At 71.4% G+C, this 113,567-nt stretch carries 98 protein-coding genes and 1 pseudogene (1 of these 99 running past the window's edge); 40 read left to right on the forward strand and 59 right to left on the reverse strand.

The genetic code is table 11. The features are described 5' to 3' along the window. Positions 1 to 285, forward strand: a 285-nt coding sequence (locus tag ACZ7M3_RS27620; protein WP_472066490.1) for an ArsR/SmtB family transcription factor, incomplete at its 5' end; no start/stop codon positions are given. Positions 286 to 317: 32 nt separating this feature from the next. Here the strand turns inward: ACZ7M3_RS27620 and ACZ7M3_RS27625 are convergent. Next, a complete protein-coding gene (locus tag ACZ7M3_RS27625) occupies positions 318 to 1,250 on the reverse strand; it encodes an SMP-30/gluconolactonase/LRE family protein (RefSeq protein WP_472066492.1) in 933 nt (310 codons plus the stop codon). A 133-nt stretch (positions 1,251 to 1,383) separates the two neighbouring features. Between ACZ7M3_RS27625 and ACZ7M3_RS27630 the strand changes: the two genes are divergently transcribed. Beyond that, complete coding sequence (locus ACZ7M3_RS27630) at positions 1,384 to 1,893, forward strand: glutathione peroxidase (protein ID WP_121415823.1); 510 nt, start codon at positions 1,384 to 1,386, stop codon at positions 1,891 to 1,893. An 81-nt stretch (positions 1,894 to 1,974) separates the two neighbouring features. Then, positions 1,975 to 2,823 carry a MerR family transcriptional regulator gene (locus ACZ7M3_RS27635; protein ID WP_472066494.1) on the forward strand — a complete coding sequence of 283 codons (849 nt, stop codon included), beginning with the start codon at positions 1,975 to 1,977 and terminating at the stop codon, positions 2,821 to 2,823. Between the two features lie 313 nt (positions 2,824 to 3,136). On the opposite strand, the gene ACZ7M3_RS27640 is transcribed toward ACZ7M3_RS27635, so the two are convergent. The 3 genes from ACZ7M3_RS27640 to ACZ7M3_RS27650 form a co-directional block, all read right to left on the reverse strand. Then, positions 3,137 to 5,128 (reverse strand): MFS transporter, encoded by a 1,992-nt coding sequence (locus ACZ7M3_RS27640; RefSeq protein WP_472066496.1) that lies wholly within the window; start codon positions 5,126 to 5,128, stop codon positions 3,137 to 3,139. Positions 5,129 to 5,285: 157 nt separating this feature from the next. Further along, positions 5,286 to 5,417 (reverse strand): hypothetical protein, encoded by a 132-nt coding sequence (locus tag ACZ7M3_RS27645; RefSeq protein ID WP_472066498.1) that lies wholly within the window; start codon positions 5,415 to 5,417, stop codon positions 5,286 to 5,288. Positions 5,418 to 5,434: 17 nt separating this feature from the next. Then, on the reverse strand, positions 5,435 to 8,092 hold the full coding sequence (locus ACZ7M3_RS27650) for a D-alanyl-D-alanine carboxypeptidase (protein ID WP_472066499.1): 2,658 nt from the start codon (positions 8,090 to 8,092) through the stop codon (positions 5,435 to 5,437). A gap of 230 nt (positions 8,093 to 8,322) precedes the next feature. Between ACZ7M3_RS27650 and ACZ7M3_RS27655 the strand changes: the two genes are divergently transcribed. The 3 genes from ACZ7M3_RS27655 (at position 8,323) to ACZ7M3_RS27665 (ending at position 10,792) form a co-directional block, all read left to right on the forward strand. Next, positions 8,323 to 9,078: a GOLPH3/VPS74 family protein gene (locus tag ACZ7M3_RS27655; RefSeq protein ID WP_054234374.1), complete on the forward strand. Its 756-nt coding sequence runs from the start codon at positions 8,323 to 8,325 to the stop codon at positions 9,076 to 9,078. A 398-nt stretch (positions 9,079 to 9,476) separates the two neighbouring features. Beyond that, the gene (locus ACZ7M3_RS27660; protein ID WP_067372209.1) at positions 9,477 to 10,334 is read left to right on the forward strand and encodes a helix-turn-helix domain-containing protein; all 858 of its coding nucleotides are present in this window, start codon (positions 9,477 to 9,479) and stop codon (positions 10,332 to 10,334) included. 248 nt (positions 10,335 to 10,582) lie between these two features. After that, positions 10,583 to 10,792, forward strand: a complete 210-nt coding sequence (locus ACZ7M3_RS27665; RefSeq protein ID WP_351300487.1) for a DUF397 domain-containing protein — start codon at positions 10,583 to 10,585, stop codon at positions 10,790 to 10,792. Positions 10,793 to 11,088: 296 nt separating this feature from the next. Here ACZ7M3_RS27665 and ACZ7M3_RS27670 read toward each other — a convergent pair whose 3' ends face one another. Next, positions 11,089 to 11,928, reverse strand: coding sequence for a hypothetical protein (locus ACZ7M3_RS27670; protein WP_472066502.1), 840 nt, complete (start codon positions 11,926 to 11,928; stop codon positions 11,089 to 11,091). A gap of 91 nt (positions 11,929 to 12,019) precedes the next feature. On the opposite strand from ACZ7M3_RS27670, the gene ACZ7M3_RS27675 reads away from it, so the two are divergent. Next, positions 12,020 to 12,805, forward strand: coding sequence for an SDR family oxidoreductase (locus tag ACZ7M3_RS27675; RefSeq protein ID WP_095854084.1), 786 nt, complete (start codon positions 12,020 to 12,022; stop codon positions 12,803 to 12,805). Between the two features lie 355 nt (positions 12,806 to 13,160). Next, on the forward strand, positions 13,161 to 14,735 hold the full coding sequence (locus ACZ7M3_RS27680; RefSeq protein ID WP_472066504.1) for a sodium:solute symporter family protein: 1,575 nt from the start codon (positions 13,161 to 13,163) through the stop codon (positions 14,733 to 14,735). 109 nt (positions 14,736 to 14,844) lie between these two features. On the opposite strand, the gene ACZ7M3_RS27685 is transcribed toward ACZ7M3_RS27680, so the two are convergent. The 7 genes from ACZ7M3_RS27685 to ACZ7M3_RS27715 form a co-directional block, all read right to left on the reverse strand. Continuing rightward, positions 14,845 to 15,960 (reverse strand): ADP-ribosylglycohydrolase family protein, encoded by a 1,116-nt coding sequence (locus tag ACZ7M3_RS27685; RefSeq protein WP_472066506.1) that lies wholly within the window; start codon positions 15,958 to 15,960, stop codon positions 14,845 to 14,847. A gap of 393 nt (positions 15,961 to 16,353) precedes the next feature. Continuing rightward, positions 16,354 to 16,659, reverse strand: a complete 306-nt coding sequence (locus tag ACZ7M3_RS27690) for a DUF6247 family protein (RefSeq protein WP_472066507.1) — start codon at positions 16,657 to 16,659, stop codon at positions 16,354 to 16,356. Between the two features lie 142 nt (positions 16,660 to 16,801). Beyond that, positions 16,802 to 17,599: a helix-turn-helix domain-containing protein gene (locus tag ACZ7M3_RS27695; protein ID WP_472066509.1), complete on the reverse strand. Its 798-nt coding sequence runs from the start codon at positions 17,597 to 17,599 to the stop codon at positions 16,802 to 16,804. Between the two features lie 225 nt (positions 17,600 to 17,824). Continuing rightward, complete coding sequence (locus ACZ7M3_RS27700) at positions 17,825 to 18,040, reverse strand: ATP-binding protein (protein ID WP_472066511.1); 216 nt, start codon at positions 18,038 to 18,040, stop codon at positions 17,825 to 17,827. A gap of 91 nt (positions 18,041 to 18,131) precedes the next feature. Further along, positions 18,132 to 20,519, reverse strand: a complete 2,388-nt coding sequence (locus ACZ7M3_RS27705; protein ID WP_472066513.1) for a tetratricopeptide repeat protein — start codon at positions 20,517 to 20,519, stop codon at positions 18,132 to 18,134. A 28-nt stretch (positions 20,520 to 20,547) separates the two neighbouring features. Beyond that, entirely contained in the window at positions 20,548 to 21,123 is a 576-nt protein-coding gene (locus ACZ7M3_RS27710) for a hypothetical protein (protein ID WP_452968333.1), read from the reverse strand. A gap of 93 nt (positions 21,124 to 21,216) precedes the next feature. Beyond that, positions 21,217 to 23,802, reverse strand: coding sequence for a bifunctional FO biosynthesis protein CofGH (locus tag ACZ7M3_RS27715; RefSeq protein WP_472066515.1), 2,586 nt, complete (start codon positions 23,800 to 23,802; stop codon positions 21,217 to 21,219). Between the two features lie 239 nt (positions 23,803 to 24,041). Here ACZ7M3_RS27715 and ACZ7M3_RS27720 point away from each other — a divergent pair, with 239 nt between their 5' ends. Further along, the gene (locus ACZ7M3_RS27720; protein WP_472066517.1) at positions 24,042 to 25,577 is read left to right on the forward strand and encodes a CehA/McbA family metallohydrolase; all 1,536 of its coding nucleotides are present in this window, start codon (positions 24,042 to 24,044) and stop codon (positions 25,575 to 25,577) included. Between the two features lie 161 nt (positions 25,578 to 25,738). Here the strand turns inward: ACZ7M3_RS27720 and ACZ7M3_RS27725 are convergent, their stop codons facing one another. Then, positions 25,739 to 26,344, reverse strand: coding sequence for a TetR/AcrR family transcriptional regulator (locus tag ACZ7M3_RS27725; RefSeq protein WP_472066519.1), 606 nt, complete (start codon positions 26,342 to 26,344; stop codon positions 25,739 to 25,741). Between the two features lie 124 nt (positions 26,345 to 26,468). Here ACZ7M3_RS27725 and ACZ7M3_RS27730 point away from each other — a divergent pair, with 124 nt between their 5' ends. Then, positions 26,469 to 27,599 carry an ABC transporter permease gene (locus tag ACZ7M3_RS27730; protein ID WP_472066521.1) on the forward strand — a complete coding sequence of 377 codons (1,131 nt, stop codon included), beginning with the start codon at positions 26,469 to 26,471 and terminating at the stop codon, positions 27,597 to 27,599. Between the two features lie 211 nt (positions 27,600 to 27,810). Further along, positions 27,811 to 28,125: pseudogene (locus tag ACZ7M3_RS27735) on the forward strand (winged helix-turn-helix transcriptional regulator); the annotation flags it as partial. Between the two features lie 21 nt (positions 28,126 to 28,146). On the opposite strand, the gene ACZ7M3_RS27740 reads toward ACZ7M3_RS27735, so the two are convergent. The 5 genes from ACZ7M3_RS27740 to ACZ7M3_RS27760 form a co-directional block, all read right to left on the reverse strand. Further along, entirely contained in the window at positions 28,147 to 28,473 is a 327-nt protein-coding gene (locus ACZ7M3_RS27740) for a hypothetical protein (protein WP_472066924.1), read from the reverse strand. Positions 28,474 to 28,555: 82 nt separating this feature from the next. Next, the gene (locus ACZ7M3_RS27745) at positions 28,556 to 29,362 is read right to left on the reverse strand and encodes a TetR/AcrR family transcriptional regulator (protein ID WP_472066523.1); all 807 of its coding nucleotides are present in this window, start codon (positions 29,360 to 29,362) and stop codon (positions 28,556 to 28,558) included. Then, positions 29,359 to 30,309 (reverse strand): SDR family NAD(P)-dependent oxidoreductase, encoded by a 951-nt coding sequence (locus ACZ7M3_RS27750; RefSeq protein ID WP_472066525.1) that lies wholly within the window; start codon positions 30,307 to 30,309, stop codon positions 29,359 to 29,361. Before ACZ7M3_RS27750 ends, ACZ7M3_RS27745 begins: the two co-directional genes overlap by 4 nt. A 43-nt stretch (positions 30,310 to 30,352) precedes the next feature. Then, complete coding sequence (locus ACZ7M3_RS27755; protein WP_472066526.1) at positions 30,353 to 31,111, reverse strand: SDR family oxidoreductase; 759 nt, start codon at positions 31,109 to 31,111, stop codon at positions 30,353 to 30,355. 96 nt (positions 31,112 to 31,207) lie between these two features. Next, positions 31,208 to 32,053 carry an alpha/beta fold hydrolase gene (locus ACZ7M3_RS27760; RefSeq protein WP_472066907.1) on the reverse strand — a complete coding sequence of 282 codons (846 nt, stop codon included), beginning with the start codon at positions 32,051 to 32,053 and terminating at the stop codon, positions 31,208 to 31,210. A gap of 97 nt (positions 32,054 to 32,150) precedes the next feature. Here ACZ7M3_RS27760 and ACZ7M3_RS27765 point away from each other — a divergent pair, with 97 nt between their 5' ends. From ACZ7M3_RS27765 to ACZ7M3_RS27775, 3 genes are all read left to right on the forward strand, one after another. Then, a complete protein-coding gene (locus tag ACZ7M3_RS27765) occupies positions 32,151 to 32,762 on the forward strand; it encodes a helix-turn-helix domain-containing protein (protein ID WP_472066528.1) in 612 nt (203 codons plus the stop codon). Positions 32,763 to 32,829: 67 nt separating this feature from the next. After that, entirely contained in the window at positions 32,830 to 33,060 is a 231-nt protein-coding gene (locus ACZ7M3_RS27770; RefSeq protein WP_099922080.1) for a hypothetical protein, read from the forward strand. Beyond that, complete coding sequence (locus ACZ7M3_RS27775; RefSeq protein ID WP_472066530.1) at positions 33,057 to 33,356, forward strand: type II toxin-antitoxin system PemK/MazF family toxin; 300 nt, start codon at positions 33,057 to 33,059, stop codon at positions 33,354 to 33,356. Before ACZ7M3_RS27770 ends, ACZ7M3_RS27775 begins: the two co-directional genes overlap by 4 nt. A 100-nt stretch (positions 33,357 to 33,456) precedes the next feature. Here the strand turns inward: ACZ7M3_RS27775 and ACZ7M3_RS27780 are convergent, their stop codons facing one another. The 7 genes from ACZ7M3_RS27780 to ACZ7M3_RS27810 form a co-directional block, all read right to left on the reverse strand. Then, entirely contained in the window at positions 33,457 to 34,056 is a 600-nt protein-coding gene (locus ACZ7M3_RS27780; protein ID WP_472066532.1) for a hypothetical protein, read from the reverse strand. 163 nt (positions 34,057 to 34,219) lie between these two features. Next, the gene (locus ACZ7M3_RS27785) at positions 34,220 to 35,695 is read right to left on the reverse strand and encodes an aldehyde dehydrogenase family protein (protein ID WP_472066534.1); all 1,476 of its coding nucleotides are present in this window, start codon (positions 35,693 to 35,695) and stop codon (positions 34,220 to 34,222) included. Continuing rightward, positions 35,692 to 37,422, reverse strand: coding sequence for an N-acyl-D-amino-acid deacylase family protein (locus tag ACZ7M3_RS27790; RefSeq protein WP_472066536.1), 1,731 nt, complete (start codon positions 37,420 to 37,422; stop codon positions 35,692 to 35,694). The genes ACZ7M3_RS27785 and ACZ7M3_RS27790 overlap by 4 nt, the downstream gene beginning before the upstream one ends. 13 nt (positions 37,423 to 37,435) lie before the next feature. Beyond that, entirely contained in the window at positions 37,436 to 38,554 is a 1,119-nt protein-coding gene (locus ACZ7M3_RS27795; protein WP_079065185.1) for an LLM class flavin-dependent oxidoreductase, read from the reverse strand. Between the two features lie 99 nt (positions 38,555 to 38,653). Beyond that, a complete protein-coding gene (locus ACZ7M3_RS27800; RefSeq protein ID WP_472066538.1) occupies positions 38,654 to 39,430 on the reverse strand; it encodes an SDR family NAD(P)-dependent oxidoreductase in 777 nt (258 codons plus the stop codon). 95 nt (positions 39,431 to 39,525) lie between these two features. Continuing rightward, the gene (locus ACZ7M3_RS27805) at positions 39,526 to 40,431 is read right to left on the reverse strand and encodes a TIGR03619 family F420-dependent LLM class oxidoreductase (RefSeq protein ID WP_095857985.1); all 906 of its coding nucleotides are present in this window, start codon (positions 40,429 to 40,431) and stop codon (positions 39,526 to 39,528) included. Positions 40,432 to 40,529: 98 nt separating this feature from the next. Beyond that, positions 40,530 to 41,801 carry an amidohydrolase family protein gene (locus ACZ7M3_RS27810; protein ID WP_143608407.1) on the reverse strand — a complete coding sequence of 424 codons (1,272 nt, stop codon included), beginning with the start codon at positions 41,799 to 41,801 and terminating at the stop codon, positions 40,530 to 40,532. 330 nt (positions 41,802 to 42,131) lie between these two features. On the opposite strand from ACZ7M3_RS27810, the gene afsR reads away from it, so the two are divergent. The 3 genes from afsR (at position 42,132) to ACZ7M3_RS27825 (ending at position 46,946) form a co-directional block, all read left to right on the forward strand. Continuing rightward, positions 42,132 to 45,092: an SARP-family global regulator AfsR gene (afsR, locus tag ACZ7M3_RS27815; RefSeq protein WP_472066541.1), complete on the forward strand. Its 2,961-nt coding sequence runs from the start codon at positions 42,132 to 42,134 to the stop codon at positions 45,090 to 45,092. A gap of 209 nt (positions 45,093 to 45,301) precedes the next feature. After that, positions 45,302 to 45,502: a hypothetical protein gene (locus ACZ7M3_RS27820; RefSeq protein WP_472066543.1), complete on the forward strand. Its 201-nt coding sequence runs from the start codon at positions 45,302 to 45,304 to the stop codon at positions 45,500 to 45,502. Between the two features lie 598 nt (positions 45,503 to 46,100). Continuing rightward, the gene (locus ACZ7M3_RS27825; RefSeq protein WP_472066545.1) at positions 46,101 to 46,946 is read left to right on the forward strand and encodes a hypothetical protein; all 846 of its coding nucleotides are present in this window, start codon (positions 46,101 to 46,103) and stop codon (positions 46,944 to 46,946) included. Positions 46,947 to 46,987: 41 nt separating this feature from the next. Here the strand turns inward: ACZ7M3_RS27825 and ACZ7M3_RS27830 are convergent, their stop codons facing one another. Next, positions 46,988 to 48,592 carry a FadD3 family acyl-CoA ligase gene (locus ACZ7M3_RS27830; RefSeq protein ID WP_472066547.1) on the reverse strand — a complete coding sequence of 535 codons (1,605 nt, stop codon included), beginning with the start codon at positions 48,590 to 48,592 and terminating at the stop codon, positions 46,988 to 46,990. Positions 48,593 to 48,694: 102 nt separating this feature from the next. Here ACZ7M3_RS27830 and ACZ7M3_RS27835 point away from each other — a divergent pair, with 102 nt between their 5' ends. Genes ACZ7M3_RS27835 through ACZ7M3_RS27845 form a run of 3 tightly spaced genes read left to right on the forward strand, consistent with a single transcriptional unit; the run spans position 48,695 to position 51,063 of the window. Then, a complete protein-coding gene (locus tag ACZ7M3_RS27835; RefSeq protein ID WP_472066549.1) occupies positions 48,695 to 49,843 on the forward strand; it encodes a lipid-transfer protein in 1,149 nt (382 codons plus the stop codon). A 9-nt stretch (positions 49,844 to 49,852) separates the two neighbouring features. After that, positions 49,853 to 50,284 carry a Zn-ribbon domain-containing OB-fold protein gene (locus ACZ7M3_RS27840; RefSeq protein WP_472066551.1) on the forward strand — a complete coding sequence of 144 codons (432 nt, stop codon included), beginning with the start codon at positions 49,853 to 49,855 and terminating at the stop codon, positions 50,282 to 50,284. After that, positions 50,260 to 51,063, forward strand: a complete 804-nt coding sequence (locus tag ACZ7M3_RS27845; protein ID WP_472066553.1) for an enoyl-CoA hydratase/isomerase family protein — start codon at positions 50,260 to 50,262, stop codon at positions 51,061 to 51,063. The genes ACZ7M3_RS27840 and ACZ7M3_RS27845 overlap by 25 nt, the downstream gene beginning before the upstream one ends. Positions 51,064 to 51,195: 132 nt before the next feature. Here ACZ7M3_RS27845 and ACZ7M3_RS27850 read toward each other — a convergent pair whose 3' ends face one another. Then, on the reverse strand, positions 51,196 to 53,520 hold the full coding sequence (locus tag ACZ7M3_RS27850) for an outer membrane protein assembly factor BamB family protein (RefSeq protein WP_472066555.1): 2,325 nt from the start codon (positions 53,518 to 53,520) through the stop codon (positions 51,196 to 51,198). A gap of 160 nt (positions 53,521 to 53,680) precedes the next feature. Further along, entirely contained in the window at positions 53,681 to 54,433 is a 753-nt protein-coding gene (gene kbpA, locus ACZ7M3_RS27855) for an AfsK-binding protein KbpA (protein WP_472066556.1), read from the reverse strand. Positions 54,434 to 54,587: 154 nt separating this feature from the next. On the opposite strand from kbpA, the gene ACZ7M3_RS27860 reads away from it, so the two are divergent. Beyond that, positions 54,588 to 55,235: a TetR family transcriptional regulator gene (locus ACZ7M3_RS27860; protein ID WP_472066558.1), complete on the forward strand. Its 648-nt coding sequence runs from the start codon at positions 54,588 to 54,590 to the stop codon at positions 55,233 to 55,235. 83 nt (positions 55,236 to 55,318) lie between these two features. Here ACZ7M3_RS27860 and ACZ7M3_RS27865 read toward each other — a convergent pair whose 3' ends face one another. Together ACZ7M3_RS27865 and ACZ7M3_RS27870 are read right to left on the reverse strand one after the other, a co-directional pair. Next, on the reverse strand, positions 55,319 to 55,813 hold the full coding sequence (locus tag ACZ7M3_RS27865; RefSeq protein ID WP_472066560.1) for a nitroreductase family deazaflavin-dependent oxidoreductase: 495 nt from the start codon (positions 55,811 to 55,813) through the stop codon (positions 55,319 to 55,321). Next, the gene (locus ACZ7M3_RS27870) at positions 55,813 to 57,003 is read right to left on the reverse strand and encodes an acyl-CoA dehydrogenase family protein (protein WP_472066562.1); all 1,191 of its coding nucleotides are present in this window, start codon (positions 57,001 to 57,003) and stop codon (positions 55,813 to 55,815) included. Before ACZ7M3_RS27870 ends, ACZ7M3_RS27865 begins: the two co-directional genes overlap by 1 nt. Before the next feature lie 114 nt (positions 57,004 to 57,117). Here ACZ7M3_RS27870 and ACZ7M3_RS27875 point away from each other — a divergent pair, with 114 nt between their 5' ends. Further along, complete coding sequence (locus tag ACZ7M3_RS27875) at positions 57,118 to 58,287, forward strand: thiolase C-terminal domain-containing protein (RefSeq protein WP_472066564.1); 1,170 nt, start codon at positions 57,118 to 57,120, stop codon at positions 58,285 to 58,287. Positions 58,288 to 58,414: 127 nt separating this feature from the next. Continuing rightward, a complete protein-coding gene (locus ACZ7M3_RS27880) occupies positions 58,415 to 59,086 on the forward strand; it encodes a pyridoxine/pyridoxamine 5'-phosphate oxidase (protein ID WP_472066566.1) in 672 nt (223 codons plus the stop codon). Positions 59,087 to 59,202: 116 nt separating this feature from the next. Here the strand turns inward: ACZ7M3_RS27880 and ACZ7M3_RS27885 are convergent, their stop codons facing one another. Further along, entirely contained in the window at positions 59,203 to 60,120 is a 918-nt protein-coding gene (locus ACZ7M3_RS27885; protein WP_472066568.1) for a GNAT family N-acetyltransferase, read from the reverse strand. A 228-nt stretch (positions 60,121 to 60,348) separates the two neighbouring features. Here ACZ7M3_RS27885 and ACZ7M3_RS27890 point away from each other — a divergent pair, with 228 nt between their 5' ends. After that, positions 60,349 to 61,860, forward strand: coding sequence for a metallophosphoesterase family protein (locus tag ACZ7M3_RS27890; protein WP_472066570.1), 1,512 nt, complete (start codon positions 60,349 to 60,351; stop codon positions 61,858 to 61,860). A gap of 72 nt (positions 61,861 to 61,932) precedes the next feature. Here ACZ7M3_RS27890 and ACZ7M3_RS27895 read toward each other — a convergent pair whose 3' ends face one another. The 3 genes from ACZ7M3_RS27895 to ACZ7M3_RS27905 are packed head-to-tail and all read right to left on the reverse strand — an operon-like array spanning position 61,933 to position 63,547. Then, complete coding sequence (locus ACZ7M3_RS27895) at positions 61,933 to 62,556, reverse strand: GNAT family N-acetyltransferase (protein ID WP_472066572.1); 624 nt, start codon at positions 62,554 to 62,556, stop codon at positions 61,933 to 61,935. Positions 62,557 to 62,586: 30 nt separating this feature from the next. Beyond that, positions 62,587 to 63,063: a Zn-ribbon domain-containing OB-fold protein gene (locus ACZ7M3_RS27900; protein ID WP_472066574.1), complete on the reverse strand. Its 477-nt coding sequence runs from the start codon at positions 63,061 to 63,063 to the stop codon at positions 62,587 to 62,589. 31 nt (positions 63,064 to 63,094) lie between these two features. Then, entirely contained in the window at positions 63,095 to 63,547 is a 453-nt protein-coding gene (locus ACZ7M3_RS27905) for a DoxX family protein (RefSeq protein ID WP_095854049.1), read from the reverse strand. A gap of 255 nt (positions 63,548 to 63,802) precedes the next feature. Here ACZ7M3_RS27905 and ACZ7M3_RS27910 point away from each other — a divergent pair, with 255 nt between their 5' ends. Beyond that, positions 63,803 to 65,083 carry a flavin-containing monooxygenase gene (locus ACZ7M3_RS27910; RefSeq protein WP_472066576.1) on the forward strand — a complete coding sequence of 427 codons (1,281 nt, stop codon included), beginning with the start codon at positions 63,803 to 63,805 and terminating at the stop codon, positions 65,081 to 65,083. 7 nt (positions 65,084 to 65,090) lie between these two features. Here ACZ7M3_RS27910 and ACZ7M3_RS27915 read toward each other — a convergent pair whose 3' ends face one another. Next, positions 65,091 to 66,434, reverse strand: coding sequence for a COG1361 family protein (locus ACZ7M3_RS27915; RefSeq protein ID WP_472066578.1), 1,344 nt, complete (start codon positions 66,432 to 66,434; stop codon positions 65,091 to 65,093). A gap of 369 nt (positions 66,435 to 66,803) precedes the next feature. On the opposite strand from ACZ7M3_RS27915, the gene ACZ7M3_RS27920 reads away from it, so the two are divergent. From ACZ7M3_RS27920 to ACZ7M3_RS27930, 3 genes are all read left to right on the forward strand, one after another. Next, complete coding sequence (locus ACZ7M3_RS27920) at positions 66,804 to 69,029, forward strand: acetate--CoA ligase family protein (protein WP_452968431.1); 2,226 nt, start codon at positions 66,804 to 66,806, stop codon at positions 69,027 to 69,029. Positions 69,030 to 69,120: 91 nt separating this feature from the next. Then, positions 69,121 to 69,969 carry an enoyl-CoA hydratase/isomerase family protein gene (locus tag ACZ7M3_RS27925; protein ID WP_472066580.1) on the forward strand — a complete coding sequence of 283 codons (849 nt, stop codon included), beginning with the start codon at positions 69,121 to 69,123 and terminating at the stop codon, positions 69,967 to 69,969. A 53-nt stretch (positions 69,970 to 70,022) separates the two neighbouring features. After that, the gene (locus ACZ7M3_RS27930) at positions 70,023 to 70,640 is read left to right on the forward strand and encodes a flavin reductase family protein (RefSeq protein WP_472066582.1); all 618 of its coding nucleotides are present in this window, start codon (positions 70,023 to 70,025) and stop codon (positions 70,638 to 70,640) included. Between the two features lie 37 nt (positions 70,641 to 70,677). On the opposite strand, the gene ACZ7M3_RS27935 is transcribed toward ACZ7M3_RS27930, so the two are convergent. Continuing rightward, the gene (locus ACZ7M3_RS27935) at positions 70,678 to 72,093 is read right to left on the reverse strand and encodes an MFS transporter (protein ID WP_472066584.1); all 1,416 of its coding nucleotides are present in this window, start codon (positions 72,091 to 72,093) and stop codon (positions 70,678 to 70,680) included. A 71-nt stretch (positions 72,094 to 72,164) separates the two neighbouring features. Here ACZ7M3_RS27935 and ACZ7M3_RS27940 point away from each other — a divergent pair, with 71 nt between their 5' ends. Further along, positions 72,165 to 73,247: a GlxA family transcriptional regulator gene (locus ACZ7M3_RS27940; protein WP_472066586.1), complete on the forward strand. Its 1,083-nt coding sequence runs from the start codon at positions 72,165 to 72,167 to the stop codon at positions 73,245 to 73,247. A 32-nt stretch (positions 73,248 to 73,279) separates the two neighbouring features. Here the strand turns inward: ACZ7M3_RS27940 and ACZ7M3_RS27945 are convergent, their stop codons facing one another. The 3 genes from ACZ7M3_RS27945 to ACZ7M3_RS27955 are packed head-to-tail and all read right to left on the reverse strand — an operon-like array spanning position 73,280 to position 76,459. After that, positions 73,280 to 74,329, reverse strand: a complete 1,050-nt coding sequence (locus tag ACZ7M3_RS27945) for a Zn-dependent alcohol dehydrogenase (RefSeq protein ID WP_472066588.1) — start codon at positions 74,327 to 74,329, stop codon at positions 73,280 to 73,282. 10 nt (positions 74,330 to 74,339) lie between these two features. Then, positions 74,340 to 75,485: an acyl-CoA dehydrogenase family protein gene (locus ACZ7M3_RS27950; protein WP_472066590.1), complete on the reverse strand. Its 1,146-nt coding sequence runs from the start codon at positions 75,483 to 75,485 to the stop codon at positions 74,340 to 74,342. Between the two features lie 59 nt (positions 75,486 to 75,544). After that, positions 75,545 to 76,459, reverse strand: a complete 915-nt coding sequence (locus ACZ7M3_RS27955) for an SDR family oxidoreductase (protein WP_472066592.1) — start codon at positions 76,457 to 76,459, stop codon at positions 75,545 to 75,547. A gap of 99 nt (positions 76,460 to 76,558) precedes the next feature. Here ACZ7M3_RS27955 and ACZ7M3_RS27960 point away from each other — a divergent pair, with 99 nt between their 5' ends. Beyond that, on the forward strand, positions 76,559 to 77,485 hold the full coding sequence (locus tag ACZ7M3_RS27960) for a cyclase family protein (RefSeq protein ID WP_472066594.1): 927 nt from the start codon (positions 76,559 to 76,561) through the stop codon (positions 77,483 to 77,485). A 479-nt stretch (positions 77,486 to 77,964) separates the two neighbouring features. On the opposite strand, the gene ACZ7M3_RS27965 is transcribed toward ACZ7M3_RS27960, so the two are convergent. The 4 genes from ACZ7M3_RS27965 to ACZ7M3_RS27980 form a co-directional block, all read right to left on the reverse strand. Then, the gene (locus ACZ7M3_RS27965) at positions 77,965 to 78,447 is read right to left on the reverse strand and encodes an ATP-binding protein (protein ID WP_095854039.1); all 483 of its coding nucleotides are present in this window, start codon (positions 78,445 to 78,447) and stop codon (positions 77,965 to 77,967) included. 476 nt (positions 78,448 to 78,923) lie between these two features. Further along, positions 78,924 to 79,853, reverse strand: coding sequence for an acyl-CoA dehydrogenase family protein (locus tag ACZ7M3_RS27970; protein ID WP_472066596.1), 930 nt, complete (start codon positions 79,851 to 79,853; stop codon positions 78,924 to 78,926). A gap of 10 nt (positions 79,854 to 79,863) precedes the next feature. Further along, complete coding sequence (locus ACZ7M3_RS27975) at positions 79,864 to 81,018, reverse strand: acyl-CoA dehydrogenase (RefSeq protein WP_351534431.1); 1,155 nt, start codon at positions 81,016 to 81,018, stop codon at positions 79,864 to 79,866. Between the two features lie 7 nt (positions 81,019 to 81,025). Beyond that, on the reverse strand, positions 81,026 to 82,219 hold the full coding sequence (locus ACZ7M3_RS27980) for an amidohydrolase family protein (protein ID WP_472066598.1): 1,194 nt from the start codon (positions 82,217 to 82,219) through the stop codon (positions 81,026 to 81,028). Between the two features lie 160 nt (positions 82,220 to 82,379). Here ACZ7M3_RS27980 and ACZ7M3_RS27985 point away from each other — a divergent pair, with 160 nt between their 5' ends. Next, positions 82,380 to 83,921 carry a class I adenylate-forming enzyme family protein gene (locus ACZ7M3_RS27985; RefSeq protein ID WP_472066600.1) on the forward strand — a complete coding sequence of 514 codons (1,542 nt, stop codon included), beginning with the start codon at positions 82,380 to 82,382 and terminating at the stop codon, positions 83,919 to 83,921. Positions 83,922 to 84,165: 244 nt separating this feature from the next. Here the strand turns inward: ACZ7M3_RS27985 and ACZ7M3_RS27990 are convergent, their stop codons facing one another. Together ACZ7M3_RS27990 and ACZ7M3_RS27995 are read right to left on the reverse strand one after the other, a co-directional pair. Beyond that, positions 84,166 to 84,678 (reverse strand): EF-hand domain-containing protein, encoded by a 513-nt coding sequence (locus ACZ7M3_RS27990; protein WP_351312598.1) that lies wholly within the window; start codon positions 84,676 to 84,678, stop codon positions 84,166 to 84,168. 155 nt (positions 84,679 to 84,833) lie between these two features. Beyond that, positions 84,834 to 85,217: an STAS domain-containing protein gene (locus ACZ7M3_RS27995; protein ID WP_472066602.1), complete on the reverse strand. Its 384-nt coding sequence runs from the start codon at positions 85,215 to 85,217 to the stop codon at positions 84,834 to 84,836. Positions 85,218 to 85,613: 396 nt separating this feature from the next. Here ACZ7M3_RS27995 and ACZ7M3_RS28000 point away from each other — a divergent pair, with 396 nt between their 5' ends. Continuing rightward, a complete protein-coding gene (locus ACZ7M3_RS28000) occupies positions 85,614 to 86,195 on the forward strand; it encodes a sigma-70 family RNA polymerase sigma factor (protein WP_097225549.1) in 582 nt (193 codons plus the stop codon). Continuing rightward, the gene (locus ACZ7M3_RS28005) at positions 86,192 to 87,694 is read left to right on the forward strand and encodes a maleylpyruvate isomerase N-terminal domain-containing protein (RefSeq protein WP_472066604.1); all 1,503 of its coding nucleotides are present in this window, start codon (positions 86,192 to 86,194) and stop codon (positions 87,692 to 87,694) included. The genes ACZ7M3_RS28000 and ACZ7M3_RS28005 overlap by 4 nt, the downstream gene beginning before the upstream one ends. Before the next feature lie 64 nt (positions 87,695 to 87,758). Here the strand turns inward: ACZ7M3_RS28005 and purU are convergent, their stop codons facing one another. Next, positions 87,759 to 88,640 carry a formyltetrahydrofolate deformylase gene (gene purU / locus ACZ7M3_RS28010; RefSeq protein ID WP_472066606.1) on the reverse strand — a complete coding sequence of 294 codons (882 nt, stop codon included), beginning with the start codon at positions 88,638 to 88,640 and terminating at the stop codon, positions 87,759 to 87,761. A gap of 86 nt (positions 88,641 to 88,726) precedes the next feature. Continuing rightward, positions 88,727 to 89,173, reverse strand: coding sequence for an SCO4402 family protein (locus ACZ7M3_RS28015; RefSeq protein ID WP_099942004.1), 447 nt, complete (start codon positions 89,171 to 89,173; stop codon positions 88,727 to 88,729). A gap of 171 nt (positions 89,174 to 89,344) precedes the next feature. Between ACZ7M3_RS28015 and ACZ7M3_RS28020 the strand changes: the two genes are divergently transcribed. Further along, positions 89,345 to 90,673 (forward strand): ABC transporter substrate-binding protein, encoded by a 1,329-nt coding sequence (locus ACZ7M3_RS28020; protein WP_472066608.1) that lies wholly within the window; start codon positions 89,345 to 89,347, stop codon positions 90,671 to 90,673. A 40-nt stretch (positions 90,674 to 90,713) separates the two neighbouring features. On the opposite strand, the gene ACZ7M3_RS28025 is transcribed toward ACZ7M3_RS28020, so the two are convergent. Further along, a complete protein-coding gene (locus ACZ7M3_RS28025) occupies positions 90,714 to 92,495 on the reverse strand; it encodes a hypothetical protein (protein ID WP_472066610.1) in 1,782 nt (593 codons plus the stop codon). Positions 92,496 to 92,720: 225 nt separating this feature from the next. After that, on the reverse strand, positions 92,721 to 94,106 hold the full coding sequence (locus ACZ7M3_RS28030) for a transcriptional regulator (protein WP_351312609.1): 1,386 nt from the start codon (positions 94,104 to 94,106) through the stop codon (positions 92,721 to 92,723). A gap of 298 nt (positions 94,107 to 94,404) precedes the next feature. On the opposite strand from ACZ7M3_RS28030, the gene ACZ7M3_RS28035 reads away from it, so the two are divergent. The 3 genes from ACZ7M3_RS28035 to ACZ7M3_RS28045 all read left to right on the forward strand — a co-directional run bounded on the left by ACZ7M3_RS28035 (position 94,405) and on the right by ACZ7M3_RS28045 (position 97,585). After that, entirely contained in the window at positions 94,405 to 95,067 is a 663-nt protein-coding gene (locus ACZ7M3_RS28035; RefSeq protein WP_472066612.1) for a bifunctional DNA primase/polymerase, read from the forward strand. Positions 95,068 to 95,171: 104 nt separating this feature from the next. Continuing rightward, positions 95,172 to 95,966: an ABC transporter ATP-binding protein gene (locus tag ACZ7M3_RS28040; RefSeq protein ID WP_472066614.1), complete on the forward strand. Its 795-nt coding sequence runs from the start codon at positions 95,172 to 95,174 to the stop codon at positions 95,964 to 95,966. Then, positions 95,963 to 97,585, forward strand: a complete 1,623-nt coding sequence (locus ACZ7M3_RS28045; RefSeq protein WP_472066616.1) for a transporter — start codon at positions 95,963 to 95,965, stop codon at positions 97,583 to 97,585. The genes ACZ7M3_RS28040 and ACZ7M3_RS28045 overlap by 4 nt, the downstream gene beginning before the upstream one ends. A gap of 78 nt (positions 97,586 to 97,663) precedes the next feature. Here the strand turns inward: ACZ7M3_RS28045 and ACZ7M3_RS28050 are convergent, their stop codons facing one another. Both ACZ7M3_RS28050 and ACZ7M3_RS28055 read right to left on the reverse strand, forming a co-directional pair. Further along, positions 97,664 to 98,539: an alpha/beta fold hydrolase gene (locus ACZ7M3_RS28050; protein ID WP_355305931.1), complete on the reverse strand. Its 876-nt coding sequence runs from the start codon at positions 98,537 to 98,539 to the stop codon at positions 97,664 to 97,666. 952 nt (positions 98,540 to 99,491) lie between these two features. Next, positions 99,492 to 100,184, reverse strand: coding sequence for a metal-dependent transcriptional regulator (locus ACZ7M3_RS28055; protein ID WP_054235646.1), 693 nt, complete (start codon positions 100,182 to 100,184; stop codon positions 99,492 to 99,494). 275 nt (positions 100,185 to 100,459) lie between these two features. On the opposite strand from ACZ7M3_RS28055, the gene ACZ7M3_RS28060 reads away from it, so the two are divergent. Beyond that, entirely contained in the window at positions 100,460 to 101,215 is a 756-nt protein-coding gene (locus tag ACZ7M3_RS28060) for an SIS domain-containing protein (protein ID WP_472066618.1), read from the forward strand. Positions 101,216 to 101,667: 452 nt separating this feature from the next. On the opposite strand, the gene ACZ7M3_RS28065 is transcribed toward ACZ7M3_RS28060, so the two are convergent. Then, positions 101,668 to 103,053, reverse strand: coding sequence for a PAS domain-containing protein (locus tag ACZ7M3_RS28065; RefSeq protein ID WP_472066620.1), 1,386 nt, complete (start codon positions 103,051 to 103,053; stop codon positions 101,668 to 101,670). Positions 103,054 to 103,911: 858 nt separating this feature from the next. Between ACZ7M3_RS28065 and ACZ7M3_RS28070 the strand changes: the two genes are divergently transcribed. Next, the gene (locus ACZ7M3_RS28070) at positions 103,912 to 104,976 is read left to right on the forward strand and encodes an isopenicillin N synthase family dioxygenase (protein ID WP_472066622.1); all 1,065 of its coding nucleotides are present in this window, start codon (positions 103,912 to 103,914) and stop codon (positions 104,974 to 104,976) included. A gap of 49 nt (positions 104,977 to 105,025) precedes the next feature. On the opposite strand, the gene ACZ7M3_RS28075 is transcribed toward ACZ7M3_RS28070, so the two are convergent. Beyond that, positions 105,026 to 106,126, reverse strand: a complete 1,101-nt coding sequence (locus ACZ7M3_RS28075; protein WP_097225546.1) for a citrate synthase 2 — start codon at positions 106,124 to 106,126, stop codon at positions 105,026 to 105,028. Positions 106,127 to 106,558: 432 nt separating this feature from the next. Between ACZ7M3_RS28075 and pdxH the strand changes: the two genes are divergently transcribed. Further along, a complete protein-coding gene (pdxH, locus tag ACZ7M3_RS28080) occupies positions 106,559 to 107,197 on the forward strand; it encodes a pyridoxamine 5'-phosphate oxidase (protein ID WP_472066909.1) in 639 nt (212 codons plus the stop codon). Positions 107,198 to 107,209: 12 nt separating this feature from the next. Here pdxH and ACZ7M3_RS28085 read toward each other — a convergent pair whose 3' ends face one another. The 6 genes from ACZ7M3_RS28085 to ACZ7M3_RS28110 all read right to left on the reverse strand — a co-directional run. Beyond that, a complete protein-coding gene (locus tag ACZ7M3_RS28085; RefSeq protein WP_472066624.1) occupies positions 107,210 to 107,911 on the reverse strand; it encodes a TetR/AcrR family transcriptional regulator in 702 nt (233 codons plus the stop codon). Beyond that, positions 107,899 to 108,642 carry an enoyl-CoA hydratase family protein gene (locus ACZ7M3_RS28090; RefSeq protein WP_472066626.1) on the reverse strand — a complete coding sequence of 248 codons (744 nt, stop codon included), beginning with the start codon at positions 108,640 to 108,642 and terminating at the stop codon, positions 107,899 to 107,901. Before ACZ7M3_RS28090 ends, ACZ7M3_RS28085 begins: the two co-directional genes overlap by 13 nt. Next, complete coding sequence (locus ACZ7M3_RS28095) at positions 108,639 to 110,264, reverse strand: 4-coumarate--CoA ligase family protein (RefSeq protein WP_472066628.1); 1,626 nt, start codon at positions 110,262 to 110,264, stop codon at positions 108,639 to 108,641. The genes ACZ7M3_RS28090 and ACZ7M3_RS28095 overlap by 4 nt, the downstream gene beginning before the upstream one ends. Positions 110,265 to 110,297: 33 nt before the next feature. After that, complete coding sequence (locus ACZ7M3_RS28100) at positions 110,298 to 111,431, reverse strand: acyl-CoA dehydrogenase family protein (protein ID WP_472066630.1); 1,134 nt, start codon at positions 111,429 to 111,431, stop codon at positions 110,298 to 110,300. Positions 111,432 to 111,538: 107 nt separating this feature from the next. Beyond that, positions 111,539 to 113,386: an acetyl/propionyl/methylcrotonyl-CoA carboxylase subunit alpha gene (locus ACZ7M3_RS28105; RefSeq protein ID WP_472066632.1), complete on the reverse strand. Its 1,848-nt coding sequence runs from the start codon at positions 113,384 to 113,386 to the stop codon at positions 111,539 to 111,541. A 7-nt stretch (positions 113,387 to 113,393) separates the two neighbouring features. Beyond that, positions 113,394 to 113,567, reverse strand: partial view of an acyl-CoA carboxylase subunit beta gene (locus tag ACZ7M3_RS28110; protein ID WP_472066634.1) — the 3' end only. Its footprint extends 1,425 nt past the window's final position; only the last 174 of its 1,599 coding nucleotides appear in the window; its start codon lies beyond the right edge, outside the window; its stop codon occupies positions 113,394 to 113,396.

Below are 113,567 nucleotides of genomic sequence, written 5' to 3' on the forward strand. Positions count from 1 at the left end.
GCAGGAACCTCACGAGCCATCCGATCCGGCGTCCTACGGAGACGCTACGAGCGGCCAACCCGACCGCGCTCCGCTACCGCCATACAAGTCGGAACTTCACTTCTCGACTCCCCCATGAGCACGACCCAGTTGGTGGCCCTGACCGGGCAGGGTCTCGGCTCGGTCGGACGCCATCTGAAGGTGCTGCTGGACGCCCGGCTGGTACAGAGGGGGCGGGCCGGGCGCTCGGTGCTGTACTCCCGTACGCCCGCCGGGGAGGTGCTCGTGAAGGCCCAGCGGGAGTAGGCCGGGAGAGGCGGGTGCCCCGGGTTACCGGATCACCGGTGCCGCTGGATGCGCGGGGCGCCGGTCACCGACATCATCAGCGCGTACAAGGACGTGGACGCCGTGATGAAGAGGCGGTTGTTCTTGGGGCCGCCGAAGGTGAGGTTGGAGACCCTCTCGGGGACCAGGAGCCGGCCGATGAGGGTGCCGTCGGGGTCGTAGCAGTGCACCCCGTCGTCCAGGGCGGCCGCCCACAGCCTGCCCTCGTCGTCGAAGCGGATGTTGTCGAAGTGAACATCTTTCTTTGCTTCCGCGAATGTTCTCCCGTCCGTGAGGGTGCCGTCGTCGCGGACGTCGAAGACGCGGATGCGGGCGGCGCGGGAGTCGGAGACGTACAGCTGCCGTTCGTCGGGCGAGAAGACGACGCCGTTCGGCCCGTCGAAGCCGTCGGCGGCGAGCCGCACCTCGCCGGTCCCCGGGTCGAGGCGGTAGACGTGGCACGCGCCGATCTCCGACTCGGCCCGATGACCCTCGTAGTCGCTCAGGATCCCGAAGTCCGGGTCCGAGAACCAGACCGAACCGTCCGACCGTACGACCGCGTCGTTCGGGCTGTTGAGCCGCTTGCCGTCGTAGCGGTCGGCGAGGACGGTGACCGATCCGTCGTGCTCCGTCCGGGTCACCCGACGGTTGCCCTGCTCGCAGCTGATCAGGCGGCCCTCACGGTCCAGGGTGTTGCCGTTGCTGTTGCCCGCGGGGGTGCGCAGGACGCCGACCGTGCCGGTGGGCTCGTCCCAACGCAGGATGCGGTCGTTGGGGATGTCGCTCCAGATCAGCTGGCGCCAGGCGGGCACGTACAGCGGGCCCTCGGCCCAGCGGGAGCCGTCGTGGAGGACCTCCAGCCTGCCGTCGCCGTTCGTGCAGCGGCCGGTGACGAAGCGGTCGTCGAGTACCTCGTAGATGCCCTTGATCGTGTTCGCTGTGGTCACGTTCGCGACCTTACCGAGCGAACGGGGACGTGGCCGGGCGGACGCCGGGCGCATGCCGGGCGGACGCCCAGCGGATGCGGGGCGGAAGACGGGCGGCGGCCGGGGCGACATCAAGCGGAGTTAGCATCCGTTTATGACTACTGACAGTTCAAGCAGTTCCGTGCTCGACGTCCAGATCGACTCCCTCCAGGGCGGCACCGCGGACCTCGGGCAGTACCGCGGCAAGACCGTGCTCATCGTGAACGTGGCCTCCAAGTGCGGGCTGACCCCGCAGTACGCGGGCCTGGAGCGGCTGCACGAGCGGTACGCGGGACAGGGCTTCACCGTGCTCGGTGTGCCCTGCAACCAGTTCATGGGGCAGGAGCCCGGCACCTCCGAGGAGATCGCCGAGTTCTGCTCCGCGACCTACGGCGTCACCTTCCCGATGACCGAGAAGGTCGAGGTCAACGGGGACGCGCGGCACGAGCTGTACGAGCGTCTTGTGGACACCGCCGACGGCGAGGGCCACACCGGGGACATCCGCTGGAACTTCGAGAAGTTCCTGATCGGGCCGGGTGGAGACGTGGTGGCGCGGTTCTCGCCGCAGACCGAGCCGGAGTCGGCGGAGGTCGTGGCGGCGGTGGAGAAGCACCTGGGCGCCTGAACCGTTTGACCTTGCCCCTGGGGCAGGGAGCAGCGTCCCTCGTCACCGGGCGGAAGGCGCCCGGTGACGGAGGATGGGCTCGTGCGACAGGAACTGCTCACGATCGGCGCCTTCGCCGCCCGCGCGCGGCTCTCGCCGAAGGCGCTTCGGCTGTACGACCGGCTCGGACTGCTCGCTCCGGCCCATGTCGACGAGGTCAGCGGATACCGCTACTACCGCGCCGACCAGGTCGAGCGCGCCCGGCTGGTCGCACTGCTGCGGCAGCTCGACATGCCGCTCGCGCGGATCGCCGAGGTGGTGGAGGTCGGGGCGACGCAGGGCGCCGTGCTCCTCGCCACGTACTGGGCGGATGCCGAGGCGCGGTTCGCTTCGCAGCGGACGCTCGCCGAGTACCTCCGTGGACGGCTGTCCGGGAGGAGTACCGAGATGTACGGGAAGTTCGTGGTCGAGACGGTGGATGTGCCGGAGCGGGTGGTGCTGACGGAGAAGCGGCACACGCTGGCGGATGAGCTGCCGGTCTGGATTCCGGCCTCGCTGGCGCGGCTGGAGGACGGGGCGCGGGAGTGCGGCGGGACGACCGGCTCGCCCTTCGTCGTCTATTACGCCGAGGTGAGCATGGAGAGCGACGGGCCCGCCGAGTCGTGCGTGCCGGTCGCCGACGAGGAGGCTGCGCGGGCGTGGGCCGAGAAGCGGGGGCGGGCGTCGGGGATCGGGGTGCGGGTGGAGCCGGCGCGACGGCTCGCGTACGCGCGGATCACCAAGGCGCAGGTGGCTCATCCGCAGATCATCGCCGCGTTCGAGGCGGTCGAGGCGTGGATCGGGGAGCGGGGGCTGTCGTACGACGGTCCCTGCCGGGAGGTGTACTTCGCGGACTGGGATGCGGCGGGGCCGGAGGACGCGGTGTGTGACGTGGCGTTTCCGGTGAGGTGAGGCGCGGGCGGGGGCTGGCGCCGGAGGGTTCTCGCCCCCGCCGCCCCTACCCGTCCCCTCCCCAACCTGGGAGCTCCGCCCCCAGACCCCCATTGGCCTGAAGGGCCTCGTCCTCAAACGCCGGACGGGCTGAAGGTGCGGGCCGGGGTTTGAGGGGCGCGGGGAACTGCGCGAGCAACCCCGACCGGCCCACAGCCGAAGAACTTCCGGCAGCCGGACATGTGGGGCGCAGCCCCACCCCTAGGGGCGCGGGGAACTGCGCGACCAGCCCCCACCGGCCGTCAGCCGAAGAGCCTCCGGCGCGTCCGTCAGGTCAGCGCAGTTCCTCGGGGCACGGGGTTCCCCGGGGGAGTTGGTAGGGGGCCGCCAGGCGGTAGGTGCCGGGGGCGGGGGCCAGGAGTTCCGTCCACTTGTCGCCGGAGGCGTTCTCCGCGGTTTCCATGAGGCAGCCGTTGAGGTTGTCGTACGTCTTCGGCGTACCCTCCGCACGGTGCTTGGACTTCTGCGTCTCCTGCGGAGCCTTCACGCTCTTGCCCTCGGCGTCGACGAGCCCGAGCCACGGCGAGTACGGAATGCGGATGAGAACGCGGCCCGCCTTCTTCACCTCGATGGTCAGCTCGCCCTGCTCCGCCCGGTCGACGACGGCCGGCGGATCGGCCAGCGGCGTGGGATCCGTGACCGAGAAGAGCTGCCAGTTCGCGTCGCCCCAGATCTGGCGGAGGTAGGGCATGCCGCGCTGGACCAGCTGACGCTCGCGTTCGCCGCCGTCCCCGTCCGGTTCGCCCTTGGGCAGCACCACGTAGTGGACGGCCCAGCGCTGCAGCCACTCGTGGTAGTTCGCGGAGTTGAGGGTGTCGTCGTAGAAGAGCGGGTTGCGCTCCATGTCGGCCTGGCGGTTCCAGCCGCGGGCGAGGTTCACGTACGGCGCGAGCGCGGACGCCTCGCGGTGGGAGCGGGCGGGGACCACCTCCACGCGGCCCTTCTCGGCACCGACGACCTGGAGCTGGTTCACCAGCGGAGCGAGCTCGCGGGCCCAGGACGCCGCCGGTGTCGTATGGATGATGTCGTCGACCGACTTGAAGCCGATCCATCCGACGAATCCGGTGAAGGCGAGGACGGTCACGTACCACTTGCGTGACTTCGGCACGGTGAAGGGGAGCGCGGCGAGCAGCACGACGCCCTCGAGCAGCATCGCGAGGCGGGTGATGTTCGAGCCGATCTGCGAGCTGATCAGCCACACGAGGAGCACGGCGAGGCCGTACACCGCCGCCGTGATCCGGACCGTCTTCCACTCCTTGGGAACGAGCGCGAAGACCAGCCCGGCGGAGATCAGCGGCAGCGAGGCCGAGCCGAAGGACATCGGCTGGGTGCCGGAGAAGGGGAACAGCCAGGCCGAGACCGCGACGACGACGGTCGGCGCGATGCCGAGCGCGTACGCGCCGGGACGGCGCTTCTGGAGGAAGAGGGCGACCGCGACCAGGCCCACGAACAGTCCGGCCACCGGCGACGCGGCGGTCGCCAGCGCGGCGAGCGGCGCCGCGCACAGGGCCTTCGCCCAGCGCTTGTAGCGCCAGCGGTACGGCCAGCAGAAGACCACGGCGGCCGCGGCGAGCCCGAAGACCATGCCGAGGCCGTACGTCACCCGCCCCGAGATCGCGTTGCAGATGAGCGCGAAGACACCCGCGAAGGCGGGCGTCAGCGGCTGCCGTATCGCACGGCTGCGGACGAGGATCATCGTCAGCAGGCCCGCCGAGATCGTCCCGGCGATCATCATCGTCGTACGGACGCCGAGGACCGACATCAGATACGGCGACACCACGCTGTACGACACCGGGTGCATACCGCCGTACCAGGCGAGGTTGTACGCCGAGTCCGGGTGCCGTCCGACGAACTCCGCCCACGCGTCCTGCGCCGCGAGGTCTCCGCCACTGTTCGCGAAGGTGAAGAACCAGACGACGTGCAGGAGGCCCGCCACGACGGTGACGAAGGCGACGGGGTGGCGGGCGGCGAAGGCCTTGAGGCGGGTACGTCGGCCTTGCGTCTCGGACTCCGACGTCTCGGACCCCGACGTCTTGGAGTCCGACGTCTTGGAGTCCGAGGTCTTGAGCTCCGACGTCTCCGGTGTCACGGGCTCCCGCGGCTCGTCGTCCGTCAGGCCGTCGCCGGCGGGGTCGTCGGTGGCGTGTGCGGGCAGCCGTATTCGCGAGCCCTGTCCGCGATCCGGCTCAGGACCCGGTCCAGGGCCAGGGCCAGGGCCAGGGCCAGGATCGGCGTCGTCGGCGTGTGTCGGCTCCGCTGTCGCCACTGCAAGGCTCCCGTGTCCCGTTTTCTCGTGTTCGGCCCGGGACCCGCGGCCCGCGACCTGCCCCGATCTCGCGACGCTAGCACGCACCCCGCCGGGGAGCTCCCGGGTGGGGCGCCCCGACGGGGTGCGGTGCGTTCGTACCGCGCTCACGGCGGGCTCACGGCGCGTTCACATGGCGTTCGGGGCGCTTCCGGCGTACGGGGCATACGCCCCCTGCCGGAAGCGCGCCCCACTCGTACGCCCGTACCCGTACCCGTACGCCCGGACCCTCCTGCGTACGTCCGCTCATCCCACCGTGTACGGCCGCTAGCTCACGCGGGTCAGCTTGGCACCGAAGCCCGGCTCGGCGAGGTCCTTCTGGAGCTCGACGGGAACCTGCACGGCACTGCTGCTGCCGCCGTCACCCACGGTGAGCGAGCCCACCTTGGTGCCGGCCTTCGCGGAGTGCGGCAGCTCCGAGGAGACGAAGGACAGCTTGACCTTGAGTCCGGCCCAGCCGACCGCCGTGACGTCCTTGGTGATCACGATCGGCGTACGGCCGCCGAGCCCGTCGTCGACGTAACCGACGACATCGCCCTTCTTCAGGATCGTCGCGGACTTCAACGAGGCCTGCGCGGCGCGGATCAGCTTGTCGCCCGCGGCCAGGGCGCCGCCGAGGATGGTGTTGTCACTGCCGCCGGGGCCCTGGCTGATCACCGCGCCGACGATGGTCCGCACCTCGCCGCCGATCTCCTTGGTCGCCGCGAAGACGAGGTTGCCGCCCGCCGCGGTGGTGGTGCCGGTCTTGATGCCGATGACGTTGTTCGAGCCGACGAGGTGGTTCCAGTTGCTGTGCTTGGTGCCCTTGTAGTCGGTGTACTCCATCATCCGGGCGACCTCGCGGAAGGAGGCGTCCTTCATCGCGGCCTTCGCCAGCTTCACCTGGTCGGCAGCCGTGCTGACGGTCGTCTTCTGGAGGCCGGACGGGTCGGTGTACGTCGTGTTCGTCATCCCGAGGTCCTTGGCGGCGGCGTTCATCTTGGCGACGAAGGCCGTCTCGGAACCGGCGTCCCAGCGGGCCAGCAGCCGGGCCACGTTGTTCGCGGACGCGATCAGGACGCCCTCCAGGGCCTCCTTCTGCGTGATGGTGTCGCCCGCGTGCACGTTGACCGTCGACTCGTCGCCGGCGTCCGACTGGTCCTGGGCCTTCTGGTCCACCTGGATCTTCGCGCCGTCGCCGGACTTGATCGGGTGGTCGCGCAGGATCAGGTACGCCGTCATCACCTTGGCGACGCTCGCGATCGGCGCCGCCTTCTGCGCGCCGGACGTGCCGAACGAACCGATGCCCTGGACGTCGAGCGCGCCCTGGCCGGAGGACGGCCACGGGATGGAGGCGTCGCCGCCGCCGAAGGTGTAGCTGGACTCGGCGGTGAGGTCGAGCGTGGGGGTCGGCAGCGGCCGGAGCGACTGTGCGACCGCAAAGACGACCGCGAGCAGCAGCACCAGCGGCGTCCAGATCTTCACCCGCCGCGCGAGCGTCCGCACCGGGGTCTGCGGGGGCGGCGGCGTGTTCGTCAGCTCGGCCAGCAGGTCCAGCGGCGGCTTCGGCGGCAGCGGCTGCTGCGTGGTGCGCTCGGGGCCGACCTGCGGGAGGGCGGCGGTGGCGTCGGCGGGGGCCACCCTGGTGGGCGAGGAGGAGGCGGAGGGAACGGACGGGGTCGAGGTGGTCTTCGGCTTCACCCTCGACACGGGTTCGTCGAGGGGCTTGAGGGCCACGAACTTGCTGGTGCGCTCGGACGGGGTCTCGGACTTCGGCCGGTCCGTCTTGGGCTGGTCCGTCTTGGGCTGGTCGGCCTTCGACTCATCCGCGGGCTTGTCGGTGGCCGGCTTGGCACCGCCCAGCTTGAGCATGGTGGTGGGCTGGTCCACCGCCGGGCGCTTCGGCGCCTTGAAGATGGCGGTGGGCTGGTCGACGGGGGTCTCGGGCGCGTCGTCGGTGTCCGGGGCGTCCTTCGCGGACGGCGCGTCGTCGGCGGGCGTCGAACCGTCGGCGGGCGGCGTGTCCTTGGGGTCCTTCTGCGCCGCCGCGTCCTCGGAGGTCTCGGAATCCTCGGAGGACTCAGAGGTCTTCTCCGAAGTCTCAGACGTCTCGGACACGTTCTCCGGAGAGTCCTTCGCCTCCGCCGGCTTCGCGTCCTCGGTCCCGGACTCGGGCCCGGGCGCCGTCTCGGACTCGGCGTCCGACGTGGACTTCGCATCCGCCTTCGGCTCGGCGTCGGCGTCGGCGTCGGCATCGGCGTCATCCGCCGCCGTACCCTCGGCCACAACTTCATCCTCGGACTCGGACTCGGACTTGGCGTCAGAGTCCGCGTCGGAGTCGGAGTCGGCATCAGCGGCGGCATCGATGTCAGCACCGGCGTCGGCGTCGGACCTCGAAGCCGACTCCCCGTCAGCCTCACCCTCAACCCCAGCCGCAGCCTCAACCTCGGCCCCAGCATCGGTCTCACCCTCGGCCTCAACCTCGGCCTCAACCTCGGCCTCAACCTCGGCCTCAACCTCGGTCTCAGCCCCGGTCCCGGCCTCCTCCGCCGCCGTACCGGCCTTCTCCGCGCCCTTGGAGGCCTTGTCGGGGTCCTCCGGGCCCTTGGAGGCTTCCGGAACCTCGGACTCCCCCTCAGGGGCCTCCTCGTCCGCCCCAGCGACCCAGGCGGCCACGGCTTCGCGCAGTCGCGCGTCCTCCGCGGGGCCCTTCCCTCCGGACCCGGAGGAACCTTCCGTCAACGCCCGCGTCGAGAACACCGCCGTCGCCTGATCCACCCTCACCGTGGCGGCCCGTTCGCGGGCCACCGCCAGACGGGGGTCGGCCGCCGCCGCGGCGGCTGCCCGGTTCGGGCCCGGAACCGCGGCCGGGGTCTCCGGCGTCGCTTGTGCCGACGACGCCGACGACTCGTGCTGCTTCGACCTGTCGGGGGACTCGCCCGCCACCGATGCCTCCTCCGTGCGCCACCCACCGGGCGCCCAACGAACCGTGAACCCTTGTCCCGCCGCCCGGACATCGCTGTCCGAACCATGTACCAGTGTCCTGTGTGCGGGCTTAACCCCTGCGGTAGACGAGAACGACATACCTACTGGTTCCATTACGAACCGGTCAGGCACTCTCGACAGACCAATGTGAGAGGGGTCACCCTGTCATTCATCCACGCGGGGAGGCATGGATGGGCAGGAGCCGCAGAACTCTTCCGGAAGAGCTTCTGCTGCTGGCGTTGGACCCGACCACGGGTACCACTGCACAGCCGCAGTCGCTCGACCTCGGTCTGGCCGGAGCACAGCTAGTAGAGCTGGCGCTGGCCGGACGGATAGCCCCAGACGGGGATCGTATCGCCGTGGTGCAGCCACGGCCGACTGGAGATCCAACACTGGACTGTGCGTTGGAACTGCTTCGCCGACGCGGAGCACCCGTACGCGCGGTCAACTGGATTGGCGGACCCCGACTGGGGCTGCGCCAGACCTACCTCTCGCATCTGGAGAGGTGCGGCATGGTCCATGCCGTGGCCGGCCAGATGTGCGGGGTGCTTCCGACGACTCGCTACCAAGCGACGGACACGGAGATCAGCCGGGAGATCAAGTCCCGGCTGGACAGCGCGATCCGCACCGGCGTACCGCCGGACCCGCGGACCGCGGCGCTCGCCGCGCTGGCCCATGCGGTCGGACTCGGCAAGCACCTGTATCCGGGCAACGAGGGACGCTCGTCCCGCTCCCGGCTACGGGACCTGATCAGGCATGACCCCATGGGCGGCCTCGTGGCCCACGCGGTCATGGACGTTCAGAACGGCGTGGGTGCACAGCCACGCCGCAACCCGGCACCGGCAGGCCGTCCGGCCACCGCCGGCGTCAGGTCCGCACCGGAACCCGCCCGCGGTGTTCCGATGCAACCGCGCCACGGTTCCATGGCGCGCGCCGTGGTCCACTGAGCCGCGGTCCCACGGCGCCACCAGGCGCCGTACGCACCACCACGCACCACAAAGAGCACCGCCACGCACCGCCTGCACGACCTCAGCGCCGCACCGCAGTCCCCAAGACCCGGTTCGGGAGCCGCTGGCTCGCGCGGGGCGGTGGGGCCGTACGTCCGGACGACGACACGGCCCCACCGCCCCGCGCGGCCGCATTTCGCGGGTGCCGCGCATATGCGGACGGTACGAGTGAAGGCGACGTACGCTTACGCGATCCGCGCGATATCCACGCCAGATCTCCGAACTGGCGTGTACCCAGCGCATATCCGGTGTTTTCCAGCGGTAGAACGCACCTTGGTGGCAGTCTGCTCAACAGCAGATACGCAAAGTAGAGGCCCGCAGCCGGAGGTGCACGTCCCGTGGCGTCAAGTGTCAACCCCACCGTCCGGCGGCGCCGGCTCGGCCAGGAGCTGCGTCGGCTCCGCGAGCTCAAGGGCATGACGGCCGAAGAGGTCGCCGAGCGTCTGCTGGTCTCGCAGTCGAAGATCAGCCGGCTGGAGAACGGACGGCGCAGTATCAGCCAGCGTGACGTCCGCGATCTGTGCGGAGTCTACGAGGTCGAGGACCACCGGATCGTCGACTCCCTGATGCAGATGGCCAAGGACTCGCGCCAGCAGGGCTGGTGGCACTCCTTCGGCGACATCCCGTACAGCGTCTACATCGGGCTGGAGACCGACGCCGCGTCACTTCGCGTCTACGATCCCCAGGTCGTCCCCGGTCTCCTGCAGACCCGGCCGTACGCCGAGGCCCTGATCGCGGGCGCGCTGCCGGAGACCGCTTCCGGCGACATCGACAAGCGCGTCCAGGTTCGGCTGCGCCGACAGGAACGTATCTCCGCCCCGGAGAACCCGCTCCGGCTGTGGACCGTCCTCGACGAGGCCGCCCTGCGCCGCGTCGTCGGCAACCGCTCCCTCATGCGCGACCAGCTGGAACACCTCGTCGAACAGTCCCAGCTCCCGCACGTCACCGTGCAGGTGATCCCCTTCGACATGGGCGCGCACCCGGGACTCAACGGGCAGTACGCGATCCTGGAGTTCCCCGACGCGGCCGACTCCAGCGTGGTCTACATCGAGGGCGTCACCAGCGACCTGTATCTGGAGAAGGCGAACGACGTCCAGAAATACAGTGTGATGTACGAGCATCTGCGGGCACAGGCCCTGAACGTGGAGCAGTCGCGGCAGTTCATCGCGGACATCGCCAAGGAGTACGCGCGCTGACGCACACCCCTGAGAACGGGCCTCCCGCGGGAAAGTGCCGCAGAGTACACCCTCACCATGCCTGGACGGAAGACTCCACTGGTATATGCCACCCGGTCGAGTGAACGGCCACTTCGCCCGCCGATGTTGGCGAGTAGCGTCGATCACGCCATCGAGCAACAACGTTGGCGCAAACCGCACGGCGAGTTCCGCAGCGAACCCGCCGTGCGGTGACAGCAACTCTCAACAACTGGCTATCCGGAGCGAACATGGCAATCCAGCAAGGCGCCACGGACACGTGGACCAAGTCCTCCTACTCCACCGGCAACGGCGCATGTGTCGAGGTCAAGTCCCCGGTTCTCGCGGCGATGGCCGTACGGGACTCCAAGGTCCCCGCGGGCCCCACGCTGGCGTTCCCCGCGGACTCGTGGAACGCCTTCGTGACCGAGGTCAGCCGAGGGGCTTTCGACCTCGCCTGATGCGTCGACACTTGCATCCACCACCACAACTGCACCGACCAACCGCATACGCACCACCGAAATAGCCCTCTCGACTGGCCCGCCGTCCTGGCCGAGGGGGCTATCCCCCTTTTTTTGGGGCTCGGTTCGCCTCCGGGGCGCAAAAGCCTGTGTCGAGACGGCGATCGTGCTCGACCCTCCTTCGTCGGGCCTCCGCGCTCCCCCAAGCTCTCAACTTCGTTCGAGCAGGGGGGACCCCCATGCCGTCTCGACACAGGCGTGCCCCTTCGGCTCACTCGCCGTAGGGCGCCGCCCGTTCAGCGCAACGTGTCCACGTACCTGTCCGTCCCCGGCACCGTCGGAATGAAGGGCGCCACCAGCTCCACCTTCCCCAACCCCCCTTCCGCCACCGCTTCCTCCAGTCCGCCGAAGTGGTCCTCCCAGCACTCCCTCGGGTCCGTCTCCAGGAACCACAGGAGGGTCAGCCGGGTGTCGACGCCCTCGACCTGCTTCACGTACGTCATACGGTCGCCGGGGAGTGGGGTGGGGCGGAAGACGGTCACCATCGCGGCCGGGGAGCCCGCCAGGCGCCGGGGGAGGTGGCGGGCGCGCAGCCACTCCAGCAGTTCGGCGCGCCGGTCGGCGGAGTCGGCGTCGACGACTTGGAGGACGAGGCCCGCGTAGGGGTGGTCCAGGGCGTGGAAGTCGCGGGGGCCGGCGGCGCCGTCGCGGTACACCGTGGCCGCGTGGTCCTGGAAGGCCGTGAAGACATGTGTCCGGTCCTGGTACACGCGGCCGTCGCGATTCAGCCGCTTGTTGATGCCGACGGTCCACCTCATGTGGTCGTCGTAGCGGCCCTCGGTGACCCAGTACGTCGAGAGGTAGCAGCCCGCGGTGACCGGCTGGGCGACCGCCGACTTCTCGGGGTACCGCAGGAGTTGGAGATCGCGGGTAGCGACCCAGCGACGGCCCGCGTAGATCCAGGGCATGGCCATCGCGCCGGCGTAGTAGTGGTCGTCCTCGTACCATCGGTTGTACGCGTACTCGTGGCCCGGGTGCGGCTCGACCATGGTGATCAGGGCGTGCCCCGGGTGGACGCCGTACGGGCCGAGGGCGGCCAGTTCCGCGTACACCTCGCTACGGGTCTCCTCCGACATGACGATCCCCTTCCTCGCTCTTCCTTCCTCCGCCGGACGCCCATACTCTGACGCTCCGTCAGACAATGCGCCAGAGCCGGGGAGGCCTCGGATGTCACTGCTCGCGGGGAAGACGGTCGTCGTCTCGGGGGTCGGGGCCGGGCTCGGCCATCAGGTCGCGGCGGCCGTCGTACGGGACGGGGGCAACGCGGTGCTGGGGGCGCGCACGGAGGCCAATCTCGCCTCGTCCGCGGCCGAGCTCGACCCGGACGGCGCGCACACGGCGTACCGGGCCACGGACATCACGGACGAGAAGCAGTGCGAGGCGCTCGCGGAGCTCGCGACGGAGCGGTTCGGGCGGATCGACGCGGTGGTGCACGTGGCGGCCTGGGACAGCTACTTCGGCGGCCTGGAGGACGCGGATTTCACCACCTGGCAGTCGGTCATCGACGTGAATCTGCTGGGCACCCTGCGGATGACCCGGGCCTGTCTGCCCGCGCTGAAGGTGTGCGGCGGCTCGGTCGTCATCATCGGGACGCAGTCGTCGGTGGCCGCGCCGAGCCAGGTGCGGCAGGCGGCGTACGCGGCGTCCAAGGGGGCGCTGACGAGCGCGATGTACTCGCTGGCGAGGGAGTTGGGCCCCCATCGCGTCCGCGTGAACACCGTGCTGCCGGGGTGGATGTGGGGGCCGCCCGTCGAGGCGTACGTCCAGTTCACGGCGCACACCGAGGGCGTACCGGAGGCGGACGTCCTGCAGCGGCTCACCGAGCGGATGGCGCTGCCCGAGCTGGCCACGGACGGGGACGTGGCGGACGCCGCGGTGTTCCTGGCGTCCGACCGGGCGCGGGCGATCACGGGGCAGTCGCTGCTCGTGAACGCCGGCGAACTCATGCGCTAGCGGGACCGATGGTGGATTCCGGTCGGCCGTCCCCTCCCAGCCGCGCGGGACCCGCATCCCGTACGCCTGATCGACTTGTCGGTGTGAACCTGCCCGTGTGGTCTGACGAAGTGCCCGCTCATGGTGTGGTCCACGTCACGAGCACGACAACAGCCGTACGGGTAAAGTGGAGGCAAAATCGTTCTGCTTTCTGATCTGTGTTCATATCTGTGACCGCGAAAGGTCTTGACCGCCCCCTCCGAACGGCGGTTCAATCCCCAAAGTCCCCGCTCCCGCACGGGGCCGCCCATGTGCGTACTGGCGAAGTGCCGTCCGGTATCTGCAGGTTCACAAGGCGGACCCCTGGAGGGGGCACATGAACGGCTTCGACTGGGCCGTCCTGGTCGCGTACTTCGGCGTCATGACCGCGATCGGTGTCTGGTCCCACAAGCGTGTGGACGACGTCAGCGACTTCTTCACCGCGGGCGGCAAGATGCCCTGGTGGCTGTCCGGCATCTCGCACCACATGTCGGGCTACAGCGCGGTGATGTTCACCGGGTACGCCGGTATCGCGTACACGTACGGCATCACCTCGTACGTCACCTGGGCGCTGCCCATCGCCATCGGCGTGCTGCTCGGCGCGAAACTGTTCGCGCCCCGGCTCAACCGGCTCCGCTCCCGGCTGCACGTGGCCTCACCGCTCGAATACCTCAAGGATCGCTACAACGTGCCCACTCAGCAGGCGCTCGCCTGGTCGGGCATCCTGCTGAAGATCGTGGACGTCGGTGCGAAGTGGGCGGCGATCGCGACCCTGCTGAGCGTCTTCACCGGGGTCACGCTCACCCAGGGCATCCTCATCACCGGTGGCATCACGGCCGTGTACTGCACGATCGGCGGTCTGTGGGCGGACGCGCTGACGGAACTGGGTCAGTTCGTGATCCAGTTGCTGGCGGGGCTCTCGATGCTGATCATCGTGCTGAACAAGATCTCCGACCAGGGTGGCCTGTCCAAGGCTCTCGACTCGCCGAAGCTGCACGGTCACGCGAACGGATTCGCGGGCCCGTATCTGACGGTGTTCTTCATCGCATACCTGTTCATCAAGCTGTTCGAGTACAACGGCGGGATGTGGAACCAGGCCCAGCGTTACATGGCGACGGGCAGCGCCAAGCAGGCCACGAAGTCGGCCTTCCTGTCCGCCGGGCTCTGGTTCGTGTGGCCGGTGATCCTGTTCATCCCGATGTGGCTGTCGCCGCTCCTCGTCACGGCGAAGAAGCCGGACGGCTCGGACGCGTACGGTCTGATGACCGAACAGCTCCTCCCCCACGGGCTGCTGGGTCTGGTCGTGGTCGGCTTCTTCTCGCACACGATGGCCATGTGCTCGTCGGACGCGAACGCGATCGCCGCGGTGTTCACCCGGGACGTGGCGCCGGTTCTCTCCAAGGCCGCGCGTGCCTGGGACACCCGGGCCGGCCTCATCGCGGGGCGGATCACGACCGTCGCCTTCCTCGGCTTCTCGATGGCGGTGGCGACGCAGGTCAACTCCGCCACCTTCAAGGACATCATCACGGTCGTCATCAAGTGGGTGGCGGGGCTCATGGGGCCGATCGCGATCCCGTTCATCCTGGGTCTGCTGCGACCGTTCCGTAAGTCCGGCCCGACGGCGGCGCTCACCAGCTGGGCCTGTGGTCTGCTCGCGTTCTTCTTCGTCAACTACAACCTGGACTTCTCCCAGCGCACCGATGTGAAGCTGGAGTACCAGGTCTCCGTCCCGATGGCCATCTCCCTCGTCCTGTACATCCTCATCGGCTTCCTGAAGCCCGAGGACACGCCGGAGCGGGACGCGATCATCGAGAAGATCAACACGGATGACGACGGGGCCGCTGCCGCGGTGATCCCGGCGCCGGCGGAGGCCGCGGACGGGGCGGGCACCGCCAGCCCGTCCGGCGTCTGAGAAAGGGCACGCGTCCCTCGCCCGCCCGCGGGCCCGGGACGCGTGCCCCGAGGCGGGGCTTCGCCCCCGCATCGCCGCCCAGCCCAGGGGCACGGGGGCGAGGAACGCCTTACGCCCGCGGGTAACGGGCCAGCCAGCCCGGGGCGGAACCGCCCGGCCCGTGCAGGGCCGGGCCCTGGGTCATCTCCATGGCGAAGTCGTCCGCGAGGGCCAGCATCGTGGGACGGCCCTCCAGCTCGGCCAGCCAGGCGGGCGGGAGGGCCGTCTCGCCGTACAGGGCGCCGAGCAGCCCCCCGGTGAGCGCACCGGCGGCACCGGAGGGCCCACCCTGGTTCACCGCGAGGCACAGACCGTGCCGGATGTCGTCGCCCACCAGCGCGCAGTACACGGCGACCGCGAGCAACCCCTCCGCCGTACCGTCCCCGGCGAGTTCCTCCACCCGCCCCGGCGTCGGCATCCCCTGCCGCACGGCCCCCAGCGCATACTGGAGCGCGTCCGCGACGGGCTGCTGTCCCGGCCGCGCCGCGAGGATCGCGAGCGCCCGCTGCACGGCCCCGTCGAGGCTCTCGCCGCGGGCCAGCGCGTGCACGATGACGGCATACGCGCCCGCCGCGAGGTACGCCGTGGGGTGCCCGTGCGTCTGTGCGGCGCACTCGACGGCGAGCTGCATCACGAGCTGCGGCTCCCAGCCGACGAGCAGCCCGAAGGGCGCCGAGCGGGCGGCGGCCTCGGGCCCGAGCTCGCCGGGGTTCTTGGGCGCGTCCAGCGTGCCCATGATGTCGTCGCCGAAGCCGATCAGGCAGGCGCGGGCCGGGTCCCGGCGGGCGTACAGCCACTCCTCGCGGGCCAGCCAGCCGTCGTCCTTGCGGCGCTCGTCGGGGCCCCAGTCGCTCTGGGTGGCCGCCCAGCGGCGGTACGCCCGGTGGAGGTCGGTGGGCGGATGCCAGGCGCCGGTGTCACGGCGCACCTGGGCGCGTATCAGACCATCGAGGGAGAAGAGGGTCAGCTGGGTGAGGTGGGTGACGGAGCCGCGCCGGCCATACCCGAAGGCGAGGTCGACCAGCCCCTCCGCACCGTGGGCCTCCCGAATCCCCTCCAGGGTGAGCCCGTCGACCGGCGCCCCGAGAGCGTCCCCGACGGCCGCGCCCAGCAGAGTCCCCCGTACCCGGCTACGGAAGTCCTGCTGCTCCGCACGGCCCCAGACGGCACCGGCTGTCGCACCCACCGAGACCTCCCCAGGCACTGTCCGTACGTCCGACAGCTCAGCACTGTAATCGACCGGGAACGGTCCGTTCAGGGCACGATCGGTATACGGAGTGCGGGTCGAGTGAACCCGCCCGGTCAGTCCCGGTCGGTGACGAGGGCAAGGCTCCCTCGGCGTCCGTTCCTGGACCTGATGCTGACGAAGGTACGGACAGGAAGCTGATGAAGCCGCGTCCACCGAGGATGTCGAATTCTCGCAATCCGCCCTCTCGATCAATGGGCCTGCCGACCTTCATCGAGTCACGGCCGAGCGCAGCCAGTTCGGTGGCGATCCGCTCCACCTCCGCAACCACGCCTGACGACAGCCCGCCGGTGACGTACTCGGCACTCGGGTTGTAGTCCCAGGCCCAATCCGTCACAGTCCGGCCTCCGCCTCGGCCGTCTCCCGGATCGAGCGAATTTCGACGACGGCCTCTGCCGGGTCCTGCTCGCCCGTATCCACGAGGCGCTCCAGTTCACGCAGACGGGCGGCGCGTTCCGGGTGTCGTTCGATCGCCACGAACACCGCCCAGGAGTGGACGAAGGCCCGCAGCGGCGCGAGGCTCTGCGTCTGCTGGGCATTCGTCGTGGCTTCGAAGAGGTGTTGTGTGAGGGCGGGGACGCGGCTCGGCGCGATCCGCGCGACCGCTGCCCGCAACGCGTCCGGATTGAGTTCCGGCATGGGGATGAGCGGTCCCTACGGGCCGTCGGTCTGGGCGCTCACGGTGACCTCCGGTGCGGGTGGCTCGGTCCTCGTACGGTACCGGCGGAGGGAGTGGTGCGCTGCTGCGGCTGCGCCTGTCATGCGGATTCCCCGAGGCCCGTTACGCCGCGCCGGCCGATGTGCGGCAGTCACGGCACCGGCCGGGTCGGGGCGCCCGGAAGGCCCGCTCGCAGCCGTCGCAGGTCTGGAGGGGGGCCGGGCGGTGGGGGCTCACTGGTGGTGGAGCAGCGGCGAGAGGCGGAGGCAGGAGCGTGGTGAGGCGGTGGGCGAGGAAGGCCGCCGGATGCTTGATCGGGTCCTCGGGCAGACCGCTCGTCAGCGTCCGCCGTACGGCGGCGAGCGGTACGCCTCGCTCCAGCCAGGCGTCGACGGAGGGCGCCAGGCGGTTCACATCCCGTTCGGTGAGCAGCAGCCGGGAGTCCTGGACCCGCAGGCCGGAGAGCAGGTCGGCAGCTGTGCGGTGTGGTGGCGCGACGGTCGTGGGAGCGGGGGCCTGCGGGGCTCGGCGGTTGGGCTCGGGGGCCGTGGCTGCCGCGACCGCCGCCCGCCGCGGCTTGTTGTACGAGATCGTCCGGGTCGTCACTCGGCCCGATTGAAGACGCTCCCTGGCACGCGTGAGGTAACCGTGTTCCTCCAGCTCCCGCAGGGCGGCGGCGATCCTGATCTCGCCCTCGGGGAACTTGGCCGCCAGCGCCTTGATCCCGATGGAGGTCCCGGCGGGCAGCGACTGGATGTGGGTCGCGAGGCCGATCGCCGTCAGCGACAACTCGGGGTGCTGGGCGAGGTGGTTGCCGACCACGGTGAAGTTGTCGTGATGGGGTTCGTTCACGTGGGTGACGCCGGAGTGGGAATGCCGGGTCTTCGGGTGCGCGGGCGCGCTAGGCTGCTTGTCAGTCATCGGGAAGCGTCTTCTTCCTTGGTGATCAGGCCCTCGCACTGGGATTGCCGTCCCGGCGGGGGCCGATGCATGTCTGCGGCTGTTGAGGCTGACGCTGCACCACAAGTGCCGCTCCGCGCCAGTCGAGTTGGGCATATTCACTCCCGCGGGTGATCGACGGGGGCGGTGGGGGTGGGTTCGGTTCTTTCCCCGGTTCTTTGGTCTTTGACGTCGGGAGCCACCGGGTCACGTTTTCCCGCGTCCCGGTGCCAGTTCAGCCCAGACCGTCTTCGCGTGGGCCGGTGCCTCGTCGACGCCCCAACGGTGCGCGTACGCCGCGACGATCAGTAGTCCGCGACCGGTTTCCGCCTCGCCGTCCTCCGGGTCCTTGATGCAGGGGACCCGGTCACCCCGCGCGTCCGTCACCTCGATGCGGAGGGTGCCGTCGCCGCGCAGCTTCAACCCGAGCCGGAAGCCCCTTCCCCTGACGTGCCCGTGGAGTACGGCGTTGGAAGCCGGCTCCGCTTCACCGGCGCCTCCTGGACGGAGTTCGTCAGTTCGGTCCGCCGCTGAGGCGGGCGCGCAGGGCGGCGGCCCACTCGTAGGAGGGGCGCAGCTCCAGCGCGTGGTCCAGGGCGGCGAATGCCTCCTCGCGGCGGCCCAGGTCGGCCAGCGCCGCGCCCCGGCTGGCGTGGGCCGAGGCGTACGCGGGGTCGATGGTGAGCGCCTCGTCGTAGTCGGCGAGGGCCTCCTCGTGGCGGCCGGCCACTCGGAGGGCGTCGCCGCGTTCGCAGTGGCCCCAGCCCCAGTCGGGCCAGAGGGCGAGGGCTCGGTCGAGGTCGGCCAACTGGCGGTCGTGTTCGGCCAGTCCACGCCAGGCCCGAGCCCGGCGGCCCAGTGCCCAGGCATAGTCCGGCTTGAGGTCGAGCGCGCGGCCGAAGTCGGCGAGGGCCGCGTCGAGGTCTCCGGCGCGCTCGTGGGTGGCGCCCCGGGAAGCCCAGGCGAAGGCGCTGGCCGGGTCGCGTCGAATGCCTTCGCTCAGGTCCCGGACCGCCTCGTCGTCATGGCGCAGGAGGCGGTGGTACTCGCCGCGCAGGACTACGTTGTAGGGGTTGTCCGGCTCCAGCTCGACCACGCGCTCGACGTCGGCGAGTGCCCCCTCTTGGTCGCCCAGGCCGCTGCGGGTCAGGGCCCGCCCCCGGTGAGCCCGCACCAGGTCCGGGTCAAGGGCGAGGGCGCGGCCGTACTCCTCCAGGGCGCGCTCGTACGCACCGTCCCTCGCGAGGGAGTCGGCCAGCTCCGCCCGCGCCCGCGCCCGCCAGGGCTCGTCGCCCCGCGCCCGGCCGAGCAGCAGCCGGAGCACCTCGGGCTTGCCTCCCTCGTCGAGCGCCCGCGTCAGGTCGCTTCCGCAGGCCCGTACGGCCTGGGCGTCCGCGTCCTCGCCCGCGTCTGCCAGCAGGCGCATCCAGCGCCTCACCAGGTCGTCCGCCTGACCGCAGGCATCCACGACGTCGGTGAGGACGGCGGGAAGCGCGGAGCGGGGTGCGGCGCACAGCAGGTGATAGGACTCCGCGAGCCGTAGCTCCCGCCAGTCCTCGTCGGCCCACCCGTAGCCGTCCTCCAGTCCGGCCTCGGTCTCCTCCCGCCACCCGGCGAAGACCGCCGCGAGCCGCTCGTGCCGCTCGGCCCATCGCCTGGGCGAGCCCTTGCGCTGGAGGCGCAGCATCGGGGCCCGTACGACGTCGTGGTACTGCATCCGGTCGCCGCGTTCGTCGACGAACGGTCGTTCCCGGAGCCAGCCGTAGAGGGCGTCGAGTTCGGTGTCCGTACCGTCCACCACCGCCCGGAACACGTCCGCGTCCAGGCGCCGTGGCAGCGCGCACGCCAGGGCGACCGCGCGCCGCACCGGATCCGGCTCCCACTTCAGGAACCGCTCCACTGCCGTCGTGCTCGGGTCTCCCACGTCGTCCGGATCGGCGGGCCGGGTCTGCGCGAGGGTCGACACCAGCACCGGCAGCCCGCCCGTGAGCCGCAGCACCTCGTCGACCACCGGCTCGGCCACCACCCCCTTGGCGGCGAGCAGCCCCCGCGCCTCCGCCTCCGTGAACGGCCCGAGCGGCACGTCCGTCATGAAGTCCGCGAAGCCGCCCCATCGGGCGGTGTCGAAGGGGCGTTGGCCGGAGGTGACGACGACGACGTCGGCGGGCAGAGTGCCGTAGCGGTCGGTGGTCATCACCTCGTGCAGCCAGCCGTCGAGGAACGGTCCGGTGCGTTCGTAGGTGTCGAAGAACAGGACGACCCATGGCGCCGCCGACGCCACCTGCGACAACTCGCCCAGCAGTACCGGCGTCAGCACCCGTTCGGGTGTCAGGACCAGTTGCACGTCCTCTTGGCTGCGGAAGCGGGCGCTGAGGCTCGCCCGCACCCTGTCGGCGCCCTGGGCGAGTTGGCCGGCGTCCAGGGCGCCCGCGAGGGCGCTCACGCCCGGCACCATGCCAAGTCCGACCAGTCCGGCGCGTGCCACCACGAGACCGGCCGCCGAGGGCTCACCGGGCTCGGCGTCGACCACGGCGACCGCCTCGGCTTCGTGCCGCCGCTCCCGATGGACGGCGAGCAGCCGATCCAGTTCCTTGAGACTACGGCCCTGTACGCCGAGTTGGCGACTGATCGTGCCCATGGCCTCGGGCACGCTGCCGACGCCCTCGTCGACGTACGCCGTCAAGGCCCCGCGGTCCCGGGCCACCTGCTCGAACTCCCTCACCAGGAAGGTCTTTCCGACCCCCGCGTTGCCGTGCACATGGAAGAGGAAGCGGTGGCGTTCGTCCTCGGGCCGCAGCTCCAGGTTCCGCCGGAAGGCAGCCCGTTCGTGGCTCCGCCCCACGAATCCCGCCCGTCTGCGCCGAGCGATCAGCTCCTGCATCGACGGCCGCGCACGCCCCATCCGTCCGCCTCCTCCATCGCCCCGGCCGCTACTTCACCACGGAGACCTTCGTACCCTTGGTGCCGAACGCCCAGACCGCGTCCCCGTCCGCGCTGTGCATACGGATCCCGCCGGTCTTCACGCCCGCCGCGGGCTGTGGCGAGGAGCCGTCCTGGGCGTTGGAGAAGGCGATGTTCACGCCGGACGCGACGGTGAAGTAGACGATGTTCTCGACCTTCGTGCCATCCGTCCCCGTGGTGGAGGGGACGGTGGTCGACACCGCGTACCGGCCCGGCGCCGGGCTCACCGTGCCCGGCCACACCGCGAAGGTGCGGCGGACGGCCTCGCCCGTGTCGACGAGCCACACGCGCCGCTGGGCGAGCGAGTAGACGATCCGCCGTCCCGTGCCCGAGGCGTCGGGCACGGCGACCGGCTCGGCCTTCTTGGGCGAGGCGGAGGGCCGCGGGCTCGCCGACGCGGACGGCTTCGCCCCGGCGGCGTGGGCGGCGGTCGGGTGCGCCCCCTGGTCGGCCTGCGCGGCGAGGGCGGTGACGCCCACGATCGCCGCCGTGGTCAGTCCGGTGACCCAGATCCAGGAGGGAAGCCGTCGGGCAGGCACGGGCACGCAACTCCTCGGATTCACCGGGCTTCTGGGCCCTCCACCGAGGGTCGGATCATCGTACTCCGACACGCCCGGGGCCGCCGCACGCTTCGGCCGTCACTCCAGGACCGGCAGCAGCTCCGGCAGGTGCCCGTCCGACACCTCCGCCGCCCGCTGCCGCTCCTCGGAGACCTCCCCGTACAGGGTCGTCCGCGGCCTCGCCGGACGCCCGGCCGCCTCCGCGACGGCGATGAGGTCCTTGACGGACTTGTACGAGCCGTACGAGGAGCCCGCCATCCGGGAGATGGTCTCCTCCATCAGCGTGCCGCCGAGGTCGTTGGCGCCGGAGCGGAGCATCTCCGCCGCGCCCTCGGCGCCCAGCTTCACCCAGCTGGTCTGGATGTTCGGGATGTGCGGGTGGAGCAGGAGGCGGGCCATGGCCACCACCGCGCGGTTGTCGCGGGTGGTCGGGCCCGGGCGGGAGATGCCCGCCAGGTACACCGGCGCGTTGGTGTGGATGAACGGGAGCGTCACGAACTCGGTGAAGCCGCCGGTCTGCTGCTGGATGCGAGAGAGCGTGCGGAAGTGGCCGAGCCAGTGGCGGGGCTGGTCCACATGCCCGTACATCATCGTGGACGAGGAGCGGATGCCGAGTTCGTGCGCGGTCGTGACGACGTCGATCCAGGTCGCCGCGGGCAGCTTGCCCTTCGTCAGGACCCAGCGGACCTCGTCGTCGAGGATCTCCGCCGCCGTGCCGGGGATGGTGTCGAGGCCCGCCTCCTTCGCGGCGGTCAGCCACTCGCGGATGGACATCCCCGTACGCGTCGCGCCGTTGACGACCTCCATCGGGGAGAAGGCATGCACGTGCATGCCGGGGACGCGCTCCTTCACCGCCTTCGCGATGTCGAAGTAGGCGCTGCCCGGGAGGTCCGGGTGGATGCCGCCCTGCATGCAGACCTCGACGGCCCCGAGCTCCCAGGCCTGCTGGGCGCGGTCGGCCACCTGGTCCAGCGACAGCGTGTACGCGTCGGCGTCCGTGCGGCGCTGGGCGAAGGCGCAGAAACGGCAGCCGGTGTAGCAGACGTTGGTGAAGTTGATGTTCCGGGTGACGATGTACGTGACGTCGTCACCGACGGCGGACCTGCGCACGTCGTCCGCGATCCGGCAGAGGGCGTCGAGCGCCGGACCGTCCGCGTGCAGCAGCGCGAGCGCCTCGTCGTCGGTGAGCTTGGTCGGGTCGTCGGCGGCGGTCGCGAGGGCCGCCCTGACGTCGGTGTCGATGCGGGAAGGCAGCATCCCGGGCGCCGCCGCCTCCCGCAGCGCCTCCCAGTCGCCGTACACGAGGTCGAAGTCGTCCCGGCGGTCGCCGGTGCGTCCCTCCGTGTCGATGGTGCGGTGCAGATCGGTGCGCCCCGACGCCGTGAAGGCCTCCTCCGGCTCCTGCCAGGGGTGCCCCTCGACGACGGCGTCCTCGCGGGCGAGCCCCGTCTCCGGGTCGGCCAGCGCCCGTACGTGCGGCAGCAGCCGAGGGTCGAGCCAGGGCTCCCCGCGCTGCACGAACTCGGGGTACACACACAGCCGCTCGCGCAGTTCGAAGCCGACGGCACGCGACTGCTCGGCCAGCTGCTCGATCTGCGGCCAGGGCCGCTCGGGGTTGACGTGGTCGATGGTGAGCGGCGAGACCCCGCCCCAGTCGTCGATCCCCGCGCCGATCAGCCGCCCGTACTCGGAGTCGACGAGGTTCGGCGGGGCCTGGAGGCAGGCGGCCGGTCCCATGATGTGCCGGGCGACGGCCACCGTGGCGACCAGTTCGTCCAGTTCGGCGTCCGGCATCCCGCGCATCGCCGTGTCCGGCTTGGCGCGGAAGTTCTGGATGATCAGTTCCTGGATGCCGTGGTACGACCGGGACACGCGCCGCAGCGCGAACAGCGACTCGGCGCGCTCCTCGTACGTCTCCCCGATCCCGATCAGCAGCCCGCTGGTGAAGGGAACGGACGACCGCCCCGCGTCCTCCAGGACCCGCAGCCGTACGGCCGGCTCCTTGTCAGGAGAGCCGTGGTGCGGACCGCCGGGCTCGCTCCACAGCCGCGTCGCCGTCGTCTCCAGCATCATGCCCATGCTCGGCGCGACGGGCTTGAGCCGCTGGAAGTCGGTCCAGGACATCACCCCCGGGTTGAGGTGAGGCAGCAGTCCCGTCTCCTCCAGGATCCGGATGGAGATGGCACGGACGTACGCGATCGTGTCGTCGTAGCCGTGCGCGTCCAGCCACTCCCGGGCCTCGGGCCAGCGGTCCTCGGGCTTGTCGCCGAGCGTGATGAGGGCTTCCTTGCAGCCGAGTTCCGCGCCGCGCCGGGCGACGTCGAGGACCTCGTCCGGCGACATGAACATCCCGTGCCCGGCGCGGCGCAGCTTGCCCGGCACGGTGACGAAGGTGCAGTAGTGGCACTTGTCGCGGCAGAGGCGGGTGAGGGGGATGAAGACGCTCTTGGAGTACGTGATCACGCCGGGGCGGCCGGCCGCCTCCAGCCCCGCGTCCCGCACCCGGGCGGCGGACGAGGCGAGGTCCTCGAGGGCCTCGCCGCGCGCCTGGAGCAGCACCGCGGCCTCGGTCACGTCGAGGGCGACGCCGTCACGGGCGCGTTTGAGGGCGCGACGCATGGAGTTCTCGGTCGGGCCGGTTCCGGAGGTCGCGGTGGTCGTCATCCTTCGAGCATACGATCGCGGTGATCAGGCGTTACAGGGCGTGGCCGTATTCCTCCGGGGCCACGGATCGTTACAGGGTGCCACTGGCGCCCCGCGCGGGCCGGCCCCGGCAGGCGCGCCGCCTCCCCGAAAGCTGTCGATTTCCTTCTCTTGCCCCGCAGTTCACAGCCGACTACCAGGGTTGTACGTGCCAACGTGCACCACCCATGTCACTCTCACGACACCCTGGGAGCAGCAGCATGTGCGAGGACGAGCACGGCATCGAAAGCTTCGACGGCATCGGCAGACGCGCGCTGTTCGTGACGGGGGCGGCAGCCGCCCTTACGTTGGGAAGCGTGACCTTCGCGAGCGGCTCCGACGCGACCGACCGTACCGAGACCCGTACGGTGTCCGGCACCCTGCCCACCGGTTCACCGGACTTCGTGTACCTCCCGGTGGAGATCCCGCGCGGGGTGCGGGAGATCCACGTCGCGTACACCTACGAGAAGCCGTCCGTCCCGGCCGGCACCGCGGGCAACGCGCTCGACATCGGCCTCTTCGACGAGCGCGGCACGGCACTGGGCGGCGAGGGCTTCCGCGGCTGGTCGGGCGGCGCGCGCACCGAGTTCTTCGTCCGCGCGGACGACGCGACGCCGGGGTACATCCCCGGTCGGATCCGCCCCGGCAGCTGGCACATCGCGCTCGGCCCCTACACGGTGGCGCCGCAGGGCCTGCCGTACGAGGTCACGATCACGCTGACGTACGGGGAGCAGGACGCCGCCCCGGTCCCGGCGTACCCGCCGTCCCGTGCGAAGGGCCGGGGCCGCGCCTGGTACCGGGGTGACTGTCATCTCCACTCCTGGTACTCGGACGGCCGCCGCACCCCCGCGGAGATCGCCGCGCTGGCGCGCGCCGCGGGTCTGGACTTCATCAACACCTCGGACCACAACACGCACAGCTCGCACGCCCACTGGGCGGACCAGGCAGGGGACGACCTGCTGATCATGCTGGGCGAGGAGGTCACGACCCGTAACGGTCACGTGGTGGCCCTCGGCACGGACCCCGGTACGTTCGTCGACTGGCGCTACCGGGCCCGCGACAACCGTTTCGGCCGTTTCGCCCGCCAGATCCGCCGCGCGGGCGGCCTCGTCGTCCCCGCCCACCCGCACGCCACCTGCGTCGGCTGCGGCTGGAAGTTCGGCTTCGGGGAGGCGGACGCGGTGGAGGTGTGGAACGGCCCGTACACCCCCGACGACGAGGTGACCCTCGCGGACTGGGACAACACGCTGGTGGCGGCCGTCCGTTCGGGCGACGCCGACCGCTCCTGGCTCCCGGCGATGGGCAACAGCGACGCCCACCGCGACCCCGACCCGGTCGGCACCCCGCAGACGGTCGTCCTCGCCGACGACCTGACCCGCGAGGCCATCCAGGAGGGTCTGCGCATGGGCCGCTCGTACGTGGCGGAGTCGAAGCTGGTGTCCCTGACGTTCTCGGCAGCCGGTGCGAAGGGCGAGCACGCGGGCATCGGCGAACGCCTGCGGGTCGCCCACGACACCCCGGTCACCGTCCGCCTGGAGGCCACCGGCGTCCCCCGCTGCACGGTCCGCTTCGTCACCGACCAGGGCGTCCTCTTCACGAGCGCCCCCTTGCCGGTCTCGGGTTCCGGGACGGTGGAGTGGAACACGACGGCGCAGTACGCGGCCTACGTGCGCGCGGAGTTGCGCCACGAGACGGCGGCGGGTCCGGTACCGGGGGCGCTGGCGGCGTTCACGAACCCGATTTTCCTCGGGACATGAGTCGGCTGGTCTGACGTGCTCCTCGGGCCGAGGCCCGAGGCTTCCGGCCTTCCCGTCCGTTGTTGTGCCGCTGCGCGGCACAGGTTTCGGGCGGGAACCCATGACGTCCTGGTGGGGCCGTCGGCCGACTGGTGCTGCTGAGCGGGAAGCGGCGGGACCGCTCAGCGCTCACCGGCCGGTTCCGGCCACAACGCCCGCACCGCGTCAGGCACCTCGGCCACAACAGCCGGGTCGAGCACGGCCAGTTGGAGGATGTAGCCCGGGAGGACGGAGAGCATCGCCGAAGCGATCGCCTCGGCCGTCACGGTCGTGGGCAAGTCGCCGTGGTCCTGGTGGTCACGGACCATGATGACCAGGTCGGCGCGCATGCGGCCCATGAGCTGGTCGAGCTTGTGAGCCACCGAGCGGTTGCGCATGGCCTCTCCCCAGACCAGAACCGCGAGCCCGGCCAGGTTCCCCTCGGCGGACTTGACCCGGATCACGTCGAGAAGTTCCGCCATGACCGCCCCCATGGACTGGCCCTGCCGGTTCGTGGCGACGGTGAGCGTGATGTCGAGGACCTCACGCATGTTCTCCTCGGCGATCGCGAGGATCATCTCGTCCTTGCTGGTGAAGTGCCGGTACACCGCTCCCGCGGACAGCCCCGCCTCCGTGAACAGGTCCTGCATGGACGCGGAGTGGAAACCGTCGCGGAGGAAACAGCGTCGCGCCGCGTCCAGGATCTGCTCACGGCGGGCGTCCATGTACTGCTGGGTGACCTTGGGCATGGGGCCAGCCTATCAAGAAAAACGAACATTCGTGTTGACGTTTGCTCGTGCAGCGGGTCAGACTGGGGAATTAATAGAACGATCATTTCTTTTTTTATGAGAGGGGCTGACCGTGAGGAGCCCGTTGTCAGGACACCCGGCAGGGCGGGAAGCGGCCGTTGCCGTCCTGGTGTTGCCCCTGGTGATCACCCTGGTGGTGCTGTCGTTCGCCTGGCCGGCGGGACGGACCGCGCCGCGCGATGTCCCGGTCGGAATCGTGGGCACCGGAGCGGCCAGCCAGCACGCGGTGGAGGGCCTGGTCCATGAGAAGCCCGACGCGTTCGACTTCCACCTCTATCCCGACCAGCAGGCCGCGCGGTCGGCGATCGAGAACCGGGACGTCTACGGCGCCCTCGCCATCTCGGCCCACGACATCACCGTGCTGACGGCCCCTGCTGCCAGCACCTCCGTGGCCCAGCTTCTGGGTGAGGTCGGACAGCAGCTGGCCGATCGGGCCGCCCAGCAGGGGGCCGCCGGTACCCGGCCCTCGGCCAAGATCCACGTGACGGCGGTCGACGTGGTGCCCGTCGCCGCGGAGGACCCCAGGGGAGTGGTGTTCAGCTCGGCGGTCTTCCCGCTCACGATCTGCGGCATCCTGATCGGGGCGTTCGTCTCGACGGCTCGCGGCCTGCGACGCCCATGGCACCGGCTGCTGACACTTCTCGTCGCATGTGCCGTCGCGGGACTCGGTGCCTACCTCGTGGCCCAGGGTTTCCTCGGGGCGCTGCCCCACGATCACGTGGCCACGTGGGCGGTCCTGTCGCTCGTCCTGATCTCCATCAGCACCACCGCCGCCGGGCTGGTCCGACTCCTCGGGCAGGCGGGCCTCGGGCTCAGCGCCGCGCTCATGGTCTTCGTCGGGAACCCCTTCTCCGGCGCCGGCTCCGCGCCGGAGATGCTCCCCAAGGGAGTGGACTACGTCGGCCAGTGGCTGCCCCCCGGCGCCGGGGCCGGCCTGCTTCGCGACACCGCGTACTTCGACGGCAACGGCGGCTCCGGCCACCTCGCCGTCCTCGCCCTGTGGAGCGTCTGCGGGTTCACAGCGGTCATGTTCGGCCGACGGATCACCGGGCGAGCACCCGGCGCGAAGACCGGTGCGACGGCTTCCGGAGCGTCGCTCTCGTCCTTGCCGACGTCCGGCGCCGCTTCGCCGGACCGACGTCACGCGCACGCGCATGCTCACGCTCACGCACGTCGCAACGACGATGACGGCTGATGCCGAACGCTTCATGCAGGACGGCGATCACGGCCGTCCATACGAGCTGACCTCGCAAGGGGGGCGGCCCCTTCCCAGCGGGCCGCACCGCCACCTGGGAGGCGCGGCCCGGACGACACACGGGCCGGCTCCCGCCGTCGCCACGCGTACGACCTACGGCGCGAGGCGTAGATCCGCGATGCCTCGCGCCGTACCGGAACGGACACCCACCATGACCACCTCACAGCGCCCGCGGCCGGCCGGGCCCCTTCCGGCCGCCTCTCGGGCCTTCGCCCTGCTGGGCAGACGCTGGAACGGCCTGATCCTCGTGGCCCTGGCCAAAGGCCCGGCCCACTTCGCGCAGGTCCGCGAGCGCGTCCCCGGCATCAGCGACCGCATGCTCGCCCAGCGTCTCCAGGAACTGACCGCGGTCGGCCTCGTCACTCGAGACGTCCGGCCCGGCCCGTCCTCGCGAACCCATTACGCACTCTCTTCGCACGGCAACGCCTTCCTCATCCCCCTGGCCGCCTTGCTCGTGTGGGCGGAGGACCACCTTCCGGCGAGCGGCTCACCGGCCGAGGACCAGCAGCGTCACCATGAGGACCGTCAGGACGCCCAGGCCGATTCCGCCCGCCTTCGCGCCACCCCGGGGGAGGAAGATCCCGGCGACCGTCAGCAGCGTGGTGAGCGGTACGCCGAGCCGGGCGACCAGGATGAGCGCGTTCTCGAAGTGGGGCGTGCGGACGCCGTCCTGGCAGGTGTCGCAGGCGATGGCGAGGAGCGGGCCGAAGGTGGCGACCAGGCCTCCGGTGACGAGCACCAGCATCGCGAGGGCGGTCAGGCCGGCCCAGTCGAGGGGAGCGCGCCGGGAGCGGGTGGTGTGGATGTTCGCCATGCGGCCGACGTTACGAAGGGTGTCGACCGGTCGGCATCCGATGTCGTACTCAGGTCACCGTGAGGCCGTGGCCTGAGTACGGCTACTCCGGTGTCGTGTTGGAGAGGCGGTCCAGCCACTCGCCCAGGAGGGCGGACTCGCCCGGGGTGAAGTCCGGCCTCGGGGTCCGGCGGAGGAGGGCGGCGAGGTGGGTGGCGGTGGCGGGGAGTACTTCTTCCGCCCCCGCTTCTTCCGCCCCCGCTTCTTCCGCCCCCGCTTCTTCCGCTCCCGCTCCCGCTTCTCCCGCTCCCGCTTCCTCGTCGCCGGCGGACGTGGTCTCCGGCCCCCTCGCCTCCGGGGTGAAGACCACCGCGTGCACCGCGTCCCGGATGCGGCGCGACAGGGTCTCGTCCGTGAAGGTCGTCGGGCGGGAGACCAGCATCAGGGAGACGCCGACGTTGGCGGACATGATCATCTGGGCGGCGAGTTCGGGTGCCAGGCGCAGCTTGCCCTGTTCGGCCGCGCGCCGGAGGTCCGCGGTGAGGATGCGGTGGGACTCCAGGGCGGCGGCCGGTGGCGTACGCATCGCCGGGGAGTTCATGAGGCGGTAGAGGTTGGGGTTGCGCAGGGCGAAGTCGGTGTGGGTGTCCCAGCCGTCGCGCAGGTCCTGGACGGGGTCCGTGCCGGGCCTGCGGCTGCGCTTGGTCGTCAGATACTGCTCGTATCCGTGGTCGACCACCGCCGACAGCAGGCCCTCCTTGTCGCCGAAGTGGCGGTAGAGGGCCGGGGCGCCGACCCCCGCCGCCTCGCAGACCGCCCGGGTGGAGACGTCCCCGTCGGGGGAGTTCGCCACCAGCTCGGCCGCCACTTCGAGGATGCGCGCTTTCGTACTGCTCACGGACGTGCTCACGGTAGCGACGTTATCCGAGTCGTCCGAGGCCACGCCGTCCCCTTCCGCGCCACGGGGGACAACAGGTCCGCCAGGCCGATCCGGGTCAGGAACTCGGCGCGGACACGGTCCGCGACCAGGCTGACCTCCTGCGAACCGTCGTCCGCCGGGTCGACGTGCACCCGGAAAGGGCGCTTCCCGTACGGGGTGTCCACCACGTCGACGATCGCGTCGGCGACGAGCGACACGTCGGCGACGGGCGGGGTGAGGGCCGCCAGGCGTCCCGCGACCTGGTCCATCAGACCCGCGTAGTGCTCCTCGTAGGCGGGGAGCACGGTCCGTTCGGAGGGGTGGCCGCCGCTCGCGAAGTGGTTCGTGCCCGAGGTGAACGCGCCCGGCACCACGATCGTCGTCTCGATGCCGAAGCGGGCCAGTTCGGCGGCGTACGACACGGCGAGCGCGTCCATCGCGGCCTTGGCGGCGAAGTACGGCGCCAGGTACGGCGGGGTGCCGCCGCGCGTGGAGGTGGAGCCGACCCACAGCAGCAGACCGTGGCCCTGGGCCCGCAGGTGCGGCAGCGCGGCCCGGTTGACCCGCTGGGTGCCCAGCACGTTCGTGTCGTACACCGCGGCCAGTTCGGCGGGCGTGAAGGCCTCCGTCGGGCCGGTCACCATGTGCCCGGCGTTGTGGACGAGCACGTCCAACCCGCCGGCCCGCGCCAGCACCGTGGCGATCGCCGCGTCCGCCGACTCCTGGGACAGGACGTCGAGTTCGACCGTGCGGAGGTCCACCGCGTGCTCGGCGGCGTACGCCTCGGCCTCCGCGACCCGGGCCGCGTTGCGCCCGCCGGTGTCCCGCATCGCGGCGTACACCGTGTGCCCGGCGCGGGCGAGGGCACGGGCGGACAGCGCGCCGAAGCCGGATCCGGCCCCCGTGATGACGATCGTCCTGCGCGCGGCAGCATCCATGACTGAACTCCTTTTGGATCGGGGCGAGTTGAATCAGGGCGAGTTACGCGATGCCGCCGTTGGCCCGGAGCACCTGGCCGTTGACCCAGCGGCCCGCGGGACCGGCGAGGAAGGACACCACCTCGGCGATGTCCCGGGGGGTGCCGAGGCGCTCCAGCGGCGGCTGGGCCGCCATCCGCGCGATGGTCTCCTCGTCCTTGCCGTCCAGGAAGAGGGCGGTGGCGGTCGGGCCGGGGGCCACGGCGTTGACGGTGACGTCCCGGCCGCGCAGCTCACGCGCGACGATCAGGGTCATGGCCTCGACGGCACCCTTGGTGGCGGCGTACGCGCTGTACCCGGGGATCGCGAGCGCGAGCACGGAGCTGGAGAAGTTGATGAGCGCGCCGCCCGCGCGCAGCCGTCGTGCCGCCTGCTGGTCGACGACGAACGTGCCGCGGATGTTGGTGCGGTGCATGCGGTCCAGCGCGTCGAGGTCGAGGTCGACCAGGGGCGCGAGCGCCATGACACCGGCCGCGTGGACGACGACGTCCACCCCGCCGAAGGCGGATTCGGTGGCGTCGAAGAGGGCGGCCACCTCGGTCTCGTCGGCCACATCGGCGCGGACGGCGATCGCCTCCCCGCCCGCCTCGGTGATCGCGGCGACGGTCTTGTCGGCCTCGGCCTCGTTGCCGGCGTAGTTCACGACGATGGCGTGACCGTCTGCCGCGAGGCGCTCGGCGCTCTCCCGGCCGATTCCGCGGGATCCGCCGGTGACGACGGCCACTCGGCGGGGCGTTCGAGACGTGCTGGGGTGCTCGGTCATGACGATGCTCCTCGATGGGGCGGGGGTAGCGGTGTTCACCACCCGACGAGAGCAACGCTAACACCTTCGCGGTAGCAGCGCTACGGACAACCGTGCTCAGCCCAGGAACGCCGCTACGGCCGCCACGAACCGCCCGGCGTCGTCGAGCCAGGGGTAGTGACCGGCGCCCGGCTGCACGACGAGCCGCGCGTCAGGGAACAGCCCCGCGAACTCGGCCGTCGCCCCGGGCGGGCTGTTCAGGTCGAACTCCCCGGTGAGCAGCAGGACGGGGGCTCGGCAGGCGGCGAGCGCCGCGCGGGTGGCGGGCGGGTCGAAGGCGCCCTCGGCCCCGAAGAAGGCCACGGCCTCCTCGTTGCCCGGCCGGGCGGCCGCATGATGCCGCCGCGCCACGACGTCCCAGCGGCCCCAGAAGAAGGGGGCGACGGCCTCCCAGTCGCTGCCCGTCCCCGCACCGATCGCCTCCAGCGCGGCGAACGCCGCCGGGAACCATGGCTCACCCTCCCTGAGCCGCGCGCGTGCGCGCCGCGCCTCCTGCGTGACCTCGACGCCGACGGCCCGGGTGCCGGGGCCGATCAGGGCGAGCCTGCCGACGCGCTCCGGATACCGGGCCGCGTACTGCGTCGCGACGTTCGCTCCGGCGGAGTGGCCGAGCAGGTCGAGCCGGGTCTGCCCGAGGTGCGTGCGCAGCGCCTCGACGTCGTCGACCAGGCGGTCGCAGCGGTAGCCGACGGTGTCGCGCGGGAGCGCGGACCGGCCGGTACCGGGCAGGTCCAGGACGGCCAGCCGACGGTGCCGGGAGAGGCCTCCGAGGTCGCCGAGGTAGCGGGAGTCCGTGGGGCCGCCGGGGACACAGAGGACCGGATCGCCGCCGCCGTCTCCGCTCCCGCCTCCCATGAGGCGGTAGGCGAGGCGGGTTCCGTCAGGTGCGGTGAAGGTGGGCATGACGTGGATCCTGACAGTCATAACCGAGTTATACAACCGGGTTATACAACCGGCCATGACGACGTGAGGACACTCGACCTGGGTATATAACCGAGCTATGGCAGTCGAAGAGGACACGCGTCGAACCCCCGAGCCCCCGACCGAGCCCCTGACCGAGGCGCAGGCCGAGCGGATGTTCGCCGACATGAACGACGTCATCCGCGCGGGCGAGGAGATGCGCAGGCTGCGCGCCGAGATGATCCGGCTCTTCGCCGACCTCGGCTGGACCCAGGACAGGATCGCCCGCCTCACCGGCATGAGTCAGCCCGCCGTGTCCAAGCAGGTCACCAAGCACAAGGGGGACGCCCCGCCGCCTCTCCCACTCGACCGGCACGACACCCCCTGGCTCGAGGGACGCCTCTGGGGCCTCGCCGAGGAGATCTCCGAGACCCTCCACGACGCCGCCCACTGCACGCGATACGTCAACGCCGTCGCCCGGGGCCGGAAACACTTCACACCCCAGAACGTCGACGAACTCCGGCGCCTGGTCGAGGAGGACCTGCGACTGCACCGGACCGCTCTGCCCGACGGCCACCGGCACGCCTACGACGAGATCAGCCGCGCCCTCGACACCGCCGCCCCCTCGGCACCCACCCCCACCGAATCCCCCTCCGCCCGCCGCACCCTGGCCCGCCAGATCCAGCGCGCCCGCCTCAGGGACGAGGCCTGAGCGCCCCACCGGGCCGGTGTTTCCGCATTCGCCATACTCGCCATCACATTCACCGTATGATGTCCACATGACGGTCAACATGACGATGAGCCTCCCCGACGAAGTGGCTGCCTTCGTGAAGGCCAAGGGGAATGCCTCTGCGTACACCGCGCGGATACTGCGACGACAAATGCTCGCCGAGGAGCTGGAGAAGTCCGCGCGGATGCGGGCCGAGGCAGGCATAGTGATCACCGCTGCGGAGCCCGCCGAGAGCGAGGACGCCACCCTGGAGCGCTGGGCGCGGGTGGCGGGCAGGTGAAGCGCTGCCACGTCTACGAGCTGTCGTTCGCCGGAGGCCCCGCGCACGCCCTGGTGATCTCCTCCGACGCCCTCAACACGCAAAACAAGACAGCCACTTGCGTACTCGTCTACCCGCAGCAGGTGCGCGAAGCGACCCTTGTCGACATCCCGGTCGACACCCCTTCCTCGGGCACCGTCGTGCTCGGCGAGTTCCGCACCCTGTCGGCCCCTCGCTTCGCCAAAGAGCTGGGCCCTGTCGACGAACGGGTCATGGAGGCCGTCGAGATCGGCCTCCGAGCCGTGTTCGACCTGTAGACCCCGGCCGGCCGACGGGTCGCCCCGGCGGTTTACGGGCCGAGGTGGACGCCTGGTGAGAGCCACGTCGGACGGGGCAGGCCGAAGTGTTCCTCGAGCATCAGCTCGGCCCGGGTGAGGGCGACCCCTTCGTCGCCCGAGCCCGGTCGCGGGCCCACGCGCCCGCGCCCACCAGCACGGCGGCCCCAGCTCCGTACACGGGCAGCCACAGGGTCGTCGTGGCTGCCAGACAGTCGGCAACGGCCTTGCCGCTCTGGGCCACTTGTGCGTACGCCAGGGCGGCGCCGTCGCTGTCGGCCAGGTTCGCCAGCGCGGCCCTCGACCGGAGGGCCTCGTACCTGCCCGTCCCCTCGCACCCGCTCCGCGTGCCCGACATCGGAAAGAGCCAGGCCCAGCGCTGCATCATGGGGGCCAGCGCGATCGCCACGCACAGGCCGACGACCAGCGCATACGCGACCAGGCCGCGCATGTACGCCGATCGGATGCCGGGCGTCCATGCCGGCCGTCGTTGGAAGGCGAAGATCACGGCAAGAAGCGTCACCCCGATGTACGTGGAGAACCACTGCCAGGACCCCTGCGCGAGTGCGAACGTCAGCACAGCGGCGAGTCCGATGCCGATGACCCCGGCCTGGCCGGCCGAGTCGTATCCGGATCCGGTGGAGGCCGGCCTTCGGGTTCCTTGCGGGCTGGGGTCGTTCACGGGCCTCTCCTGCGGGGTGGAAGCCATCAGCATCCGCCGCGTCGCGCCGCGGGCCCCGGCGCCATGCCGGACGGTCACGACACCCCCGCTCGGATGCCCCACCCTGCCGGTCCGGAGAGGCCCAGGGCCCGTCCGGCCGATCACGCCGCCCCAGGACCTGTCCCTAGTTCCCCGACGGCCAGACGATCGCCTGCACCTCGCTGTACGCGTGCAGTGCGTACGACCCCACGTCCCGCCCCACCCCGCTCTTCTTGAAGCCGCCGAACGGTGCCTCCATGTTGCGGCCGACGGTGTTGACGCCCACCCCGCCCGCACGCAGCGCGCGGGCGACGCGGAAGGCGCGGGCGACGTCGCCCGACCAGACGTAGTCGATCAACCCGTAGTCGCTGTCGTTGGCGAGGGCGATGCCTTCCTCCTCGTCGTCGAAGGGGACGACCACGACGACGGGCCCGAAGATCTCCTCGCGGACCACCCGCATGTCGGGGGTGCAGTCCGCGAGGAGGGTCGGGGCGACGTAGAAGCCGCGGTCGTACGGGGGGCGCGTGCCGCCCGTGACGATCCGCGCGCCCTCCTTGCGGCCGAGTTCGACGTAGGCCTCGACCCGGTCCCGGTGGGCCGCCGAGATGACCGGCCCGACGACCGTCCCCGGCTCCCGCGGGTCCCCGACCGTCAACCGTCCCGCATACGCGGCCAGTTGCTCGACCAGGCGGCCGTAGATCCCCTTCTGCGCGATCACCCTCGTCGGCGCCGTACAGATCTGCCCGCTGTAGAAGGAGAACGTCGTGCCGATGCCGAGCGCCGCCGACTCCACGTCCGCGTCGTCGAAGACGACCGCCGCGCCCTTCCCGCCCAGCTCCATCAACTGGCGTTTCATCCCGCGCCCGCACACCTCGGCGATGCGCTGCCCCACCGCCGTCGAGCCGGTGAAGCTGACCATGTCCACGTCCTCGCAGTCCACGGCCGCCTCGCCGACCTCCGCGCGCGAACCGCTCACCACGTTCACGACACCCGGCGGTACGCCCGCCGCCTCCAGGGCCTGAGCCATCCGGTACACGGAGAGCGGGTCCTGCGGGGCGGGCTTCACGACCACCGTGTTGCCCATGGCCAGGGCGGGGGCGATCTTGCCTGCCGGATTGGCCCAGGGGTTGTTGTAGGAAGTGACGCAGGTGACGACGCCGACCGGCTGGCGGACGGCGAGGGCGCCCATGACCGCCGCCTTCCCGAACGGCCCGGCCTCGTTGATCTGCGGCGGCAGCGGCTGCTCGACGGGCTCCACGCGCGCGTAGCGCCGGAATCGGGCCGCGCCCACCCCCACCTGCATCCCGCGCGCGGTCCCGGTCGTGGCACCGCTCTCGGCCTGGGCGAGATCGGCGTAGGGGAGGAAGTTGCGCCGGATGACGTCCGCCGCCCGGCCGAGGAGCGCCGCGCGCTCCTCGGGGGGCGTCCGCGACCACGGTCCGAAGGCCTCGCGGGCCGCGGCGGCCGCCGCGTGCACCTGCTTCCGTGAGGCCTCCGGCGCCATCCCGACGACACCTTCCGTCGCCGGGTCGATCACCTCGTAGTGCCCGTCGTCGGGCTCCACCCACGAGCCGCCGATGAACAGCCGCTGCTCGTCGCCCGACCCCCGCACGTCGGTCACCTCGTACTCACCGTCTCGGTGTCCCGGCCGGAGCGCAGCACCTTCCCCGGTACGGCGCCCGTCACCACGTCCCCCCGGATCGACTCGACCCCGTTGACCCAGACCGCCGTGATGCCGATCGCCCTGGAGTCGAGCCGGGGGCTCTCTCCCGGCAGGTCGTGCACCAGGGTGGCCTTGCCGGCGTCGATGCGCTCCGGGTCGAACAGCACGAGGTCCGCATGGAAGCCCTCCGCGATCCGCCCGCGTTCCCTCAGTCCGAAGAGGCGCGCCGGGTCGACCGTGAGCATCTTCACGGCCGCCTCCAGCGTGGTCAGCTTCCGCCCGCGCAGACAGTCCCCGAGGAACCGGGTCGTGTACGGGGCCCCGCACATGCGGTCGAGATGGGCACCCGCGTCCGAGCCGCCGAGCATGACGTCCGGGTGCTGCCAGGTCTCGGCGCGCAGCGTCCAGGAGTCGGTGTCGTTGTCGGTGGGCATGGGCCACAGCACCGTCCGCAGGTCGTCGTGCGCGCAGATCTCGACCAGGCACTCGAAGGGCTCCTGGTGGCGCCGGGCCGCGATGTCCTTCACGACCTGCCCGGTGAGGCCGTCGTTCGCCGGGCTGTAGGTGTCCCCGATGACGTACCGGCCGAAGTCGGCGAGGCGGCGGAAGACGCCCGCCTCCTTGCTGTTCGCCCGGGCCAGCATCTCGGCGCGCACGGAGGGGTCCCTGAGCCGTGCGATGCGCTCCGGGACGGGCAGGGCGAGGATCGGGCCCCACCCGGGGATCAGGTTCAGCGCGCAGAACGTGCCCAGGGACATGTTCATGGGGGTGAGGATCGGCATGGTGAGGGCCACCACCCGGCCGCCCGCCTTCCGCGCCCGTTCGCTCGCGACCAGTTGCCTCGGTACGCGCTCGGGGACGGCGGCGTCGATGGTCAGCACGTTCCAGTTGAGCGGGCGGCCCGCCGCCGCGCTCATCTCGACGAAGAGGTCGATCTCGTCGTCGCTGAACTGGTCGAGGCAGCCGGCGACGATCGCCTCGATCTGGGTGCCCTCGTGCTCGCCGACGGCCCTGCTCAAAGCCAGCAGCTCCGCAGGCTTCGCGTGCCGGGAGGCGACCGGTTTCCCGTCGCCGTCGGAGTGGGTGGAGGACTGGGTGGTGGACAGGCCCCAGGCGCCGGCGTCCATCGCCTCGTGGAAGAGGGCGAGCATCCGCTCCAGCTGCTCCCCGGTCGGCTGCCCGCCCACCGCGTCCGCGCCCATCACGTACCGCCGCAGCGCGCAGTGCCCCACCATGAAGCCCGCGTTGACGGCGATCCGCCCCTCCAGGGCGTCGAGGTAGTCGCCGAAGCTGTGCCAGTTCCAGGGTGCCCCCTCCTCCAGGGCGACCAGCGACATCCCCTCGACCTTGGACATCATGCGGCGGGTGTAGTCGGCGTCCTCGGGCCGTGCCGGGTTCAGCGGGGCGAGGGTGAAGCCGCAGTTGCCGCCCGCGACCGTCGTCACCCCGTGATTCAGGGACGGGGTGGCGTAGGGGTCCCAGAAGAGCTGGGCGTCGTAGTGCGTGTGCGGGTCGACGAATCCGGGGGCGAGGACGAGACCGGAGGCGTCCTCGCCGGTGCGGGACGCCTCCGTGACCGTGCCGATCGCGGCGATACGGCCGTCGCGGATGCCGACGTCCGCGGTGTAGCCGGGCGCGCCCGTGCCGTCCACGACGGTCGCGCCCTTGATGACGTGGTCGAGCATGGCCGCACCCTCCTCAGACCGCTTGGCGGAAACGGGTCGTCCGGTGCACCGGATCCGTGTCGATCTTCGGGATCACGTGCTCCCCGATCAGCCGGATCGTCTGCAGGGTCTCCTCCTTCGGGACCCCGACCGGCAGCCCGAAGGAGAGCTGGTCGGCGCCCGCCTGCTCCCAGCGCTTGCACTGGGTGAGCACCTCGTCCGGGTCGCCGCAGATCAACAGCTCCTCCTCGATGAGGAGTTCGACGAACTCGGCGTTGTACTCGGGGAGCGTCTCCGGCCAGACGGGGAAGCCCTCGGGGCGCGGGAAGGTGTCGTGGTAGCGGAAGACGAGGGAGGGCAGGTAGTGCAGCTCGCCGGCGACCGCGATCCGTATCGCCTCCTCGTGCGTCGGCGCGCAGATGGCGGTGGTCGTCACCATCACGTTGTCGTTGACGAAGGCCCCGACGGGCTCGGCGTCCACGATGGCGGTCTTGTACTGCTGGAGCACCCACTCCATGTCGGAGACCTTCTGCACGCTGAAGCCGAGCACGCCCAGGCCCTTGCGGGCGGCCATGGCGTACGAGGGCGGCGACCCGGCGGCGTACCACATGGCGGGGTGCGCCTTCCCGTACGGCTTGGGGAGCACCTTGCGGGGCGGGAGCTGCCAGTGCTTGCCCTGGAACCCGACGTACTCCTCCTGGAGCCACATCTTCGGGAACTCGGCGATGGTCTCTTCCCAGATCTCCTTGGTGTAGTTCATGTCGGTGATGCCGGGGAGGAAGCCGAGGATCTCGTGGCTGCCCGCGCCGCGACCGCTGCCGAACTCGAAGCGGTTCTCGCTGAGGTGGTCGAGCATGGCGACCTTCTCGGCGACCTTCACCGGGTGGTTGACCTGGGCGAGCGGGTTGAAGATGCCCGAGCCGAGGTGGATGCGGTCCGTGGCGTGGGCGAGATAGCCGAGGTAGACGTCGTTCGCCGAGAGGTGCGAGTACTCCTCCAGGAAGTGGTGCTCGGACGCCCAGGCGTACTTGAAGCCGGACTTGTCCGCCTGGATGACGTACTCGGTCTCCTCCATCAGCGCCTTGTGCTCCGCGAGCGGGTCGGTCTCGGCGCGCTTGCCCACGTATCCCTGTACAAAGAGCCCGAATTCCAAGGAGGTTCACCGTCCCCAGTATGTTTCTGACTATCCGTCAGATTGGCTTGCCGCCGACTGTTGCACCATGGGCCTGCACCGTCAATACCTGACTGCCCGTCAGATCACGCTGACCCCCGCCAGCCACCCCCCGTCGATCACGAACGGCTGCCCGGTGATGTACGAGGAGTCCTCGGAGGTCAGGAACAGGGCGAGCCGGGCGACCTCCTCGGGCCTGCCCACCCGCCCGAGCGGCACGAGCTTGCTGTACAGCTCGTCCAGGGCCCTGGTCATCTCCTCGGGATCGGCCGTCGGGTCGAGCTGGGCCGGGTTCGACATGGCGGTGTCGACGGCGCCCGGGCAGATGGCGTTGACCCGTATCCGCTGGTGCGCCAGCTCCAGGGCGGCGACCCGGGTGAGGCCGAGGATGGCGTGCTTGGTCGCCGTGTACGTGCCCACGGCCGCCATCCCGGTCATCGCGGTGTACGAGGCGGTGTTGACGATCGTGCCCCCGCCGGCCGCGGCGATCTCCCCCGCGACGGTCTTGATGCCGAGGAAGCAGCCGACCTGGTTGACCTGGACGACCTGGAGGAACTCGTCCAACGGGGTGTCGACGAGGGCGTTGAAGCGCAGGATGCCCGCGTTGTTGACCAGCCCGTCGATCCGCCCGTACGCGCCCTTCACGGCGGCGACGGCGGCCGCCCAGTCGTCCTCCCGGCCCACGTCGAGGTGGACGTAGAGCGCGTCCAGTTCCTTGGCCACGTCCTCGCCCCGGTCGTCGAGCACGTCCGCGACGACGACCCTGGCACCCTCCGCGGCGAACAGCCGCGCCTCCTGCTCGCCCTGCCCGCGCGCCGCCCCGGTGACGATGACGACGCGTCCGTCCAGCTTGCCCATGCCGTGACTCCCTGGTTGAGGTGAGGTGCGATCCGGTTGAGTTGGGGTGCGGTCTGGTTGAGTTGGGGTGCGGTCTAGTCGAGGTGGGGTGCGGTCTAGTCGAGGTGGGGCGCGACGTCGGCGCCGAACGCCGTGATCTGGTCGACGAGTTCACTCAGCCCCCGCGCCCGGAACCGCACCTGGATCTGGTGCACCCCCATCGCCCGGTACGCCCGCAACGACTCGGCGACCGCCTCCGGGGCCCCGCTCACGGTGCGCCGCCCGACGTGCCAGTCCGGCGTGCCGACGTACAGGGGCTCGGTGATGGCCCCGACGACGAGAGGCGCGGAGATCCCCGCCTCCTCCCTGATCCGGTACAGGCGGGCGATCTGCTCCGGCAGCCGCTCGCGCGGATCCCCCTGCGGCAGCCAGCCGTCACCCCGCAGCGCGGCCCGGCGCACGGCGGCGGGCGAGGAGCCGCCCACCCACACGGGCACGCGCTCCTGCGCGGGCCGGGGTCGCTGCCCGAGCCCTTCGAAGTCGTACAGCTTCCCGTGGTGCACGGGGAACTCGTCCGCCCCCAGGGCAGCGCGCAGCGCGTCGATGGACTCGTCGAGTACCGCCCCCCGCCGAGCGAAGTCGGCGCCCACCGCCTCGAACTCCTCCGCCACGTGCCCGGCGCCGACCCCGAGGATCAGCCGCCCGCCGGAGAGGTGGTCGAGGGTCGCGTACTGCTTGGCCGTGACCAGCGGATGCCGCAGCCCGACAACGGCGACATGACTGAGCAGCCGTACGCGCTCGGTCACGCCCGCGAGATAGGCGAGGGTGGCGACGGGGTCGTACCAGATCGTGCTCATGGCGTCCGCGAGACGGCGCGGGACGGCCACGTGGTCGCAGCTCGCCACGTAGGCGAAGCCGGCACGGTCGGCGGCGCGGGCGACCGCGACGAGCTCGCCGGGACCGGCGTCCGCCTCCCAGGGTTCCGCGTAGAGGGTGCTCTGGGACTGGATCGGGAGCTGCATCCCGTAGAGCAGGGGCGAGGGGTCCGACGGTGCCCTGTTCGACGGGGAATGGTGCGATGAAGACTCGTTCAACGGGGGCTGGTTCGGCGGGGACTGGTTCATCGGGGGCCTCCCGGCCCGGGCCACAGCCCGTCCTCCGTCAGCCCCAGCAGCTCGATGGCGTTGCCCCGGACGATCCGCTCCACCACGTCCGCGTCCAGATGCCCCATCTGGGCCTCGCCGACCTCGCGGGACTTGGGCCAGGTGGAGTCGGAGTGGGGGTAGTCGGTCTCGTAGAGGACGTTCGGGACCCCGATGGCGTCGAGGTTCCGCAGGCCGAACGCGTCGTCGAAGAAGCAGCCGTAGACGTGGTCGGCGAAGAGTTCGGACGGCGGGCGGTGGACCTTGTCGGCGACGCCGCCCCAGCCGCGGTTCTCCTCCCAGACCACGTCGGCGCGCTCCAGGATGTAGGGGATCCAGCCGATCTGGCCCTCCGCGTACATGACCTTGAGGTTCGGGAAGCGTTCGAACTTGCCGCTCATCAGCCAGTCGACCATCGAGAAGCAGCAGTTGGCGAAGGTGATGGTGGAGCCGACGGCGGGCGGCGCGTCGGCCGAGGTCGAGGGCATCCTGCTGCTGGAGCCGATGTGCATGGCGACGACCGTGCCGGTCTCGTCGCAGGCGGCGAGGAAGGGGTCCCAGTCGTCGGTGTGGACGGAGGGGAGTCCGAGGTGGGGCGGGATCTCGGAGAAGGCGACCGCGCGGACGCCACGGGCGGCGTTGCGGCGCACTTCCGCGGCGGCGAGTTCCGGGTCCCAGAGGGGGACGAGGGTGAGCGGGACGAGCCGGCCGTGGGCCGCCGGGCCGCACCACTCCTCCACCATCCAGTCGTTGTAGGCCTTCACTCCGAGCAGGCCCAGTTCACGGTCCTTGGCCTCGGTGAAGGTCTGGCCGCAAAAGCGCGGGAAGGTGGGGAAACAGAGCGCGGACTGGACGTGGTTGACGTCCATGTCGGCAAGACGCTGGGGGACGTCGTACGAGCCGGGTCGCATCTGCTCGTACGTGATGATCTCCAGCCGTATCTCGTCCCTGTCGTAGCCGACGGCGGTGTCGAGGCGGGTGAGGGGCCGGTGCAGGTCCTCGTAGACCCACCAGTCGCCGATGGGTCCGTCGTCGCCGGGGCCGCCCATCACCGGGGCGAACCTGCCGCCGAGGAAGGTCATCTCCTTCAGCGGCGCGCGGACGATGCGGGGTCCGGTGTCCTGGTATTTCGCGGGGAGGCGGTCGCGCCAGACGCCGGGTGGCTCCACGGTGTGGTCGTCCACGGAGATGATCTTCGGGAACGGGGTCGTGGACGCCTGGGCGGCCTCAGTGGTCCTCGTGGTCTCCATACGGCTCACGGTAGCGCCGATCTGACGACCCGTCAGCTATCCGTAAGCCACCCATCGGCTGTCCGCCGCCAACCCATCGGCTGCCCGCCGCCACCTCATCGCCTCCCCGTCGCCGACTCGTCGGCCGCCCGCGCCGCCGCCGTACGCCCCCGCACGCCTCTGGAATGGGCGGCTCTGTGCGGAGATGTGCGCAGAGGTTGTGAGAGCCCTGTGATTCCCCGTGCCTGTACGGTGTGCGCGCCTGTGATCGCCGTCTCGCACGGCTGACGCATCCGCCATGAACAAGGCAAACTGGCCTCGTAGAACTGACGGTTCGGCAGGGGGACGGCGATGGACGGTGTACCGCGAGTGCCGGAGCAGCGACGTGCCGGGGAATCGGCGGCGTTGCGCTTCAGCGTGCTCGGCCCGGTGCGCGCCTGGCGCGGCGAGGATTCCTTGCCCACGGGGTCCCCGCAGCAACGCGCCCTGCTGGCGGCGCTGCTGCTGCGGGAGGGCCGGACGGCCACGTCCGGCGAGCTGATCGACGCCCTGTGGGGCGAGGAGTCCCCGCCCCAGGCGCTGGCCGCCGTGCGGACGTACGCCTCCCGGCTCCGCAAGGCCCTGGACCCCGGCGTCCTGATCAGCGAGTCCGGCGGCTATGCGATCCGGCTGGCCGCGAGCGACAGCTCCCTCGACCTCGCCGAGGCCCAGGAACTCGCCGCCGACGCCGAGAAGGCCAAGCACTCCGGCGACCTGTGCTCCGCCCGCGACCTGCTGAACCGGGTGCTGGGCCTGTGGGACGGGGAGCCGCTGGCGAGCGTGCCCGGGCCGTACGCGGAGACGCAGCGCGCTCGTCTGGAGGAGTGGCGTCTCCAACTCCTCGAATCCCGCCTCGACATGGACCTGGAGCAGGGCTGCCACGCGGAGGCGGTCTCCGAACTCACCGCCCTGACCGCGGCGCACCCCCTGCGCGAGCGGCTGCGCGAACTGCTGATGCTCGCCCTGTACCGCAGCGGGCGGCAGGCCGAGGCGCTCGCCGTGTACGCCGACACGCGCCGCCTCCTCGCCGACGAGCTCGGCGTGGACCCGCGCCCGGGCCTGAAGGAGCTCCAGCAGCGGATCCTCCAGGCCGACCCGGGTCTCGCGGAACCCTCGGCTCCGGCGGCCGAGCCCGCCGCGGCGCCGGTCCGCCCGGCCCAACTCCCCGCGACGGTCACGGACTTCACGGGGCGCGCGTCCTTCGTCGAGGAACTGAGTGACGTCCTGGCCTCCGCGTCCTCCGCCGAGGGCGAGGGCCAGGTCATGGCCGTCTCGGCGCTCGCGGGCATCGGCGGCGTCGGCAAGACGACCCTCGCCGTGCACGTGGCCCATCAGGCGCGCGCGGCGTTCCCCGACGGGCAGCTGTACGTCGACCTGCAGGGCGCGGGCCAGCGGGCGGCGGAGCCGGAGACGGTCCTCGGCGCGTTCCTGCGTGCCCTGGGCACGGCGGACTCCTCCATCCCCGACTCCCTGGAGGAGCGCTCGGCGCTCTACCGCTCGGTCCTGGACGGCCGCCGGGTCCTGGTCCTCCTGGACAACGCCCGCGACGCGGCCCAGGTCCGCCCGCTCCTGCCCGGCACGGAGGGCTGCGCGGCCCTCGTCACGTCCCGGGTGCGGATGGTGGACCTGGCGGGCGCCCACCTGGTCGACCTCGACGTGATGTCCCCGGAGGAGGCCCTCCAGCTCTTCACGAAGATCGTCGGCGAGGAGCGGGTGGCGTCGGAGCGCGAGGCGGCCCTCGATGTCGTCGCGGCCTGCGGCTTCCTCCCCCTCGCCATCCGCATCGCGGCCTCCCGGCTGGCCGCCCGCCGCACCTGGACGGTCTCGGTCCTGGCGGCGAAGCTCGGCGACGAGCGCCGCCGCCTCGACGAGCTCCAGGCCGGCGACCTCGCGGTCAAGGCCACCTTCGAACTCGGCTACGGCCAGCTCGAGCCGGCCCAGGCCCGCGCCTTCCGCCTGCTGGGCCTGGCCGACGGCCCCGACATCTCCCTGGCCGCCGCGGCCGCCGTCCTCGACCTCCCCATCGACGACACCGAGGACCTCCTCGAATCCCTCGTCGACACCTCCCTCCTGGAATCCGCCGCCCCCGGCCGCTACCGCTACCACGACCTCGTACGCCTCTACGCCCGCGCCTGCGCCGAACGCGACGAACAGCCCCCGAGCGAACGCGACGCGGCGATGTCACGCCTCCTGGACTTCTACTTGGCCACAGCCGCCGGGGTGTACGCGATCGAACGCCCCGGGGACCGGTTGGTGGACCATCTGGAGCCGACCTCGACCACCGGCCTGACCTTCTCGAACCGACAGGCCTCCTGGGACTGGCTCTACTCCGAGGCCGTGCCGCTCCTCGCCTGCGTACGGCAGTCGGCCCACGGAGGCACGCTGCGACGCGCGATCGACCTGCTGTGGGCCGCGGTCGACCTGGCGGAGTCGGGGGCCAACTCGAAGGAGTACGAGGCGACAGCCACGGTCCTGCGCGATGCCGCCCGCGCGGCTTCGGACGTGCACGCGGAAGGGCGGGCCTGCGTCGTACTGAGCAACGCACGTCTGTTCTCGGGCGTGTTCGACCAGGCGTACCGAGAGGCCCAGCAGGCACTCCAGCTCGCCGAAGCGTCCGAGGATCCGCTCCCCTGCTGCTGGGCGGCGAACATCCTCGGAAGCATCGCCTTCTATCAGAAGCGCTACGAGGACGCCGAGGGGTACTTCAGCCGGGCCATCGAGGAGTTCCGCCGTTGCGGCGACCTGGCGGGGTCGGCGAGCCCACTGTGCAACCTGTCCCGCCTGCACCTGGCGACGGGACGCGCCGACAGCGCCGTCGTCCTCGCGGGCCAGGGCACGGAGATCTACGAGACCTTGGGGCACTCCCTACGCGTGGCCAACGGCCGTTACGCCCTCGGCATGGCGCTGGGCAAGAGCGGTCAGTTCGCCGAGGCCACCGAACAGCTCGAAGAGGCGCTGCGGGTCTTCCGTGACAGCCGTCAGCGGCTGTGGGAGGGCATGGCGCTCTGCCGTCTCGCGGAGGTCGACCTGGACGCCCGCAAGCCCGCCCGGGCCGCCGGCAACGCCGAGATGGCGCTCACGGTGTTGCGGGGCATCGGCGGCGAGTGGCGGCGGGGCAACGTGCTGACCGTGCTCGGCAAGGCGCTGAGCGGGATCGGGCAGTCCGGGCGGGCCCAGGTCTGCTGGCACGAGGCCCTGGACATCTACGTGAAGTTGGACTCGCCGGAGGCCGCCGAGGTGCGCACGCTCCTCACCCCGGTCGCCGCCGCGTAGATCAGCCACGGCGTTCATCGTTCGTTTATCGCTGCCCGGCAGTCTCTTCGTTGTCGATCCGTCGCGTCGGGGGGCAGACGGACCGCCGGAAGGGTCGCCGCACCCGCGGTCTAGGGTGGGCGACCCGAGTGGCCCGCCCGGCCGTCCTCGGGGGAATGGCCGGGCGGGCCCCCACAGTCCGAAATGAACCACCAAGGGGAGGCAGCACCATGAGCGAGCTCGAGAACGACGACCCGATCGTCAAGCCCGACAACACCCACGTCACCGGCGGTGAGGACGGCGCAGACATCACGCCGATGAACACCCACGTGACCAGCAGCCCGATCAAGCCGCTGAACACCGTGGTCGCCGCCGAGGACGACGGCACGGTCACTCCGGACAACACCCACGTGACGTCCGAGCCGTCCTAGCACTTACACCACACGGGGATCGGCCGCGGCGGCGCGGAGGGGGAGCCGCCGCGGCCGACGTGTGTCCGGTGCATGGTTCAGGTCAACCCGTGGCGGGAACCGTTCGACCCTCTCGAACAATCGCCCCTCCAGCCACTGGCGTCACTTGGAGTTCGGAACTCCCCTCTCTCCAGGAGCTGGAACGACCCGCACCACGAAGGTCCTCGTGACTCTGGCTGTCGCAGCCGCTGCTGCTGGGGGGCTACTGCTCCAGCCTTCGCCGACCAGCACGCCCCGGTAGTCACGCCGCAGGACCAGCAGGCCACCATCGTGACCCCGCTGGAGTCGTACGATCTGCACGGGGCGATTGGCAGATTTGGGCCACCTACGCCGCCCGATCACCGCCAGATCACCCCACCGCAGCAGCCCCGCGTTGGCCCAATTCCGCCAATCCCCCACCTCGTCGACCGCGCCCACCCCGGTTATCCACAGGGGGGAATCGGCGGGGCGCCGCTCCGGGATCCTCGGAGGTGTGAAGCTGAGGGGGCTGGTCGAAGGGGGTGTCTTGCTCACCTCGCGTGCTCGGGAGGCCGGGTGGGCGCGGAGGTCGCTTCTTCGGGTGCTCGGGAGAGAGGGGTGGACCCGGGTTCAGGCCGGGGCCTGGATCGAGCCGGGCCGGGATGCGGACTTCGCCACTCGGCTGCGGGCCGTGCAGCTCCTCAAGCCGCGGCTCGTCGTGAGTCACCGTTCGGCGACCGCGCTCTGGCGGGTCGAGACGCTCACCCCTAGCGGCGAAGGGACCCTGGAGTTCATCGATCCCGACCTCACTCTCCGCAGCGGCGGGAAGGGCGTGCTCGTACACCGCATGCCGCTCGCCGAGGAAGACGTGGTCCGGCGGGAGGGCCTGCGCGTCACGAACGCCGGCCGTACGCTCGCCGACCTCCTCCGAGCCGGTCCCCGGGACGAGGCTCTCGTCGCCGTCGAGTCGGCCCTGACCTGGCGGAGGGTCGGAGGCGTCCGCCGCGCGCCCGTCACGACCGCCGCCCTGGTCTCCCTCGCGCTCGAAGCGCCCATGCGCGGAGCGGAAAGCGGCCGCCGCCGACTGAAGCTCGCCGATCCGGGCTCCGGCTCCCCCGCGGAGACCGTCGCGCGCCTGCGCCTGCACGACGCGGGCCTTCACCCCGAGAGCCAGGCCGAACTCCGTACGCCCGACGGCCGCCGCCGCTACCTGGACTTCCTGTTCCGAGCTGAGGGGCTGGCCGTCGAGATCGAGGGGTACGCGTACCACGGCTCACGCGAGTCGCACCGCCAGGATGTCGCCCGCTTCAACCAGGTCCTCCAGTGCCCGGAGGTGCGTCTCCTCCTCCGCTACACCGCCGCGGATGTCTTCCACCGTCCCGCGATCGTGATCGAGGAGGTCCGCGCCGCGCTCTCCCGGCTCCGCGAGCGCGAGCGCAAACCGTGATCGCAAGCTCGAGCAAGACTCAGGAACCCCGCGCCGTAGCTTCAGAAGCTCCCGGACCGCAACTCCCCCTTCACCACCTTCCCGCTGGCGTTCCGTGGGAGCTTCGTGACGAACTCCACCACCCGCGGGACCTTGTAGTTCGCCATCTCGCGCCGCGACCAGGCGATGAGGTCGTCGGAGGTGAGGGCGGATTCCGGGCGGCGGACCACGTAGGCCTTGCCGACCTCGCCCAGGCGGTCGTCGGGTACGCCGATGACCGCCACGTCCGCGATGTCCGGGTGGAGGCCGAGGAGTTGTTCTATCTCGGCGGGGTAGCCGTTGAAGCCGCCGACGATGAACATGTCCTTGATGCGGTCGGTGATGCGGAGGTTGCCCGCCGGGTCCAGGACGCCCACGTCGCCGGTGTGCAGCCAGCCGTCGGGGGTCAGGACGCGGGCGGTCTCCTCGGCGTCCTCGAAGTAGCCCCGCATCACGTTGAAGCCGCGGACCAGCACCTCACCCGGGGTGCCCGTGGGCGCATCCACTCGCACCTCCACGCCCGGGATGGCCCGGCCCGAGGTCGACGCGATCACCGACGACGGGTCGCCCCGGCGGCACATCGTCACGAATCCGCTGGCCTCCGAGAGGCCGTACGCGGTCAGGACCGTCTCCACGCCCAGTTCGGTGCGCAGGCGTTCCACCAGGCGCAGCGGGACCACGGCCGCTCCCGTGACCACCAGCCGCAGCGTCGACAGGTCGTACGACGCCCGCGCCGGGTGGTCCAGGAGGGACTGGTGGAGGGTCGGTGGGCCCGGCAGGACCGTGACCCGCTCGGACGCGATGTTCGCCAGCACCGTGTCCACGTCGAACACCGGCTGCGGGATCATCGTCGCGCCCCGCATCAGACAGGCGAGCACCCCGGCCTTGTAGCCGAAGGTGTGGAAGAAGGGGTTCACGATCAGATAGCGGTCCTCCCGGCGCAGACCGGCCAGCTCGCACCACACCTCGTACGCCCGCAGGCTCTGCGCGTGTGTGATCACGGCGCCCTTGGGCCGGCCCGTCGTGCCCGAGGTGAAGACGATGTCCGACGGGGCGGATCCGAGTAAGGCCGCTGCCCGTTCCCGTACCTCCGCCGCCCCGACGCCTTCCCCGTCCGCCAGGAAGTCCTTCCAGGTGCGGAAGTCGGCGGGGGCGTCGTCCGCCAGTACCACCACCTGTTCGAGGTGCGGGAGTCCGGGGAGGGGGCCGTCTCCGGCGCCCTCCCCCGCCTCCGCCCTCTCCCCCGCCGCCCGTCGCAGCGACGCCACGTACGACGTCCCCAGGAACGTCCCCGTCACGAACAGCAGCCGCGCGCGGCTCCGGGACAGTACGTACGCCGCCTCGGTGCCCTTGAAGCGGGTGTTGAGCGGGACGAGCACCGCGCCCGCCGACACCGCGCCGAGGGCGGAGACGATCCAGTCCAGGGTGTTCGGCGCCCAGATGGCGACGCGGTCGCCGAGCCGGACCCCGTTCGCGAGGCAGGCGGCCGCCGCGCGTTCGACGCGGGCGCCCAGCTCGGCGTAGGAGATCCGCGTACGGCCCTCGACGACGGCCTCGCGGTCCGCGAAACGCGTCGCCGCCGACCGCATCAGCCCCGGGATGCCGCCCCGTTCCAGGTCTCCGCGCATCTCACGCCTCCCGTAGCCACGAACCCACTAGCTGACTACCCGTCAGATTAGCTGTAGCCTGACGGCCTGTCAGCAGTCGGGCCCTTCCGTGGAGGTGCACCCATGCCGGGGATCAAGGACGCCACCGCCGTCGTCGGCATCGGTCAGACCCCCTTCGCCAAGCAACTCCCCGAGTCCGAGAAGACCTTGGCCTGCCGCGCGATCCTCGCCGCCCTCGACGACGCCGGAATCGCGCCCTCCGAAGTCGACGGGCTCGCCTCGTACACCATGGAGGAGACCGACGAGGTGGAGGTCGCGAAGGCGGTCGGCCTCGGCGATCTCACCTTCTTCAGCAAGGTGGGCTACGGCGGCGGCGGCTCCTGCGCCACCGTCGCGCACCTCGCCGCCGCCGTCGCCACCGGCCAGGCGACGGTGGGCGTGGCCTGGCGGTCGCGGAAGCGGGGCAGCGGGCCCCGGCCGTGGAAGAACACCGCCGTCCAACTCCCCACCCCCGCCCAGTGGACGCGCCCCTTCGGGCTGCTCAGACCGGCCGACGAGATAGGCATGCTGGCCCGCCGCTACATGCACGAGTACGGCGCCACCCGCGACCACCTCTTCAACGTCGCCCTCGCCTGCCGCAACCGCGCCAACCAGAACCCCGGCGCGATGATGTACGAGCGCCCGCTGACCCGCGAGATGTACATGACCTCCCGCTGGATCAGCGAACCCCTGTGCCTCTTCGACAACTGCCTGGAGACGGACGGCGCGTTGGCCTGCGTGATCGTGTCCGCCGAGCGGGCCCGGGACTGCCGGCAGCGCCCCGTGTACGTCCACTCCGCCGCCCAGGGTCTGCCCGCCCAGCACCACGGCATGGTCAACTACTGGAACGACGACCCGCTCACAGGCCCCGCCTGGACCGCCGCCCGGCACCTGTGGAAACACGCCGATTTCACCCCGGACGACGTCGACGTGGCCCAGATCTACGACGCCTTCACCCCCCTCGTCCCGCTCTCCCTGGAGGGCTACGGCTTCTGCGGACGCGGCGAGGGCGCGGCCTACACGGAGGGCGGCGCCCTGGAGATAGGAGGCCGGCTGCCCCTCAACACCGGCGGGGGCGGACTCAGCGAGGCGTACGTCCACGGCTTCAACCTCATCAACGAGGGCGTGAAGCAGTTGCGGGGCACGAGCACCGCCCAGGTCCCCGGCGCCGCCACCTGCCTGGTCACGGCGGGGGAGGGCGTCCCCACCTCCGCGATCCTGCTGAGGAACTGAGGAGCCGAGATGACCGAGCCCCTTCTCACCCCCGTCCTCGACGACGACGGCGCGCCCTTCTGGGGGTACGCCGCCCAGGGCGAGCTACGGATCCAGGCGTGCGCCGACTGCGGCGAGCTGCGCTTCCCGCCCCGCCCCTGCTGTCCCCACTGCCGGTCCTTCGGCAGCGAGTGGCGGCGGATGAGCGGACTGGGCCGCGTCTGGTCGTACGTCGTCCCGCACCCGCCGCTGCTCCCGGCGTACGCGGCGCTGGTCCCGTACAACGCGATCGTCGTCGAACTCGCCGAGGCCTCGCACATCCGCCTGGTCGGCAACCTGGTCACGGCGCCGGGCGCCCCGCTCGGCTCCTTCCCCCCGGACCGGATCCGGATCGGGGCGCGGGTACGGGTGGTGTTCGGCGGGGAGGGGCTGCCGCAGTGGGTTCTGGACGGCCGGTCGTGAACGGCGGCGCGCTGCGGATCGCGGCCGACAAGGACACGGGCGTCGCGGTCCTGACCCTGGACCGCCCGGAGAAACTGAACGCCATCGACGAGGCCCTGGCCTCCGAACTCTCCACCGCCTGGCGGGCGTTGCGCTTCGACGACTCGGTACGGGCCGTCGTCCTCACGGGCGCGGGCGAACGGGCCTTCTCCACGGGCCTCGACCGCACCACCGAAACCCCCCAGCCCGCCTCCCCCTTCATGGTGGACGACCCGCTCCTGCGTATCGGCCCCAAGGCCAACGACCTGTGGAAACCGGTCGTCGCGGCCGTGCGGGGGATGGCGTGCGGAGGGGCCTTCTACCTCCTCGGGGAGGCGGAGTTCGTCGTCGCCGACGAGACCGCCACCTTCTTCGACCCGCACACGACGTACGGCATGGTCAGCGCGTACGAGTCGGTGTACGCGGCGCACCGGATGCCGTACGGGGAGGCGGCGCGGATGGCACTCATGGGGAACGCCGAACGGATGTCCGCGCGGCGGGCGTACGACATCGGGTGGGTGTCCGAACTCACCCCGCCCGGGGGCGCGTTGGAGGCCGCCGTCCGCTGCGCCGCGGTGATCGCCGCCTACCCCTCCGAGGGGGTGCAGGGCACCGTACGCGCCCTGTGGGCAGCGCACGAGGCGGCCCGCGCCCACGCTTTCGCCCAGGCGCCGCACCTCATCTCCCTGGGCAACCTGCCCCCGGCCCGACAGACGGAGTTGTTCTCCGCACGCCACCCGAACGGGTTCCGGGTGCGGTGATTCGGCTGCGGGTGGGTGGGGGCTGGTCGCGCAGTTCCCCGCGCCCCTAAAAGCCTCCGGCCGACCGGCGTTCCAGAGCAAGGCCGATGGGGCACCGGGGCGCAGCCCCGTGCCCCAGGGGCCCGGTCGCCCCTACGTCGTGCGGGCCGTCCCCGTCCCCTTCTCCGCGTCCAACGCGTACACGCACCGGTCCTTGCTGCACGCGTACACCACCCCGTCCTTGACCACCGGCGCACCGGTGATCTCCCCACCCGTCGCCAGCTTCCACCGGAGCCGCCCGTCGTCGGCCTTCAGGGTGTAGAGGAGATGGTCCGTCGAGCCGAAGTGGATGCGGCCCTCGGCGACCGCGGGCGCGCCCACGAGGTCGCCCCCGGCCTGGAAGCGCCACTTCGGGGTGCCGGTGACCGCGTCGAGGGTGTACAACCCCTTGCCGCTGCCGACGTGGACGTGGCCGGCCGCGACCAGGACGGGATCGATCGAGGAGCGGGCCTCGGTCGCGATGCGCCAGCGGTCGCGCCCGTCCGTCGCGTCGAGGGCGTACACCGTGCCGAGGTAGTCGGCGAGGTAGACGCCGCCTCCCGTGACCGCGGGGCCCGGCACGAAGGTCGGCGGGGAGAGGAAGACCGCGGGGGCCTCGAAGTGCCAGCGCACGTGCCCGCCGGCGACGTCGACGGCGAGGACGCGGGTGCCCGCGGAGATGTAAACGTAGCCGTCGGGAGCGGACGTGATCCGTACGGGTACGCCCCCGCACGACGCCGCGTCGCCGATCGGGTACGACCACCGCTCCTCACCCGTACGGGCCTCCAGGGCACGCAGCCGGGCGTCCTTCCAGACGTACACCGTGCCGTCGTGGACGGCGGGCCCGGCCTCCGGGGACTCGAAGTCGGTCTGGGCGCCGGTGATCTCCCAGAGTTTCTGGCCGTTGGAGGCCTCCCAGGCCTGGACGCCGCCCCCGCGTGTACCGGTGATGACGGTCCCGCGGTCGGCCTTCAGGGAGTACACCCAGGCGTCCGTGGACAGACGCCACAGGTCCGCGCCCTCCCGCGCGCTCAGGGCGAAGAGGGTGGGGCCGTCGGAGGCGTGGATGCGGCCGTCCGCGACCGCCATGGACCAGGCCACGTCCCGCGTCTTGAAGCGGCGGCGGCCGGTCGCGACGTCGAGGGCGTGGACTTCGAAGGAGGTGACGTAGACGAGGTCGTCCGCGACGGAGGGCGTGCCCCAGACGTCGTTCGACATGCGGAAGCGCCAGGGCCGCCAGCCGGACGGGGAGTCCGGGGCGGGCGGCGGAGCGACCGCCGGCGCGGGGTCGGCGCCGTTGACGCCGACGCGCGGCCGGGACCAGGAGGCGGCGAGTCCCGCCTCCGGAGGAGGTGCCTTCACGGCGGCGGCACGGGCGTCGGCGACGCGCGGCCCGGGGCCGATGGGCACCTGGCCGCCCGCGAGCCGCACGGGGCCGCTGTCGGGCGCTCCGACGGGCACGGGAGCGTGCGAGGGCGGCGGGGGCAGCGCGGGGCGTCCGCCACCGCTGCGACCGCCGGAGGACGGGGGCTTCACCGGCGGACGGCCCCCACGGCGTGACTCGATCAGGCCCACCGCCCGCTCGGGCAGCCAGGCCGACGCCGTACCGCTGTCGTCGGAGCCGGAGCCGAAGAGGTGGGGTGCCAACTGGGCCTGGAGGTCGGCGGGGTTGGGGCGGCCGGTCGCCTCCATCTGCATACAGGACTCGATGAGAGGGCGCAGCTCGTCCGGGAGGCCCTCCAGGTCGGGGCCCTCCCGCAGCAGCATGAAGACCGTCTCGACGGGGTTGGCGCCGTGGAAGGGCGCGTGCCCGGTGGCGGCGAACACCAGCATCGAGCCGAGCGAGAAGACATCGCTCGCGCCCGTCACGCTGCGCGAGTCCTTCGCCTGTTCGGGGGACATGTAGGCCGGGGTGCCGACGGCGACGTTCGTCATCGTCAAACGGGTGTTCGAGACACCGGAGGCGATACCGAAGTCGATGACCCGCGGCCCGTCCTCCACCACCAGCACGTTCGAGGGCTTCAGGTCGCGGTGGACGAGCCCGGCGCCGTGGATCGACTGCAGCGCCTCCGCGACGCCCGCCGCCAGCCAGCGCACCGCCTGGGCCGGCATCGGCCCGCACTCGTTCACTATTTCTTCGAGGGAGGGCGCCGGAACGTACGCGGTGGCCAGCCACGGCACGGCCGCGCGCGGGTCGGCGTCGACCACGGCCGCCGTATAGAAGCCGGAGACCGCTCGCGCGGCCTCCACCTCACGAGTGAAGCGGACCCGGAACAGCTGGTCCTCGGCGAGCTCGGTCCTGACCGTCTTGATCGCCACGCGTCGGCCCGAAGCCGAGCGCGCGAGATAGACCAGCCCCATGCCGCCGGCACCCAGCCGTCCCAGCACCTCGAACGGCCCGATCCGCCGCGGATCGTGCTGTGTCAGCTGATCCACCACTTGCCTGCCACCTCCCCGTACGAGCCACGTCATCCACGTATGAACGCAGCCCCGTGCAGCGTCTCACCACCGCACCGCCATGGCGGCACGCACCCCGATTCTTCCTGTCCGGGCCACAGGTTGCGAACCCGGGGGCGGAACGGGGTGTCTCGGGACATAATCACCGGCCCCGCACCTCGAGTACGGCGAACGACGCCCCTTGATTGTCCGTGACGACGGCCGCCCTTCCGTACGAGGTGTCGAAAGGGGACGCCTGAACACGTCCGCCGAGCCGGTTCACCGTACCGAGAACCGCGTCGATGTCCTCCACTCCGAAGTGGACGAGGAAGTGCGGCGGCATCTCGGCCGGGAAGACACCGGAGACCGGGGCGCGGCCGAAGTCGGGCGAGGCGTCGGGGCCGAACAGGGCTTCGTGGAACAGAGTGCCGTAGAAACGGTCGACGGTTTCCGGGTCCCGCGCGTACAGCTCGGCCCAGCAGAACGAGCCCGGCTCGTGCCGCTTGCCGAAACCGGGGTGGGTGCCCGCCTGCCACAGGCCGAAGACCCCGCCCTCGGGGTCGGTCGCGAGGGCGGTCGTACCGTAGGGGCCCAGCCGGGTGGGCGCGGTGATCACCCGCCCGCCCGCCGCCTGGATCCGGGCCGCGAGCGCGGCGGCGTCCGGAGTCGCGAAGGACACCGTCCAGACGGTCGGCATCCGGCCGTCCCGCTTGGGTGTGAGGGCGGCGACGGGCTCCCCGTGATGGCGCGCCCACACGCCCTCCGCGTGCGGCTCGAACCCCTCCCCGAAGGTCCAGCCGAACAGCTCACCGTAGAAACGCCTGCCCGCCTCCACATCGGGAAGCTGCGCGTCGACCCAGCAGGGGACGCCCTCCGGGTAGGCGTGCGTTGCGTCGGACGCCCGGGATACGGCCATGCGGCCAAGTTAACGGCCTTTCATCCACTCCGCGCGACGGCCCGGACACCCCCGGACACCTCCCAGGCCCCCCACTCGCCGCCCGCACTCCCCCACGCACCCCATTTGCAGTCGGCCGAATCGCGCTCCGATCACCCCTCGGTAAGCTGACGGCATGACAGGACAAGTGCGTACCGTCGACGGCCGCGTGGCCGGACGGCGAGGGCAGGCGACCAGGCAGAAACTGCTCGACTGCCTCAGTGAAATGCTCAGCTCGTCGCCGTACCGGGACGTCAAAGTCATCGATGTCGCCCGGAAGGCGGGCACGTCGCCGGCGACTTTCTACCAGTACTTTCCGGACGTCGAAGGCGCCGTCCTGGAGATCGCCGAGCAAATGGCCGCGGAGGGCGCCGGGTTGACCCAGCTCCTCGAAGGGCGCTCCTGGGTCGGCAAGGCCGGCTGGACGACCGCGCAGGAACTCGTGGACGGTTTCCTGGAGTTCTGGCGGAAGAACGAGGCGATTCTGCGCGTGGTCGACCTGGGCGCCGCCGAGGGCGACAAACGCTTCTACAAGATCCGCATGAAGATCCTGAACTCGGTGAACAACTCCCTCGCGGACTCCGTCTCCGAGCTCCAGTCCAAGGGCAAGGTCGACAAGGACGTGAACCCCGCGGCGATCGCCGGTTCCCTCGTCGCGATGCTCGCCGCGGTGGCCTCGCACCAGAAGGGCTTCCAGAGCTGGGGCGTCAAGCAGGCCGAACTGAAGCCGAACCTGGCGCTGTTGGTACACCTCGGGGTGACCGGGAAGAAGCCGACCAAGTAGCGCGACCGTATCTCTTGGGGCCCTTTCGGCCCACATCCTGTCATGCAGGCGGCAGTCCACCTCGTGGACTGCCGCCTGCTGCGCTATGCGCCGCGGCGCACGATGCGAAACAGCCTGATCTCCCGATCGATCCGCGCCTGGTACGTGGCGTACGGCGGCCAGAACGCCAGCACCGCCTTCCACGCCGCGGCCCGCTCCTCCCCCTCCAGCAGACGGGCCCTCACGGGGATGTCCTCGCCCTGCCGGCTGATGACGGCGTCCGGATGGGCGAGAAGGTTGGCGGTCCAGGCCGGATGATCGGTGCGCCCGAAGTTGGACCCGACGAGAATCCAGCCGCCCTCTCCCTCCGGCATACAGGCCAGTGGCGTACGCCGCTCCAGCCCGCTGCGGGCGCCCCGCACGGTCAGCACGATCCCCGGCAGCAGCTGCGCGCTGAGCAGCACCTTGCCGCGCGTCAACCGGTGCACCGCGCGGTCCATGGCAGGGACGAGGTGCGGGGCGACCCGGGCGAAGGCCCGCGTCGAGGACACCTTCTGCACACCCCGTACGACGGCTCGCGACCGGATTCCCCGCGCCATCAGACCGCCACCTCCGCCCCGTCGAAGAGCCGCGCCGCGTCGGCGGCGTACGCCCGCAGCCGGTGCACGGGCCCGAAGAGCAGTTCGTCGCCGGCCGCGCGCTTGAAGTACAGCTGGGCCTCGTGCTCCCAGGTGAAGCCGATGCCGCCGTGCAGCTGGATCGCCTCGGCGGCGGCCGTGCGCAGCGCCTCCAGGCCCTGGGCGAGCGCGAGCCCGCCGACCCGCTCGCCCCCGGCCCCCGCGGCCCAGGCGGCGTAGTACGCGGCGGACCGCGCCGCCTGCACCCGCACATACACATCCGCGAGCCGGTGCTTCACCGCCTGGAAGGACCCGATCGCCCGACCGAACTGCTCCCGCTGCCGCACGTAGGCGACGGTCCGCTCCAGCGCCCGGTCCGCGGCCCCCACGGCTTCGACGGCGAGCACGGCGGCGGCGGTGTCCCCGACGGAGGCGAGCGCGCCGAGCACGTCGGCGCCCTCCTCACCGAGCAACTCGGCCCGCACCTGACGCAGTTGCACCCGCCCCTGCGCCCGCGTCTCGTCCAACGACGTCTGCCGCATCCGTACGAGCCCCTGGGCGCCCTCCGTCACGAGGAAGATCCGCGTCCGGGCCCGGGCGAACCCCCCGGTGTGCGCGGCGACCAGCAGGAGCCCGGCGCTGTGCCCGTCGAGGACGCGTTCCACCTCTCCGTAGAGGCGCCAGCCGCCCTCCTCGTCCGGCCGGGCCTGTACGCCCCCGGCCCGGCCGCCGCCCGCCCAGTCCCCGCCGTTGTCGCCGACCAGGCCGAGCGCGGTGGGGAGCCCGGTGCCCGGTACCGCGAGGGCGGCGGTCAGCTCACCGACCGCGATCCTGGGCAGCAGCCCGGCGCGCTGGGCGTCGGTGCCGAGGGCGAGGATCAGCGGGGTCGCGAGGGCGGCCGTGGCGAGCAGCGGCGAGGGCGCGAGGACCCGCCCCGACTCCTCGCAGGCGAGGGCGAGGTCGGCGAACGAGCAGCCGACCCCGCCGTACGCCGTGGGCAGGGCGAGCCCCGGCAGCCCGAGCTGCTGCGCGAGGGTCTCCCAGAGCCCGGCGTCGTATCCGACCCCGGTGCGCACGGCCGACCGCACCTCCTCCGGACCGCAGCGCTTGAGCAGGAGCTCCCGCAGGGTGCGGCGGATCTCGTCCTGTTCGGCGGTGAAACGGGCGTCCATGGCCAGGCCCTTTCTCCCGATCTGACGGCCCGTCACATTAGCGCCGTGCGGTACGGATGCCCAGAGCCACGACGACCTCCCGCGCGCCGCCACATCTGATGTACCGTCAGATTCATGACTCCGGGGAAGCGCAAGGTCGCCGTCGTGGGTGTCTCCCTCTCGGACTGCGGTCGCGTGGACGACGCGACGCCCTACGCCCTGCACGCCCAGGCCGCCAGGCGTGCGCTGGCGGACGCGGGGATGGACCGCTCGCTGGTCGACGGGTTCGCGTCGGCGGGCCTCGGCACCCTGCCGCCGGTCGAGGTGGCCGAGTACCTGGGCCTGCGCCCCACGTGGGTCGACTCCACCGCCGTCGGCGGCTCCACCTGGGAGGTCATGGCGGCGCACGCGGCGGACGCGATCGCGGCGGGCCACGCCGAGGCCGTCCTCCTCGTCTACGGCTCGACCGCCCGCGCCGACATCAAGGCGGGCCGCCGCACCGGCGATCTCTCCTTCGGCGCCCGGGGCCCCCTCCAGTTCGAGGTCCCCTACGGCCACACGCTCATCGCCAAGTACGCGATGGCCGCGCGCCGCCACATGCACGCGTACGGCACGACACTCGAACAGCTCGCCTCGGTGGCCGTCCAGGCACGGGCGAACGCCGCGCTGAACCCGGACGCGATGTTCCGCACCCCGATCACCACCGACGACGTCCTGTCCGGCCCGATGATCGCCGACCCCTTCACCAAGCTGCACTGCTGTCTGCGCTCCGACGGCGGCGCGGCGGTGCTGCTGGCGGCCGAGGAGTACGTACGGGACTGCCGTACGGCCCCGGTGTGGATCCTCGGCACCGGCGAGCACGTCTCGCACACGACGATGTCCGAGTGGCCGGACTTCACCGTCTCCCCCGCGGCGGTGAGCGGACGTCTCGCCTTCGAGCGGGCGGGGGTGCGGCCCGACGAGATCGACGTGGCCGAGCTCTACGACGCCTTCACCTACATGACCCTCGTGACCCTGGAGGACCTGGGCTTCTGCGCGAAGGGCGAGGGCGGTCAGTTCGTGGAGAAGGGGCGCCTGACGGTGAGCGGGGAGCTGCCGGTGAACACGGACGGGGGCGGGCTTTCGGCCCAGCATCCGGGAATGCGGGGCTTGTTCCTCCTGGTGGAGACCGTACGGCAACTGCGCGGGGAGGCCGGGGAACGCCAGGTCAGGAAGACGGGCGGACGCCTTCCCGAGCTGGCGGTGGCCTCCGGGACGGGCGGGTGGTTCTGCTCGTCGGGGACGGTGGTGCTGGGACGGGGGTGAGCCGACCGCATCAACGGACGGTACGGACGAAGGCCGTCCAGTTCACACCCTCCCCCTCTTGCAAGAGGGGGATTCCACGGGGTGCTCATGGCGCGGCTTTGCCGGACCCCCGAGTGATACTCGGGGCATGGGAACGGATCTTCACGAGCTGCTCAGGTCACTGCGGGTGTGGGACGTAGAGCTGCCCTCCTTCGACCCGGCATCCGCACCCGCCGAACCACTCCCCCTGTTCACGGAGTGGTTCACGGAGGCGGTCGCGGCCGGGCAGAGCGAACCGCACACGATGTCGCTGGCGACGGCGGACGAGGACGGACTGCCCGACGTCCGGATCGTCATGCTGCACGGCGCGGACGCGGACGGCTGGGCCTTCGCGAGCCATGTCACCAGCCGCAAGGGCCGCCAGCTGGCCGCGCGCCCGTACGCGGCTCTGGGGTTCTACTGGCCCGCCCAGGGCCGTCAGATCCGGCTGCGGGGGCCGGTCGAGGTCGCCCCGGCCGAGGAGGGGCGGGCGGATCTGCACGCCCGCTCCACGGGGGCGCTGGCCGCCGCGCTCGTGGGCGGGCAGAGTGAAGTGCTCGGTTCCGTGGAGGAGTTGGGGCGGGCCTCGGACGACGCCTGGGACCGCGCTCAGCGCGAGCCCGACGCCCCGGCCCCGACGTGGACCCTCTACCGCCTCCGGCCGGAAGAGGTGGAGTTCTTCCAGGGTGACGCGAGGCGTCGGCACGTACGGCTCGTCTACCGCCGTACGGAACCTTCTTCGGAGGTCGGTGGCTGGCGCAAGGAGCTGCTCTGGCCCTGAGACGCGGGACCGCTCAGGTGGGCCTCGGCGCGTTTACGGAAGGCTGTCGCGGGGCGGCTGCGGTCGTCGCCGCGCACCGGCTCACGGGCTGCTTCACCACGCTGAGCCGTACAAGCTCAGCCGTTCACGGCCGAGAAGGTGACGAAGTCGTGGACGGCGAAGTCGGCGACGGGACGGTAACCGATGCGCTGGTAGAGGCCGTTGCTGGTGGGATTGGCGAGGTCGGTGAAGAGGAGTACCTCGTCCGCTCCGGTGGCCAGCGCGGCCCTGCTGACCTCGGTGGTGGCGGCCCCCGCGTAGCCGCGTCCGCGCAGGGGTGCCGGGGTGTAGACGGGGGCGACCCGGATCTGCCCGGCGATCAGGGGGGTCGCTCCGGCCATGGCCACCGGCGTACCGTCCGGCGTCTCCCAGAGCGTGACACCGCCGTACGCGAGTCGGCTCTCGGCCCAGCGGTCCGGGTCCTGCCGCTCGTTCCGCTCGAAGATCCCGGCGAACTCGGAGTACCAGCGCGCGACGAGCGCGTGGTCGCTCTCGCCGGCCACCCGGGCGCGGCCCGGCGGAACGGGCGTCGGCGGCGTGAGCGTACCGAGCCGGTACAGCCGTTCGCTTCTTCTGAGGTGGGCCCGCGCGCCGGTGTGGCGCTCCCAGGCTGCGGCGAACTCGGCGGCCGTGTCCACCGGACCGCCGACGCCCGGGAACGAGTACCCCTCGTCCGCGAGCCGCGCGGCCAGCACGTCGACGTCTTCCGCCGGGAGGTCGGTGAGGTTGAGCTGGTACGGCGGTGTGTGGAACAGCACGGCCGACACCCCACCGACCCCGTCGCCCGCCCCGTTTCCGTTTCCGTCGGCGTCGGCGAACCGGCCGAAGAACGGCGCCTCCTCCCCGTACACGTCCGGTCCTCGTCTGCGCAGCGCGTCGGTCACGGACAGCGCCACGGTGTGCGCCGCGGGCCGCGAGCGCAGGAAGTCCCCCGCGCTCGTGAGGAATTCGTCCAGATCGTGGGTGAACACCCAGCCACGCGCGTCACGAGTCATACCCAGCATGATCCCGCTCACGGCGTGCCCGGTGCCTCCGGTTTTCCCGGCCCGCGCACCGCGCCTGATGCCTGTCCCGACCGGCGGCCCGGCCCCTCCCGCGGGGCCGTGTAGGCCGTTCGCCTCCGCGGTGGTGCACGCGTCGACACCGTCGATGACCATCCAGGTGTACCCCTCGGCCATGAAACGCATCGGTATGTCCGGGGTACCCGAACGAAGGAACTGGACATGCGGTATCGAATCGTCGCCCTGGCCGTGGTGAGCGTGCTGGCCATGTCGGTCCCGGCGGGCGCGACTCCCCCACGGATCGCGCTCGCCGGCGCGGGGCCGAAACCCCCCGGGCCGACGCCACCCCCCGGAACGACACCTCCGCCCGGGGCGCCGAACGGCGAGTCCTGGGCATGGACCCAGCTGACCAGCGGCGGCACCCAGATCCGGTACGTGTCCACGGACACCAGCCAGACGTGTCCCGTAGTGCGCTACACCCTGGGAGGGAACCGGAATCCGCACTCCCTGCACCGGGTGAGCACTCCCACGACGTCACAGTTCCCGACCACCGTCTGTGAGCTGAGGGTGCCGCTCACGGCCTCCGACGCGGTGCTCGAGCAGACATCGATCCAGGCGGCCACGGTGCATCCGGCGAACCGTCAGCTCCCCTTGCCCAAGTGGACCTCGAACACCCGTCCCAGCAAGATCGCTGTCATCGGCGACGCGGGCTGCGAGGTCCCGACGACCGGTCCCGTGCAGAACTGCGCGAACCATCAGACCGGCTGGCCCTTCCAGCGGATCGCGGACAGCGCGGCCACCGTGACGCAGCCGGATCTCGTGATCCACACCGGTGACTACCTCTATCGGGAGGACCCCGGCAGGGAGAACGACAAGGCGGCGAATCCGGGCTGCACGACGCTCGCCGACAGAGCCAGTTGGGACTGTGTGATCGCCGACTTCTTCAGGCCCGCCGAAGCTCTGCTGGCCGCGGCGCCGATCGCGTTGACCCGGGGCAACCACGAAGACTGCAACATGCCGCATCAGGGCGGCGCGGGCGGCGCGTGGTCCCGCTACCTCGCGGACGATCTCCGCTCCAACGGATCGTGCAGCGACTACTCGGCGCCCTCGCTGATCCGTGCCGGCACCCTGACCCTGGCGAACGTGGACTCCGCGTTCGCCGACCCGACCGACAGTGGAAGCACAGCCCAGCGGAACATCTACGCCAGGCAGTTCCAAGCCGTGAACCAGGCCGCGCTCCAGACCCCCGCCAACGACTTCTTCGTGGTCACGCACAAGCCGCTGTGGATGGTGAAGGCGGCCGGCACCCCGCCCAACTCGGCGGAATGGGTGACTCGCGTCCTCGACGCGGCCGTCGTCGGCACCTCCCTGCACCGGCTGGCGGACAACGTGCGACTGGTGCTGTCGGGGCACATCCATCTCTACCAGATGCTCGATTTCAACTCCCCCCGCCCGCCCCAGCTGACCGTGGGTTCCTCGGGCGGACCACTGGACAACGGCCCGGACGACACCAAGGTCGTCGGCCAGCTGATCGGCTCACCCCCGCAGGCCGTCACACAGTCGATCACCCAGGAACAGAACCCTCCCGGAGGCGTGGGGGTCTTCGGATACGCGGTCCTCAACGACAACGGCGGGACCTGGAACCTCACCTTCCATGACACGGCCGGTGCCGTACGGGGCAAGACCTGTGCGCTGAGTGCGAGCAAGACCAACAAGTCGTTCGCCTGCCATTGAGGCAGACCGGCAGGCCAAAGAGCGGACCGACAGGTCAAGGAGTCGGGACCGGGCCTGTCGCAGGGCCGGGTTCTACCGGGGCCCGGAGCCCGTCGGCGGCAGCGTCGGCTCCGGGTCCGTCGCGATCCGTGCGTGCAGGTGGACGTCCCGGAACGCGTCGTGCCGGCCCGACTCGAACATCGCCTCCCTCAGGGTCCCCTCGTACGGGAACCCGCACCGCTCGGCGATCCGGCAGGACGCGTCGTGGCCGAGGGCGTGGCCCAGTTCGACGCGGTGCAGACGGACGGCGCCGAAGGCGTAGCGGGCGGCCAGGGCGAGGGCACGGGTGGCGACCTGCCGACCGCGGGCCTCCGGAAGGACCCAGTAGCCGACGATGCCGACGCGTATGACGTGGTTGATGTCGTTGACGCCTATGTGACCGAGGGTCGTACCGGTGGCCGCGTCCGTGACGCAGAAGGCGACGGCGGTGCCGTCTGCGACGGCCTCGGCGCGCGAGCGGAGCGAGTCACGGGCGCTGTCCAGGTCCCGGACGATCTTGACCGGGGTGTTCCAGCGCTGGAACTCCGGGTCGGACAGCCCGCGCAGCCAGGTCGCGACATCGGCCTCGGACTCCGGGTCCCAGGGGCGCAGCCGCAGACCGTGGCCGTCGAGCACGGGGAAGGGGTGGGCGAGGGACTTCTCGTGAACGTCGGGCATCCGGCCATTATTCACGGGGCCCAGAGGGGTTCAGGAAGTGGTTTTCGACACGGAGGAGGGGGATGGGACGGCGGTGGAAGGAGGCGGGACAGCGCCGGACCGCGGCCGGAACACGGGCACCCCCGCCCTGAACGTGACCTCCAGCCCCATCCCGATCCGCAGCGCGTCGCCCTCGCACTCCACCACCTCGGTCATCATCCGCGGCCCCTCCACGAGGTCGACGACCGCGGCGACGTACGGCACCCGCTCGCCGAACGGCGGGAGGTCGTTGCGGTGCACGACGGACCAGGTGTAGAGCGTGGCGTGTCCGCTCGCGGGCCGCCAGCGCACGTCCTCGCTCCAGCAGTGCGGGCAGAACTCCCGGGGGTAGTGGTGGGCCCGGTCGCAGCCCGCGCAGTGGCGGATCAGCAGCCGGCCCTCCGCCGCCGCGTCCCAGTACGGCCGGGTGAACGCATCGACTTCGGGCAGATCGAATCGCGCCCCACCCGACGCGCGCTCCCCACTCACGAGCACACCCCGGCCCCGATCGACCCGCGCCTCACGAGAAGAGCCCGATCGCGCTGTCCAGCGACCACGTCTGCCATCCCATCCCGAAGAAGGCGACGACCGAGATCAGCGCCATCATCGCGTTCTGCCCCTGCTCGGCCCAGTCGTGGATCATGAGGGTGAAGTACAGGACGTTGAGGAGCAGTCCGCCGACCAGCGCGATCGGCGTCAGGAACCCGGCCACCAGTCCCAGCCCGAGCGCCAACTCCGCGTACACGACGACGTACGCCATCGTCCGCGGCCGGGGCGCGACCACGGTGTCGAAGCCGGAGCGCACCGCGTTCCACCGGTGCTTGCCCGCGACGTCCGCCGCCCACGCGATCCCGGTCCCCCGCTCGAACCAGCCCTTCTTGTCCTTGTGCCGCCAACTCTCCAGCCACCACAGCCCGAGCCCGATCCGCAGCACGGCCAGCCACTCCGCTCCGCCGAGCCAGATCGTGTCCATGGCAGTCCACGCCCCCTTCGGTTTCTGACGGTACGTCAGTTCAGCGCACGGAGGACGCCCGCGCAAGAGGCGTACGCCACCCTCCCTTCCCGTTCACTCCCCACCGCCCCTCACCACTCCTCACCACCCTTCGAACACAACCAAGTGACCTACGCCACCAGCCCCACCCACTCCTCCTACAGCCGTGATCAGTTCGCAACCGATTCCGGGCTTGACCGAGACCTATCAAGTGACGACGTGATTACGCTCGCGCACATGGCCGACTCGACTGCTTCCTCCTCACCCCGCCCGGTGCCGTCCCACGAAGACCGCCCCGTGTACGTCATCGGCGGCGGCCCCGGGGGACTCGCGACGGCGTACGCGCTGCGCGCCCAGGGTGTACGGGCCGTCGTGCTGGAGAAGTCCGACCAGGTCGGAGCGTCCTGGCGGCGCCACTACGACCGGCTGCACCTGCACACGACCCGGCGGCTGTCCGGCCTGCCCGGCCTCGCGATGCCGCGCTCCTTCGGGCGGTGGGTCTCGCGCGACAACGTGGTGCGCTACCTGGAGAAGTACGCCGAGCACCACCAGCTGGAGATCGTCACGGGCGTCGAGGTCTCACGCGTCGAGCCCGCTCCGGGCGGCGACGGCTGGCTGCTGCACGCCACCGGCGGCCGCGAACTGACCGGCAGCGCCGTGGTCGTCGCCACCGGCCACAACCACACCCCGCGCCTGCCCGACTGGCCCGGCCGCGACACGTACACCGGCGAACTCCTGCACGCCGGCGACTACCGCAACCCCGCCCCCTACGCCGGCCGTGACGTCCTCGTCGTCGGCGTCGGCAACACGGGTGCCGAGATCGCCGTGGACCTGGTCGAGGGCGGCGCCTCCCGGGTACGGCTCGCCGTGCGCACCGCGCCGCACATCGTGCGCCGCTCCACGGCCGGCTGGGCCGCCCAGTTCACCGGGATCCTCGTACGACGGCTGCCGGTGCGCCTCGTCGACGCACTCGCCGGGCCGATGGCCAAGGTCAGCGTGCCGGACCTGGCGGCGCAGGGGCTGCCCCGCCCCGACACCGGCCTCTACTCCCGCGTCAACGAGGGCTCCATCCCCGTCCAGGACATCGGCCTCATCAACGCCGTCCGCAAGGGACGGGTCGAGGTCGTGGCCGCGGTGGAGGGCTTCGAGGAGGACAAGGTCGTCCTCGCCGACGGGAAGCGGATCGACCCGGACGTCGTGATCGCCGCGACGGGGTACGTACGCGCCCTGGAGGGCATCGTCGGCCACCTCGACGTCCTCGACGGGCGTGGCCGCCCGGTCGTGCACGGCGCCCGCACCCCGAAGAACGCACCCGGCCTCTACTTCACCGGCTTCACCAACCCCATCAGCGGCATGTTCCGCGAACTCGCCCTCGACGCGGAGAAGATCGCGAAGGCGGTCGCGAGGACCGCGCAGAAGGCGGAGAGGGCGGCTGCCAAAGCGAAGGAAAAGGCGGCGTCGAAAACGGGGGCGAAGACGGGGGCGCGCGACACGGGAGACACCCGCGCCGCGCGCTGAGCCATCGTCAGTTGACGACGAGAGCCGCCGTGTTGTTCGTGGTGTCCGGGTCGAAGGCGAAGTCGCCGAACTCTGGGTGGATGCTGACCTCACCGGTCGTGCCGGGCACCGCCGCGTCGATCCGCAGCTGGAAGGCGTACGTGCGCTCGGTGTTCTCGGACACCCAGTACGGGAGTGCGCAGTCGTAACGCGGGGCGCCCGTCCGCTTCTCGTAGTACCCACCCGTGAGGGTGTGCGGGACGCAGTCCGCGGGGACGCCGGTGACCGTCGTCCCGGTCGGGACGATCAGCCTGACCTTGGCGGCCGGGTCGCCGGAGCCGAGGTTCGCGAACCAGGCCGGGCCGTTGTTCTTGAAGGTGAGCGGGGCGGTCACCGTCTGGCCCGCCGTACCGGCGACCGCGGCGCCGGTCACCGAGAAGTCGGCGGTGTTGTCCGTGCCGATCTGCAGAGCCGCGTAGTTGTCGCGGCTCGCGAGGTCGGTCGCGCCGTCGGCCGGGTCGACACTGATGTCCAGCCGGTCGTTCAGCGCGTGCCGCGCGATCGCCAGCTGCAGCGGCGCGGGCAGCTCGAAGGAGTCGCCGGGGGCCAGCACCTGGTCGAACGTGCAGGTCGCGTGCGCCATCGGCGCGTACTCGTCACCGCCCGACCGCGTGTAGGTGCAGGCGTCGTACTTGTTCAGGAAGTCCAGCCCGTACGACGCCGTCATCTTCACCGTGACGCCGTGCGCGCTCTCGTTGCCCTTGTTGGTCAGCGCGAAGGGGATCGTCTCGGTGCCACCCGGCTGCGCGTGCTCGACGCCGGCGACGGAGGCGAGGGAGAGGTCGGGGCCCGAGGCGACCGTGAAGTCGGTCTCGAAACTGTCCTCGGGCGCGGTGAGCGTGCCGTCGGGGCCGCCGGTGGCCGTCGCCCCGTAGGTGATCCTGCCCTGCGCCCCGGCCCGCGCACCGTCGGCCGCGCGGATCCCGAGGTGGATCTGCCGGCTGTAGTCGGACCCGATCACGGGCACGTCCGGCACGCTGCACACCGCGGTCGTGCCGTTCGGCGCGCAGTTGTCCGGCCAGGTCACCTCGCCGACCCCGGCCAGTCCGGAGGCGTCGACGGTCACCTTGCCGTCGGTCACCGTGAAGTGGCCGTTGTCGTGGTAGATCCCCACGTCGAGCGTCCGGCTCTGCGGCGCGCCGCCGTCCGTGCCGAGCGGCAGGGTCTGCTCGGAGGGTGCGTCGATCCACAACTGGTCGGACTCGGTCTCGGCCAGCGCGGGGGCGGCGGTGAGCCCCACGGTGACGAGTCCGGCCGCGAGCGTCGTACAGGCTCCGAGCCGCAGCGCGCGGCCGAGGGAGACAGGTCTCATGACATCCCCAAGAGTGCGAAGAAAAGTGAGGAAAAGGACAGAAGCGGTGGCTGACCGGCGCGAGCCGACAGGGCCATGTCATAGACGATCAGCGGGAGTTGATGGTTGTGCGGCGCCCCCACGGGTTCCGGCCCCTCGCGCGGCGGGTACGAACCAGGTCCCCGGCGCACAACGTCCCCACGACGTCCCGCACAACGCTCCACACAACGTCCCGCACGACGTTCCGCACGACCGGCCGCGCGGCATCCGGGCCCCGATAACCGCCCGTCGCCCAGCCTTTTGCTTGCACGATGGTTCCTGACGCGGCGTCAGTTAAGTAATCTGACAGAGCGTCAGTTAATTGGCTGTCACACAGGAGCGGGCGGACCGATGCTTGGATCAACCCACGGCACCCTCACCACCGACTCCCGCCGGGCCCGCGTCATCGCCTGCGGCGAGCAGCCCTCACCCGTCGTGCACGGCCGCCCGGCCGACGTCGACGACCTGGACGTCAGCGGTCGTCCGCTGTACGCCGACGTACCCGATCTGGACCGCTTCTTCCGTCCCGAGTCCGTGGCCGTCGTCGGCGCCTCGGACGCCGAGGGCCGGCCGAACACCGGCATCACCCGGCAGCTGATCGCCTGGGCCGAGCGGGTCGGCGCCCGGCTGCACCCCGTGCACCCCACCCGTCAGTCCGTCTTCGGCATCCCCTGTTCCCCTTCCCTCGCCGACCTGCCCGAGCAGGTCGATCTGGCCGTGCTCCTCGTCGGCGACCCGCTCCCCGTGATCGGGGAACTGGCCGAGGCCAAGGTGAAGTTCGCCGTCGCCTTCGCCTCCGGATTCGCCGAGACCGGGGCCGAGGGCGCCGCCGCGCAGGCCCACCTCGCCGCCGCCGTCCGCCGCGCCGGCCTCCGGCTCCTCGGGCCCAACACCAACCTCAACGCCTTCGAGAAGTTCCGCGACGATCTCGACGGTCCCGCGATCGCCCTCATCACCCAGTCCGGACACCAGGGCCGGCCGGTGTTCGCGATGCAGGAGCTGGGCGTACGGCTCTCCCACTGGGCGCCCACCGGCAACGAGGCCGACCTCGAGACCGCCGACTTCATCTCCTACTTCTCCGAGCAGCCGGAGATCGGCGCGATCGCCTGCTACGTCGAGGGGCTGAAGGACGGACGCTCCTTTCTGCTCGCCGCCGACCGCGCCGCCCGCCGCGGAGTGCCCGTCGTCGCCGTCAAGGTCGGCCGCACCGAGACCGGCGCCCGCACCGCCGCCTCACACACCGGCAAGCTGACCGGCGCCGACACCGTGGTGGACGCGGCGATGCGGCAGTACGGCGTGATCCGCGTCGACGGGCTCGACGAACTCCAGGACACCGCCGCCCTGTTGGCCCGCTCCCGCGCCCCGCGGGCCGAGGGTGTCGTCGTCTATTCGATCTCGGGCGGCACGGGGGCGCACTTCGCCGACCTGGCGACGGCGGCGGGGCTGCCTCTGCCGCGTCTCTCCGCCCCCAAGCAGGCCGAGCTGCACCAGTGGATACCCGAGTACCTGAGCGTGACCAATCCCGTCGACAACGGCGGGCACCCGGTCGGCGACTGGCGCGGGCGGAAGATCATCGACGCGATCCTCGCCGACCCGGAGGTCGGCGTACTGATCTGTCCGATCACCGGGCCCTTTCCTCCCATGAGCGACAAGCTCGCGCAGGACCTGGTGGACGCGGCGGAACAGTCGGACAAGCTGGTGTGCGTGGTGTGGGGCTCGCCGGTCGGCACCGAGGCCGCGTACCGCGAGACGCTGCTCGGCTCGTCGAAGGTCGCCACCTTCCGGACCTTCGCCAACTGCATCACGGCCGTGCGCGCCTACCTGGACCACCACCGGTTCGTCGCCGCCTACCGCTCCCCCTTCGACGAGGCGCCCCGCACTCCCTCGCCGTCCTTCCGCAAGACGCAGGCGCTGATGCGGCCGGGGCAGCAGCTGAGCGAGCACGCGGCGAAGCAGCTGCTGCGCGCCTATGGGATCCGGGTGCCGCGCGAACAGTTGGTGACCAGCGCGGCGGCGGCCGTGCGCGCGGCGAGTCTCGTCGGCTACCCCGTGGTGATGAAGGCGTCCGGCGCCCAGATCGCCCACAAGACCGAACTGGGTCTGGTGAAGATCGGACTGACCTCCGCCAGCCAGGTCAGGGACGCCTACCGCGAGCTCACCGACATCGCGCGCTACGAGGGGATCTCGCTCGACGGGGTGCTGGTGTGCCAGATGGTCGAGCGGGGTGTGGAAATGGTCGTGGGCGTCACGCACGACCAGCTCTTCGGGCCGACCGTGACCGTCGGGCTTGGCGGCGTGCTCGTCGAGGTGCTGCGGGACGCGGCCGTCCGCGTGCCGCCGTTCGGCGAGGACCAAGCGCGGGGCATGCTCGGCGAGCTGCGCGGGCGGGCTCTTCTGGAGGGCGTGCGCGGGGGGCCGCCGGTGGATGTGGACGCGCTGATCGAGGTCGTCATGCGCGTACAGCGGATGGCGCTGGAACTCGGGGACGACATCGCCGAGCTCGACATCAACCCGCTGATGGTGCTGCCCAGGGGGCAGGGAGCGGTGGCGCTGGACGCGCTGGTCGTCTGCCGCTGAGCCCCGGCGCTCCCGCGCCCGCCGCGGCGCCGGCGCCGACCGCAGCCCCACCCCCAGCCGCACCATCCCCCGTAAAAACCGGAGCATCCCCATGACATCCTCCCCCGAGAAATCTGCCGAGAAATCTCCCGATCCCGTCGACTCATTGGTACTGCACGCCACTGACAATCACGTCTCGTGGATCACCCTCAACCGCCCCGAAGCCCTCAACGCCATCACCCCTGACCAGCGCGAACGCCTCATCCAGCACCTCTCCCACGCCTCCTCCGACCCGGACGTACGGGCCGTCGTGATCACGGCGACCGGCCGTGGCTTCTGCGCGGGCGCGGACCTGCGCGGGGGATCGTCGACCGGGAGGCCGCCGGCCGGGGAGCGGGTGGCCGGGGACGTGGCCCGCACGATCCGGCTCGGCGCCCAGCGTCTGATCGGCGCGGTCCTCGACTGCGAGAAGCCCGTGATCGCGGCGGTCAACGGCACCGCGGCAGGCCTCGGCGCCCACCTCGCCCTCGCCTGCGACCTCGTACTCGCCGCCGATTCCGCCAAGTTCATCGAGGTGTTCGTACGCCGCGGCCTGGTCCCCGACGGCGGCGGCGCGTACCTGCTGCCCCGGCTCATCGGCCCCCAGCGCGCCAAGGAACTGATGTTCTTCGGCGACGCCCTGGCGGCGGCGGACGCGGCGCGGCTGGGGCTCGTCAACAGGGTCGTACCACCGGACGATCTGGAGAAGACCGCCCGCGACTGGGCCGAGCGCCTGGCCACCGGCCCGACCCGCGCCCTCGCCCTCACCAAACAGCTGGTCAACGCCTCCCTCGACACCGACCGCACCACCGCCTTCGCCGCCGAAGCCGCCGCCCAGGAGATCAACATGACCACGACGGACGCGACGGAGGGCGTAGCCGCCTTCACGGAACGCCGAACCCCCCACTACCGGGGCCGCTGAGTCAGTCCCGCCCCTTCCTATCTGACACTCCGTCAGCTTCAATGGATGGTGTGATGGGACACGCAGGGATGGCGGCCGCCGCCGTCCGTTATCTCAGGTCGGCCGGGGCTTCCACCGTCGCGGGGCGGGTTGAGGCGCTGCCGCGGCCTGAGCTGCGCGCGGTGGGGGACGATGAGCGGGCGCCGGTCGATCAGGCGGCGTTTCGGCGGGTGTTGGGGAACTTCGCGACGGGTGTCACCGTCATCACCGCGCCGGGCGTCGAGGGCGAGGCGGGGGGCGGGGGACCGGCCGGGTTCGCCTGTCAGTCGTTCGCGTCGCTCTCGCTCGATCCGCCCCTGGTCTGCTTCATGGTGGGGCGTACGTCGGCGACCTGGCCGCGGATCGCCCGCGCGGGCGTGTTCTGTGTGAACATGCTGGGGGCGCACCAGGGCGCGCTGTGCCGCGGGTTCGCGGTGAGCGGGGCGGACAAGTTCGCCGGGGTCGTGTACGACGCGGCGCCCGTTTCCGGTTCGCCGCGTCTCGCGGGGGCCGCGGCCTGGGTCGACTGCACGATCCACGCGGTGCACACCGGTGGGGACCATCTGATCGTGGTGGGACGGGTGGACGCGCTCGGCGCGAGCGACGGTGACGACGTCGCGCCGCTGCTGTTCCACAAGGGGCGGTTCCTCTAGTTCGGTGGCAGGCCGCCCGGTCGGAGTGCCGAAGTCGTCAGGCGATCGCCGGTGTCGCGGGGGTGCCCGTCGCGGGGCGTCGTCGGATCACCAGTGCCATCAGGGCCGCCGCCGCGCACAGCGCGCCCGAGGCGTACCAGACCACGTCGTACGAGCCGAACGCGTCCCGCGCCACACCGCCGAGGAAGGCGACGAGGGCGGCGCCGACCTGGTGGGAGGCGAGGACCCAGCCGAAGACGATGGCGCTGTCCTCGCCGTACTGCTCGCGGCACAGGGCCAGGGTGGGCGGGACGGTGGCGACCCAGTCGAGGCCGTAGAAGACGATGAAGAAGATCATCGGGGGATGAACGGAGGGGGCGAGGAGCATGGGGAGGAAGAGGAGAGAGATGCCGCGCAGCGCGTAGTAGACGGCGAGCAGTCGGCGCGGTTCGAAGCGGTCGGTGAACCAGCCGGAGGCGACCGTTCCGACCACGTCGAAGACCCCGATGACCGCGAGCAGCGAGGCCGCAGCCGTGATGGGCATCCCGTGGTCGTGGGCCGCGGGCACGAAGTGCGTCTGGACCAAGCCGTTCGTCGAGGCGCCGCAGATCGCGAAGGTGCCGGCCAGCAGCCAGAACGGGCCGGTGCGGACGGCGGAGAGCAGGATCGTCACCGCGCGCCGGGCGGCGCCCTGCACGGGCGCGGGCTTCGGTACGAACTCCGCCGACCCGTACGGCTTCACGCCCACGTCCGCCGGGTGGTCCCGCAGCAGCAGCCATACGAAGGGGACGACCGCGAGCGCCGCGAGGGCCACCGTCACCGCGGCCGGGCGCCAGTCGTGCTGCGTGACGATCCAGGAGAGGAGCGGCAGGAAGATCAGCTGGCCGGACGCCGAGGCCGCCGTCAGGATGCCCGTGACCAGGCCCTTGCGCGCCGTGAACCAGCGGTTGGTGACCGTCGCCGCGAAGGCCAGCGCCATGGAACCGGACCCCAGGCCGACCAACAGGCCCCAGCAGAGCAGCAACTGCCAGGCCGCCGTCATCCACACGGTCAGACCGGAACCGAGCGCGATCACCATCAGGGCGACCGCCACCACCCGCCGGATGCCGAAGCGGTCCATCAGTGCCGCCGCGAACGGCGCCGTCAGCCCGTACAGCGCGAGGTTGATGGACACCGCCGCACCGATCGTGCCGCGCGACCAGTGGAACTCCTGGTGCAGCGGGTCGATCAGCAGACCCGGCAGCGAACGGAAGGCCGCCGCACCGATGATCGTCACGAAGGTGACGGCGGCGACGAACCAGGCGCGGTGGATGCGGACGCGTGGGGCGGCCGCGCGGGTCGCCTCGGTGGAGTCGGTCGGCTCGGTGGAGTCGGTCGGCTCGATCGAGTCGGTGGAGTCGGTCGGCTCGGTGGGGCGGGGGTCCTCCGCGGCTGCGGCGCCCCCCGGGGAGGCGGCATCGGTTGTCTGGGTCACGACATAGAGTTTCGGGCCTGCCACTCGCGCCAACGAGTGGCCCGAAGGACAGCATTCGCTAAGATCGGGCCATGGCCTCTCAGGGTACGCATCCTCGCCACCGCGTCGTCGTCCTCGCCCTCGACGGGCTGCTGCCCTTCGAGCTCGGCATCCCGCAGCGCATCTTCGGCAAGGCACGCGACACCGACGGGCGGCCGCTGTACGAGATCGTCACCTGCTCGGTCCGGCCGCCCGGCCCCGTCGAGACGGACGCCGACTTCGCCGTCCTCGTCGCGAACGGCCCCGAGGCCCTCGCCACCGCCGACACCGTCGTCATCCCCGCCTCCTACGAACTCGGCCCCGTCCACGAGGAAGGCATCCTCACCCCCGAACTGACCGCCGCCCTCGCCCACATCCGCCCCGGCACCCGCCTCGTCTCCATCTGCACCGGCAGCTACATCCTCGCCGCCGCGGGCTACCTCGACGAGCGCCCGGCCACCACCCACTGGATGCACGCCGAGCACTTCCAGCGGCTCTTCCCGAAGATCAAGGTCGACGCCGAAGTGCTCTTCGTCGACGACGGCGACGTCCTCACCTCCGCCGGCGTCGCCGCGGGAATCGACCTGTGCCTCCATCTCGTACGCCGTGACCACGGCACCGCCGTCGCCAACGACGTGGCCCGCCGCACCGTCGTACCCCCGCACCGCGACGGCGGGCAGGCGCAGTACATCCAGCGGCCGGTGCCGGAGCCGCAGGCGGCGACCACGACCGCCGCCCGCGCCTGGGCGCTGGCCCGCCTCCACGAGCCGATCCAGCTGCGCGACATGGCCGAACAGGAAGCCATGTCCGTACGCACCTTCACGCGCCGCTTCCGCGAGGAGGTCGGGGTCAGCCCCGGGCATTGGCTGACCCAGCAGCGCATCGAACGGGCCCGGCACCTGCTGGAGACCAGCGACCTGTCCATCGACCAGGTCGCGCGGGACGCCGGCTTCGGCACGGCCCAGTCGATGCGCCAGCACCTACAGGCGGTGCTCGGGGTCACCCCCACCGCGTATCGGCGCACCTTCCAGAGCTCCGGGGCCTCCACAGCCGAGGGCCTCGGCAGGGGTCCGGGTGAGAGGCTCGGTGAGGGATCGGGTGGGGGTGACGTCGCCCCTCTTGGGGCCGTGCGTTGAGCGCGGTCCGGTGGCGGGGGCCTCCGAACCCCCTAGAACGTCAGCACCGCCCGCGCCACCTTCCCCCCCTCCGCATCCTGCGCCGCCTTGTCGAAGTCCTCCACCGGGTAGGTCTGGGTGACCAGTTCGTCCAGGAGGAGGCGGCCTTCTCGGTAGAGGTCGGCGTACAGGGCGATGTCACGCTGGGGACGGGAGGAGCCGTATCGGCAGCCCAGGACGGACTTGTCGAGGTACATGGAGGAGACGAGGAAGGACGCCTCGGCCGTGGCCGGGGGTACGCCGAGCAGGACCGCCTGGCCGTGGCGGTCCAGCAGGTCGATGGCCTGGCGGATGAGTTCGACGCGGCCGACGCATTCGAAGGCGTGGTCCGCCCCCGTGGGAAGGATGTCCTTCACGGCCTCCGTCGACGTCAGGAAGTGCGTCGCGCCGAAGCGCCGGGCCACGGCCTCCTTCGCCGGGTTGGCGTCGACCGCGACGATCTTCAGGGCGCCCGCGATCCGCGCGCCCTGGAGAACGTTGAGCCCGATTCCGCCGGTGCCGATGACGAGGACGGTGTCCCCCCGGTCCACCCTCGCGCGGTTCAGGACCGCGCCCACTCCCGTCAGGACGCCGCATCCGATCAGCGCGGCGGACGGGAGGGGGATGTCCTTGGGGATGCGGACGGCCTGGACGGCCTTCACCACCGTCCGTTCCGCGAACGCGGAGTTGGACGCGAACTGGTACAGCGGCCGCCCGCCCCGCGCGAACGGCTGCCGCGGCATCCCGATCGCCTTGCGGCACATCGTCGGCCGCCCCCGGTCGCACTCCGCGCACGCCCCGCAGTTGGCGAGCGTGGAGAGCGCGACATGGTCGCCGGGGCGGACATGGCCGACGCCCGCGCCCACCGCCTCGACGACCCCCGCGCCCTCGTGTCCCAGGACCACGGGGACGGGAAAGGGGATCGTCCCGTCCACGACCGACAGGTCGCTGTGGCACAGCCCGGCCGCGGAGATCGCGACCTGCACCTCGCCGGGCCCCGGATCCCGTATCTCCAGGTCGTCCACGACCTGGGTCCGCTCGCCGTCGAAGATCACGCCTCGCATCGCGCCTCCCTCAACCCTTGGGTTCCCTCGGCAGACCGAGCACGCGCTCGGCGATGATCGTGCGCTGGATCTCGTCCGAGCCGCCGTAGATGGTGTCGGCCCGGCTGAACAGGAACAGGTGTTGAGAGGAGTCGAGTTCGTACGGGGCCACGGCCGACCAGTCGGCGGGGCCGGTCGCGGCTTCCGCACCCCGTACCCGTACCGCCAGTTCACCGAGCCGCTGGTGCCAGCGGCCCCACAGCAGCTTGGCGACGCTGGGCGCGCCCGCGTCGCCCGAACCGCCCAGCGTCCGCAGGGCGTTCCAGCGCATCGTGCGCAACTCCGCCCACTGGCGTACGAGGTGGTCGCGGACGACCGGGTCGGCCGCGGCGCCCGTGGCGACGGCCGTCTCGATCACCCGGCCCAGCTCCTGCGCGAACCCGATCTGCTGGGCCAGGGTCGAGACCCCTCGTTCGAAACCGAGGAGGCTCATGGCGACCTTCCAGCCGTCGCCCGCACCGCCGACCACGTGTTCGGCGCGGGCCACCGCCCCGTCGAAGAAGACCTCGTTGAACTCGCTCGTGCCGGTGAGCTGGCGGATCGGGCGGACCTCGACGCGGCCGGGCTGGTCCATCGGGACGAGAAGGAAGGACAGGCCGTGGTGGCGGGTCGACCCCGGTTCCGTACGGGCGAGGACGAAGCACCAGTCCGCCTCGTGGGCGAGCGAGGTCCAGATCTTCTGGCCGCTGACGCGGTACGTGTCACCGTCCCGTACCGCCGCCGTACGGATCCCCGCCAGGTCCGAGCCCGCGCCGGGCTCGCTGTATCCCTGACACCAGAGTTCCTCGCCGCGGGCGACCGGGGGCAGGAAGCGGTCCTTCTGTTCCGGGGTCCCGTGGGCGATGAGGGTGGGGGCGAGGAGCTTCTCGCCGATGTGGCCCGAGCGGGCCGGGGCCTTGGAACGGGCGTACTCCTCGGCCCAGACGACCTGTTGGGTCAAGCTCGCCCGCCGGTTGCCGTAGCCCTCCTCCGCCCAGCCCAGGCCGATCCAGCCGCCCCGGCCCAGTTCCCGTTCCCAGTCCTGGCGGACGACCGGCTCACCGACCGGGTGAGCGGTCAGCCAGTCCCGTGCCGTGCGCCGGAAGGCCTCGTCCTCGGCGTCGAATCCGAACTCCATGTGTCCCCCTCGCCCACGGCCCCAACAGAACAACGGCACTTCACGCGTTCAGCCGCACCTCACGCGTTCGGCCGCGCCTTGCGCGCCGCCGCCCGCGCCATCGCCTCCACCTGCTCCAGCAGGGGCATGGGGTCCACGCCCACGGTCCCCGGCAGGAAGTCCGCGATCCGCTCGGGAGTCCAGGGGCCGCCCTCCGCGTACCCGGCGCGCAGCTCCCGCGGCTGTGCCCACACCGCGATCTTCGGGCCGGCGATCGTGTAGACCTGCCCGGTGATGCGTTCCTCGCGGGCACGGTCGGAGAGGAGGTAGACCACCAGCGCGGCCACGTCCTCCGGTTCGCCGATCTCCTTGAGCTCCATGGGGACATTGGCCGACATGCGGGTACGGGCGACCGGTGCCACCGCGTTCGCCGTCACCCCGTACTTGTGCAGGCCCAGTGCCGCGCTGCGGACCAGCGAGATGATCCCGCCCTTCGCCGCGCTGTAGTTGGCCTGCGCGACCGAGCCCTGATGGTTGCCGCTGGTGAAGCCGATCAGCGTGCCCACGCCCTGCTTGCGCATGACCGCCGAGGCCGCACGGAAGACCGTGAACGTGCCCTTCAGATGGGTGGCGACGACGGGGTCCCACTCCTCCTCGGACATGTTGAAGAGCATCCGTTCACGCAGGATGCCGGCCACGCACACCACTCCGTCGATGCGCCCGTACGAGGTCAGCGCGGCGTCGACGACCCGCTGACCGCCGGCCATCGTGGAGATGTCGTCGGCCACCGCGACCGCTTCCCCGCCCGCCGCCTCGATCTCCTTGACCACGGCGTCGGCGATCGAACTCGTCGGCTCGGCGCCTTCGATGGACACCCCGTAGTCGTTGACGACGACCCGTGCGCCCTCGGCGGCCGCGGCGAGCGCGACGGCGCGGCCGATCCCGCGGCCCGCCCCCGTCACGGCGACGACCTTTCCTGCCAAGAAGTTCCCCACGTCCGGCCCCTTCCCGCAGTTTCTGACGGTCCGTTAGATTCGGTCTCCTCGGATTCTACGACCCGTCAGATACCCGGAGACAAGCCCCGCGGAGGACTCATGTCACTTCCGGTCGAGTTCCACGACATCGCCAAGCGCGTGAACAACTGGGGGCGTTGGGGCGCCGACGACGAGATCGGGACCCTGAACCTGATCACCGACGAGGTGGTACGAGAGGGCGTCGCCTGCGTCCGCACGGGGCGGCGTGTTCCGCTCGCGCTCCCGCTCCAGCAGGACGGGGTGCAGACCGGGATGATCCCCGGGCGAGTCAATCCGCTGCACGTCATGGTGCAGATCAACCAGGAGATCTTCGGTCCGGGAACGGTCGCGTGCAGCGACGACGCCGTGACCCTGGGGCTCCAGGCGGCGACCCACTGGGACGCGCTCACCCATGTCTCACACTCCGGGAAGCTCTACAACGGCCGCCCGGCCGGCACGGTCACCCCGCACGGCGGCGCCGAGTTCAGCGGCATCGACAAGCCCCGGCACATCGTCTCGCGGGGCGTCCTGCTCGACATCCCGCGCGCGCGGGGCGTCGACCGCCTCGACGGCGGGCACGCCGTGACCCCCGAAGACCTCGACGCGGCGGAGGAGTTGGCGGGCACGCGGGTGCGGTCCGGGGACATCGTGCTCGTACGGACCGGGCAGATCCAGATCTACCTGGCCGGCGACAAGCACGCGTACGGGTATCCGTCACCCGGGCTGTCGATCCGTACGCCCGAGTGGTTCCACGCGCGCGATGTCGCGGCCGTCGCGAACGACACTCTCACTTTTGAGATCTTCCCTCCCGAAATCGAGGACCTGTGGCTGCCCGTGCACGCGCTCGACCTGGTCGAGATGGGGATGCTGCAGGGCCAGAACTGGAATCTCGAAGAGTTGTCCACAGCCTGTGGACAAGAGAATCGCTATGCCTTCCTGCTGTCCGCGATGCCGGAACCCTTCGTGGGCGGCACGGGTACCCCCGTGGCACCGGTGGCCATCCTCTGAGGTCCTGGATGAGCCCCTCGGGGTCCCGAATGAGCGCCTGGAGTCCCTGGAATCCCTGGGGAACGGGTCGGCCGGCGGCCGGGGAAAGGGTCGGCTGGCGGCGCGCCACTGCGCGCCCCGAGCACGGCATCGCGCGCCGCCATCCGGTTCCGGCGTACCCGCCCCGCTCCCTCTGGCCCTGTAGGAGCCGACGCCGAATCACGACCCGCACTCGCCGAGGGCTCCCGTCACCGAAGCCCTCGTCGTCCCCTCGCGGCGAATCGCTGAACACAAGCGTGATCAAACGGACACGTCACGTCAACACCCGTTCGGGGAATTATCACTTACGCACCCTTTGCGAAGGCGCGCACGGAAGCACATCCCGGCGCACTCGGCCCCGACCCGGGCCGCGGAAACGGAACGCGTGCACAGATGCACGAACCGTGCTCCCGCACCGGAGGCACCAGAGGTACGGGAGCGGGTACGGACGCAGGCGCGGACTAGACCGCCTCGTACGCCTCGTACGCGAAGTCCTCATAGGGAGACGCCGCGTACGCGCCCCCCGCCCGGGCGCCCTGCGTACAGCGGTCGATCTCGCACCAGATGCTCTTGCCCGCACCCTCGGGGTTCCAGCCCCAGCGGTCCGCCAGGCCGTCGACCAACTCCAGGCCGCGGCCGTTGGTCTCGTCGCCCTCGGCGTGCCGGGGTACCGGGGGGCGGGCGCTGGAGTCGGCCACCTCCAGGCGAACGGTGCCGATGGGCTCACCGAGGACGCCCGGCAGGGACAGCCGCAGCACGGCCGGACAGCCGGTGTGCACCACGGCGTTGGTGACGAGTTCGGAGACGAGCAGGATCAGCGTCTCGGCGAGCGGTTCATCGACCCCTATCCCGGACCCGGCGAGCCTCGAACGGGCCCACCTCCGAGCTCGCCCCACCTCCGCGGGGTCGGGCCGGATCTCCAGCTGCACTTGAAGCACCTGCACCGCTCACACCATCCGAACCGGCGGACACATCGCCTCGCGCCTCACGAGGGCCACGATCGTGGCCATGACCTGCATGACCAGAACCAGGATCACGGAACGTGATTCCCTTGAGAGACAGCATGGTTGACGTACAGTCACCCCAACAAGCGCTTCGGGCATATTCCAGCGCGAAGGAGTACGCGTGCGGCATACTGTGCGACGCTCGCCACGGGGAGTCGAACAGGCAGTCGCGGGGGTCCGCACTGCCTTGCGAGCGGCGAGCATCGCCGGATCCGGCGCGGCCTCAGAGGCAACACCGGGATCGCTCGATCTCGGAACCACTCGCATCTCACACAAGGTACCCGAGCCCGCCGCCGACTCCAGGCCGTGACAAGTCACGCGTAGGACACAACCCGATATCAACGCTCCGTAATTCCGGTATGCCACGATCCGCGACATTCATCGCACCCCTTTCCGGACCGTGCCTGCACAGAGCCCTATCGGCCCACTCCGGACACCAGGTCGGCCGCCAACAACTCCTCACTCTCCGTAGCCTGTCCCGTACGTTGAGTCCGCGTCCAAGCCCGCTTCAGACACAGGTGGACGTCGGACTCCCAGGTGAAGCCCATGCCGCCGTGCACCTGGAGGCAGTCGCGGGCGCCGCGCACGGCGGCCTCGTCGGCGAGCAGCCGGGCCGCCGCGATGTCCACGGGGTCGGCCGTGACGGCGGCGGCGTAGACCGCGGCGCGCGCCAGTTCCACCCGCACCAGCATCTGCGCGCACAGGTGCTTGACCGCCTGGAAGGCCCCGATCGGCTGCCCGAACTGCTCGCGGGTCCGGGCGTGTTGCACGGCCGTCTCGCAGGCGCGGGCGGCGGTGCCGAGCTGTTCGGCCGCCGTGAAGAGCGAAGTGAGGGGAGCCGTGGGGAGTGCGCCGGTGGAACTCATGGGGCGCACGTCGGTGAGACCGGCTCCGCCGGATACGGGTACCCGGTGCAGCGGCGTCAGGGGGTCCACCGGCCGCAGCGGCTCGGCGCCGGTCGCGTCCCCGCGTACGACGTCCGCCTCGGCCAGCCACTCCACCAGGCCGCCGCCGTCGACGGCCGTCACCACGGTCTCTCCGGTGGCGGCCCCGTCCACCACGCCCGCCGCGAGGTGCGTGGCGATCAGCGGGCCGGGCAGCAGGACCCGCCCCGCCTCCTCGAAGGCGAGCACCGCCTCCGGGAGGCCGAGTCCGACGCCGCCGTCCGTCTCGGGCAGGCGCAGCGCGAAGAACCCGGCCTCGCCGAGCTCGCGCCACAGGGCCCGGTCGAGGCGCGGCCCCTCGTCCACGGCGGCGCGCAGCCGTTCCCGGCCGAACCGCGCCGCGAGCAGCTCGCGCACGCCCGTCTTCAAGGCTCGCTGGTCGTCCGTGAGTTGGAAGTCCACGGGGAAGTTCTCACCGTCCCTTCGGCAGGCCCAGGATCCGCTCGGCCACGATGTTGTGCTGGATCTGCGAGGTGCCGGCCGCGATGGTGTACGACAGGGAGCTGAGCCGGTCGAGGGTCCACTCCCTGCCCAGGTCCAGCGCCTCGGGCCCGAGAACCTCGGCGGCGGCGTCGTACAGCTCCTGCCGCGCGTGTGAGTACCTCAGTTTGAAGACCGAACCGCCGACCCCCGGCACTCCCCCGTTCCGCTGTGCCTCGCTCACGTTCCACTGCGTGAGGCGCCACAGCGCACGGAACTCCGCGTTGAGCCCGCCCAGCCGCCGCCGGAGTGCCGGATCGTCCCAGCGGCCGTTCTTCCGGGCCTCGCGCGCGACGTCCCCGAGCACCCGTCGGCAGGCCACGACCTCGCCCACGAAGGCGGTACCGCGCTCGTACGACAGGGTCACCATGGTCACGCGCCAGCCGTCGTTCTCGGCGCCGACCCGGTGGGAGACGGGCACCCGCACCTCGTCGAGGAAGACCTCCGCGAACTCGGTCGAGCCCGCGAGGGTGCGCAGTGGCCGGACGGTGATCCCGGGCGCGTCCATCGGCATCGCGAGCCACGAGATCCCGCGGTGTTTCGGGGCCGCCGGGTCGGTCCTGACCAGCAGCTCGCACCAGTCGGCGACCTCGGCGTGGGAGGTCCAGATCTTGGACCCGCTCACTACGTAGTCGTCGCCGTCCCGCCACGCGCGGGTGCGCAGTGCCGCGAGGTCCGAGCCGGCGTCCGGTTCGCTGAACCCCTGGCACCAGACCTCCTCGCCGCGCAGCACCGGCGGCAGCCAGCGCGCCCGCTGTGCGGGGGTCCCTTCGGAGGCGATGGTCGGCCCGGCGTGCAGTAGTCCGACGAAATTGGCCCCTACGTAGGGGGCGCCCGCCTTTTCCGTCTCCTCCAGGTAGATGAGGTGCTGGGTCGGCGTGGCGCCCCGGCCCCCGGCGTCGACGGGCCAGTGCAGCCCCGCGTACCCGGCGTCGTACAGCATCCGCTGCCACCCGAGGTCGTACGCCCGCCGGCCGGGCCAGTCGTCCGGGGACGGTTTCGGGGGCAGCGACGGGAGCACCTCGGCGAGCCACTCCCGCAGCCGCGCGCGGAACTCCTCCTCCTCGGGGGTGTACGTGAGGTCCATGGGCCCGCTACTTGTCGAGGTCCAGGTCGAGCATGCGGATGGCGTTCCCGCGCATCAGCTTGTAAATGGTCTCGTCGTCGAGGCCCTTCACATGGTCGAGGGCGACCTCCTTGGTGTGCGGGAAGGTCGAGTCGACGTGCGGGTAGTCGGTCTCGAAGGTCGCGTTGTCCCGTCCCACGACGTCCAGCGAGGCGACGCCGTGCTTGTCGCGGAAGAAGCAGCAGAAGATCTGCCGGTAGTAGTACGTCGAGGGCGGCTCCGGGATGAGGTCCCGGACGCCGCCCCAGGCGCGGTGCTCCTGCCAGACGTCGTCGGCGCGCTCCAGGGCGTACGGGATCCAGCCCATCTGCCCCTCCGAGTAGGCGAGTTTGAGGCGTGGGAACTTCACCAGCACCCCGCTGAAGAGGAAGTCCATCATCGAGGCCATCGCGTTGTTGAAGGACAGCGAGGCCTGTACGGCGGGCGGCGCGTCCGGGGACGCGGCGGGCATCTGCGACGAGGAACCGATGTGCATGTTCACGACCGTCCCCGTCTCCTGGCAGACCGCGAAGAACGGGTCCCAGTAGCCGGAGTGGATGGAGGGCAGGCCGAGGTGGGTGGGGATCTCGGAGAAGGTCACCGCCTTCACTCCGCGCGCGGCGTTGCGCCGGATCTCCGCGACCGCCAGTTCGATGCCCCACAGCGGGATGAGGCACAGCGGGATCAGCCGGCCGCCGCTGTCGCCGCACCACTCCTCGACCATCCAGTCGTTGTACGCGCGCACGCAGGCCAGGGCCACTTCCTTGTCGTGCGCCTCGGCGAACGTCTGCCCGCAGAAGCGGGGGAAGGTCGGGAAGCAGAGGCTTCCCTCGACGTGGTTGAGGTCCATGTCCTTGAGCCGCTCGACGGGGTCCCAGCAGCCGCGCCGCATCTCCGCGCGCGTGATGCCCTCCAGGGTCATCTCGTCGCGGTCGAAGCCGACGGCGGCGATGTTGCGCTTGTACGGGAACTTGAGGTCCTCGTAGATCCACCAGTCGGTGGGCGGGCCGTCCGGGTCCATCGTGATCTGGTACTTGCCGCCGACGTAGGCGAGTTCACCGATACCGGCCGTGAGGGGCTTGGGTCCCCGGTCCTGGTACTTCTTCGGCAGCCAGGTCTCGAAGAGGTGCGCGGGCTCGATCACATGGTCGTCGACGCTGATGATGCGGGGCAGTTCGGTCATGGTTCCCCTCCGTCTGACGTGCATATCTGATGGACCGTCAGATTCTCGTCTCCTCAGCAGGCTAGTCCCGCACCCCTGGACCGACAAGGCGCCGAGCCCTACGCTCTGCCCACGATCTGACTGCCCGTCAGCTCCATCACGGTCACAGGGGGCCGCCGCCGTGAACGACACCGCCCACGCACTGAGCGCATCCCGCACCCTCTGGGAACTGGTCGCCCGCCGGGCCGGCCTCACCCCCGACCGCCCGGTCCTCCTCCAGGGCGACCGCACCCTGAGCTTCGGCGAGTTGCGCGACCGCGCCGAACGGGTGGCGGCGGGCCTGTACGACCTGGGCGTACGCCCCGGCACGGTGGTCGCCTGGCAGTTGCCCACCCGTATCGAGACCGCCCTGCTGTCCTTCGCCCTGGCCCGCCTCGGCGCCGTGCAGTCCCCGGTGATCCCCTTCTACCGCGACCGAGAGGTCGGCTTCGCGCTCAGGGAGTCCAAGGCCGAGTACTTCGCCGTACCGGGCGAGTGGCGCGGGTTCGACCACACGGCGATGGCGCGGCGGCTCGGTGCGAAGGGTGTGTTCGAGGCGTACGACGTGCTGCCGGACGGCGACCCCGCCGTGCTGCCCGCTCCGCCCGCCGAGGGCACCTCGGTCCGCTGGATCTACTGGACCTCGGGGACGACGTCCGACCCCAAGGGGGTCCTCCACACGGACCGTTCGCTGATCGCGGGCGGGTCGTGTCTCGCCCACGCGCTGCGCCTTTCGGCCGCCGACGTGGGCTCGATGGCCTTCCCGTACGCACACATCGCCGGCCCCGACTACACGGTGATGCTGCTGCTGTACGGCTTCCCCGCGGTGATGTTCGAGCACTTCGCGCTGCCGGAGGCGCTGGCGGAGTACCGGCGGCACGGGGTGACGGTGGCGGGCGGTTCGACGGCGTTCTACTCGATGTTCCTCACCGAGCAGCGCAAGCGGCCCTCCGAGCCGGTCGTCCCCACGCTGCGGCTGCTGGCGGGCGGGGGCGCACCGAAGCCGCCCGAGGTGTACCACTCCGTCGTACGGGAGATGGGCGTGCAGCTCACCCACGGGTACGGGATGACCGAGGTCCCGATGATCACGATGGGGGCGCCGGACGACACGGCCGAGAACCTCGCGACGACGGAGGGCCGGCCGCCGGCGGGCATGGAGATACGGATCGTGGACGGCGAGGTACGGCTGCGTGGGGAGGCCGTCTGCCAGGGGTATCTGGACCCGTCGCAGACCGCCGAGGCCTTCGACGAGGACGGGTTCCTGATCACCGGTGACGTCGGTCGTCTGACGGAGAGCGGGCACCTCGTCCTCACCGGGCGCCTGAAGGACGTCATCATCCGCAAGGGCGAGAACATCTCGGCGAAGGAGATCGAGGACCTGCTGCACCGGCACCCGGCCGTCGGCGACGTCGCGGTGATCGGCCTCCCGGACGCCGACCGCGGCGAGCGGGTCTGCGCCGTGGTCGAACAGCCACCGGGCGCCGACGAACTGACGCTCGCCGTCGTGGTCTCCTACCTGCGCGAGGAGGGACTCTCCGTCCACAAACTCCCCGAGCAGTTGGAGGTGGTGGACGCCCTCCCCCGCAACGAGACACTCCGGAAGGTACTCAAGTACAAGCTCCGGGAGCGGTTTTCGGGGCGTGCCGGAGGTGCCGGGGCTGTAGGGCCGGACCCGGCACCGTGAAGACAACTGTGGAGCAGGTCTACTCCGGAACTTTGAATCCTCCCCCCCAACTGAAGCAGGGGATTCCTGGTTCACGCTGCTCGGTCGCTCAGCGAACGATCGAGTCTTCCACGATCAGCACCAGCCGGGTTGAAACCAGCCCGGGTTCCAGAAGTCTGGAGGCTTGCTGTGCCAGCTTGATTCTCGCTCAGCACATCGTGCGCGCTTGGTTCTCGCAACGCACGACACGCAGTTTACCCGAAACCTACTCCGGGACCGTGAAGTAGCGGGCGAACGAGGTGACGACCTCCGTTTCGCCGATCCGGCCGTCGGCGTCCGTGTCGAGCGCGGCGGCCGCCGCGGCCGCGACGCCGTCGGGCACGCCCAGGGCCCTGAGTACGCGGACGGCCTCCTCGACCGTGGCCGCGCCGTCCCCGTCCGTGTCCGCGACGGCGAGGGCCGCGTGCAGGAAGGGGCGGGCGATCTCCCCGAAGCGGTCGGGATTGTCGCGCAGCCGCTTCACGGCGCCGTTCACGAACTCTTCCCGGGTGATGCGCTGATCGCCGTCACGATCCGCTATCCCCGCCATGCCCTGCCAGAACGCCTCCGCGCCGACGTACAGGGCCTGACCCTTGTCCGACCGTGCCGCCGTATCGAACTCGGCGAGAACCGCCTTCGTCGCGGCGTTGAAGTCCTCCCGGTCGATGTAGCCGTTGCCGTCCTGGTCGAAGCCGGCGAAGCGGGCGGCAATCCTGCGCTCGTACTCGGTACTGACCATGGTCTTCTCGGACCGCCTCACAACTCAGCCGGACTCTCAGCCGGACTGCGGTTTCATCTGGCACGGAGCGTACGACGCCCGGGCAACCGGGGGTGCGGGAAAACGACGGTTGTGCCAAGACCGAGGGAATTCCCGGACAACTGTGTGGCGCGGGCTCACGCCGACAGCGGGCTCGACTCCTCGTCGACGGCCGAGACGACGTCCGGATAGACGTCGAAGAGTCGGCGCACGCCGAGGGCCCCGAGAACGCGGTTGACGTGGGAGCCGTCGGACGCGCCCCGGGCCGGCAGGATCAGCCGCAGGCGCCCCTGGCAGGAGCGGACCAGGCGGCGGGTCGCGATGAGGACGCCGACGCCGCTGGAGTCGCAGAAGAGGACCTCGGAGAGGTCCAGGACCAGGCTGTGGCGACCCTCCGCCACCGCCTCGTGCACCCGTCGGCGCAGCACCGGAGACGTCACGAGATCCATCTCGCCCGACACCCGGAGCACGGCCCACTCACCCCACTCGCCCCACTCGTCGTCGGTCACCTTGAGCGTCACCACAACGCCTCCCGCTCGCCTCGCCCGCCGAAAAAACGGAAGCACTTCTTACGCTTCCTTTCAGCGCGGCTGCCCCACCGTCGTTCCATGAAACACCGGTGAGCGATCGATGAAACGTCGGTCTACGGTCGAAAATGCTGGACGACCGAGCCGTTTCGGTCGTTCAGTGGTCACGTACGGTCCAATTCGATCGAATCCAAGGGGGGAAGCGATGGGCTTCTACCATCCGCACCCCGTCCAGGGGCGCACATTGACGTAAAGGGGCGTGCGCTGTCGGACGTGCCGACTACATTCGAGACAGCGATGCACACAGGCTGGACGGGGACACCGGCCGCCGACAGGTACGGACAGGGACGCAGGGACAGGCGCCGGGCAGGAGCAGAGTGAGGGGGCCGCATGGCGACGAAGGACGCACCGCCCCGCTGGGACCGCAAGATGCAGCAGCGGCTCGCACGCGGGGAGGCGGCCGCGCTCGGTGAGCTCTACGACCGGTTCGCCTCGCTCGTGCACGGCCTCGCGCACCGCGTCCTCGGCGACGAACGGGCCGCCGACACCATCACCCGCGAGGTGTTCGCCCACGTCTGGCAGAGTCCCGAGTCGTACGACCCCAAGCAGGGTCCCCTGCGTTCCTGGATCGCCACGCTGACCCACCGGCTCGCCGTGCAGCGACTGCGCGCCACCGAGACCGCCGCGCTCGCCCTGGACGGCGGCGGCACCACCGAGGAGTTGGAACGCAAGGTGCGCAGCGCCTCCGTCGCAGCCCGCGCGGACTACATCGTCACGTCCATGCCGACCCCACTGCGGGCCGCCCTGGAGCTGGCGTATTTCCAGCGCCGCGACTACCGCCAGGCCGCCGCCGACCTCGGCGTCACCGAGGACGAGGCCCGCCGCCGGCTCCGCCTCGGCCTGCAACTGCTGTCCACCGCCCACGACGCCGGGCTCTCCGGCACGCCGCCCGAATACGGAGGTGCGCGGTGAGCGGAGGAGCGGACCGGTTCGAGCCCTTCGACGAGCCCGTCGGCGAGCCTTTCGACAAGCCTCTCGACGAACACGGCGAACACGAGGAGCACAAGGAGCACGAGGAGCACGAGGCGAAAGAGCAGGGCGGTGAGGGGGACGGCGGGGACGGAGGCGGGCGCGCGCAGGAGGCGGCCGACCGGAGTTCCGGCGGGCCCCACGACGTCGACGGCAGTCATGGTGACGCCCCTGCCGGCGGCGGGAGTTCCGGGGGCAGCGGTGGGTTCACCGGCCCCGCCGGGTCGGGGCAGCCGCCGCGCATCCCCATGCCGCGTTCCTCCGTCGAGGACACCGGACTGCCGCTGCCGGAACCCGCGCCGCTCGTGCTGGAACACCGGGTGCTGAAGTCGTTGCTCGGCGCGTGGGCGCTGGCCGCCTGCTCGGCACAGGAGACGGCGGCGGTCGAGGAGCACCTCGGGGAGTGCGGTTCGTGCGCGGACGAGGCGCTGCGGCTGCGCGGGGCGGTCGGGCTGCTGCACCCGCCGGAGAGCCTCGATCTCGACCCGACGCTGCGCACCCGGGTCCTGGAGGGCTGCCTGGACCGGCGTCCGGCGCGTATCCCGGTGCCCGAGTGGGCGACGCCCTACGACGCGGAGGCCGCGCGGCTCGACGCGCTGTTGCAGGACATAGGAGACGCGGAGTGGCACGCGCCGGTGCGGCTGCGCTGGTTCGAGGGCGACGGGCCCGTGAGCCGGCGTACGACCGTGGCCGGGGTCATCGCGCATCTGCTCTCCGTGGACGGGCTGGTGGGGGTCGCGCTGGGCCTGGAGGACCCGCTCGGCGGCGCGACGGCCGAGAAGACCGAGGCGGAGGGTGCGGCTGCGGGCGCCCCGACCCCTTCGCAGCGCACCGAGGCGTACTGGCGTGCCTCGCACTTCCCGCCCACCCGGGCCGTGCGCGCGCCCTGGCGGGAGCAGAGCCACCACATCGTGCGTACGGTGTCGTTCGCGGGCGGAGGCTCCGGGCGACTCGCCGTGTCGTACGGCGGTTTCGCACTGCCGCTCAGCGACTCGATGCTGGATCGCGCCTTCGAGTGCTGGGTGCACGCGGGGGACATCGCGGACGCCGTGGACTATCCGTACGAGCCGCCCGCGCCACGTCATCTGCACCGGATGATCGACCTGGCGGCGCGGATGCTGCCCGTGTCGCTCGCCGAGCGGCGGCGGGCGGGGCTGTCGGCTCCGGCGCCCCGCCGACTCGTCGCCGCCGGGGCGCCCGGGCGCAGTCTGCGTCTGGAGATCGAGGGCTCCGGTGGGGGCCAGTGGCTGATCCCGCTCGACTCCCCGGCGAGCGTCGCCTCCGCCGAGCACGAGGTCGCGCATGTCGCGCTGGACGGGGTGGAGTTCTGTCGGCTGGCGGCGGGGCATGTGTCGCCGGAGGAAGCGGCGGCGGGTCAGGTGGGCGACCGCGAGGCCATCAGAGACGTACTCTTCGCCGCCGCGTCCCTGAGCCGGATGTAGACCGGCCGCCACCCCTCCGCGGCCGAAACGATCTCCGGGGCCGGGGGCGAAGCCTCCGCGTGCCCTACGCGAATACCACCGTGCGGCGGCCGTTCAGGAGGATACGGCGCTCGGCGTGCCACTTCACCGCGCGCGCCAGCGCCTGGCACTCCACGTCCCGCCCGATGGCGACCAGTCCGTCGGGCGTCACGTCGTGGCCGACGCGCTCGACCTCCTGCTCGATGATCGGCCCCTCGTCGAGGTCGGCGGTGACGTAGTGCGCCGTCGCGCCGATCAGCTTCACACCACGCGCATGCGCCTGGTGGTACGGCTTCGCGCCCTTGAAGCTCGGCAGGAAGGAGTGGTGGATGTTGATGATCCGGCCGCTGAGCTGCTTGCACAGGTCGTCCGAGAGCACCTGCATGTAGCGGGCCAGCACGACCAGTTCGACGCCTTCGGAGCGGACCAGTTCGAGCAGCTGCGCCTCGGCCTGCGCCTTCGTGTCCCTCGTCACCGGAATGTGGTGGAAGGGGACGTCGTACGAGGCCACGAGCTCGGCGAAGTCCGTGTGGTTGGAGACCACGGCCGCGATGTCGACGCGCAGCGCGCCGGTCCGCGCACGGAAGAGCAGGTCGTTCAGGCAGTGGCCGAACTTGCTGACCATCAGCACGACCCGCATCTTGTCCTCGGCCCGGTTGAGCTGCCAGTCCATGTGGAAGGAGTCACCGATCGCCGCGAAGCTCGCGCGCAGCTTGTCCACGGTCACCGGCGCCTCCGCCGAGAAGTGGACGCGCATGAAGAACAGTCCCGTGTCGTGGTCGCCGAACTGCTGGCTGTCCTCGATGTTGCAGCCGGTCATGAAGAGGTAGCTCGACACGGCGTGCACGATTCCCTGCTTGTCCGGGCAGGAGAGGGTCAGGACGTACTGTTCGGCGGGCGCGACGGCGCCGGTGGACTGATCGTTCATGCAGGACAGGGTCCCATACGAGGCACGGCGCCGGACGAACCGTCCCGCCACGCGGACGCGGTACCGAGCGTCCCGTCGCGCGGACGCTACGCCGACCGCGTCAGGATCCGCAGGACCTCCAGCGTCCGCGGCGGAGCGTCGGGATCCTCACCGTCGCTCACTGCGAGACGTACGTGCGCGTCACGCGCCGCCCGCAGTGCCTCCGGCCACCCCTGGTGGTCGAGGTAGGCGGAGACGGGGGCGTCGGGCCCGACCTGGTGCATGATCCGCAGGACGCGGAGCACGGCGGTGTCGACGAGGGCCGCCTCCTGGGAGTCCCGGAAGATCGTGCCGACGTACTTCTCGGCGGACCAGCTGTCCAGCCAGGTGTCCTCGACCAGGCGGTACACGGCGTCGGTGACGTCCCCGTACCCGTCGATCCCGGCGAGCCAGACATCACGTTGGAAGGTGGGGTCGGAGAGCATGTGCAGCGCGGAGCGCACATTGCTGCGCCAGCGCCACCAGGGCATGTCGTTCAGTGGCATGCCGCCCATGGTGGAGGAGCGACGGCCGCGACGGGAAGAGTTCTCCGAACCTTGCACAGTCGTCGATCGTACGTTCCCCGCAAAAATGCGATCATCGGCCCCCGCAATTCACCTCTACGTCACCTCACGTTGACCGCTGGTCACACGGAGGTTAGTGATGTGGCGGAATCGTGCGTGTCTATGACCGGTAGGCGACGCACCAGCACCACCCCACCCGTCCGCTCCCAGCGGACCGGGTCCAAAGTCTCGACGAAGGTCAAGGCCAGAGCCCTCTTTGCGGGCGCGGTGGTGGCGTGTGCGTCGATCGCTGTCGGGTGCGGAGTCGTCCCCGGTATCACGGGGGGCTCCGGGGACGACCCCATCACCGTCATGACCTGGGCGCCGCAGGACACCCCCGCGACCAACAAGCCCGGCATGCCCGCCATGGCCGAGGCCTACGCGCGCTGGGTCAACGCGAACGGTGGCATCAACGGCCACAAGCTCAAGGTCCTGACCTGCAACGACCACAACGACACCGTGTACGCGGCGAAGTGCGCCCGTCGCGCGGCCGACGAGAACGTGGTCGCGGTCGTCGGCTCCTACAGCCAGCACGGCCGTTCCTTCCTGGCCCCGCTGGAGGCCGCCGGCATCCCGTACATCGGCGGCTACGGCGTCACCGACGACGAGTTCTCGAGCCCGCTCTCCTATCCGATCAACGGCGGCGAGCCCGCCCTGCTGGCCGGTCTCGGGGAGCAGCTCGGCAAGAAGTGCGGCCCGGTGGCGCTCGTCCGCCCCGACACCGTCGCGGGCGACCAGCTCCCGGTGCTGCTCAACGCCGGCCTGAAGGCGGAAGGCCACGCGCCCGGCACCGACCAGCGGGCCGCCGAGGACGCGACCGAGTACTCGAAGCAGACCGAGCTCGCGCTCGGCCGCGCGAGCTCGGACCCGCTCAAGCAGGGCTGTGTGGTGTCCGCGCTCGGGGACCGTACGGAGACCTTCATGGACTCGTTCCGGCGCGACCGCCAGGACTATCCGAAGGTCGGCACGGGCACGGTCCTGGGCAGCCTCGACCAGTCCCTGATCGATTCCACCGGCGGCCCGTCGAGCCCGTACGAGGGCGCGCACGTCACCGGCTGGTACCCGGTGGCGAGCGACAAGCGCTGGGACCCGATGCGCAAGGTGATCAAGGAACAGGCCTTCGGCGACAACCGGATCGACCCCGCGGACGCCGGCGTGCAGACCACCTGGATCGCGTACAACGTGCTCAAGTCGATCGTCGAGTCACTGGGCGACAGCCAAATAACCTCGCTCGCGATCCGGCACGCCCTCGACAACGGCCTCAAGGTGACCACCGGCCGGCTCACCCCGACCCTCAGCTGGCGCTACGAGGACCTGATCGCGGCCGTCGACTTCCCGCGCCTGGTCAACGCCCACGTCACCTTCCAGGTCGTACGCAAGGGTCAGCTGGCCTCGGAGCGCAACGGGTTCATCGACGTGTCGAAGACGCTGGAGACCGCGGACTCGAACTGAGACGCGGGCTCGGACCGGGCGGCGGCCGACCGCCGCGCGGTCACAGCTGGGTCGTCGTGCGCCGCGTCAGTCCGTACGTCGAGGCGATCGAGTTCCACAGCCTGGCGGCCTTCGCCTTCTGCCCGCTCGCGGTGCCGCTGGCCTGGTCGCCCGCCGCCCTCTGGCCGGTGCTGCGGGCGTGGCCCTTCCGGCAGCCCTTCTTGTCCTTGACCTGGTCGGCCCAGGCCGCGTAGTGGTTGTCGGCCGACGCGGAGGCCTGCCAGGCGCTGTTCAGCGCGGCGGTCAGCTGGGCGTTGTCGGGAAGCTTGTCGACCGAGAGACCGCCGAGCCTTGTCACCAGTTCGGACCGCTGCTTGGCCGCGTCGCGCAGGTCACTGGCCGCCTGGTCCAGGTTGTTGCACACCTTCACGTTCTCCACGGCCTTGATCACCGAGTCGCGGCTGTTGTTGCTGTCCGCGAGGAGCTTGTCCAGCGCGACGGCCTGCGCCTTGGCCGGGTCGGCCCCCGACGACGAGCCGTCCGTGGCCTCGGCCGTCGCCGACACGTTCTTGCTGCTGTCGTTCTTGCCGCTGTCGCTGCCTCCGCCGCCACCGCTGAGCATGGCGCCGGCGCCGATACCGAGCACGACGATGCCGATCCCGACGGCCGCTATCAGCGGGACGCGCGAGCGGCTCCGTCCACCGCGGCCACCGCCGCCGCCGTCGTCGTCGGCCGCGCCGCGCCGGGTGGCGGCCCGCCCGCCCGGCGCTCCGGGCATCCCCGGGGCCTGCGCGGCGTACGGGGCGTGCGGCGTGTGGGGGGCGTGCGGGGCAGGGGCCTCGAACCGCGGCAGCTGCTGCGTGGACGCGGGCCCCTCCGACGCGCTCGGCGCGCCGGGCGCACTGCGGAACAGGTTGTCGAACTCCGCGGGCGGCTGCCGGTCCTCCGGCCCGCCCGGACGTATCCCGTACTGCGCCGCACCATGCTCGGCGGGCACGGGGGCGATGTACTGCGTGGCCTCGGCGTCGGGGTGCGCGGCCTGGGGCAGCGGCCCCGAAGCCACCTCGGGCGGCAGCGCACCCGGGCCCACCGGCGGGATGTACTGCGTGGCGCCCTCGGCGGACGTGGCGGGGACGGGCGGCAGGAACTGGGTCGCGCCCTCGGCCGCGGCCGGAACCGGCGGGATGTACTGCGTGGCGCCCTCGTCGACGGCGGGCGGCAGCGCCCCGGGAACGGCGGGCGGCAGCGCGGCGGCGTGCGCGTGCCCGCCCTGCGGCTGCTGCTGAGGTACGGCACCACCCTGCTGGCCGCCGTACGCCGGATCCTGTCCGCCTCCGTAGGAGGACGTCTCCTGGCCGCCGTACGCCGGCGGCTGCTGCTCCCCGTACGGTCGCTGCTCCCCGTACGACGGCGGCTGGGTGCCCTCGGCCGGCAGCGGGCCGCCGGGGGCCTGCTGGGCCGGGAAGCCCGGCTGCTGGGCGGGGGCGGCGCCCCAGCCCTGCGCCGGCTGCTCGGGCGCGGCCCAGGTCTGGGTCGACGGGTCGTGGACGCCCCAGTCCGGGGTGGGGGCGCCGGACTGGGGCGGCTCGGAGCCACTCCACGTCTGGGTGCCGTTCACGGGCGCCCCCCAGCCCTCGGCCGGCTGCGGGGCCGGTGCCGCCGACGGGTCCGGTCCCCACGGCTGGTCCCAGGTCTGACCGCCCGCCGGGATGGCCGGGGCCGCCGGAACGGCCCGGTCACCCGTCATGCCCGGCAACAGCGGTTCGCCGCCGTCGGAGGGCAGCACGATGCCTTCGCGCGCCGTGCGCGCCGAGGGCTGCTCGCCCTGTCCACTCTGCGTCACCGGGACTCCTACTAATGGGGGACCTTCGGAATCGTCGGCTCACGCTACCGGGTCCCCACGCACCCGTGCCACGCAGCACAGGGCGTTACCCCCGTCCCCTGTGACCGGGGTAACGAATACGCCCCGCCGTGCGCTGTATCTGACTCCTCCCACTGCCAGCGCCTTCGTTAGCCCGGCGTTCACACCCGTGCACACCGCGTGTTCACCGGCACGCACACGATCCACTCACGCCGCCGCCTGCAACTCCAGCCGCGCCCCGAACTCCCGCACCACCGCCTCGTCCCGGTACGGCTCCAGACGCTGCTGGAAGTCGTCCAGGTACTCGGCGCCGCGGTTGGAGCGGAGCGTGCCGAGGAGTTCGACCGCGCGCAGACCCGTGTGGCACGCCTGTTCCACCTCGCGCTGCTGGACCTGCGCGGTGGCCAGCAGGACGTAACCGATGGCCCGGCGGCGGGCCCGCGACTCCGGATGCCCGGCGAGGGACTCCTCGGCGCAGCGCGCGGCGGCCTCCGCCTGACCCAGGTCACGGTGGCAGTGCGCCAACTCGTCGGCGAGATAGGCCTCGTCGAAGTGCGCGATCCACGTCGGGTCGTCCCCCGAGGCCTCGTCGGCGCCCTCGAGCGCGGTGATCGCACGCCCGGACGCCACCTGAGCGGCGCGCGCGTCGCCCATCAGGGCGTGCCCGCGCGCCTCCGCGGCGTGGAACATCGACTCCGCGCGGGGTGTCACCCGCCCCCGCGCCCCCTCCTGCGCCGCCCGCGCCAACTGCGCGATCTCCCGCGGGTTGCCGAGCTGCGCCGCCAGGTGGCTCATGGACGCGGCCAGCACGTACCCGCCGTATCCCCGGTCCCCGGCCGCCTGGGCGAGCCGCAGCGCCTGGATGTAGTACCGCTGGGCGAGGCCCGGTTGACCGGTGTCGATGGCCATGTAGCCCGCGAGTTCCGTCAACCGCGAGACCGCCGAGAAGAGTTCACGTCCGACGCCCTCCCGGTACGAACCCGCGAGCAGCCCGGAGACCACGCTGTTGAGGTAGTGCACGACGACCGGGCGCACATGCCCGCTGCCGTACTGGTGGTCCAGGTCCGTGAGCGCCTGGGTCATCGCGCGGACCGCCGCCACGTCCGAGAGCCCGACCCGTGGACCCGCCGCACGCGCCACCTGCGAGTCCGGCGCGGAGATCAGCCAGTCGCGGCTCGGCTCGACGAGCGCGGAGGCCGCGACGGACGAGCCGGACAGGAAGTCCCTGCGCCCGACGTCACTGCGCCACAGCTCGCACACCTGCTCGATGGCGCCGAGGACGGTCGGCGAGAACTGCAACCCCACGCCCGACGCGAGGTTCTTGCCGTTGGCCATGCCGATCTCGTCGATCGTGACCGTACGGCCCAGCTTGCGGCCGAGCGCCTCGGCGATGATCGCGGGAGCGCGCCCCCTCGGCTGCTGACCGCGCAGCCAGCGCGCCACCGAGGTCTTGTCGTAGCGCAGATCGAGGCCGTGCTCGGCGCCGCACATGTTGACCCGGCGGGCCAGGCCGGCGTTGGAACAGCCCGCTTCCTGGATGAGCGCCTGCAGCCGTTCGTTCGGCTGCCTGGCGACGAGAGGCCTTGCGGCCATGGCGTACCCCCTGTGGCTGCGGTGCCTGCCCACGCACCGAGTTGACGTGTCCTCATCGGCCAACCACGGCGAAGGAAGTCGGCCATGAAGATCAATGCCCCGCCGACATACCGAAGATGCGAGACATGTGAGGATTGCCGGGGTACAGGCGGTTGCCTCGACCCCACCCCTGGTTACCCACGACCCGCTGCCGTTCCCCCTGCGCGCCCCCACCCGTGCATCCATGCGCCCCACGCGCGGGAACGATGCCCCTCCCCCGCGCACGGGACCCCCGTAACCCCCTGTGGCGGCTAGAGTTGTGTTCATCGTGGAAGAGACCATCGCGGGGCCCGAGGCCGTCCAAATCCCGAAGCAGCGTGGCGAATCACTGCTTGACACCGCCGTGCGATATGCCGAAGAGCGCCATTGGGACGTGTTCCCGGGCACGTGGCTCGAGGCCGTCGAAGGGATGCAACGCTGCTCCTGCGGCGAGGCCACCTGCGCCACGCCGGGCGCACACGCGGTGCGCGAGGACTGGGCGACGCAGGCGACGGGCAGTGCGACCGTCGCGCGCCGGATGTGGTCGAAGCAGCCGACCGCGTCGATCCTGCTGCCCACCGGGCGTACGTTCGACGCGATCGATGTGCCGGAGACGGCCGGGTTCCTCGCGCTCGCCCGCATGGAGCGAATGGAACTGACGCTGGGGCCGGTGACGTGCACGCCGGACCGGCGCATGCACTTCTTCGTCCTTCCCGGCGCGGCGGTGAAGGTCCCCGACCTGGTACGCCGACTGGGCTGGCCGCCCGCCTCCCTCGACCTGCTCACCCTGGGCGAAGGCTCGTACGTGGCGGCTCCGCCCACCCGGTTCGGTTCGCGGGGTGCGGTGCAGTGGGCCTGCCGACCGACGCCGGCGAATCGGTGGCTGCCGGATGCGGAGGAATTGATCTCGCCGCTCGCCTATGCGTGCGGGCGGGATCGCTGACGCCGGTCTGCGCGTATTCGTCCGCGGGTTCGCTGTAGCCGGTCGCGCAGTTCCTCGCGCCCCTAAAAGCCTAAAAGCAGGGCACTCGCCCTTAGGGTGCTCACATGGCCGAGCAAACAGGGGCAGACGCTCCCGCCGTACGTGTGCAGGGGCTCTGGAAGCGGTTCGGGGAGCAGGTCGCCGTCGCCGGGATCGATCTGGAGTTGCCGGCGGGGCGGTTCATCGGGCTCGTCGGGCCCAACGGCGCGGGCAAGACGACCACCCTCTCGATGGTGACCGGGCTGCTCAGGCCCGACCAGGGCGGCGTCGAGGTCGTCGGCCACGACGTCTGGCGCGACCCGGCGGCGGTGAAGGCCCGGATCGGCATACTCCCCGAGGGCCTGCGGCTCTTCGAACGGCTCTCCGGGCGTGAGCTCCTCGCCTACACCGGCCGGTTGCGCGGCCTGCCCGGCGCCGAGGTCGACAAGCGCACCACCCAGCTCCTCGACGTCCTCGACCTCGCGGGCGCCCAGCACAAACTCGTCGTCGACTACTCGACGGGCATGCGCAAGAAGATCGGCCTCGCCGCCGCTCTCCTCCACAACCCCGAGGTCCTCTTCCTCGACGAGCCGTTCGAGGGCGTCGACCCCGTCTCCGCGCAGACCATCCGCGGCGTCCTGGAGCGCTACACGGCATCGGGCGCCACGGTCGTCTTCTCCTCCCACGTCATGGAACTCGTCGAATCACTGTGCGACTGGGTGGCCGTCATGGTCGCGGGGCGCATCCGCGCGCACGGCCCGCTCGCGGAGGTCCGCGGCGACGCGTCCTCCCTCCAGCAGGCGTTCCTGGAACTGGTCGGCGCACAGGGCCGCGACCGCGGGTCCGACCTGGACTGGCTGGGCGGCGGGGCGACGCGATGAGCACGAGCACCTCCGGGGTCTCCTCCGAGGCCTCGATCACCCCCGTCGTCGTACGGCTGAAGCTGTCGCTGCTGCGCAACGGGCTGCGGCAGTCGGCCGGGCGGCGGGCCGCGTACATCACCTCGGTCGTCGTCGTCCTCCTCTTCGCCGCCCTCCAACTGCTCGGCCTCATCGCCCTGCGCGGCAACGCGCACGCCGCGTCCGTCACCGTCCTGCTGATCGCGGTCATGGCGCTCGGCTGGGCCGTGATGCCGCTGTTCTTCCCCAGCGGCGACGAGACCCTCGACCCGACCCGGCTCGTCATGCTGCCGTTGCGACCGCACCCGCTGGTCCGGGCGCTGCTCGTGGCCTCGCTGGTCGGTATCGGACCGCTGTTCACCCTGTGCCTGCTGGTCGGTTCCGTGATCTCCGTGGCGCACGGCACGGCGGCGTACGTCACCGGTGTCGTGGCCGTGCCGTTGGCTCTGCTCGTCTGTGTGGCCCTCGCGCGGGCCGTGGCCGCCGCCAACATCCGGCTGCTGTCCAGCCGCAAGGGCCGCGACCTGGCCGTACTGAGCGGCCTCGTCGTCGCGATCGGCGCGCAGCTCGTCAACTTCGGCGCGCAACGGCTCGGTTCGGCGGGCGGACTGTCCCGGCTCGACCCGGCGGCGGACGTGCTGCGCTGGGTGCCGCCCGGGTCGGCGATCGGCGCGGTGGACTCGATGAGCAGGGGCTCGTACGGGGTGGGGGTCGCCCAACTCGTCCTGAGCGTGGCGGCGCTGGTGGGGCTGCTGGCGCTCTGGTCGAGGCACTTGACCCTGCTGATGACCTCCCCGGACGGGTCGACGTTGCAGGCGGGCGAGAGTGCGGCACGGGAGCGGGTTCCGACGGGCGGGCTGCGCCGGCTGCTGCCCTCGGGGCGCACCGGGACCGTGATGGAGCGCAGCCTGCGGTACGTGTGGCGCGACCCGAAGACGAAGGCCGCGTGGGTGACCTCGCTGGCGATCGGGCTGATCGTGCCCGTGTTCAACGCCCTGCAGGGCACCGGCTCGATCTACTTCGCGTGCTTCGCGGCCGGAATGCTCGGCATCCAGATGTACAACCAGTTCGGTCAGGACACCTCCGCGTTCTGGATGGTCGCGATGGCCATCGCGTCCCCGCACGACGCGTACGTCGAACTGCGCGGGCGTGCGCTGGCGCTGCTGGTGATCACCCTGCCGTACGCGACCCTCGTGACCGTGCTGACGACGGCGATGCTCGACGACTGGTCCAAGCTGCCCGAGGTGCTCGGCCTGTCCTTCGCGCTGCTCGGCGCGATGCTGGCCACCGGCGCCTGGTCCTCGGCCCGCTTCCCGTACTCGATCCCGCAGGAGGGCTACAAGAACGTGGCCCCCGGGCAGGCGGGCCTCGCCTGGATCGCCATCTTCGGCGGGATGGTCTCGGCGGCGCTGCTGACCGCTCCCGTCATCGCCCTCGCGATCTGGCTGAACGTGACGGCGGACGGGGACCGGTGGAGCTGGCTGCTGCTGCCGCTGGGGGCCGGATACGGGGCGCTGATCACGGCGTTCGGGCTGCGGATGGCAGCGCCGCGGACGGCTCGACGGCTGCCGGAGATCCTGGCGGCGGTCAGCAAGGGCTGAGCCGACGGGGAGGGCGACGAGGAGGGCGAGCTGTCCGGTCGGCGCCCCGCGTCCGCGGCGTGATCCGCCGGACAGGGCCTAGCGGTCCTGGCCGGTGAGTACGCCGTCGAGGAAGGGCTCGATCGCCGCGCGCCACGCCTCCGGCTGGTCGTAGTGCACGAGGTGACCGGCGTCGGCCACCTCCGCGTACTGGCCGTGCGGCAGGACGCGGACCATCTCCTGGGCCTCGGCCCGGCCGAGCTCGCCGTCCAGGCCCCGTACGACCAGTGCGGGGCACTGGACCTGGGCGAGCTCCTCCCAGTGGGCGTCGTACACCCAGGTCTGGCGGGACTTGAGCATCTGCTCGGGTTCGAAGACCGGGCGCCAGCCGTCGGCGGACTCGTGCATCACCTCGGCGTAGAACTCGCCGCGGGACGGGTTCGGGCGCTCCACCCAGGGGTCGTCCTCGCCGAACCACTTCCGTACGTCGGCGAGCGTGGCGAAGGGCATGGGCCAGGCCTTGAACCAGTCCTCCCACTCACGCTGCGACGCGGCCCCCAACGCCGAGGCCCGCATGTCACAGATGATCAGCCCGCGGACGAGGTCGGGGCGCTTGGCGGCGAGCTGCCAGCCGGTCAGCGCGCCCATCGCGTGCCCGATGAGGACGGTCGGGGCGAGACCCAGCTGCTCGAGAGCGGCCTCGACGTCCTCGACGTACGCCTCCCGCGTGTACTGCCCCTCCGGCGCCTTGTCGCTCTGGCCGTGGCCGCGCTGGTCGAGGGCGACCGCGCGGTGCCGCTCGGAGAGCCAGCGGGCGGTGGACGCCCAGTGGGAGGCGCGGCCCATGAGGCCGTGCAGAAGCAGCACGCCGGGGACGGGCGGGGTCCTGGGCGGGTCGGTCTTGGGAGGATCGGCGAACTCCCAGGCAGCGAGGCGTAGGCCCCCCGCGCCCGTCACGTCGATGCGCCGCACCATAGGTCTGGCACCCCCCTAGCTCGCTCGGACCGCTCGCTCCCGCTCGAGTCGGCCGGTCCACTCGTACCGCTTCCTGCCGCGCTTCCTGCTGCTGTCGTGCCGCTTTCGTGCCGTTGAGTCTGCTGATGTGCTGCTCTACGTGTACCCGATTTGCCTGTGATACGCCGCCACGCTATCGAATGAGTATTCGAAAATACTCCTCTCGGCGGCAATACCCCTCGTTCGAGTGACCACCCTCGGGGATTGACCGCCGCCGCCGAGGGGAGATCTTCAGCGGGAGGCGGACCGCTCGGGGAAATTGGTCCGAAGGGGATGACCCTGGGAGCTCGGGGCTCCGGGTCAGCACAGGGGAGGACAGGCCCCGGCGCCGTAAGGTGCCGGGGCCCTCTCCACATCTACGGCACATCCTTCCCGCCCCCTCCCCAACCGTGCGACATCCCTCTTGGACACGGTCAAGAGCCCTCAGGTCATATGCCTCACGGGTCAGCCTCGCACGCAAACGGTCGCGGCGCTGCGATTCCGCACACTGAATCTTGGTTTCGGCCATGTAGCGAAAACATCACAACTGCCCCTGTGGTCGCGGGAGTTGACATGACCGAGGTGAGTCGACGGAGGTGCGGGAAGGGGGTGGAGCGTTGGGTCACCGCAGGCGGACGACACGCTCCACGGCGAGCGACCTGCGCCATGGCGCCCACGCCCGCGCCCGGCGCGTTGAACGGAGCGCCGGGTCGGCCCCGACGGGCGGTGTCACTGTGCGCGGGCTCGATCGCCACCGACGCGCAGTGGGCTGGGCCGGGTCGACGCCTGCCCACGACGGTCGGCGGGCGCCCGGAGGCCGACCCGGGGTTCGACGAATGCCGGACCCCGTGGCCCACCCCCGGGAGCTGCCCCTCGCGGGCTCAGGGCCAGGAAGCCCGCACCGGGGTGCGAGGCCTCCCACGATCACCGGATGTCAGCGCTTGGCGACGAACACGTGGGACGCGACGTCCGACTCCAGCTCCGCCGCCTCACCACCGCTGCCGACGAGCACGCCGCCCGCCGACTCCGTCACGCTCACCACGGAGCCGGGCTGCACACCCGCGCGCCGCAGCGTGTACATCAGCTGCGCGTCCGTCTGGATGGGCTCGCCGATCCGGCGTACGACGACGGTCTTGCCGTCCAGGCCGGGGTCGAGCTCGGCCAGCGACACCATGCTCTCGTCCAGGAACGGGTCGGCGCCGTCCTTCTCGCCGAGCTCCTCCAGTCCGGGGATCGGGTTGCCGTACGGCGACTCGGTCGGGTGGCGCAGCAGCTCCAGCACCCGCCGCTCCACCGCCTCGCTCATCACGTGCTCCCAGCGACACGCCTCGGCGTGCACCTGCTCCCACTCCAGACCGATCACGTCGACGAGCAGGCACTCCGCGAGGCGGTGCTTGCGCATCACGCGGGTGGCGAGACGACGGCCCTCTTCGGTCAGCTCCAGGTGCCGGTCGGTGGCGACCGCCACCAGACCGTCGCGCTCCATGCGCGCCACCGTCTGGCTGACCGTCGGACCGCTCTGATCGAGCCGCTCCGCGATCCGGGCGCGCATGGGGACCACGCCTTCCTCCTCCAGCTCGAGGATGGTGCGGAGATACATCTCCGTGGTGTCGATCAGTCCGGACATACGTGCCCCTTGATTAGCTCTGCCGAAGGCTCGGTGGCTCACCGGCGTGTGCGCTGGCCCTGAACCCAATTCTGACGCATACCACTGACAAGCGTGCCTCGCCGTCGAAACCGCAGGGTTACGAGTGTCCCCGCGGACGCCCCACCGGGTGCCTCCGCGGCCACCTCCGCGGGCCGTATTGACAGCGCACTGGTCCAGACCGCAACGTGATCCGCGGCACGAAGCGTGACCCAGCGCCCACCCGACGCCGACGAGACTTCTAAGGGGCTTCGCCGATGAGCGACCGCAAGCTGGCCGGGCAGTTCTTCGACGCGGCGATCGGCCTGCTCCAGCGGGTGCGGGACGAGGACGCGGGAGACATCGAGGCGGCCGGCACCCTGATCGCCGACACCGTCGCGGACGGCGGCCGGCTCTTCGCCTTCGGCGCCGGGCACTCCTCGCTCGCCGCGCAGGACGTCGTCTACCGCGCGGGGGGCCTCGCCCTGATGAACCTGCTCGCCGTGCCGGGCGTGGTCGGCGTCGACGTCATGCCGGCGACGCTGGGCTCGGCCCTGGAGCGGGTCGACGGCCTCGCGAGCGCCGTCCTGGACTCCAGCCCGGTGCGCGCCGGCGACGTACTCGTGATCATCTCCCTGTCCGGCCGCAACGCGCTCCCGGTCGAGATGGCCATGAACGCGCGGGCCCTGGGCGTGAAGGTCATCGGCGTCACCTCGGTCGCCTACGCCTCGGAGACGAAGTCCCGGCACGTCTCGGGGACGTATCTGAAGGACCACTGCGACATCGTCCTCGACTCGAAGATCGCGGTCGGCGACGCGGAACTGACCCTGGAGGCGATCGAGGCGCCCTTCGCTCCCGCCTCCACGGTGGTCACGACGGCCCTCCTCCAGGCCGTCATGGCCACGGCCGCGGGCGCGCTGGCCGACCGGGGCATCGAGCCGCCCCTGCTCCGCTCGGGCAACGTCGACGGCGGCCACGAGTGGAACGGCCGAGTGATGACGGAATACGGCGACCGAATCTTCTACCGCCGCTGAGCCGACGGGGATCTTTCACAGCGGTTGGGCCGACCGGGATCTTTCACCGCGGCTGGACCGACCGAGATCTTCCAGCCCGGCTGGGCCGACCGGGACCTTTCACCGCGGCTGAGTCCACCGAGATCCTTCACCGTGACTGGGCCGACCGGGACCTTTCACCGTGACTGGGCTCACCGAGTTCCCCCACGCCGCTGAGCCGACCCGGAATCCTCCCCCCACTCTGAGCCGAACGAGCCTCTCCACGGCCGCTGGACCGACCCGGAGTCTCCGCCCCTCCGAGCCGACCGGGATCGTCGACCGACACTGGGCCAACCGAGACTCCCCACTCGCTGTACCGGCCCAGATCCTCCAACCCCGCTAGCCGACCGGGAGTCCTCCACCCACGCTGGGCCGACCCGGAATCCTCCTCCACGCTGGGCCGATCGGGTGGGGAGTGGGTGGGCGCGGCGGTGCTACGTGCGGCCCGCCAGCCCCTCCAGATCCAGCGCCGCGGCGATCCGTACCGCCACGTCCTCCGCGTATGTCGCGTCCGTGCGCTCGAACTGGCTGCGCCCCGCCCCGCGCAGAAACGTCACGACGCCCAGCGTGCGCCCCCGGCTGCGCAGGACCGCGCACAGGGCGTGCACCGAGTCCGGCGGCCACTGGCGGGCCGTGGCCCACTCCCGCTTCCGCTCGGGGGTGGTCTCACCGGAACTGGCCCGCACGGACCCGACCCGCTCCACGCACTGGAGCGCGGGATGCCCCTCGGCGTACCGCACGGGCAGTCCGGCCTTCCCGGTGAGCAGACTCGGCCCGGGCGCCCCGGCGGGCGTGGTGACGGCGCGTACCAGCCGTACGGGCCCTTCGTCGTCCCCCGCCGGCCACCCGGTCGCGACCCGGTCGATCAGCGCGTGGTCGGCGAACCCGGCGAGCGCGAAGTCGAGGTGGACGGTGGCGGCCTCCCCGGGGTCCTCGCACTCGGCCGCCGCCCGGGCGGCCCGGTGCAGCTGGTTGGCCCGGAACCGCAGCAGGTTCGCCTCCTGCTCGGTGTGCTTGGCCTCGGTCACGTCCTGGAAGAGCCATCCGACCCCGAGCGGAACCGGTTCTTCCGCGAGCGGCGAGGCGAGCCGCAGGAACCCGCTGCGCCAGCACCGCCGCTTCTCGCCCTCGGTCGACCGCACGCTCACCCACATCTCGGCGGGCGCGGGCGGCGCGCCCTCGGCGAGCACATGCGTGAGCGCGCTCTCCAGCTCCTCGACCCCTTGGGAGAGCAGCTCCCCCAGCGGCCGTCCGAGCACCGCCGTACGCCCGGTCCCCAGGGCCCGGGCCGCGTGCGCGTTGACGACGGCGGGCCGCAGGTCCGCGTCGACCAGGACCACACCCCAGCTGGCGTCCTCGAACAACGCCTCGCTCAGAGCGATGGACCGCTCGAGATCGATCTGCGCGTGCACCTCACTGAAGGCGCAGTACACCCCGGCGGGCTTCCCGTCGGCTCCGCGCACGGCGGCGGACTGGGTCCGCACCAGCACGCGCCCGCCGTCCTTGGTCAGCAGCGCGAACTCGTGCACCTGACGCCCGGGGGCCTCCATGACGGACAGCAGCCGCGCCTCGACCTCCTCGGCGTCCGCGGTCCGCACGGCCCATCCGGCGAACCCGCGCCGCCCCACGGCCTCGGCCGCGGTCCAGCCGAGAATCCTCTCGGCCTCGCGGTTCCAATGGGTGACGACCCCATCGGCGTCGAACGCGCACAACGCCGCGTCCATCCCGTCCAACAGCGCGGCAAGCAGATCGGAACCAGCCGGCTCGGGCTCGTCCGGCCCCAGCTCGTCGGTGGTCCCACTACGCCGGGAAGCACTCACCTGGACCCCCTGCAGGCTGCGTCCGCACGTACGGCGAGACAGTTCGCTCACTCGCCTTCATTCAACTCGAACGTGACCCAGCCCACATCGTGTTCCCCAAAGATTGGACGAAATCGTTGTACGCAGGGATTCCGCCCCGCCAGCCCCAGGAATCGCACCACTGGACACACCCGCCCAGCGCCCGACTCCCTCCGGTCACCCGTTCGACGATTCGCCTTAATTCACACAAACGGATGCCTTCATGCGTGTCCACTCCCGCGGATCAACCTCATCGTCCCAGGCGGCCACGCGGGCACCAGCCACAAGAACCTGCGCCTGCTCCAGCGGGCTGACGGATACGCGTACGGCACCAGGTTCGAAAAACCGGTTGAGTCGCGTTCGATCGGTTCCTAGTGTGGGCTGCACGCCGAAAGGAGGTGATCGGGTACATGTATGAAACCCGGACCAGCGAGGTGGCTGCGGGCTAGCGGCCCGTCACCACATCCAGTGCGGTGCCGGACCAGCGCGTGAAGTGAGCGTGCAGCCGGCCCCAATCCCAAGCAGTCACCCGACCCGCGAGCTCGCCGGTACGTCCGGCCGGCTCCTCCGCCGTGAGGCGGAGGAACCCGAGTTCGCGGGTCGTCTGCGTTTCGCAGGGCATGTGAGGTGGGGCACATGCGTTTCGCGGGGTCCGCAGTACTCTTGGACCATGCTTCCGATGCTCGTTCGACGCCGACACGTGGACTTCCTGCGCGTCACGAGCATGGGCTGTCGGGCTTCTTCCTGACCTCGGCCCCCCTTTCCTCCCTTCGGCACCCGTGGCCCCCGCCCCATCCCCGGCGGCCGCCCGGGCACCCGTACACCCTGCGGACGCACCTCATGACGACGAACACGTCTTCTGCTCAGAACCTGCAGAACCTGCAGAACCGACAGCACCGGCCCTACCAGCAGCTTCCGATCATCGATCTCTCCGCGGCCGACCGCGGCCCCCAGGCCCGCGCCCTGCTGCACGCGCAGTTGCACAGCGCCGCCCACGACGTGGGCTTCTTCCAGCTCGTCGGGCACGGGGTGACCGAGGGCGAGACCGCCGCCCTGCTCGACGCCATGCACCGGTTCTTCGCGCTGCCCGAGGCCGAGCGGCTCGCCCTCGACAACGTCAACTCGCCGCACTTCCGCGGGTACACGCGCACCGGCGACGAGCGCACGGGCGGCAGCCGGGACTGGCGGGACCAGCTCGACATAGGGGCCGAGCGGCCCGCATGCAGGCCCGGTCCCGGCGAGCCCGCCTACTGGTGGCTGGAAGGGCCCAACCAGTGGCCGACCGCGCTGCCGGAGCTGCGGACCGCCGCGCTGGCCTGGATCGACCGGCTCAGCTCGGTCGCGGCCCGCCTGCTGCGCGAGCTGCTCACCGCGATCGGGGCGCCCGCCGACTTCTACGAGCCGATCTTCGGCGAGCGGGCCCATCCGCATCTGAAGCTCGTGCGCTACCCGGGCAGCGCGGGTGACGGCGCCGACCAGGGCGTGGGCGCGCACAAGGACTACGGATTCCTGACACTGCTGCTCCAGGACCAGGTCGGCGGCCTTCAGGTGCAGCGCGAGGACGGCCTCTTCCACGAGGTGCCCCCGCTGCCGGGAGCCTTCGTGGTCAACCTGGGCGAGCTGCTGGAAGTGGCCACCAACGGGTACCTCGTCGCCACCAACCACCGGGTCGTCAGTCCGCCCGGGGCCACGGAGCGGTTCTCCGTGCCCTTCTTCTACAACCCGCGCCTGGACGCGCGCGTGGAGCCATTGCCCTTCCCGCACGCCTCCGCCGCGCCCGGCGTCACCGACGACCCGGCGAACCCGCTGTTCGCGGAGTACGGCTTCAACGAGCTGAAGGGCAAACTGCGGGCCCACCCGCTGGTCGCCACCCGTCATCACGCGGAGCTGCTCACCCCCGCGTGATGACCGGCCACTCCCGGGCTCGACGGTGGCTCAGTGACTCAACGGTGGCTCAGTGCGCGATGTCCTCGTAGCCCTTGATCTCCTGGGGACTGCGCGGACCGGGGCCCACATAGAGCGCGGACGGCCGTACGAGCCGTCCCGTGCGCTTCTGCTCCAGGATGTGCGCCGACCACCCGGCCGTACGGGCGCAGGTGAACATCGACGTGAACATGTGCGCCGGGACCTCGGCGAAGTCGAGCATGATCGCGGCCCAGAACTCGACGTTCGTCGCCAGGACACGGTCCGGACGGCGCGCGTGGAGCTCCTCGAGGGCCGCCTTCTCCAGCGCCTCGGCGATCTCGAAGCGGGGGGCGCCGAGCTCGCGGGCGGTGCGGCGCAGGACACGGGCGCGCGGGTCCTCGGCGCGGTAGACCCGGTGGCCGAAGCCCATCAGGCGTTCGCCCTTGTCGAGGGCCTTCTTGACGTAGGCCTCCGCGTCGCCCGTGCGCTCGATCTCCTCGATCATGCCGAGGACGCGGGAGGGCGCGCCGCCGTGCAGCGGCCCGGACATGGCCCCGACGGCGCCGGAGAGGGCGGCCGCGACATCCGCGCCCGTCGAGGCGATGACGCGGGCGGTGAAGGTGGACGCGTTCATGCCGTGCTCGGCGGCGGACGTCCAGTAGGCGTCCACGGCCGCGACGTGCTTGGGGTCGGGCTCGCCGCGCCAGCGGATCATGAAACGTTCGACGACGGAGTGCGCCTTGTCGATCTCGCTCTGCGGAACCATGGGCCGGCCCTGGCCGCGGGCGGACTGGGCGACGTACGAGAGCGCCATGACGGCGGCGCGGGCGAGGTCCTCGCGAGCCTGGGCCTCGTCGATGTCGAGGAGGGGCTTGAGGCCCCAGACGGGGGCGAGCATGGCGAGCGCGGACTGGACGTCGACGCGGATGTCGCCGGAGTGGACGGGGATCGGGAACGGCTCGGCGGGCGGCAGACCGGGGTTGAAGGCGCCGTCCACGAGGAGGCCCCACACGTTTCCGAAGGAGACGTGGCCGACCAGATCCTCGATGTCGACGCCCCGGTACCGGAGTGCGCCGCCCTCCTTGTCCGGTTCGGCGATCTCCGTCTCGAACGCGACGACTCCTTCGAGTCCGGGTACGAAGTCGGACATCAGGCGGCTCCTCGTGATGTGTACGACGGGGGATTTATGGGGGTGGTGGGGGTGACGATGGGGGCGCGTCTTGCGGTTGAAAGGGGGAATCCGTGCGTCGGTGATGGGTGGTCGACGTCCGGCTCCACGGTCGGCTCGTGGACTCGCGGTCCGGTACGTCTTCCCGGTGATGCCCCGTGCGACCGGCGGTCATCCCACCGGAACGGTGGCAGCACCATATCTCCGAGTGCCACCTTTGGGGAGGCCCTGCGGCACTCAGTGCCACCCACTGACACTCAATGCCGTACCGGGATACGGCAAGATGACCGCGTGACCGACCGCGACCGCCTGCCGGATGAATCCGCCGACGAGCCCCTCGTCCTGCGCGCTGCGGAAGCCGCCGCCGCAGAAGCCACGGGCGACGCCGAAGAACTCGCCGCCGACCCCGCCGCGATGCGCGCCCATTACCGCGCCGAGGGGCTCGTCGAGGCCGATCTCGCCGCACATCCCATGGACCAGTTCGCCCGCTGGTTCAAGCAGGCCGCGCAGGCCTCCGTGCAGGGCATGGTGTACGAGCCGAACGCGATGGTCGTCTCCACGGCGGACGCGGAGGGCCGGCCCAGCTCACGCACGGTGCTGCTCAAGCAGTACGACGAGCAGGGCTTCGTCTTCTACACCAACTACGACTCCCGCAAGGCCCGCGAGCTGTCCGAGAACCCGTACGTCTCGCTGCTCTTCCCCTGGCACCCGATGGCCCGCCAGGTCATCGTCACCGGAACGGCGCGGCGCACCGGACGCGACGAGACCGCCGCGTACTTCCGCACCCGCCCGCACGGCTCCCAGCTCGGCGCCTGGGCCAGCGCCCAGTCCTCGGTCATCTCCTCCCGGGACGAGCTCGACGCCGCCTACGCGGAGTTGAGCGCCCGCTATCCGGAGGGCGAGCAGGTCCCCGTGCCCCCGCACTGGGGCGGTTTCCGCGTCGCCCCCCGGACGGTCGAGTTCTGGCAGGGCCGCGAGAACCGCCTCCACGACCGGCTGCTGTACGTGGTGGAGCCGGACGGCAGCTGGCGGGCGGAGCGCCTCAGTCCGTGACGTCGGCGGGGCTCAGCCCAGCGCCTCGTCCAGCAGTACGCCCCACTGCGCCACCACCCGTTCCCGTCGCCCCCCGTCGTTCGTGAGGAGGTTGGCGAGGCCGAGGCCGCGGGACATGTCCAGCAGGCCCTGGACCGTTTCGCGAACGCCCGGGCGGGATTCGTCGGCGGCGAGGAGTTCCACGGCGATCCGGTGGGTCTCGCGGCCCACGCGGGCCTCCAGCTCGGTGACCCTGGGGCGGAGCTGCTCCTCGTTGGAGGCGGCGACCCAGAGGTGGAGGGCGGCGCGGAAGAGGGGGCCGGTGTAGAGGTCGACCAGGGCCGCGACCACCTCGCGGCGGTCTGCGGCACCCTCAGGGAACAGGGCGCGCAGGGCGGTGGAGCGCTCCTCGGCGACGTACTCCACCGCGGCGGTGAACAGGTCCTCGCGGGTGCGGAAGTGGTGCTGGGCGGCCCCCCGGGACACTCCCGCGCGCTCGGCGACGACGGAGACCGTGGAGCCCGCCCAGCCGTGCTCGGCGAGACAGGCCACGGCGGCCGCGAGCAGCCGCTGCCGGGTGGCGCGGCTGCGGTCCTGCTTGGGGACGTGCGGAAGCCGGGGACTGCGGGGGGCGGTTTCGGCGGGCTCCGTCGCGTCCGTGGCGTCCGTGGTCGCGTCTGCGGCGTCCGTGGGCTCCGCGCGCTCCGCGGCTTCCGTCGTGCTCACACCACCCATGCGGGATCCCGTCGTTCGAGGAAGGCCGTCATCCCCTCGCGGGCCTGCGCGGAGGAGAACAGTTCGGCCGAGAGCGCGGTCAGGGCGTCCGCGTCCCGGTCGAAGGCCTCCAGCACCCTAGCCGTGAGCAGCCGTTTCGTCTCGGCCAGGCCTTGGGGGGAGGCGCGGCGCAGGCCGTCCAGGACGGGTTCCAGGGTGATGTCGACGTCGTCTCCGGTCGCCGTCAGGAGTCCCGTCCGTACCGCCTCCGCCGCGTCGAAACGTTCGCCTGTGAGGTAGTAGCGGGCGAGGGCGCGAGGGTCCGTACGGGGCAGCAGGGGAAGGGAGATCACGGCGGGCGCGACGCCGATGCGTACCTCCGTGAAGGCGAACGTGGCCTCCTGGGAGGCGATCGCCAGATCGCAGGCTCCGAGGAGTCCCAGTCCGCCCGCCCGCACATGGCCCGTCACCCGGGCCACCACGGGCTTGTGCAGCTCGACGATCTGCCGCAGCAGGGCGACGAGCGCGTCCGGGTGCGGGGGGTCGCGCAGGTCGGCGCCCGCGCAGAACGTGTTCCCCGTGTGGGCGAGGACGACCGCGCGGACGTCACGGTCCTTGCCGCACCGGGTGAGCCCGTCCGCGAGCTCGCCCACGAGGGCGGCGGAGAGGGCGTTGCGGTTGGCGGGCGAGTCGAGGGTGAGGGTGGTGACGGCGCGGTCGTGCGCCACGCGGACAACCGGTTCAACGGTCATGACAGGCCTCGCAGTTCCCGGCGCAGGATCTTTCCTGAGGCCGCCCGTGGGACGGCGTCGATGAAGGTGACGCCGCGGACCCTCTTGTACGGGGCGACGCGCTCGGCGACGTACATCATCACCTCTCCTTCGGAGAGGTCGGGGACGTCGGAGAGGTCCGCCGCCGGACCAGCCGGACCGGCCGGACCGGCCGGACCGGCCGCGGACGGCTGGCGCACCACGAAGGCGTGCGGGACTTCGTTGTTGTCCTCGTTGTAGACCCCGATGACGGCCGCGTCCGCGATACCGGGGTGGGTGAGGAGCAGTGCCTCCAGTTCGGCGGGCGCGACCTGGAAGCCCTTGTACTTGATGAGCTCCTTGACGCGGTCGACGACGAACAGCCAGCCCGCAGGGTCCACATGGCCGACGTCTCCGGTGTGCAGCCAGCCGTCCGGGTCGATCATCGCGGCGGTGGCGTCGGGCTGCCCCAGATAGCCCTTCATGACCTGGGGACCGCGGATGACGATCTCGCCCGCCTCTCCGACGCCGAGGTCCTTGTCGGGGTCGTCGAGGGAGACGATGCGCATCTCGGTGCCCGGGACGAGCCTGCCGACCGTTCCCGGGGGCGCGTCCTGGGCGGCGTCCAGGGGGACCAGGTGCGTGCAGGGAGACAGTTCCGTCATCCCGTAGCCCTGGCCGATGGGCGGCAGCCCGAGCCGCTCGGCGCAGGCCAGCGCGAGTTTGGCGTCCAGGGGCGCGGCGGAGGAGACGATGTACTTCAGGGACGACAGGTCGTACCGCGCGACGGCCGGGTGCTTGGCCAGGGCCAGCACGATCGGCGGCGCCACGAAGAGGCCGCTGATGCGGTGCTTCTCGATGGCCGCGAGGAAGGTGTCGAGGTCGAAGCGGGGCAGTACGACGACGGTGGCGCCCTGCCTCAGGGGCGCGTTCATGAGGGCCGTCAGCCCATAGATGTGGAAGAAGGGCAGCACCGCGAGGATGCGCTCGCCCTCGCCCATCGGCAAGAAGGGCACCAGTTGCGCCAGGTTGGTGGCGATGGACCGGTGGGTGAGCATCACCCCCTTGGGTATGCCGGTCGTCCCGGAGGAGTACGGCAGGGCCGCGACGTCCGTCACCGGGTCGATGTCGATCTCCGGTTCGGGCGCGGTCGAACCGAGCAGGTCGATCAGCGAGCGATGCCCCGGCGCGCTGTCGCACACGAAGATCTCCCGCACTCCGCCGGCGAGCTCGGCGGCCTGCCGCGCCGCCCCCAGGAGGGGCGACACGGTCACGATCCAGTTCGCGGCGCTGTCCCGCAGCTGCTTGGCGAACTCCTCGGGTGTGGCGAGCGGGTGCACGGTCGTGACCGACGCCCCCGCGCGCGTGGCGGCGTAGAACGCCGTCGGGAAGGCGATGGTGTTCGGGCTGTGCAGGGCGAGGACGTCGCCCTTGCGGACGCCCGCGTCGGCGAACGCGGCGGCCAGTCGGCGGTGGAACCGGTCCAGTTGCCCGTAGGTGAGCGTGGTGCCGTCGACTCCGTCGATCAGCGCGGGCGTGTCGCCGCGCTCGGCGGCGCGGCCGAGGACCGCCTCGTGAATGGGTTCCTCTACGGCCGGGACTTCGGCGTACTCGCTGCGGAACACGGTTCCTCCTGGAGCGGCTCGTGGAGCGGCGGGCTAGTACGACTTGGGCAGGCCCAGGGTCTGGTGGGAGACGTAGTTGAGAATCATCTCCCGGCTCACCGGAGCAATACGAGCCACGCGCGAGGCCGTTATCAACGTGGCGAGGCCGAATTCGCGGGTGAGGCCGTTGCCGCCGAGGGTGTGCACGGACTGGTCGACCGCCCTCACGCAGGCCTCGCCCGCCGCGTACTTCGCCATGTTGGCGGCCTCACCTGCGGCGACGTCGTCCCCGGAGTCGTACAGGTACGCCGCCTTCTGCATCATCAGGCGGGCGAGTTCGAGATCGATGTGGGCCTGCGCGAGGGGATGCGCGATGGCCTGGTGGGCACCGATGGGCTGCTTCCAGACGGTGCGCTCGCGGGCGTACTCGACGGCCCTGGAGAGCGCGTAGCGGCCCATGCCGATCGCGAACGCGGCCGTCATCACCCGCTCGGGGTTGAGCCCGGCGAAGAGCTGGAGCAGGCCCGCGTCCTCGTCGCCGACGAGCGCGTCGGCGGGCAGTCGCACGTCGTCGAGGGTCAGCTCGAACTGCTTCTCCGCGCTGTGGAGTTCCATATCGATCCGCCGGCGCCCGAAGCCGTCGGCGTCGCGCGGGACGATGAACAGGCAGGGCTTGAGGCTGCCCGTGCGCGCGTCCTCCGTGCGCCCCACGATGAGGGTGGCATCCGCGATGTCGACGCCGGAGATGAACACCTTGCGGCCGCTCAGGAGCCAGTCGGCACCGTCCCGGCGCGCGGTGGTGGTGATGCGGTGCGAGTTGGAACCCGCGTCGGGTTCGGTGATGCCGAACGCCATGGTGCGGGTGCCGTCGGCCAGGCCCGGGAGCCACTCCTGCTTCTGGGCCTCCGTGCCGAAGCGGGCGATCACCGTGCCGCAGATCGCCGGCGACACGACCATCATCAGGAGGGGGCAGCCCGCGGCGCCGAGTTCTTCCAGGACGATGGAGAGTTCGGCTATGCCGCCGCCCCCGCCACCGTATGCCTCCGGCAGGTTGACGCCGAGGTAGCCGAGCTTGGCGGCCTCGGACCAGAGGGCGTTGATGTCGTAGTCGCGGCCGTGGCGTTTGCCTAGGGCGGCCACGGCGGATCGGAGGGCCTTGTGTTCTTCGGTTTCTGTTGCGGGGCTCATGGGGGCTCCTGCTGAGTACGAAGAGTGCGGGTTGTTTGTGGCCGGTCGCGCCCACGCGGCGGAGCCGCATGATGTGACAGCCCCGCGCCCCTTTCGGGGCGCTCTTCTCACGGAGTTGGATCTACTACTGCCAACAAGGCCCCGACCTCAACCTGTTGGCCGGGGGTGGCGTGGAGGGCGCTGAGGGTGCCTGCCGTCGGCGCGGAGATCTTGTGTTCCATCTTCATCGCCTCCAGCCACAGGAGGGGCTCTCCGGCCCGTACGGCGGCTCCCGTGGCCAGTCCCTCGGCGACGCGGACGACGGTTCCGGGCATGGGGGCCAGGAGGGAGCCGGGGGCCTGCTGGGCGGTGGGGTCGGGGAAGCGGGGCAGGGCGGTGAGGGCGGTGGCGTTCACGAACACCTGGTCTCCGTACCGCGTCACCTCGAACTTCCTCCGCACGCCGTCCACTTCGAGTACGACGAGACGGGCGTCGGCGTGCACCACGCGCACCCCGTCGGCCGTGAGGCCCGCACGGGTGTGCCGGTAGCGCACCTCGTGCTCGGTGCCGGCCAGGTCGTAGCGCTTGATCTGGGGCTGCGAGGGGAGGTTGCGCCAGCCGCCGAACCGGGAGCGAGCGTGGCTCCGCGCGTCCGCCAGGGCCGCCGCCAGAGGCACGTACGGGTCCGGGGCCGGCGTCGTGAGGGCGGCGAGGTGGCGCTCGTAGAACCCGGTGTCCATGCGGGCCTCGGCGAACTCCGGGTGCCGCAAGGAGCGTACGAGCAGATCCCTGTTGGTCGCCGGGCCGTGGATGGCGGCACGTTCCAGGGCACCGGACAGCTTGCGCAGGGCCTCCGCACGCGAGGGCGCGTGGGCGATCGCCTTCGCCAGCATCGGGTCGTAGTGGACGCCGATCGGGTCGCCGTCGGTGTATCCGGTGTCCAGGCGGACGCCCTCCGCGACGGCAAGGCGGTGCAGGGTGCCGGTCTGCGGGGCCCAGGACCGTGCCGGGTCCTCGGCGTACAGGCGGGCCTCGATCGCGTGCCCACGCGCGCGTGGCGGGTCGTTCGCGAGCGCCGCGCCCTCCGCCACCTGGATCTGGAGCGCGACGAGATCGACGCCGAAGACCGCCTCCGTCACCGGGTGTTCGACCTGGAGGCGGGTGTTCATCTCCAGGAAGTGGGCCTTGCCGTCGGCGACCAGGAACTCGACCGTTCCCGCGCCCACGTAGTCGACGGCTCGGGCGGCCCGCACGGACAGGTCGTAGAGGCTTTCCGTGAGGTCTCCGAGACCGGGGGCCGGGGCCTCCTCGACGACCTTCTGGTGGCGGCGCTGGAGGGAGCAGTCGCGGGTGCCGAGCGCCCAGACCGTGCCGTGCGCGTCGGCGAGGATCTGCACTTCCACATGCCGACCGCCCTCTACGTAGGGCTCGACGAAGACCTCGCCGTCGCCGAAGGCGCTGAGGGCCTCGGCGCGGGCGGCGGTCAGCTCGGCGTCGAGGGCGTCGAGCTCGCGTACGACACGCATACCGCGTCCGCCGCCGCCCGCGGCCGCCTTGACGAGCACCGGGAGATCGGCGGCGGTCACCGTCTCCAGCGGTTCGAGCCCCATCAGTTTCTTGGCGCGCGTCTTGGAAGCCATCGCCTCGATGGCCTCGGGCGGCGGCCCGATCCAGACGAGGCCCGCGTCGAGGACGGCCCGCGCGAAGCCTGCGTTCTCGGAGAGGAAGCCGTACCCGGGGTGCACGGCGTCCGCGCCGGCGCTCAGGGCGGCCTTCACGATCAGGTCGCCGCGCAGATACGTGTCCGAGGGCGCCGCCCCCGGCAGCCGTACCGCCTCGTCGGCCACACGCGTGTGGAGGGCGTTCTCGTCGGCGTCCGAGTACACGGCGACAGTCCGGATCCCCAACTCACCGCAGGTGCGGAAGACCCGGCAGGCGATCTCGCCCCGATTGGCCACGAGGACAGAAGTAATCACTGGGACCTCACATCCGGAAGACGCCGAAGCCACCGCGCGCCCCCTCATAGGGGGCCGTGTGGATCGCGGACAGGCACAGGCCGAGGACGGTGCGGGTGTCGCGGGGGTCGATGACCCCGTCGTCGTACAGCCGCCCGGACAGGAACATCGGCAGGGACTCCGACTCGATCTGCTGCTCCAC

Source organism: Streptomyces sp. NPDC111656 (assembly GCF_055656965.1).

Excerpts from the sequence above, each read along its gene's own strand:
- ACZ7M3_RS27630 (WP_121415823.1), top strand. The coding sequence starts at position 1,384 with ATGACTACTGACAGTTCAAGCAGTTCCGTGCTCGACGTCCAGATCGAC.
- ACZ7M3_RS27645 (WP_472066498.1), bottom strand. The coding sequence starts at position 5,417 with ATGAGCGGACGTACGCAGGAGGGTCCGGGCGTACGGGTACGGGTACGG.
- ACZ7M3_RS27655 (WP_054234374.1), top strand. The coding sequence starts at position 8,323 with ATGGGCAGGAGCCGCAGAACTCTTCCGGAAGAGCTTCTGCTGCTGGCG.
- ACZ7M3_RS27665 (WP_351300487.1), top strand. The coding sequence starts at position 10,583 with ATGGCAATCCAGCAAGGCGCCACGGACACGTGGACCAAGTCCTCCTAC.
- ACZ7M3_RS27670 (WP_472066502.1), bottom strand. The coding sequence starts at position 11,928 with ATGTCGGAGGAGACCCGTAGCGAGGTGTACGCGGAACTGGCCGCCCTC.
- ACZ7M3_RS27675 (WP_095854084.1), top strand. The coding sequence starts at position 12,020 with ATGTCACTGCTCGCGGGGAAGACGGTCGTCGTCTCGGGGGTCGGGGCC.
- ACZ7M3_RS27680 (WP_472066504.1), top strand. The coding sequence starts at position 13,161 with ATGAACGGCTTCGACTGGGCCGTCCTGGTCGCGTACTTCGGCGTCATG.
- ACZ7M3_RS27690 (WP_472066507.1), bottom strand. The coding sequence starts at position 16,659 with ATGCCGGAACTCAATCCGGACGCGTTGCGGGCAGCGGTCGCGCGGATC.
- ACZ7M3_RS27695 (WP_472066509.1), bottom strand. The coding sequence starts at position 17,599 with ATGACTGACAAGCAGCCTAGCGCGCCCGCGCACCCGAAGACCCGGCAT.
- ACZ7M3_RS27705 (WP_472066513.1), bottom strand. The coding sequence starts at position 20,519 with ATGGGGCGTGCGCGGCCGTCGATGCAGGAGCTGATCGCTCGGCGCAGA.
- ACZ7M3_RS27715 (WP_472066515.1), bottom strand. The coding sequence starts at position 23,802 with ATGACGACCACCGCGACCTCCGGAACCGGCCCGACCGAGAACTCCATG.
- ACZ7M3_RS27720 (WP_472066517.1), top strand. The coding sequence starts at position 24,042 with ATGTGCGAGGACGAGCACGGCATCGAAAGCTTCGACGGCATCGGCAGA.
- ACZ7M3_RS27725 (WP_472066519.1), bottom strand. The coding sequence starts at position 26,344 with ATGCCCAAGGTCACCCAGCAGTACATGGACGCCCGCCGTGAGCAGATC.
- ACZ7M3_RS27740 (WP_472066924.1), bottom strand. The coding sequence starts at position 28,473 with ATGGCGAACATCCACACCACCCGCTCCCGGCGCGCTCCCCTCGACTGG.
- ACZ7M3_RS27750 (WP_472066525.1), bottom strand. The coding sequence starts at position 30,309 with ATGGATGCTGCCGCGCGCAGGACGATCGTCATCACGGGGGCCGGATCC.
- ACZ7M3_RS27755 (WP_472066526.1), bottom strand. The coding sequence starts at position 31,111 with ATGACCGAGCACCCCAGCACGTCTCGAACGCCCCGCCGAGTGGCCGTC.
- ACZ7M3_RS27760 (WP_472066907.1), bottom strand. The coding sequence starts at position 32,053 with ATGCCCACCTTCACCGCACCTGACGGAACCCGCCTCGCCTACCGCCTC.
- ACZ7M3_RS27765 (WP_472066528.1), top strand. The coding sequence starts at position 32,151 with ATGGCAGTCGAAGAGGACACGCGTCGAACCCCCGAGCCCCCGACCGAG.
- ACZ7M3_RS27770 (WP_099922080.1), top strand. The coding sequence starts at position 32,830 with ATGACGGTCAACATGACGATGAGCCTCCCCGACGAAGTGGCTGCCTTC.
- ACZ7M3_RS27790 (WP_472066536.1), bottom strand. The coding sequence starts at position 37,422 with ATGCTCGACCACGTCATCAAGGGCGCGACCGTCGTGGACGGCACGGGC.
- ACZ7M3_RS27800 (WP_472066538.1), bottom strand. The coding sequence starts at position 39,430 with ATGGGCAAGCTGGACGGACGCGTCGTCATCGTCACCGGGGCGGCGCGC.
- ACZ7M3_RS27805 (WP_095857985.1), bottom strand. The coding sequence starts at position 40,431 with ATGCAGCTCCCGATCCAGTCCCAGAGCACCCTCTACGCGGAACCCTGG.
- ACZ7M3_RS27810 (WP_143608407.1), bottom strand. The coding sequence starts at position 41,801 with ATGGAGACCACGAGGACCACTGAGGCCGCCCAGGCGTCCACGACCCCG.
- afsR (WP_472066541.1), top strand. The coding sequence starts at position 42,132 with ATGGACGGTGTACCGCGAGTGCCGGAGCAGCGACGTGCCGGGGAATCG.
- ACZ7M3_RS27820 (WP_472066543.1), top strand. The coding sequence starts at position 45,302 with ATGAGCGAGCTCGAGAACGACGACCCGATCGTCAAGCCCGACAACACC.
- ACZ7M3_RS27830 (WP_472066547.1), bottom strand. The coding sequence starts at position 48,592 with ATGCGCGGAGACCTGGAACGGGGCGGCATCCCGGGGCTGATGCGGTCG.
- ACZ7M3_RS27835 (WP_472066549.1), top strand. The coding sequence starts at position 48,695 with ATGCCGGGGATCAAGGACGCCACCGCCGTCGTCGGCATCGGTCAGACC.
- ACZ7M3_RS27840 (WP_472066551.1), top strand. The coding sequence starts at position 49,853 with ATGACCGAGCCCCTTCTCACCCCCGTCCTCGACGACGACGGCGCGCCC.
- kbpA (WP_472066556.1), bottom strand. The coding sequence starts at position 54,433 with ATGGCCGTATCCCGGGCGTCCGACGCAACGCACGCCTACCCGGAGGGC.
- ACZ7M3_RS27860 (WP_472066558.1), top strand. The coding sequence starts at position 54,588 with ATGACAGGACAAGTGCGTACCGTCGACGGCCGCGTGGCCGGACGGCGA.
- ACZ7M3_RS27865 (WP_472066560.1), bottom strand. The coding sequence starts at position 55,813 with ATGGCGCGGGGAATCCGGTCGCGAGCCGTCGTACGGGGTGTGCAGAAG.
- ACZ7M3_RS27870 (WP_472066562.1), bottom strand. The coding sequence starts at position 57,003 with ATGGACGCCCGTTTCACCGCCGAACAGGACGAGATCCGCCGCACCCTG.
- ACZ7M3_RS27875 (WP_472066564.1), top strand. The coding sequence starts at position 57,118 with ATGACTCCGGGGAAGCGCAAGGTCGCCGTCGTGGGTGTCTCCCTCTCG.
- ACZ7M3_RS27880 (WP_472066566.1), top strand. The coding sequence starts at position 58,415 with ATGGGAACGGATCTTCACGAGCTGCTCAGGTCACTGCGGGTGTGGGAC.
- ACZ7M3_RS27885 (WP_472066568.1), bottom strand. The coding sequence starts at position 60,120 with ATGACTCGTGACGCGCGTGGCTGGGTGTTCACCCACGATCTGGACGAA.
- ACZ7M3_RS27890 (WP_472066570.1), top strand. The coding sequence starts at position 60,349 with ATGCGGTATCGAATCGTCGCCCTGGCCGTGGTGAGCGTGCTGGCCATG.
- ACZ7M3_RS27895 (WP_472066572.1), bottom strand. The coding sequence starts at position 62,556 with ATGCCCGACGTTCACGAGAAGTCCCTCGCCCACCCCTTCCCCGTGCTC.
- ACZ7M3_RS27905 (WP_095854049.1), bottom strand. The coding sequence starts at position 63,547 with ATGGACACGATCTGGCTCGGCGGAGCGGAGTGGCTGGCCGTGCTGCGG.
- ACZ7M3_RS27910 (WP_472066576.1), top strand. The coding sequence starts at position 63,803 with ATGGCCGACTCGACTGCTTCCTCCTCACCCCGCCCGGTGCCGTCCCAC.
- ACZ7M3_RS27915 (WP_472066578.1), bottom strand. The coding sequence starts at position 66,434 with ATGAGACCTGTCTCCCTCGGCCGCGCGCTGCGGCTCGGAGCCTGTACG.
- ACZ7M3_RS27920 (WP_452968431.1), top strand. The coding sequence starts at position 66,804 with ATGCTTGGATCAACCCACGGCACCCTCACCACCGACTCCCGCCGGGCC.
- ACZ7M3_RS27925 (WP_472066580.1), top strand. The coding sequence starts at position 69,121 with ATGACATCCTCCCCCGAGAAATCTGCCGAGAAATCTCCCGATCCCGTC.
- ACZ7M3_RS27930 (WP_472066582.1), top strand. The coding sequence starts at position 70,023 with ATGGGACACGCAGGGATGGCGGCCGCCGCCGTCCGTTATCTCAGGTCG.
- ACZ7M3_RS27940 (WP_472066586.1), top strand. The coding sequence starts at position 72,165 with ATGGCCTCTCAGGGTACGCATCCTCGCCACCGCGTCGTCGTCCTCGCC.
- ACZ7M3_RS27945 (WP_472066588.1), bottom strand. The coding sequence starts at position 74,329 with ATGCGAGGCGTGATCTTCGACGGCGAGCGGACCCAGGTCGTGGACGAC.
- ACZ7M3_RS27950 (WP_472066590.1), bottom strand. The coding sequence starts at position 75,485 with ATGGAGTTCGGATTCGACGCCGAGGACGAGGCCTTCCGGCGCACGGCA.
- ACZ7M3_RS27960 (WP_472066594.1), top strand. The coding sequence starts at position 76,559 with ATGTCACTTCCGGTCGAGTTCCACGACATCGCCAAGCGCGTGAACAAC.
- ACZ7M3_RS27975 (WP_351534431.1), bottom strand. The coding sequence starts at position 81,018 with ATGGACCTCACGTACACCCCCGAGGAGGAGGAGTTCCGCGCGCGGCTG.
- ACZ7M3_RS27980 (WP_472066598.1), bottom strand. The coding sequence starts at position 82,219 with ATGACCGAACTGCCCCGCATCATCAGCGTCGACGACCATGTGATCGAG.
- ACZ7M3_RS27990 (WP_351312598.1), bottom strand. The coding sequence starts at position 84,678 with ATGGTCAGTACCGAGTACGAGCGCAGGATTGCCGCCCGCTTCGCCGGC.
- ACZ7M3_RS28000 (WP_097225549.1), top strand. The coding sequence starts at position 85,614 with ATGGCGACGAAGGACGCACCGCCCCGCTGGGACCGCAAGATGCAGCAG.
- purU (WP_472066606.1), bottom strand. The coding sequence starts at position 88,640 with ATGAACGATCAGTCCACCGGCGCCGTCGCGCCCGCCGAACAGTACGTC.
- ACZ7M3_RS28015 (WP_099942004.1), bottom strand. The coding sequence starts at position 89,173 with ATGGGCGGCATGCCACTGAACGACATGCCCTGGTGGCGCTGGCGCAGC.
- ACZ7M3_RS28020 (WP_472066608.1), top strand. The coding sequence starts at position 89,345 with ATGACCGGTAGGCGACGCACCAGCACCACCCCACCCGTCCGCTCCCAG.
- ACZ7M3_RS28030 (WP_351312609.1), bottom strand. The coding sequence starts at position 94,106 with ATGGCCGCAAGGCCTCTCGTCGCCAGGCAGCCGAACGAACGGCTGCAG.
- ACZ7M3_RS28040 (WP_472066614.1), top strand. The coding sequence starts at position 95,172 with ATGGCCGAGCAAACAGGGGCAGACGCTCCCGCCGTACGTGTGCAGGGG.
- ACZ7M3_RS28045 (WP_472066616.1), top strand. The coding sequence starts at position 95,963 with ATGAGCACGAGCACCTCCGGGGTCTCCTCCGAGGCCTCGATCACCCCC.
- ACZ7M3_RS28050 (WP_355305931.1), bottom strand. The coding sequence starts at position 98,539 with ATGGTGCGGCGCATCGACGTGACGGGCGCGGGGGGCCTACGCCTCGCT.
- ACZ7M3_RS28055 (WP_054235646.1), bottom strand. The coding sequence starts at position 100,184 with ATGTCCGGACTGATCGACACCACGGAGATGTATCTCCGCACCATCCTC.
- ACZ7M3_RS28060 (WP_472066618.1), top strand. The coding sequence starts at position 100,460 with ATGAGCGACCGCAAGCTGGCCGGGCAGTTCTTCGACGCGGCGATCGGC.
- ACZ7M3_RS28070 (WP_472066622.1), top strand. The coding sequence starts at position 103,912 with ATGACGACGAACACGTCTTCTGCTCAGAACCTGCAGAACCTGCAGAAC.
- ACZ7M3_RS28075 (WP_097225546.1), bottom strand. The coding sequence starts at position 106,126 with ATGTCCGACTTCGTACCCGGACTCGAAGGAGTCGTCGCGTTCGAGACG.
- pdxH (WP_472066909.1), top strand. The coding sequence starts at position 106,559 with ATGCGCGCCCATTACCGCGCCGAGGGGCTCGTCGAGGCCGATCTCGCC.
- ACZ7M3_RS28085 (WP_472066624.1), bottom strand. The coding sequence starts at position 107,911 with ATGGGTGGTGTGAGCACGACGGAAGCCGCGGAGCGCGCGGAGCCCACG.
- ACZ7M3_RS28090 (WP_472066626.1), bottom strand. The coding sequence starts at position 108,642 with ATGACCGTTGAACCGGTTGTCCGCGTGGCGCACGACCGCGCCGTCACC.
- ACZ7M3_RS28100 (WP_472066630.1), bottom strand. The coding sequence starts at position 111,431 with ATGAGCCCCGCAACAGAAACCGAAGAACACAAGGCCCTCCGATCCGCC.